Origin of the sequence: Amycolatopsis ruanii (genome assembly GCF_003385175.1) — a bacterium.
In the GTDB taxonomy this organism is placed as follows: Bacteria; Actinomycetota; Actinomycetes; order Mycobacteriales; family Pseudonocardiaceae; genus Amycolatopsis_E; species Amycolatopsis_E thermalba.
Map to the genome: position 1 here is coordinate 1 of NZ_PQHY01000005.1, position 113,097 is coordinate 113,097.

The window sequence follows — 113,097 nt, forward strand, 5'->3', positions numbered from 1 at the left end:
GGTACGGCGGGGTGGGCCGGTCAGGGGGCGGATACCTATCGCCGGTCGGGGGCGGAGCAGGCGGAGGCGCTGGCGGGTGCGGCGGCGTTGGCGGATGGGATCTCCACCGGTGTGATGATCATGGGCACGGTGGTGGGTTTCGTGCGCGAGATGGTGCGCGACATCGTGGCCGAGCTGGTGGGGAAGCTGATCACGTGGGCGTTGGAGGCGGCGTGCACGTTGGGGTTTGCGACGCCGTTGATCGCGGCGCAGGCGACGGCGGCGATTTCGTCGGCGGTGACTCGGATTGCGGATTTCATCCGGAAGCTGGTCAAGACGGTCGGGAACGTGTCGCCGCGGATCAGCCGGGTCATCGGCAAGCTGGATGAGATCATCCAGAAGCTGAGCAAGATCGGCCGCAAACTCGGCGGCGGTGATGGCACCACTCCTTCGGCCGCGTCCGGCGGCGGTGGGAAGGTCGACACGCCGGACCTGGACAGCCCGACCAGCCCGGACGCTCCCAACAGCCCCGACGGCGCGGACGGCACCCCAGGCACCACCCGGCCCGGCGACGGCTCGGGAACTCCGCTCCGCCAGGACGCCGCGGATCCCGACCTGCGTTCCCAGGAGCCGGTCGGTCGTTGCGGCCGGCGTGAGCCGATCGACATGGCGACGGGCGAGATGTACCTCGTCCAGAAGGACGTGCACCTCCCCGGCGTACTGCCGCTGGTCCTGGAACGCGTCCACGTCTCGTCCTATCGGTCCGGGCGTCTGTTCGGCCCGTCCTGGGCGTCCACACTGGACCAGCGTCTGGAGTTCGACGAGCACGGCGTGTGCTACGCGGGGCCGGACGGCGTGATCCTCGTGTACCCGGAACCGCCGGCCGACGGCGAGGTCTACGCGGCCGCCGGAGCGCGGTGGCCGTTGTCGCGCACCACCGACGGTGGATACACGATCAGGCAGTCGCAGACGGGCCGGGTTCTCCGGTTCGCCCCCGCCCGCGCCGGCACCGCCGAACTGAGCGCCATCGAGGACCGGTCCGACCGGATCGAGTTCGACCGCGATCCCTCGGGTGTGCTGCGCGCGGTCCGGCACTCCGGTGGTTACCAGGTCGACGTCCTGGTGTCCGAGGGGCGGGTGGCCGAACTCCGGCTGCACGATCCGCGGACGGACGGGATTCCGCTCGTGCGGTACGCCTACGACGACGGCCACCTCACCGAGGTCGTCAACTCGTCCGGCCGTCCGCTGCGGTTCGCCTACGACCACGCCGGGCGGATCACGCGGTGGGACGACCGCAACGGTGAGTGGTACGCCTACACCTACGACCACCGGGGGCGGTGCGTCCGGACCGAGGGCTCCGGCGACGCGCTCGCCGGCACCCTCGACTACGACACCGACAACCGGGTGACGACCGAGACGAACTCGCTGGGCGAGGTCAGCCGGTACCACTTCAACGAGTTCAACCAGCTCATCCGTGAGATCGACCCGCTGGGCAACGAGACCCGGTTCGAGTGGGACCGCTACCACCGGCTTCTCGCCCACACCGACCCGCTGGGCCGGACCACGCGTTACCGCTACGACGAACTCGGCAACCTCGCCGCGGTCACCCGTCCGGATGGCACCCAGGCGCTCATCGAGTACAACGAACAGGGCCTGCCCGCGACCGCCGTCGATCCGGACGGGTCCGTCTGGCGCTACGAGTACGACGAATCGGGCAACCGCACCGTCGTCGTCGACCCGACGGGCGCCATCACCAGGTACGGGTACGACGAATCGGGGCACCTGGCCACGATCACCGACCACTTCGGCAACGTGGTGCGCCGGGCGACCGACGCCGCGGGACTGCTCACGGCGGTCACCGAGCCGGATGGCGGTGTCACGCGATACCAGCGTGACCAGTTCGGGCGGGTGTCCGTCGTGCTGGACCCGGTGGGCGGCGAGACGCACCTCCGCTGGACGGTCGAGGGCAAGCTGTTGTCCCGTACGCATTCCGACGGCGCCACCGAGCGGTGGTCCTACGACGGCGAGGGCAACGAGGTCGATCGGATCGATGCGAACGGCAACGTGACGCGTGTCGAGACGACCCACTTCGACCGGTTCGCCGCCCAGACCGGGCCGGACGGTTCCCGGTTCGAATTCCGCTACGACAGCGAAATGCGGCTCCGCGCGGTCCGCAACCCGCTGGGCGCGGAGTGGACCTACGAGTACGACCAGGCGGGGCGGCTCGTCGCCGAGACCGACTACAACGGCCGCACGATCCGGTACGAGCGGGACGCGGCGGGCCAGCTCGTGGCGCGCACGAACGGCGCGGGCGAGACCACGCTGTTCGTGCGGGACGCGTTGGGCAACATCGTCGAGCGGCGGTCCCGCGACGGCGTCGCGACGTTCGAATACGACCCGGCGGGGCGGTTGATCCGGGCCCGCAACGAGCACGCGGACGTCCGTTTCGAACGGGATCCGGCCGGCCGGGTGCTCGTGGAGACGATCAACGGCCGCTCCACGGTGTTCGCCTACGACGCTGCCGGGCGTCGGACCTACCGCCGGACGCCCTCGGGTGTGGAGAGTTTCTGGGACTACGGGACGACCCATCGTCCGGTCTCGCTCCGCACGGGTGGGCGGACGTTTTCGTTCGGTTTCGACGCTGCCGGTCGTGAGGTGGAGCGGCTGCTGGACAGCGGGACCACGCTCGCGCAGACCTGGACTCCGGCACACCGCCTGAGCTCGCAGACCGTGGCGAGCGTGACGGACCGCTCCCAGGGGGCGATGCGGAACCTGTACCAGCGCCGGTACCACTACCGCCCGGACGGGTTCGTCCGCGCGGTCGAGGACGACATCGCGGGTGTGCGGCAGTTCGAACTCGACGCGAACGGCCGCGTGGAGCAGGTCACCGGCACTGCCGGCAGCGAGCGCTACGCCTACGACCCCGCGGGCAACATCCGGGCCGCCGGCTGGGCGGGCGCCGAGGACCAGGGCCCACGCGAGTACCAGGGTTCGCTCGTCCTCTCGGCCGGTCGCGTGCGGTACGGGTACGACCGGCAGGGGCGGGTGACGTTCCGGCAGAAGAAGCGCCTGTCCGCGAAACCCGACACGTGGCACTACACCTGGGATTCCGACGACCGGCTGGTCGCCGTGGTCACGCCGGACGGCACGCGGTGGCGCTACCTCTACGACGCGCTCGGCCGCCGGATCGCGAAACTGCGGCTGGCCGCGGACGGCACCACGGTCGTCGAACGAACCGACTTCTTCTGGGACGGCACCGTCCTCATCGAACAGATCGACAGCGATGCCACCGCGATCTCGTGGGAGCACGACCCGGGCGGGCGGCGGCCCCTCGCGCAGATCGAGCGGGAGTTCGGCGCGGACGGCGCGCGGCAGTGGGTCGACCGCGCCTTCTACTCGATCGTCACGGACCTGGTGGGAACACCGACCGAGCTCGTCGATCCGCACGGCGGCCTCGCGTGGCAAGGCCACCGGACGCTGTGGGGCGCGGCGTTGTCCCGGCTGCGGAACCGGGCCGCGACACCGCTGCGGTTCGCCGGTCAGTACCACGACGACGAAACCGGTCTGCACTACAACGTCCACCGCTACTACGACCCGGAATCCGGTCGGTACGCGAGCAACGATCCGCTGGGGCTCGAGGGCGGGTTCAACCCGCAGGCGTACGTGCCGAACCCGACCAGCTGGGTGGACCCGCTCGGGCTCACCGCGGCGGACGGCTGCGGCCCGGATGGACCGGATGGCGCCGACGAGGAGTACGTACCGCTCTACAAGGCGCCGCAACGAGGTCTGGGGCAGCAGCAGTACGACCACGGCTACAACGCGGACGACTACGGCGGGACCGGGCCGTGGGCGGCGGGCGCCTTCTTCGCCCGGGACCGGGAACTCGCCGACACCTATGCCGGTCACTACGGTGAAGGCGTCATCGAGATCCGGATTCCGGCGTCGGAGTACGCGGATCGGTTCGCCCGGTACGAACAGCCGTACCAGGGTGGGCCGCTGACCGAGGTCGAGATCCCCGCGTCTCGAGTGGAAGAACTCAACCAGTACCCGAGAAAGTGGCATCGATGATGAACGACGCGGAGTGGGCGGCTGCGAAGGAACGCTTCCCGATCGGCTCGGCGGTGGAGGCCGTGGTCGAACAACACCTGCCGTTCGGCATGGTCGTGTCCCTGCCCGGGAACGTGCCCGCGTTGATCGACGCCATCAGCTACCGGCCGGGCGGCAACGACGTGTTCGACCATTCGAAGTGGCCCGCGGTGGGCGAACCGATCCACGGCACGATCGCCGACCACCGGGACCGCAACCGGCAGATCCAGGTCCGGGTGGGGCCGCCGGTGTGGGAAAAGGCCGGGGGTGATCGGTCCTGACGGTCGAGTGGTCGTTGCGCGCCGAGGACCTCGACGAGATGCGCAGCCTGCGCCGGGCGCGCAACGTGGTCGCACCCGCCGTGGCGATCGCCCACCGCGTGCGGAGCGAGGAGGTGCGGAGCGAGGAGGTGCGGCGCGAGGAGGTGCGGCGCGAGCTGGACGCGTGGCGCGCGGTGCTGCCGCGCCTGCCCTGACCGGCCGTGTACCGCCCGAGTCGTAATCCAAGAGCCGCTTTTCGACGGACGCGCTGTGCTGTCGTCTGCCGTAGCTTCGGGGGCGTGCGTGATCCGCGCCGGTGGCCGGCCCTCGTGGACGTGGTGCTCACCCTCGTCCCGCTGGCGTTCGTCCTCGGGGCGACCACCGTGGCCGGCCGGTCCCAGGGGCATCCGCTCGACCTGCCCGGCTACCTGTGGCTCACCGGCGCCGCGCTGCCGCTGGTCGTGGTGCGGCGGTATCCGTTGCCGGTCTTCCTCGTCACCGCCGCGCTGACCTGGGCCTACTACAGCACGGGCCACCCGGGCGGGCCCGCCGTCGTGGTGCCGACCATCGCGCTCTTCGTGCTCACCCGCGTCCGGGGCCCGCTCGTCGCGGGGGTCGCCGGGGCGGTCGTCATGGCGGCCGTGCTGCCCGTCTACCTCGCCCGCGGCGGCGAACTCGTGCTCGACGCCCGCGCCGGGTTGTTCGTCGTGTGGCTCGTCGCCGTCGTCGGCATCGGGACCGCCGTGCGCAACCGGGTCGCGGCCAAGCGCGCGACCGAGCAGGAGGCCGCCGAGCGGCAGTCCCGGCTGGCCGAGCAGGAGCGGCTGCGCATCGCGCGCGAGGTGCACGACGTCGTCGCGCACAGCCTGGCCATGATCAACGTCCAGGCCGGCGTCGCGGTGCACGTCGCGGACCGGCGGCCGGACCAGGCCGTCGCCGCGCTGCAGGCGATCAAGGAGGCCAGCGCCGCCGCGCTCGCCGACCTGCGCGCCACGGTCACCGTCCTGCGGTCTGGCCAGGGCCTCGGCCCCGCGCCCAGCCTGCGGCAACTCGACGAGCTGCTCGACCACACCCGCGCGACCGGCCTCACCGTCCGCGTCCACGGCTCGCCCGGCGACCTGCCCGCCCCGGTCGACGGCGCGGCCTACCGGATCCTGCAGGAGTCGCTGACCAACGTGGTCCGGCACGCCAACCAGCCCCGCACCGTCGACATCCGCTTCGCCCGCCACGACGGCCGGTTCTCCCTCGTGGTGCGCGACGACGGCCGCGGCGCCGAGACTCCCGCGATCGGCAACGGCCTGCGGGGCATGCAGGAACGCGCCGCCACCCTCGGCGGCAGAGCCGAGGCCCGCGTGGTCGACGGCGGCTTCGAGGTCCGCGCGGAACTACCCCTGGAGGAGACGTGATCCGGGTCGTGCTCGCCGACGACCAGGCGCTGGTGCGCGCCGGGTTCCGCGTGCTGCTGGAGACCGAGGACGGGTTCGAGGTCTGCGGCGAGGCCGCGGACGGTGCGCAAGCGCTTGCGCTCGCCCGGGAACACCGGCCGGACGTGGTCGTCATGGACATCCGCATGCCCGGCGTCGACGGGCTCACCGCGACCCGCGAGATCACCGGCGATCCCGACCTCGCCGCGGTGAAGGTCCTGGTCCTGACCACCTTCGACGTCGACGAGTACGTCTTCCAGGCGCTGCGCGCCGGCGCGAGCGGGTTCCTGCTCAAGGACACCGACCCGGTCGAACTGCTCCGCGCGCTGCGGGTGGTCGCCTCCGGCGAGGCGCTGCTCGCCCCGACCGTCACCCGCCGCCTGATCAGTGAGTTCGTCGGCCGCCCGGAGAACCGGCGCATCGACACCGCCGCCGTCCGCCAGGTCACCGACCGCGAACGCGAGGTGCTGGCCCTGGTCGCCGGTGGCCTGTCCAACGACGAGATCGCCGCGCAGCTGGTGATTTCCCCGGCCACCGCGCGCACGCACGTCAGCCGCATCCTGACGAAACTCGGCGCGCGTGACCGCGCCCAGCTCGTGGTGCTCGCCTACGAGTCCGGCTTGGTCACCCCGCGCGGCTCACGGTGACGCAGCACCGCCACCAGCCGCACCAGGAACACCACGCCGAGCAGGCCGACGAGGCCGATCTGCACCCACATCCCGGGCCTCCTTCCCGCCCCCGATGCTCTGCTCAGCAGGCGCGCGAGAGTGGGAGGAGGTTGCGTGACACGCGGATCTCACCCGATGGGTTCACCTGCGAGGATGCGCGTCAGCGACCAGACGCGGTGCGGGTCGAGGTCCACCGGGCGGGGCGCCGGATCGGGCCGCAGCCGGCTCAGCAGGACCTGCTGGACCAGCGCGGTCGGCACGCCGCGGGTGGCCAGCCGCCGCCAGAAGACGTGGTCCTCCAGCCCGTCGGCCAGCGGATCCTCGGTCCAGCCGCCGAACGAGTCGAGCAGCTCGCGCCGCACCAGGTACCCGCTGCCGAGGTAGGGCAGCTCGGCCAGCCGGCGCTCCTCCGGCGGCAGCGCGCCCACCAGGCCCTCGATCGGGTCGGCGACCGGGCAGTGCACGACGTCCACCCCGTCGGACGCGGCGACCAGCCGTTCCAGCAGCCGGCGCGTGGCCCGCATCCCGCCGTCGAGCACCAGCAGCCACGGCGCGGACGAGCGTTCCAGCAGCTGGTTGCGCGTGTAGCCGCGGCCCAGCGGCAGCTCGTGGCGCAACAGGTCGGCCGGGCGCGGAGCGGGCCGCGGCGCGACACCGTCCTCGCCGACCAGGATCCGCCGCGGGAGCACGGTGCCGGCGAGCAGGTCGCGCACCAGCGGGTCCGGATCGGGTTCACCCGGACGACGGACCAGCAGCACGTCGACATCCGTCCGATCGGCGTCCGGGAACACCGTCGGCACCACCGAGGGCAGCCATTCCACCCCGGACGTGCGGCGCGCGTCCGCGGTCTGCTGCCCCATCCGGGTGGCCAGGGGCGGGTTCTCGGCGGGGGCGCCGAGCGACCGGGTGCCGGCGAACCGCACGTCCCACGACGGGGTGTCGATCGCCAACGGCCGCGGCTCGTCGATGCCGCCGGTCTCGGCGAGCGGCGCGCTCGCGGGCACGCCGGGCGAGGCGGTCAGCACCCGCTCGGCCAGCTCGACCAGCGTCTTCGCGGACGCCAGCGGGTCCAGCGCGGTGCGCACGAACTCGTACCCAGCCTGACGCAGGTCGCGTTCCCGCTGCGGGTCCGCGGCCAGCGCGGCGGCGGCCGCGCCCAGCGACTCCGCCCGCGTGACGACCAGGTGCGTGCCGGGCACCAGCGGCGCGAGGTCCGTGGACGGCTCGGTCAGCACCACGCAGCCGTTGCACAGCGCCTCCAGCACCCGCACCCATTCCAGCGCGCGGGACCGCTCGCGGTGCAGGTTGAGCAGGAACCGCGAGTTCGCCAGGTGCTGGAACTTCGCCTCGCCGGGCAGGAAGTCGACCCGGCGCGGGCCCATCGGCTCGTGCGGCGGGGTGAGCAGCCGGACCCGCAGGTCCGCCAGGTCCGAAGCGTAGGAGGCGAGCAGCATCGACCGGCGCCGCTCGGCGGTGCCGAGGTAGGTCACGTCGATCTCGCGGGCGCTGTCCGGGTCGCCGCCCCACGCGTCCCACAGCGGCGAGTAGCCCAGCTGGAAGTGCTCGACCGGGATGCCGCGACGGCGCAGCTCGGCGGTCGAGTCGTGGTTGATGTCCACCGCACCGGCCAGGGTCGGCACCAGTGACGCGCTGCGCTCGAACGTCGCCGTGCCCGGGTGCTCGACGCAGAACGCGATCGTGCGGCGCCGCTGCTCCTCGGTCGGCTGGTCGGCCTCCGGCGTCACCACGAAGTACTCGTGCGGCACCACGACGTAGACCGTGTCGGCGTCCGCGTCCGGGTAGCGGCCGGTCGCCGTGGTCGCGCGGAACCCGGCGCGGCGCACCGCGTCGGCGACGACCTCCAGCAGCTCGGCCATGAACCCGGAGCCGCCGGTCGCGGACACGAAGCAGAGCTGGACGGTCATGAAGTCCGCCGCCGCACGGCCCGCAGCGGCGCGGTGACCCGCCAGCTCACCGTCGCCCGCGTCGCGTCCAGTTCCCGCGCCAGTTCGGCGGCCCGCTGCTCGGCGGCCGGCTGGCCGCTCTCGGCGACCGGCGCCTCCGCCGGGGCCGCGCCGGAGAGCTGCAGCTCGGCGTCGAGCAGCCGCAGCCGCAGCCGGTCCCGCTCGGCGCGGGTCTCGGCCAGCTCGGCGCGCAGCGAATCGCGTTCGGCGCGGGCGACCAGGACGTCCCGCGCCAGCGCGTCGGCCTGCTCGGCGCGTTCGGTGACGCCGGAGAGCTTCTCGACCTGCTTCACCAGCTCGTCGCGGTGCCGGGCCAGCTCGCGGATCTGCAGCTCGGACTCGCGCAGCTCGGTGCGCAACCGTTCGCGCTCCTCGGTGAACGCGACCCGCTCGGCCCGCAGCCGGGTCAGCTCGGCTCGCACCGCACCCGGTAGCTCGTCGGTCATCCCCGCTCCTTCACCAGCTCGGTGAGCACGTCGGCGTACTCGGCGGCGTAGCCCGCCGGGTCCAGCCAGCCGTGCAGCTTCTCGTAGGCGGCCGCGGCGATCGCGCGCCGCCGGTCCGCCGGGGTGTCCAGGGCGCGCAGCAGCGCGACGGTGAGCGCGTCCGCGTCGTTGGGCTCGAACAGCCAGCCGCTGTGCCCGTCGGTGATCATCTCGCGCGCGCCGAACACGTCGCTGGCCACGACCGGCAGGCCGCAGCACACGGCCTCCAGGATCGAGCGCGGCAGCGACTCCACGTCGGAGCTGTTCACGAACATGTCCGCGGCCTCGAACCACGGCGTCGGGTCGCGCTGGATCGGCACCAGGTCGACCCAGTCGGTCAGGCCGGCCCGCTCGGTGAACTCGGCCAGCGCCAGCTCGTACGGCGACGGGTGGTGGCCGACGATGCTCAACCGGATCCCCGGGTGCGCGCGCCGGACCCGGTCCATCGCGCTGATCAGCAGGCCCTGGCCCTTGCGTGGTTCCAGCACGCCGACGTTGAGCAGCAGCGTGGTGTCCTCGGGGATGCCGAGTTTCCGCCGCGCGGCGCGACGGTCGCGTTCGGACACCTGACCGCCGTACGTGACCATCGGCGTGCCGTAGCGGATCGTGCGGCAGCGCGCCGGGCTGGAGAACGGCAGGAACATCTCGCGCGTGGCGTCGGCGACGAACAGCAACCGGTCCGCCTCGCGCAGCGTGCTCACCCACCGGTCGCGCACCGGCGGCAGCAGACCGGCCGGACCCCAGTTCTGGTACGAGAAGTCGTTGAGGTCGAAGCTTTCGTGCAGCACCCACGCGGTCGGCAGCCCGCACCGGATCGCCGCGTCCGCGCCGGGGAACGCGCCCAGCGTGTTGACCAGCGCGACCGAGGCGTCGGTGCCCCGCGCGAACTGGGCCAGCTCGGCGATGTGCCCTTCGTAGGAGGCGACGTCGTGCACCCGGTACGGCGAGGTCAGGTGCACGTCGATGCCGTGCGCCTCGCAGTCGGCGCGCAGCTCGCCGTCCAGTTGCGTGATCACCGTGATGCGCCAGCCGTGCCGGGTCGCGAGCCGGTCCAGCAGCTCCTGCAACCACAACTGCCCGCCGCCGACCGCGAGGCTGTGCGTGAAGACCAGCACGTGCCGCGGATCGGTGGTGCCGCGTGGGCGGGTCAGCGCCGCGCGCGTGCGTTCCGCGAGGTGGGCGGCCAGCTTGACGTCGGAATCCTCCGCGGCGGGGTTGGACAGCACGACCTCGCGCGCCTCGGAGGTCCACTCGCCGGACAGCTCGCCGCGGACGCGCACCCGCACCGACAGCGCGCGGTCCTCCCCGGCGGGCAGGTCGATCGGCACCCGCGCCTCGAACCCGCTGACCCCGGCGTCCGGGAAGTCCGGCAGGTGGTCGGCCACGTCCGGCCGCGGCAGGCGGGTGCGCGCGCGGATCGGCTCGCCGCCGTCGACGAGGACCTCGACCAGCGACGGCGCCCGCGAATCGAGCAGCACCCAGCCGCGCACGAACACCACGTCGCCCTGCGGGTTGTCGCCGTGCTTCGGGGTGTCGATCTCGTACAGCCGCAGCGGTTCCTCGTCACCGAAGCGGCCGACCTCGACGACGGCGCTGGTCAGCGCGTCCCCGTTCGCGGCGCGCACCACGACCTCGTGCCGCCCGGTCGGCACCGGATCCGGCGTGCGGATCAGCAGGCCGGTCGTGCCCGGCGGCTCGGTGCCGGTGTCCTGCCGCCGCACCCCGGCCTCGGACGCTCCGATGTGGACGGTCACGGTCTCGCCCGCGGTGACCCAGCCGCGCAGCTCGAACAGGTGCCCCACCGGCCGTCCCGGCCGCACCAACCCGGCCGCTGTGTTCATCGTCCCGCCTTCAACGTCTCTTCGGCGTCCTTGACCAGGATCAGCACGTCCTGGTGACCGTCCCAGCCCGCCTCGACATACCCGGCCAGGCGTAAGCGCGGGGTGAGGACGTGCCCGGCCACCCACTCCGGCGTGCTCAGCGAGATGCCGTACCCGGGCTGGCCGGGGTAGTCCGCGTAGCCGAACCCGTGGTCACGGTGGTCCGCCAGCACCCGGGCGTGGTCCCGCGCGGTCAGGCCGTACTCGCCGCCGTTGGCCATGCGCCACGCGACGCGGCGGCCGTGCGTGGTCACCACCGCGACCCCGCCCGGCGCGAGCGCGCGCTCGAAGTAGCCGAGCAGCGCGTCCCACGCCGCGATGTCCAGGTGGGTCAGCACCGAGCCGGACCAGATCAGGTCGATGTCGCTGACCTGCGGGATCTCTTCGATGCGCACCGACGCGGGGAGCCCGATCGCGCCGAAGAACCGCACGCAGTGCTCGACGCCGTCGGCTTCAATGTCCGAGGCGATCAGTTCGGCGTCCGGGAAGGCGGCGCGGAACGTGCGCAGCACCCGGCCGTAGCCGCAGCCGAAGTCGAGCACCCGCCGCGGCGCCGGCCGCCCGGCGGCCTCCAGGCCGTGCAGGCACGCCCGCAACGCCTGCCCCGCCACCGCGAAGTAGTGCTCGGTGTTGCCGCGGAACATCGAGTCGCCGGGCGCGATGATCCGGTCGACGCGCGCCATCGTGTGGGCGACCCGCGCGTCCAGCTCGGTCGGTCCGGCGGGGTGCCGTCCGGTTTCTTCGGCGAGACGGCGGCGCCAGGCCAGGCGCATCGCGTCCCGTTCGTGGTCCAGACCAGGTCCCGTGGTGATGCCGCAGCGGCGGATCGCCTGGAACTCCGCCCCGCGCTCGGCGGCGGCGTCGACGAACGCGGTCGGCCGGTCGAGCAGGACACCGAGCCACGCGGCCAGGTCCCGCACCGTCGTGCCGGGCGCGGCGCCGGTCCAGCCCGCCCGGGCCAGCTCGTCGGCGAGCAGCAGCAGGCCGCGGTCGATCACCTGCTCGGCGGTGGTCCCGGCGCGCACCCACTCCAGGTCGATCGCCCGCGGCGGGTCGGTCACCAGCACGTTGGCCGGGATCAGGTCCCACGACGGGTCCGCCCGCACCAGCTCCGCCCACGCGGTCAGCAGTTCCGCGGCGCGCCACGGCTGCTCGATCAGCACCTCGGGCAGGGCCGGGGCGTCCACCACGACGTCCGTCCACTCGCGCACGGCGACCGGGCCGGGTTCCTGCGGCAGCAGGGGAGTGCGGTGGATCTCGCCGCCGACCACGTCCGCCCGGGTGCACCAGCGGGCCGCGCGGTCGGTGTTGAAGTAGGTGGCGAGCACGTCTTCCGGCCACAGGTCCACGGCGGGTTCCCCGGCCGAGGCGAGGAACAGCAGACCGTCCACGGTGTCCAGTCCGAGCCCGCCCTCGACCAGTTCGGCCCAGCGCTCGTCCCGGCCGGCCAGCTCGACCGCCAGCCGCGGGTGGTGCTCCAGCAGCTCGGCGGTGATCACGGCACGCGTGATCCGGTGGTCGGGCAGGCAGCCGAGGACCTTGTGGACGGTCAGCCCGGCCTCGGTCAGCTGCCGCTCCCAGTGGCGGCGCGACTGCCCACCAGGCCGGCTGACGCCCAGCCGGTTCGGCACGGCCAGGCACAGCACGCCGCCGGGCTTGACCCGGTCCGCGTGCTCGACGCCGGCCGCGACGACCAGGTCGTACTGGTCGCCGGGAACCGCGTCGAGCACCCGCACCCCGGGCAGATCGGCGGTCCGGGCCCGCACGACGTCCGCGTGGTCCGGCTCGACCGCGTCGACGCGCGCCACCCGCTCACCGAGGTATCGCGTCACCGCGCCGTGCCCCGCGCCCACCTCCAGCACGTGCGCGTCCGGCGGCAGCCGGAGCGCCCGCAACACGTTCGCCCGGCCGTGGTCGAGCTGGTCCCGCTCGGCCGGAGCCAGCGCCGCGAAGTGCAGCTCGTCGGACAGCGCGGTGTGATCGGCGGCGTGGCGGATGATCTCGGCGACCAGGTCGCTCACGATCAACCCGCCGGATAGGGCAGCAGCATCGAGCGGACGGTCCGCTGGTAGGCGCCCGACAGGGCGGCCTCGTCGGCCAGGTCGCCCTGGGTCACGTTGACGCGGATCAGGTTGTTGCCCGACACCCAGGTGCCCCGGTACACGATCGGCGAGGCGACCAGCTTGTGGAACACCACCTGCGGCGGGATGTTCGGCAGCTGGTCGTTGATCAGCACCAGGCCGTTGCGGACGTAGTACTGGCGCAGCTGGCCGGCGAGCGCGGTCGCGGTGGCCGAGCTGTCCAGCGGGATGACCGTCACCGAGATCTTCTCGTTGCCGGGGCCGCTGGCGTCCGGCTGGCGCTGCGAACCGCGCCAGGCGACCTCCTCCACCGAGCGGCCGCTCAGCAGCGCCGCCTCACCGGAGTCCATGATGCCCAGGTCGACCAGCCTGGTGACCGGCAGCAGACCGCTCTGGCCGTCGGCGGTGCCCTCGGTCGGCGGGATCTTGTCCAGCAGCGCCTGGTTGGGCGAGTTGCTCGCGACGCTCGACGTGGGCGGCGCCTGCGTGGTCGTCGGGCCGGCCTGGTCGTCGTCACCGCCGGAGGTGGTCAGGAAGATCGTCAGACCCGCGGCGACCAGCACCACGACGACCGCGACCGAGATCCAGACGGCCTTGCCCTTGCCCTTGGACGGCTTGTCGTCGAACGCCTCCGGGCCCTGCGCGACCGGGCTGATCGGCGGGAAGTCGGAGCCGCCCCACGGCGGGCTCACGTCGGACTCGGGCGCGTTCCACGGCTGCTGCACCGGCTGCGGACCGGAGTGCGGGAAACCCCCCGGCGGGGAGGCGGGGAAGCCCGCGGGCGGCGACTGCGGCGCGGGCGGGTTGGCCACGTACTGGGTGCGCTCCGGGTCGGCCGGCGGCCGGGCCTGCCAGTTCGGCGAGACGGCCTGCGTCGGCTCGGCGGAGAAGTTCTGCTGCTGGGGCGGCTGTGGCGTGCCCTGCGGCGGGCTGATCGGCGCGATCACCTGCGTCGAGTCGGCGGAGTTGTCCTGCTGGGGCGTCGGCTGCGGGGGCGTCGGCTGCGGGGGCTGCGGCGGTTGCGGCGTGCTTTCGCTGTAGGACACCGCGGACGAGAGCACCTGGTCGCGGCGGACGCGGTAGTCGTCCGCGGAGAGACGTCCCGAGGCAAGCTCTTCGTCCAGCTTGCGCAACTCCTCCTGCCAGGACACCCGGTAGCCCCCTAATCTGCTCTGGACGAGGCGGAACGCGTCCGCCGGATAGCGCTACGGTGACGACGCACATTGTGCACGCCTACCCTGCTCATCGCCGGTGAGGGTCGTTTCGTGACCTTGTCCGGGGAGGCTGTGGATCGAGGAGGGGGCGAAATGGCGGCACGCTGGCCTGCCGTGGCCGCGGTCGCCGGGGGTACCGCGCTCATCGGGCTGCACGGGTGGTCGTACGGGAACTGGATCAACGACGACGCGGCGATCACGTTCGCGTACGCGCGTGACCTGGTCGACGGCGCGGGGCCGGTGCTCCAGCCCGGCGCGGAGCCGGTCGAGGGGTTTTCCAACCCGGCCTGGCTCGTCCTGTTGATGCTGGGCAAGGTGTTGCGCCTGTTCGACACGGGCGCGATCTTCGGGGTGCCCGACTACGTGCTGTTCCCGAAGGCGCTCGGATTGGCGTGTTGCGCGGGCGTGCTCGCGGCGTGCCACTTCGCGGTGAAACGCGTCACGCGATGGGCGTGGCTGGTGACGTTGTTCGCCGGCGGGTTGCTGGCCGCGATCCCGTCGTTCGTGATCTGGTCGCTGTCCGGGCTGGAGAACCCGCTGTACGCGCTGGCGGTGGCGTGGCTCGCGGCGCTGCTGTTCCGGGCGGTGGCGGAGGGGCGGGTGCCCGACGTGCGGATCGGGTTGTGCGCCGGGCTGGTGGTCGTGCTGGCGGCGCTGACCAGGCCGGACGGCGCGATCTTCGTAGTGGTGTACCCGGTGGTGGCGCTGGTCTTCGCGCAGCGGCTGGTGCCGGTTCTCATCTCGGTGCTGGCGTTCGCCGTCCCGTACGGCGGCTACTTGCTGTGGCGGCACGCGGAGTTCGGGCGGTGGGTGCCGAACACGGCGGTGGCGAAGAACCAGCAGCCGCCGTCGTGGTCGGACGCCGGGCGTGTGGTGGAGCCGGTGGAGTACCTCGGCTGGCCCGTGGTGCTGGCCGGGCTGGCGACCGTGGCGCTGGCGTTTTGGCTGGTCCCGGCGCTGCGGCGGCCGCTCGTGGCGTGGCTGGTGCCGCTGGTGCTGGCGCTGGCCGCGTACTGCGTGCTCAACCCGGAGCCGGGCGGCGAGTTCCGGTTCGCGACTCCCTTGTGGACGATGGCGGCGCTGGTCGCGGCGCTGTCGGCGGTCGAGGTGATGCGGGCGCTGTCGGTGCGGTGGCGGACGGTGCTGGCGGTCGTGCTGGTGGCGGCGGCGGTGCCGAGCGCGCCCGCGCTGGCCGATTCGGGTCGCGGGTTCGCGAACGGGCCGGTGGTGCCGCTGTGCCAGATCGCGGAGCGGTACGGGCGGCTGTTCAACGGGTACGCGGACACGATCGGCCTGCGGGCGGGGTCGGTGCTGCTGCCGGACATCGGCGGGACCGCGCTGACCAGCCGGTTGCGGGTGGTGGATTCGGTCGGGCTGGCCGACGCGCGCATCGCCGACCTGGTGTCGACGGGCGATTTCGCGGGGCTGCGGGATCACCTGTTCGACGAGGTCAAGCCGACGTTCATCCACACGCACGTGCCGTGGAGCGACGTGACGGGGCTGACGTCGGACGCGCGCCTGGCCGTCGACTACGCGGCGGTGGTGCTGGACCGGACGGGCAAGAACGGCGACTGGGTGCGGCTGGACGCCCTCGACGGGGACGACCTGGTGAACCTGCGCGCGTACGCGCGGGTGACCGTGCCGCGGGTGGAGCCCGCGGCCGCGGCGGCGGTGACCGGCCGCTGCGGTGACGTGCTGCGGCCGGGCCAGGTGCCCTAGTTCGGCGGGAGGGCCGTGGCCAGGGAGGTCTTGGTCTGGGCGAGGCGTTCGGCCAGGGCGGCCGGGTCGCCGTCGAGGCCCTGGGAGACCCAGATCGCGACGGCGTAGCTGCCCGAGGTGTACCACGTGCCGCTCATCTGCCCGGCCGAGTTGCTGCCGGTGACGGCCTTGGCGTCGGTCGAGCCGGAGGGGACGGTCTGCAGGCCGGCGCTGAGGGAGTGCTCGTAGAGGCCGCGGGTGATGGTGGCGGCTGCGGCGGGCGAGCCGGCGGGGACGACCAGGACGAGGTAGCCCTGCGGGCCCTGGGCGGAGCCGCGGAAGATGACCTGGCCGGCGCCGTTGTCCTTGAAGAGCTGGCCTTCCTCGCGGGAGTACAGCTTGAGGTCGATGCCCTGGTCGACGGTCAGGGTGCCGTTGTTGGAGCTCGGGGTGCCCGGCAGGGTCGGCAACCGAGCCTCGACGGCCTCCGGTGAGCTGGCGGCGGAGTTCGCCGACGCGGTGGTCGTGGCGGTGGTGTTCTGGTCGCGCAGGAACCACACGCCGGCCGCGACCATGGCGATGACCACGACGACGCCGAGGGTGATGAACAGCCAGGTCGGCTTGCGCTTGGGAGGCGCCTGGAGCCGCGGCGCCGGGTCGAAGGGCATGGGCTGCTGGCGGGGCGCGTGCAGCGGAGGCGGCGGAGCCATGCTGGGCAGGGCCCGCGCGGGCGGCGGCACGGGGTTCGTGATGACGGTGGGCGCGTCCTCGATGGAGGGGAAGCGCATGGAGTCGGTGGCCCGCTCGTCGGCCGGGCTGGGGGCGCTGGTGGGCTTGTCGGTGGCGAGCAGCTGAGCCGAGATGCTCTGGGTGGGCCCCTCTTCGGTGGCAAGAGCACCAAGCTGCGGCTGCTGACCCGGCTCCTCACCCGGCTGCGGCTGACCTGGCTGCGGCTGCTGGCCCTGCTGCGACTGACCGGGCTGCGGCTGCTGCCGCTGCTCCGGCTGGCCCGGCTGTGGCTGCTGGCCCTGGACCGCACCCGGCTGCTGCACCTGGCCAGCCGGTACCTGGCCCAGCCCGGCATCAGCCGGACTCTGCCCAGCCTGCGGCTGGCCACCCTGGGCCGGACCGGGTGGAACCTGGCCATGCCCGGTGTCAGCGGGGCTGTGTCCACCCTGCGGCTGCCCGTTCTGCGGCTGCCCGTCCACGCCTACGGGCTGCGTGATCTGCCCCTGCTGCCCCTGCGGCGGGTGCCCCTGCCCCCAGTGCGGCGGCACCACACCGTGCGGATCGTGCGGCGGCCACGGAGCCTGCCCCGGCTGCGGCGTGAACCCCGGAGCGGCCGGATTCGCACTCTGCCACTGGGGCGCCCCATCAACCCGCCCCCGCGGCGAGGCCACCGACGCCGGAGCCACGTTCCCGGACGCGGCGGCGAGCAGCTCGTCGCGCATCTTGCGATGCTGGTGCTGGGTGATGGTCCCGTTGGCGAGCTCAGCGTCCAAACGGCGCAGCTCATCCTGCCAACTCATCCCGGGGCTCCTCGGTCAACTTGCGCGCGGTGGACGTCACCGAGAAGATAGCGCGATCAAGCCCCCGGCGGTGGCGGATGTGTCCGATCCGCCCGCCTAGCCCTTCGGCAGCAGAGGCTCAACCCTCTCGGCGAAGGCCTGCGCGTTCGGACAGCCCTGAGCGTCTTCACTGGCCCGCGCCATGGTCGCCAATACCAGGGCGAGGGCGTGCTCCCCGACCCCGACCGCAATCGCACAACCGCCGGTGGGGATGTCGGCTTGCAAGGCGTCTCGGCCGTTGATCGAAATTTCCCGCGCGCCGGTGTTGTCCGCGGCGAATCCGCTGAGCCCTTGAGTGGAATCGAGCGCGAGGCTGTAGGTGATGAATTCCGGTTTCGAGGCTGTGCATTGGTTCCGGGGGCTCTTGTTCTCGCCGGGGTTGAAGCCTTGACCGGCGTTGAGCTGGTCGAGGAGCTGGCAGGCGTTGAGCCCGGCGAACACGCCCGAATTTCCCGAGCTCGAGCTGGGAGCCGGACCGGGCGCGGGCAACGCGCTGCCGGAGACAGTGCTGGTGCAGGCGGTTCCTGCCGCCAGTGTGCAAGCGACGGCCGCGATGGTCCGGGCAGATCGACGGTTCACCGAGATTCCTGGTTCCTGAGGGTGTTGAGCGCCTTGGTAGCCGACTCGTCCGAGGCGTCGTACTTGCTGATCGCGGTTTCGATGGCTTGACGAAGCGTTTCCAGGGTGTCCCGCGCCGCGTTGAACACCTGGACCAGTGACTGATCGTCAGAGTCCATCGCACTGAGGAAATGTGCGGCGGCTCGCTGTGCGTACTCGTCGTTGCCGAACTTGGGGGCACGTTGCAGCAGATGCACGCGTTGGCCGACCTCGCCCAACCGGGTCTGCATCTGCGTCACCGCGCGGCGCAGGTGGCTGCCCGTCTCCTCGTCCACCGCCCACCTGCCCGCCTGCGCGTCCGCCAGCATGCGCTTCGCGTCGGTGGCCATCGTGGTCAGTTGCTGCTCGCCGCCGAAGACGTTTGCTACCTGGGTTGCCACGTCGGTCGGGTTGTCGGTCATGAGCCCTCCCTCGCTCGAGCAGCACGATAGCGTCCGGCTCGCCCCGCTGTCACCGAGTCGGTGCGGAGTGCTACGCCGCCTCCTCCAGGTATGCCGCCGCCTGCAGGGTGAACAGTGCCGCGTAGTCCCCGCCCTGTGACATCAGCTCATCGTGCGTTCCTTCCTCCGCCAGGCGGCCCCGGTCGAGCAGCAGGATCTTCTCCGCCTGCCGCACCGTCGAGAAGCGGTGCGAGATGTACAGCGTCGTCCGGCCTTCGGACAGTGCTCGTAGCCTCGTGAACAGGTCGTGCTCCGCCGCGGCGTCCAGCGCGGACGTCGGCTCGTCCAGGATCAGCAGCGGCGCGTCCCGCATGAAGGCCCGCGCCAGCGCGATCTTCTGCCACTCGCCGCCGGACAACGAAACCCCCTGGTCGAACCACCGGCCCAGCGGGCTGTCGAAACCCCTCGGCAGCCGGGAAATCCGCCCGGCGACCCCCGCGCGCTCCGCCCCCTCCTCGATCCGCGGCCGGTCGGCCAAGCCGCTCAGCTGCCCCAGCCCGATGTTCTCCGCCGCCGTCCCCTGGTACGTCACGTAGTCCTGGAACACCGCCGAGATCCGCGCCCGCAACTCGTCCGGGTCGAACTCCCGCAGGTCCACCCCGTCCAGCAGGATCCGGCCCTCCGTCGGGTCGTAGAGCCGGCACAGCAGCTTGATCAACGTCGACTTCCCGGCCCCGTTCCGCCCCACCACGGCCACCGTCTCACCCGGCCGGATCTCGAACGACACCCCGTCCAGCGCCTTCTCCGCCGCCCCCGGGTAGCTGAACGACACGTTCTCGAACGACACGTGCCCCCGCACCGGCTCCGGCACCGGCCGCGCCAGCGTCGGCGCCGTGATCCGCGGCGCGGTCCCCAGGAACTGGTACAGCGTGTCCAGGTACAGGTTGTTCTCGTACATCCCGGAGAACCCGCTGAACAACCCCTGCACCGACGTCTGCACCGCCGCCGCGGCCGCCGTGTACAGCGCCAGGTCCCCGATCGACAACCGCCCGGCCACCGCCTCCAGCGCGATGTACAACGCGATCCCCGAACCGGCCAAAGTGGACAGCAGGCTCCACGCCGTCCCCACCAGGTTCCGCCGCGTGGTCAGCCGCCGCTCGCGCGCGTAGTAGTTCTGCCCCAGCCGCCGGAACCGGTCCACCAGGTACGGCCCGAGCCCGAACAGCTTGGTCTCCTTGGCGTAGGTGTCGGTCGTGACCAGCGAGTTCAGGTAGTCCATCCGCCGCCGGATCGGGGACATCCACAGCGCCAGCAGGAACGCCCGCGACCCGTACTTCGACTGCGAGATGAACGCCGGCACCGGCGCGGCCAGCGCGACGACCGCCAGCAGCGGGCTCACCGACACCAGCAGCACCACCATGCTCGCGAACGTGATCGACGTCCGCACCAGCCCCAGCGCCGAGGTCAGCATCGCCACCGGACGCTGCGGCGCCTCCTGCGACGCCTGCCGCAGCTGGTCGTAGGACTCCGAGTCCTCGAAGAACTGCAGGTCCAGCTTGCTCGCGTGGTCCATCACGCGGTGCCGGATGCTCAGTGTCATCCGCTCCTGCAGCAGCTGCTGCGCCGCGTTCGTCAGCGCGGTGCTGATCGCCGTCGCGGTGAACACACCGAACTCCAGCACCGCCAGCTCGACGATCCGGGTCGTCGAGCCGTGGCCCTGCACCGCCGCGGCGACGGCGTCCAGCAGCAGCTTCGCCACGTACGCGGTGGTCGTCGGCAGCAATCCGCTGATCAGTGTGGACAGTCCGATCAGGATGGTGATCACCGGGCTGGCCTGCCAGGCCAGCCGGACCACCCGCGGCAGCCCGCGCACGGTGCCGCTCGCCGACTGCCGGAACCGCGCCAGCCGGGACCGCAGGTCCGTCGGCTCGTCCCGCACCGGGTCCGGGATGTCGACCGGCCCGGTCAGGCCGCTCTCCGCGACCGTGCTGCTGGCCCGCCGCATCTGCCGCCGCAGGCCGATCGACGGCCCGCCCCCGTGCATCACGCGCTCACCGCCCCGTGCAGGAACACGTCGATCAGCTCCGCCGTGGTCAGCACGGCCTGTTGCTCGTCGCGGCGGCGCGAGAACAGCAGCGACAGGAAGACCGCCGCCAGCTTCTCAGCGGGCAGGCGCAACCGGTCCTCGGGCGTGAACAGTTCCGCGACGGCCTCGCGCATCGCGGTGAAGGACTCCATTCGCGAGCCCTTCCGGTGCCCACCGCGCTTGAGGTGGCCGGAGGAGTGCAACGCCGACATCAGCGCGCCCATCCGTTCCAGGTGGGCCGACAGCGCCTCGGCGGCTTCGGTGAGCCGGTCCGGCAGCGGCTGGTCGAGCGGGATCTCGGCGATCGCCTGGAGCACGCCGTCCGGGTTGAGCGCCTCGGCGACACACGCGTCGATCAGCTCGTCCTTGTCGGTGAAGGCGCGGAAGATCGTGCCCTCCCCGATCCCGGCGGCCCGCGCGATCTGCGCGGTCGTCACGGCGGCGCCGTGTTCGACGACCAGCGGCAGCACGGCCCGCACGATCATGCGGCGACGGTCTTCCGCGCTCATGCCGGGCGCGCGGCGTCTGGGAGCTTCGGTCATGACGACCAGTGTGCGGAGTGAGCGCTCACTCCGTCAAGCGGTCAAAGAGCGGGGCCGCGCCCGAACGACGCGGCCCCGACCCTCAGTACGTGATCGCCATGGCCGGATCGGCCAGCAGCGCGCCGACGTCGGCCAGGAACTTCGAGCCCTGCTGCCCGTCGACCAGCCGGTGGTCGAAGCTCAGCGCCAGCTGCAGCACCTTCCGCACCGCGAGCTGCCCGTCCACCACCCACGGCGCGTCCTTGATCGCGCCGAAGGCCAGGATCGCGGCCTCGCCCGGGTTGATGATCGGCGTGCCGGTGTCGACGCCGAACACGCCGACGTTGGTGATCGTGATCGTGCCGTTCACCATGTCCGCGGGCGGGGTCTTGCCCTCGCGCGCGGTCGTGGTCAGCTCGTCCAGCGCCCGCGCCAGCTCCGGCAGCGACATCGCGTCCGCGTCCCGGATCTTCGGCACCACGAGCCCGCGGGGCGTCGCCGCGGCGATGCCCAGGTGCACGTAGTCCTTGTAGACGATCTCGCCGGCCGCCTCGTCCCACGACGCGTTCACGTCCGGCGTCCGCTTCGCCGCCATGCACACGGCCTTGGCCGCGAAGGCCAGCGGCGTGAGCTTCACCCCGGCGAAGTCCGGGTGCTTCTTCAGCCGCTCACGCAGCTCCATCATCGGCGTCACGTCGATCGTCAGGAACTCCGTGACGTGCGGCGCGGTGAAGGCGCTCTCGACCATCGCCGCCGCGGTCGCCTTGCGGACGCCCCGGATCGGCACCCGCCGCTCGCGCTCACCGGCCGTTGGCGCGGGAGCGGCCGGGCGCGCCGCCCGCTCCACGTCCTCACGCGTGATGATCCCGCCCTCGGCGGACCCGGTGATCGTCGACAAGTCGACACCGAGGTCCTTGGCGAGCTTGCGCACCGGCGGCTTCGCCAGCGGCACGTACCCGCCGCGAGCCGCCGCGGGCGCGGCCGGAGCCTGAGCCGGAGCAGAAGCCGGTTGAGCCGGGGCCGAACGAGCCGGAACCGGAGCGGCGGCCTTGCGCGGCCGTCGCCGGGCCTCGGTCGCCTTCGAGCCGTAGCCGACCAGCGGCTTCATCTCCTCCTCCGCCGGGGCGGCCGGAGCGGGCGCGGACGACCCGTTCACCGCCTGGGCCGGAGCCGCCGACGATCCACCGGGATCCACGTCGACAGTCAGCAGCGGTGCCCCGACCTCGACGGTGTCCCCGGCCTCGGCCAGCACCTCGGTGACCACACCGGCCCACGGGATCGGCAGCTCGACGGCGGCCTTCGCGGTCTCCACCTCGACGACGATCTGGTTGACCTGGACCTCGTCACCCGGCTGGACGCGCCAGTTCAGGATCTCGGCTTCGGTCAGGCCTTCGGCGGTGTCGGCGAGCAGGAACTGCTTGTACTCGGGCACCCCGCCTCACCAGCCCATCGCGCGGTCGACGGTGTGCAGCACGCGGTCCAGGTCCGGCAGGAAGTGCTCCTCCAGCTTGGACGGCGGGTACGGCGTGTCGAACCCGGTGGCCCGCAGCACCGGCGCTTCCAGCGAGTAGAAGCACTCCTGCTGCACGCGCGCGGCGATCTCCGAGGTGATCGACGACTCCGAGGACGCCTCGGTGACCGCGACCAGCCGTCCGGTGCGGCGCACCGACTCGAACACCGGCGCGAGGTCGAGCGGCGAGATCGTGCGCAGGTCGATGACCTCCAGCGACCGCCCTTCCTCGGCCGCCGCGGCAGCGGCGTCCAGGCACACCTTGACCGACGGCCCGTAGGCGACCAGCGTGCAGTCGGTGCCCTCGCGCACGACCCGCGAGGCGAACAGCGGCCCGCCCGGCGTCGTCGTGTCCACTTCGGACTTCAGCTGCCCGTTGTGGTAGAGCCGCTTCGGCTCGAAGAACAGCACCGGGTCGTCGCACGCGATGGCCTGCTGGATCATCCAGTACGCGTCGGTCGGGTTGGAGCACGACACGACCTTCAGCCCGGGGATGTGCGCGAACAGCGACTCCGGCGATTCGGAGTGGTGCTCAACGGCACCGATCCCGCCGCCGAAGGGCACGCGCACGACCACCGGCACCTTGATCTTGCCCTGGGTCCGGTAGTGCAGCTTGGCCAGCTGCGAGGAGATCTGGTCGAACCCGGGGAAGATGAACCCCTCGAACTGGATCTCGCACACCGGCCGGAACCCGCGCACGGCCAGGCCGACCGCGGTGCCGATGATGCCGGACTCGGCCAGCGGCGTGTCCAGCACGCGCTGCTCGCCGAAGTCCTTCTGCAGCCCGTCGGTGATGCGGAAGACGCCGCCGAGCTTGCCGACGTCCTCACCGAGGATGATGACCTTGTCGTCGGCCTCCATCGCGGCGCGCAGGCCCAGGTTGAGGGCCTTGCCGATGGTCAGCTTCTGCACGGCGGGCACCGCACCGTCCACAGGGGACTTGACGGGGGCGGCCATCAGCGCTCACCCGCTTCCACGAAACCGGCCAGGTAGGACAGGTACTCGTCGCGCTGGGCGTCGAGCACCGGCGACGGTTCGGCGTAGACGTTCGCGAACACGCGTTCCGGCGGCGGTTCCGGCATGTTGAAGCAGAACTCGCGCAGGTCCGCGGCGAAGGCGTCGGCCTCGGACTGGATCTGGTCGAACCACTCCTGGTCGGCGAACCCGTTGCGCGCCAGGTGCACCCGCACGCGCTCGATCGGGTCCTTGTGCTTCCACACCTCCAGCTCCTCGGAGAGCCGGTAGCGGGTCGGATCGTCGGTGGTGGTGTGCGCGTCCATCCGGTAGGTGAACGCCTCGATCAGCACCGGGCCGTTGCCGTGGCGGCACTCCTCGAGCGCCCAGCGGGTCACCGCGAGGCAGGCCAGCACGTCGTTGCCGTCGACGCGGATGCCGGGGAAGCCGTAGCCGCGGGCGCGCTGGTACAGCGGGAGCCGGGACTGGCGCTCGGTCGGCTCGGAGATCGCCCACTGGTTGTTCTGGCAGAAGAACACCAGCGGCGCGTCGTACACCGCGGCCCACACGAAGCCCTCGTGCACGTCGCCCTGCGAGGTGGCGCCGTCACCGAAGTAGACGATGGTCGCTTCGCCGTCGTCGTCACCGACCTTGCCCTCGAACTTCTGGCCCATCGCGTAGCCGGCGGCGTTGAGGACCTGGTTGCCGATCACGATGGTGTACGGGTGGAAGCCGTGGGCCTGGAAGTCCCAGCCACCGTGGTCGGTGCACCGGAAGATGCCCAGCAGTTCCTTGAAGTCGACACCGCGGGTGTAGGCCACGCCGTGTTCCCGGTAGCTCGGGAAGGCCATGTCCTGCGGCTTGAGCGCGCGGCCGGAGCCGACCTGCGCGGCCTCCTGGCCCAGCAGCGGGACCCAGATGCCGAGCTGGCCCTGGCGCTGCATGGCGTTGGCTTCCCGGTCGGCCCGGCGGACCAGCACCATGTCGCGGTAGAGCCCGCGCAGCGCTTCCGGGTCGACGTCGGAGATGTAGCGGTCGAACTGCGGCGAAGCGATTCGCTCGCCTTCGGGGGTGAGCAGCTGAGTCACCTCAGCGCCACCCGCGTCCGTGTTTCGCAAACCGGCGATCACCTGCTCCCGCGATGGTTGGGCGGCCTGTGCGGCCGGTCCTTCGCCGGGCTCCGGGTGCGTCCACTGTTCGGGGGACGGCATGCGCGTTCTCCTCGGTGTCCTGCCACGAGGCCGCTTGTGGCGGCCGCTGATGGCTGGCCGCCGGCCACCGACGATTCGGGTCCGAAGCGCGGCAGCCGTCGGCCGTGACGGCTTACGGGGAACATCCTGACACGAACCAGCCCCGGGAGTGCAGGTCCGCGCCTGATTTGTTGCGGTGGAAGCGGGCTCTGAGCTGGGGAAACGCTCGGACGCCCGAAGGACGGCCCACCGACAGTCTGCCGTGCGGCAGCACGCTCACCTGCTCGGAAGTGACAGACGGGCCACCTCCGTCGCGCGGAACGCTCCGGAGGTGACCCGCATAGGCCGATCCAGTGACCTGCGTCACGCCACCCGGTTAGAGGTTGGCCTTCGTGAACTGGTACTGCTGTGCCGCCTGTGAACTGAAGTTGTACTTGAGGGTGGCCAGCCCGAACGGCTTCGCCGGGTCGACCTTGAACAGCGTGCTCGACCGCGGCGGGTTGCGGGTGTCGGCCGGGCCGTACTCGTAGTCGCCGGCGAGCCCGTCGAACGACACCGTGCCCAGCTCGCTGGACGCCTTCAGGATGCCGTCGCGGGACAGGTCGCCCAGCTCGACGGCCTTCTCCAGCACCGCCGTCATCGCGCGGGCCTGGTTGTAGCCGAACGCGAAGTAGTAGTCCGGCTCCTGCTGCGGCGCGAACTGGTTCTTCCGGTTGACCATCTCGGTCATGCCCGGCACGGAGTTGTCGCCCCACTCGGTGCCCTCGGCGACGATCGTGACGTACTGCTGCAGGTACGGCGCGATCGCGGACTTGGCGAACGCCGAGGTGTAACTCGGCGACTGCCCGTACCACCTGGGCGCGAACCGGGCCTGCGCCGCGGTGCCCCAGATCTTGGCCGCGTCCGTCGGGGTCGCGGTCAGGAACACCATCTGGCAGCCGGCTCCGGCGAGCGCGCCGATCTGCCCGGCGTAGTTCTCCGTGCCCGCCTTGAAGCGCTGCGTGTTCGCCACGGTGAAGCCGTAGTGCTTCGCGGCGAAGTCGATGCCGGCCTGGCCCGCCTCGCCGTAGACGTCGTCCTGGACCATCGTGCAGATCCGCGAGTCCTTGGTGCCGCCACCCTCGGTGAGGTAGTGGTCCATCGCGTTGATCGACTGCACCTGGTACGGGCCGCCGACCGGCAGCAGGTTCTCCTCACGCACCCACAGCGCGTCCAGCGACGCGGGCGCGGCGAGCATCTTGTCCGCGCGCAGCTGCGGCAGCACGGCCAGCGTCGACGGCGTGCCCAGCAGCTGGGTGAACGCGACGACGTCGCCCTTGACCTTGTTGTACTGCTGCACCGCGACTTCCGGCCGGTACTGGGTGTCCTCCTGGACCAGCTCGACCTTGTACTTGCCGGCGACGCCGCCGCGGGCGTTGAGCGCGTCGAACCAGACCTTGTTGCCCGAGGTCAGCGGCTGTCCGATGACCGCGACGGGCCCGGACAGCGGGGACAGCACGCCGAGCTTGATCGTGGTGCCGTCGAACCCGGTGGTGGCACCCGGGTTGCCGGCCTGCCCGCCACCACCGCCTTCGTCGTCGCCCGCGCCACCGCACGCGGCGAGCACGAGTGTCGCCGCGGCCAGCACCGCCGCGATCCGCGTTCTCTTCATGGACGCCTCCTCGACTGGGTTCTGTTTGATAAGCGGCGGAGCCGCTTGTTGTGGGCCGTGCGCTTGCACCGCCGCGGGTTCTGAGGTGGTTCCTGGCGAGGACAGCGCCGACGTGGTGACCTGGCGGTCATGAGGAGGCGATCCCACAGCCGGGGGCCGCCTCAGGTTCCGCCACCCGCACCGCCACGCAAGTCACTTCGACAACCTCCCTAGTAGGAAAACGGCCAGGCCTTGAAATAGGTCTTGATCCGCAGCCAGATGCCCGCGAGCCCGCGTGGTTCGAGCACCAGGAACAGCACGATCAGCAACCCGAAGATGGCCTGGTTGAGGGCGAACACACTGATGAACCCGGAATCGCCCACGCTCGTCTGGACGCCGGGGATGACGTCGCTGTAGCGGTCGATCAGCGCGGGCAGCGCGCCGACGAACAGCGCCCCGAGCACCGATCCGAAGACCGTGCCCAGGCCACCGACGATGATCACCGCGATGTACTGGATGGACAGCAGCAGGTTCCACTCGTCCGGGCTGACGAACTGCTGGTAGGACCCGAACAACGCGGCGGCCACCGACGCGATCGCGCTGGAGATCATGAACGCGCCGATCTTGTACCGGCCCGCCCGCACGCCGATCACCTCGGCGGCCTGGTCGCGGTCGCGCACCGCCTGCAGCGCGCGGCCGGGACGGGTGCGAACCAGGTTCTTCACCAGCAGCGCGACCAGCCCGACCAGCGCCCAGACCAGCCAGAACCAGCCCTGGTTGCGCGAGTAGCTCTCGCCGAAGATCGACAGGTCGGAGAAGTTCACCGGCCCGGTCGCGGCGTCGGCGGTGACCGAGGTGCCGGAGTTGCCGCCGGTGAAGTCGTCGAGGTTGCGCCACAGGTGCTCGCCGACGAACACCAGCCCGAGCGTGACGATCGCCAGGTAGTGCCCGCGCAGCCGCAGCGTGAACGGCCCGATCAGCCCACCCAGCAGGGCCCCGATCCCACCGGCCGCGAGCAGCCACAACGGGAACGGCAGGCCGAAGTCGCCGCCCACCTTGGCCGTCACGTAGGCGCCCGCGCCGATGAAGAACGCGTGCCCCAGCGAGATCTGGCCGCAGTAGCCGGTGAGCAGGTTCAGGCCGATCGCGCCGACCGCGGTGATGCCGGCGTAGATGAGGATGGACAGCCAGAAGTCGTCCTGCACCACCGTGGGCAGCACCAGGAAGGCCGCGATCATCAGCGCCAGCCCGAACTTCGACATCGGCGAGCCGAACAGGCGCAGGTCCTGGGCGTAGTCGCGGACGAGGTTGCGGTGCGGTTTGGGCATCAGATCCTCCGGACGTCCTTGGTTCCCAGCAGGCCGTACGGCCGGATCAGCAGGATCACGATCATCAGCAGGTAGGGCACGATGATCGACACGTTGTCGCCGGCCCAGGAGAACAACTGGTCCTGGTAGCCGCGGGTGAGCGCCTCGGCCAGCCCGATGACGATGCCGCCGAGCACCGCGCCGGCGGGCGAGTCGAGTCCGCCGAGGATCATCGCCGGGAACGCCGCGAGCGCGATGAACCCGATCGACGGGGACAGCCCGCCCGGCCCGGCCGCCATGGTGATGCCGGCGAGCGCGGCCAGCGCCGAGGCGATGGCCCAGGACACCGCGTACACCCGGCGGGCGCTGATCCCCTGCGCCAGCGCCGCTTCCGGGTCGAACGCGGTGGCCCGCATCGCCAGGCCGAGCGAGGTGAAGCGGAAGAACAGGAAGAACCCGACGACCACCGCCGCGGTCAGCCCGATCGTCCACAGGTCCCGCACGCCGAAGACGATCCCGCCGGCTTCGAGGGTTTGGATGTTCCACGGGTTTTCGACCTGGAGGTTGTCGAAGCCCCAGATCGCGGTGATCAGCGGTTCGAGCACGAACAGCAGGCCGATGGTGATCATGATGACCGCGAACGGCGGCTGCCCCACCATGCGCCGCAGCACGATCCGCTCGAACCCGGCGCCGACCAGCGCGGCCGAGGCGCACGCCAGCAGGATCGCCACGCCGAACGCGATCGCGAGGTTGTTGGCGAAGGTGAAGCCGAGGTAGGCGCCGAGCGCGAGCAGCCCGCCCTGCGCGAAGTTGATGACGCCGGTCGACTTGTAGATGACCACGAAGCCGAGCGCGACCAGGGCGTAGGTGGATCCGAGTGCGAGCCCGGCGAAGCAGTTCTGCAGGAATGTCGTCACCGGTACATCGCCTCGATCTCCTCGGCGAAGCGCTGCTCGATCGCGCGCCGCTTGACCTTCTGGGTGGCGGTCAGCTCACCGTCGGTGTGGTCGAGTTCCTTGCCGATCAACGCGAATCGCTTGATCTGCTCGACCTGCGAGAACTCCCGGTTGGTCTCGTCGACCACCTGCTGGATCAGCGCCCGCACCTCGGGTTTGGCCGACAGGTCCGCGTACGTGGTGTACGCGAGGTTGCGCCGGGTCGCCCAGTTGCCGACCGTCTCGGCCTCGACGCCGATCAACGCGGTCAGGTACTTGCGACGGTCGCCGATCACGATCGCCTCGCGCACGAACGGCGAGACCTTGAGCCGGTTCTCGATCTCCGACGGTGAGATGTTCTTGCCGCCCGCGGTGATGATGATGTCCTTCTTGCGGTCGGTGATCCGCAGGAAGCCGTCGTCGTCGATCTCGCCGACGTCGCCGGTGTGCAGCCAGCCGTCCGCGTCGACCGCCGCCGCGGTGGCCTCCGGATTGCGGTAATAGCCCTGGAAGACCCCGGCCGAGCGGTTGCCGATCTCGCCGTCCTCGGCGATCCGCACCTCCACGCCGTCCAGCGGTTTGCCGACCGCGCCGAGCCGCACGTCCCTTTCCGGCGTCAGCGTCGCGAGCGCGGTGTTCTCGGTCTGCCCGTAGCCCTCGCGCACCGGAACCCCGATCGCCCACAGGTATTCCAGCACTTGCGGCGCGATCGGCGCGGCGCCGGACAGCGCGGTGTGGACCCGGACCAGGCCGAGTTTCTCCCGCAGGGCGCGGAAAACGAGGATCTCGCCCAGCCACACGCGGATCCGGTCGGCCGCGGACAGCCGCCCGGCCATCCGGCGCGGCGCGATGCGGCGGCCCTGCTTCAGCCAGAACCGGTAGAGGCCGCGCTTGAGGCGCGAGGCGTCGGCCATCCGGATCTCGGTGCCGGCCAGCATCTTCTCCCACACGCGCGGCACGCCGAGGAACACGGTCGGCTGCACGTCGCGCAGGTCGTTGAGGAACGACGGCCCGCCCTCGCCGAAGTTGACCACCGACCCGGCCCACACCGAGTCGATCACCGAGGTCAGCCGTTCCGCGATGTGGCACAGCGGGAGGTAGGACAGCACCTCGTCGTCCGGGCCGCCGCCGAGCGCGGAGAGGAACGTGCGCCCGGCCGCGACCAGGTTGGCGTGCGAGATCATCGCGCCCTTGGGCGGTCCGGTGGTGCCCGAGGTGTAGACGAGGATCGCGGTCGCCGCCGGATCGAGCCGGGCCACCGCGTCCGCGTAGTCCCGGAGAGCGTTGTCCCGCGGGCGTTCCAGCTGCTCGAACGTCATCAGGTCGGGCAGCGCCTCGACCCGCACGCCCCGCGGGTCCATCACGACCAGGTGCCTCAGCTCGGGCAGCCTGCCGCGCACCGCCAGCGCCTTGTCCAGCTGCTCCTCGTCCTCGGCGATCAGCACCTTCGCGCCGGAGTGCGACAACAGGTACTCGACCTCGGCCTCCGGGGAGGTCGGGTAGACGCCCATGCTGATCGCGCCGATGCCCTGCCCGGCCAGGTCGGCGACCACCCACTCCGGCCGGTTCTCGGCGTGGATCGCGACCCGGTCGCCCGGTTCGACGCCCAGCTCCCGCAGGCCGGCGGCGACGTTGGCGACCCGCTCGGCGTACTCGGCCCAGGTCCACTCGCGCCAGCGGCCGCGGTGCTTCTCCCGCATCGCGGTCTTGTCGCCCATCGCGCGGGCGTGTTCCAGCAGGCGCGCGGGCAGGGTCCGCACGTCCGGGGGAGCGGTCAGTGTCGTGCTCATCGCGCACCGCCCAGGTAGGCCTCGATGACGGCGGGGTGGTTCTGGATCTCCGACGGTTTGCCGGTGGCGATCGCGACGCCGAAGTCCAGCGCGAGCACCCGGTCGGCGAGGTCCATGACCAGGCGCATGTCGTGCTCGACGAGGATCATCGCCAGGCCCAGCTCGCGGCGGACCTCGACCAGGTAGCGCGCGGTGTCCTCGGTCTCCTCCAGGTTCATGCCGGCGACCGGCTCGTCGAGCAGCAGCAGCGACGGCTCCATCGCCAGCGCCCGCCCCAGTTCGGCGCGTTTCGCCACGCCGTAGGGGAGCAGCCCGGCCGGCATCCGGCGGTACGGCTCGAGTTCGAGCAGCTCCACGATCTCCTCGACGGCCGCGCGGTGCCGGACCTCCTCGCGCTTGGCCCGGCCCCACCAGAGCATCCCGGTGCCGAAGCCGGTGCGCATGAGGTGGTGGCGGCCGAGCATCAGGTTCTCGATGAGCGTGAGGTGCTCGAACAGGCCGAGGTTCTGGAAGGTGCGGGCCACGCCCATCGCGGCGATCGCGGCGGGGTGGCGGCCCACCAGCTTCTCGCCGTCGAGCGTGATCGAGCCCTCCTGCGGGCGGTAGACCCCGTTGAGGCAGTTGAAGATCGACGTCTTGCCGGCGCCGTTCGGGCCGATCACGGCGAACAACTCGCCGCGGCCGACCTCGAAGCTGACGCCGTCCAGCGCCGTGACCCCGCCGAACCGCAGCGTCAGGTCGCGGACCTCGAGGATCGGGCGATCGGTATCGGCTTCGTCCTCCCGGGCGGGTGCGGGGTCGCTGGTGGTCACGCGCTCCATCGCTTCTTCCTCCGGTAGCTCTTGACTTCGGCGAAGCTGCGCCGCTCCTCGTGCTGGGCGGCGCCGAGGTAGAACTCGCGGATGTCCTCGTCGGCGAGGAGGTCGGCGGCGGGGCCGTCCTTCACGACCTTCCCGGTCTCCATCACGTAGCCGAACCCGGCGATCGACAGCGCCATCACGGCGTTCTGCTCGACCAGCAGGACGCTGGTGCCCTGGCCGTTGATCTCGACGATGATGTCCCGCACCTGCTCGACCAGCTTGGGCGCGAGACCGAGCGACGGCTCGTCGAGCAGCAGGAGCTTCGGCGAGGCCATCAACGCGCGGCCGATCGCGAGCATCTGCTGCTCGCCGCCGGAGAGGTAACCGGCGATCGAGCGGCGGCGGTCGGCGAGCACGGGGAACAGGTCCATCACCCGGGCGTAGGACTCGCGGACCTCGGTGCGGGAGCGGCGGGTGTAGGCGCCGGTGCGCAGGTTCTCGTCGACGGTGATCTCGGCGAAGATCCGCCTGCCCTCCATCACCTGCGCGATGCCCTTGCGCACCACGTCGGCCGGGTCGGCGCCGGTGATGTCCTCGTCGCGGAAGCGGACCGTGCCCTTGGTGATCTTGCCGCGGTGCGGCACGAGCAGGCCGGTGATCGCCCGCAGCAGGGTCGTCTTGCCCGCGCCGTTCGCGCCCAGCAACGTGACGATCGCGCCGTCGGGGACCTCCAGGCTGAGCCCCCGCAGGACGAGCACCACGTCGTCGTACACCACTTCGAGGTTGTTCACCGACAACACGGGTGGTGACAAGGCGTGCCCTCCGTTCCTCGTCGAACCGGGCAAAACGTACGCAATGTGGGTGATTGAGATCACATTGAATACGGAAGGTGGCTGGCGGTCACCAGTGGCGGCCAATGCGGAGCCGAACTGTGACCTGAAGGCGGCTGGCAGAATGGCCCGGGTGGAGCAAACGACCGTGCGTGAAACCGTCCGGCGCCTCTGGTCCGACGAGGTGCTGCCGAGCCTGAGCGGCCTGGTGGAGATCCCCGCCCTGTCGCAGGCGTTCGACCCCGACTGGGCCGCCAACGGGCACCTCGCCGCCGCGGTGCGGCACGTGCAGAACTGGATCACCGGGCGCGGGCTGCCCGGCGCGACGATCGACGTGGTGCAGGTGGACGGCCGCAGCCCGGTGCTGCTGGTCGACGTCCCGGCGACGCCCGGCGCGGAGGACCGCGGCACGGTTCTGCTCTACGGCCACCTCGACAAGCAGCCCCCGGTCGGCGGCTGGGCCGAGGGGCTGGGCCCGTGGACTCCGGTGGTGCGCGACGGCAGGCTGTACGGCCGCGGCTCGGCGGACGACGGGTACGCCGGCTACGCGGCGACGGCCGCGCTGGAGGCCGTACACGCGGCCGGCGGCGCGCACGCGCGTTCGGTGATCCTGCTGGAGACCGGCGAGGAGTCGGGCAGCCCCGACCTGCCGGTGTACCTGGAGCACCTGTCGGAGCGGCTGGGGCGCGTGACGTTCGTGGTGTGCCTGGACTCCGGCGGCAACGACTACGAGCGGCTGTGGCTGACCACGAGCCTGCGCGGGCTGGCGCAGGTGCACGTGACGGTGCGGGTGCTGGAGGCGGCGGCGCACTCCGGGCTGGCGAGCGGGGTGGTGCCCAGCTCGTTCCGGGTGCTGCGGCAGCTGCTGGACCGCATCGAGGACTCGGCGACGGGCGAGATCAAGCTGGCCGAGCTGAACGTGGCGATTCCGGAGAACCGCCGCGCGGAGGCGGCCGCGACGGTCGCGGTGGCGCCGGGCGCGATCAGCGGTTCGTTCCCGCTGCTGCCCGGGATGCGCCCGGTGTCCGACGACGAGCTGGAGCTGCTGCTGAACCAGTCGTGGCGGCCCACGCTGTCGGTGATCGGCGCCGCGGGCCTGCCCGAACCGGCGAACGCGGGCAACGTCCTGCGCGACCACACGACGCTGGCGCTGAGCTTCCGCCTCCCGCCGACGGCCGATTCCGCGGCGGCGCTGAACGCGATCGAGAAGGCGCTGACCACGGACGTGCCCTACGACGCGGTGGTGGAGCTGTCCGGAGTGGAGGCCGCGGACGGCTGGAACGCGCCGGACGCGTCGCCGTGGCTCGCTTCCGCTCTGGAGCAGGTGAGCGACGAGGTCTTCGGCGCCCCGTGGCGCAGCGTCGGGCTCGGCGGGTCGATCCCGTTCATGGGCCTGCTGGGCGAGAAGTACCCGGAGGCGCAGTTCCTGGTCACCGGAGCGCTGGGCCCCGACTCGAACGCCCACGTCCCGAACGAGTGGCTGCACCTGGCCCAGGCGCAGCGGCTCACGGAGGCGGTGGCGCACATGCTGGACGCCCACGCCCGCGGCTGACCACGACCACCAGCCACACCAGCCCGCCGAGGAAGACCGTGACCCCGGCGCCGATCACCAGCAGCGACGCCCGCTGGTCCGGCGCCGGGAGCCGCCCACCCGACAGCCCCGCGTCGACGAAGGCGCTGGTGGGCACGAGGGTCTCCCCGTTGACGGCCACCACCCTGGCCCGGACGTCGGACACCGGGATCGCGCCGCCGTTCGGTCCGGAGAGGTGCATGCGCGAGTCGGCGGAGTTGTTCCGCCAGTCCCCCAGGACGAACACGCTGCCGGCCGGCACCTGCGCGGTGAAGCGGTAGGTGGGTCCGTCGCGCAGCAGGTACTCCTCCTCGACGGGCACCCCGTTCACCAGCAGCCGCTCCGACTCGTCACAACAGACCACCACGTCCCCGCCGAGGCCGACCACCCGCTTCACGAACAGCCGCGGGACCTCCCACGACGCGCCGTTGAACACGATGAGGTCGCCGTGGCGGACATCGCCGTCGGCGTCCACGAGGGTGAGCTGGTCGCCCTGCCGCAGCGTCGGTTCCATCGACGAAGCGGGAAGCTCGACGCTGTCGTAGCGGAGCATCGACCACAGGCCGGCCACGGCTGCCGTCACGAGGCCGAGGCTCATCACGGTGCCCGGCAGCCACCAATGGTTCTTCACGACCGGAGATCGCCCCGGCTGCCGCGATCGTTTCCCGATCCACGCGTGCTTCCAGACACGCAGGGTCACCCGTGTGTTACCAATTGGTTACCGGGTAGACCCGAAATGCGGCCGTAACCACTCGATGCTGTGCGTGACGAGCTCCAAGTGGCAGGATGCGTGCACTCGATAAGTATGACCTACTAGGAGTAAACCGTGTCGCGTCGATCGTTACGCAATGCGCTTGTTCTGTCGGCCACGCTCGCCATCGCGGCGACCGCCACGGCCTGCGCGCAGGAGGTCAACACCGGCGGCGACACCCAGGCCGGCGGGGAGATCAGCCTCAAGGAGACCGGCTTCCTGACCACCTGCACGCACCTGCCCTACGCCCCGTTCCAGTTCACCGAGGGTGACAAGACCGTCGGGTTCGACGTCGACCTCGTGAATCTGGTCGCGGAGAACCTCGGCGTGCAGCAGAAGATCTTCGACACCCCGTTCGAGGGCATCGAGTCGGGCGAGTCGCTCAACACCGGCCAGTGCGACGTGGCCGCCGCCGCGATGACGATCACCCCGGAGCGGCAGGCCGTGATGGACTTCTCGGTCGGCTACTTCGACGCCAACCAGGCGCTGCTGGTCAAGAAGGGCTCCGGCATCGACAGCCTGGAGAAGCTGCGCGGCAAGAAGCTCGGCGTCCAGCTGGGCACCACCGGTGAGGACTACGCCGAGGCGAACAAGGCCCAGTACGGCTACGAGATCGTCCAGTTCGAGGACCTCGCCCTGGAGCAGACCGCCGTCAAGACCGGCCAGATCGACGCGGGCATCAACGACAACTCGGTGCACTACGAGTTCCTCAAGACCAACCCGGACGTCGAGGTGACCGCCGAGTTCAAGACCGGCGACCAGTACGGCGTCGCGGTGCGCAAGGGCAACGGCGCGCTGCTGGCGAAGGTCAACGAGGTCATCACCGCCGCCAAGGCGGACGGTCGCTACGACGCCATCTACCAGAAGTGGTTCAACAGGCTGCCGGAAAGCAAGTAACCGGACGCCACTTCTGCGAGGAGTTCCACCGTGGCGATGTCTCGCCGTAAACGCGCCCAGCTCTTCCGGGGCGCGCAGTACGCGCTGCTGGTGATCGTCATCCTCATCGCGGCCTTCGTGGCCGACTGGGGCGAGATCCAGCGCGCGTTCTTCAACGTCGACGCGGCCCGCGCGCAGTTCCCCGGCGTCATCACGACGGCGCTGGTCAACACCGTCGTCTACACGGCGCTGGGGTTCGCGTTCGGGCTGGCCGTCGGTCTCGTGCTGGCGCTGATGAAGCTGTCGCCGGTCGGGCCGTACCGCTGGATCGCGACCGTCTACATCGAGTTCTTCCGCGGTGTGCCGGCGCTGCTGGTGTTCATCACCCTCGGCTTCGGCGCACCGCTCGCGTTCGGGCTGAAGTTCGACATCTACTCCACCGTCATGCTGTCGCTGGGCCTGGTCGGCTCCGCCTACATCGCGGAGACGATCCGGGCGGGCATCCAGGCGGTGCCCGCCGGTCAGCGGGAGGCGGCGCGGTCGCTGGGCATGTCCCAGGCGCGGGCGATGATCTCGATCGTCATCCCGCAGGCGTTCCGCATCATCCTGCCGCCGCTGACCAACGAGCTGATCCTGCTCACCAAGGACTCGTCGCTGATCTACCTGCTCGGCCTGGCCCGCGACGAGTACGAGCTGACGAAGTTCGGCCGCGAGGGCCTGAACGCGACCGGGTCGCTGACGCCGATCCTGCTCGCCGGGCTGTGCTACCTGATCATCACCATCCCGCTGGGCTACCTGTCCCGGTACCTGGAGCGGCGCACCGGGCGCAAGAGCGAACGCGGACTGGAGGTCGAGGCGTGACCGGCGACGTGATCGTCCAGGTGAGCGGGCTGCACAAGGCGTTCGGCAGGCTGTCGGTGCTCAAGGGCATCGACCTGGAGGTGCGGCGCGGGCAGGTCGTCTGCATCATCGGGCCGTCCGGGTCGGGCAAGTCGACGCTGCTGCGCTGCGTGAACCTGCTGGAGGAGCCCAACGAGGGCACGGTCGTGGTGAACGGGTTCGAGATCACCGACCCGGACATCGACATCGACCGCGCGCGGCGGGGCATCGGCATGGTGTTCCAGTCGTTCAACCTGTTCAGCCACCTGCCGGTGCTGGACAACCTGACCATCGCGCAGCGCAAGGTCCTCAAGCGGGACAAGGCCGAGGCCGAGAAGATCGCGCTGGAGAACCTGCGCAAGGTCGGGCTGACCGGCAAGGAGCGCTCGCTGCCCGCGCAGCTGTCCGGTGGCCAGCAGCAGCGCGTGGCGATCGCGCGGGCGCTGTCGATGGACCCGGACGTGATGCTGTTCGACGAGCCCACGTCCGCCCTGGACCCGGAACTGGTCGGCGACGTGCTCGCCGTGATGCGCCAGCTGGCCCGCGACGGCATGACGATGCTCGTGGTCACCCACGAGATGCAGTTCGCGCGCGAGGTGGCGGACACGGTGCTGTTCATGGACGGCGGCGTGGTCGTCGAGCAGGGCCCACCGGCCCAGGTGATCGGCGACCCGCAGCACGAGCGGACGCAGACGTTCCTGTCGCGCGTGCTGAACCCCACCCACATCGACGAGTAGTAGCGCGGGACCCCCCCTCGTCCGCGACGATCGCCCAAGCCAGCGGCGATCGTCGCGGGAGGAGGCACGGATGCTCGCCCTTCCTGCCGGTCGTTTCCGCGCCAGGCCCCGCCGCACCGCCTTGGCAGACCCTGAGCCGCCCGGATCGAGCGGGCAAGCGGACCCAGCGGCGACCGCGGTCGGCGCCGGAGTTGCCGCTGCGTCCATCCAGGTGGCGATAGGCTTCTAGCGCACCGGCCCGGGAACCCGCGGCGTCGCCTGTTCGTCGGAGCTCTGTGGGCAGGCGGGTGAAGGAGGGGGAGTCACGGATGCCGGTAGGCCAGCCGGGGCAGGTGGAGCGGGAGCTGCCGCCCCTGGATCCCTTCCGCGGGGTGCCGGACCGGCGCTACCACCTCGCCGCGGACGAGCTGCTCAAACCGTTGCTGGAGCCCGGCAGCGGCGGGCTGCTGCGCTGGCGCAAGCAGACCAGCAACGCCCCGATCGTCGCCGTGGAAAACGCTTACATCACCGGCCGGCTGGATCTGCGCGGGGCGGACCTGGACTGCCTGTTCCGCTTCGAGAACTGCCGGTTCGAGTATCCGCCGGACGTGCGCGAGGCCAAGATCCTCGGGCTGGTCTTCCGGCGCTGCTGGCTGCCCGGCCTCAAGGCCCGAAACCTGCGCAGCCGCAACGACGTCCGCCTCATCCGCTGCGTCGTGCAGGTCCTGCCGGGCAGCGACGACGGCGAAACCGCCGTGCAGCGCGGTGACACCCGCGAGCGCGGCGTGCCGGACGCCGCCATCAACCTGACCGACGCCGTCGTCGAAGGGTCGGTCGTCCTGACCCGCACCGCGGTGGACTACCCGCAGGGCCGCGCGATCCAGGCCGACCGGCTGATCATCGCGGGCGCGCTGCTGGCCTACCGGATGCAGGCCGAGGGCGAGGTCCGCCTCCCCGGCATGCGCACCGGCGGCAACGTGAACTTCTCCGGCGCCAAGCTGCGCAACCCGGACGGCTTCGCGCTCGACGGGAACGGCGCGCACATCGGTGGCAGCCTGCTGTGCGAGGTGGACAATTACGGCGCCGCCAGCACGCGCCAGCCGTTCTCCGCGCACGGGGTGCTGCACCTGCCCAGCATGCGCGTCAACGGCGACATCGTGCTGCGCGCCGCGGAGCTGGTCAGTGAGCAGCAGGGCCGGATCGTGGTGGAGGCGTGGAAGTCCAGCGACCCCTACGTCGATCCGTGGCCGGCGCTGGTCGGCGACCGGTGGCAGGTGGACGGCAACGTCGAGCTGTCCGACGGGTTGTCCGCGGTCGGCACGCTGCGCATGATCAACGCGAAGATCGGCGGCACGCTGCGCCTGGCCCGCGCCCGCATCACCGTGCCGCGCGGTTCGGTCGAGCCGTACTACGACCGCGCGCTGCACCTGGACGGCTCGCAGATCAGCAGTGACCTCGAGGCGACCGGCCTGGAGATCCCGTCCGGCCAGCTGCGGATGGCCGACGTGACGGTCCGCGGCAACCTGCTCGCCGGGCGGGTGCACCTGCGGCACGCGGACCGCGACGTGCTGTCCGCCCGCCGCATGACGGTGGCCGGCAACTTCCACCTGCACGAGGCGACCATCGAGGGCACGCTGCGGCTGCAGGGCATCGAGGTCGGCGGCAGCGTCTACCTCTACGGCACCGACGTCACCGAACCGGCGGTGCGCAACCGGACCAGCTTCTCGGTGGACCTGCGCACGGTGCGGGTCGGCCGCGACATCACCCTCACCAACGCCGGGGAGCAGCCGTTCCACGCCGAGGGTGGCGTGAACATGGACGGCGCCACCGCGGGCCGCCGCATCGACTTCACCGGCGCGGTGCTGGGTTCGTACAACAAGCACGCGATCGCGCTGGACGCCAGTGACGTGGGCGCGGACGAGTTCCTGCTCAACTTCGCCGCGCCGGCGACCGGCAGCATCGTGCTGCGGCACGCGCACTGCCAGACGCTGGAGGACAACGAGAACTTCTGGCGGGCCGAGGGCGGCATCGAGCTCGAGGACTTCCGGTACGACGTGCTCAAGCGCCCGATCGACATGAAGGACGACGCCGCGGTGCGGGACCGCATCGAGCGGCTGCGCACCGCGATGGCCGGCTACCGGCCGGGACCGTACGACCAGCTCGCCGCGATGCTGCGCAACAGCGGCAACGAGGAGCACGCGTCGACGGTGCTGTTCAAGAAGCAGCAGTACCGGTACGAGGCGCTGGCCCAGGGCTATCGGGTGCTCGGGCCGGGGGTGCGGTTGTGGAGCTGGTTGCAGCGGTGGATGGTCGGTTACGGCTACCGGCCGGTGCGGGCGCTGGCGTGGCTGATCGCGTTGCTGGCGGCGGGCAGCATCTACTTCGGCACGGGCACGGACTCGTGTGTGAACGATCCGGTGCGGTACATGGTGAGCGGTCCGCGCTGCGCCGTCGACCAGCAGGAGACCGGCCTGGAGTGGAACCCGGTGCTCTACACGCTGGATCTGCTGGTGCCGATCGTCGATTTCGGCAACAAGGGCCGCTGGTACATGCACGACCTGGACAAGTGGGTCTCGAACGGTTTCACGGCGATGGGCTGGATCCTGGCGACCACGGTCGCCGCCGGAGCCGGCCGAATGATCCGCCGAGAAACCTGACAACCACACCATCAGGTGAATTTTGGGAACAAACGCAGCGCGCGGCAGGTGGCTGAGCAGGCAGGCGGCTCGCGCGGGGGGCCCAGGGGGGCGAAGCCCTCCCTGGCGGGGGTTTGGGGGTCCGACCCCCAATGCAATGGCGAGCAGCCCCGGCGAGCCGCGAAGCGCGAGCAGGGGTCTGCCAGCTGGCGGGGGTTTGGGGGTCCGACCCCCAATGCAATGGCGAGCAGCCCCGGCGAGCCGCGAAGCGCGAGCAGGGGTCTGCCAGCTGCGAGCGGACGACGGGATTCGAACCCGCGACCCTCACCTTGGCAAGGTGATGCGCTACCAGCTGCGCTACGTCCGCGTGCCCCGGTTCACCGGGACGTCGCACAGTCTATACGGGTGCGGTTCGCCGGGTTGACGGGGTGGCCATCTTGGGGTGATCTTGGGCCCGGGAGGTGTGTGTCGCCCTGTCGGAGGGAACCTGGTCACTCCGGGAGTACAAGGGGTGACGGCGAGCGTTTCGCTCCGTATGGTGTCTCCATTCAACCGAACGGGTTAGTCCCGCGGGGGAGGAGGTGGCTGGCCGCATGACGGACGACGCGGCGGTGCCGGAACAGCGCACGGCATCGGAGGACGAGCAGGCTCTGTTGAGCAGGCTCCGCTCCGGTGAGGATGCCGCGTTCCGCGAGCTGTTCGAGCTGCACGCTTCCGCCGTCCGCAGGCTGGCCCGGAGCCTGGCCGCCGATTCGTCCGAGGCGGAGGACATCACGGCCGAGACGTTCTTCCGCGTGTTGCAGGCGTTGCGCCGCGGGAACGGCCCGAGGGAGCACATCCGCGCGTACCTGCTGACGGTGGCGCGCCGGGTGTCGTGGGAGTGGCACGGCGCGCGCCGCGATGTGCCGGTCACCGATGACGAGCTGACCCACCGCGCGGGGGCGGGTGCCGACGCGCACGCGCGCACCGCGGAGCACAGCCTGATCACCACGGCGTTCACGAGTCTGCCGGAGCGGTGGCGGACGGTGTTGTGGCAGACCGAGGTGGAGGGTGAGCAGCCGGCGGTGGTGGCGCCGCACTTCGGGTTGAGCGCGAACGCGACGGCGGCGCTGGCGCGGCGGGCCCGGCAGGGTCTGCGTGCGGCCTACCTGCAGGCGCACCTGGCGATGAACCGGATTTCCGACGTCAGCTGCCGCGGGGTGATCGAGAAGCTCGGCGGCTACACCGCGGGCAGTGTGACGGGTGCGGAGGCGCGGCGGATCCGCGGTCACCTGCTGGGGTGCGCGTCGTGCCGGGCGATGCACGCCGAGTTGCGGGACGTGTGTTCGTCGCTGCGGGCGCACGCCGGTGCGGTGGCGATGCTGGTGCCGGCCACGGCGGCCGTCGCGGGCGCCGCGGCGGGTGGTGGCGCGACGTCCGGGGTGCTGACCACGGTGAAGACGATGCTGGTGTCGAAGCTGAAGATCGGCGTCGCGCTGGCTTCGACGACGGCCGCGGGTGTGGTGGGGTTCGCGGTCGGGCCGGCGATGGTCGACGAGTCGCAGCCGATCGGCCTGCCCGAGCAGGGCGGGGTCGAGTTGCGGATCGCCGAGCCGGAGTCGCGGCTGAGCCCGCCGCCGCAGGTGCTGATCGCGCCGGACGAGGTCACGCTGCCCTATCCGGGCGCACCGGTGACGCACACGGTCGTGGACCAGCCGCGGTCCGAGACGCCGGTCGAGCAGACGAGGGCCGTCGAGCCGCCGGCGCGGCAACAGCCGGGCACGGCGGACGGGACGGGCGCGGTCGGCGGCCGGTCGGATGCGGTCGAGCCGACCGGGTCGTCGTCGACCGGCAGCGCGCGGGACGACCTGCCGACCACGGACGGGACCCCGCTGTCGAGCGACGATTCGCCGACCCGGGACAAGCCGGGCAAGGGCTGGGGCCGGGACAAGGACAAGCCGACGCAGGCGGAGTCGCACGGGCCGCCGTCGTGGTCGTCCCCGTGGTGGCTGTGGGGGTCCGACCGGGATCGGGAGCCCTCCGGCCAGGGGTCATCCAAGTAGTCGATCTCCGTCCGCGTCTCGCGCGGCGGCCCGCGACCACGCTACGGTTGGGCGGGCGTACGACCGTAGCGGGAGGCAGCGAACATGAACCGCGTGGTGCGGGGAGGCGACGGCCGCGAGTGGGTCGTCCGGGCGCAGATGGAATGGCGCCGCCCGGCAACCGCCGAGGACTTCGAGCGCGACATCTCCGGCAGCTACACCTCGGGCATCGCGATGCTCGCCGTGTGCGTTCTGCTGGCCGTCATCCTCGTCGCCTGGCTGCCCGACTCCGTGGTGGTGCCGCCGTGGGTGATCTACGGCCTGCTGCTGATCGCGGTGTTCTTCCCGCTGCGGTGGGTGCTGAACCGGCCGTGGACGGTCGTCGCGGAGACCGACGGCGGCGTCACCGGCGACCCGCCGCCGGAGCGCTGGGTCGGGATCATCTCCGGCATGTTCCGCGTGCGCAGTGAGCTGACCAGGCTCGCGAAGACCATCCAGCGGGAGGCGGGCCCGGACTTCGAGGGCCCGCTGCGGCCGATGGAGTAGCGATGCCGGAGTTGCCCGAGGTCGAAGCGCTGGCCTACCACCTGCGGGAGCACGCGGTGGGGCGGCTGGTCAGCCGCGTCGACGTGGCGTCGCTGGCCGTGCTGAAGACGTTCGACCCGCCCTACACCGACCTGCACGGGCGCGAGGTGACCGGGGCCGGCCGCTTCGGCAAGCACCTCGACCTGGACTGCGACGGCCTGCACCTGGTGGTGCACCTGGCCCGCGCGGGCTGGCTGCGCTGGGCGGACAACCTCTCGCCGACGCCGCCGAAACCGGGCAAGGGCCCGATCGCGCTGCGGGTCCACTTCGGAGACCGCGGCTTCGACCTCACCGAAGCCGGCACGAAGAAGGGTCTGGCCGTGTGGGTGGTCCGGGACCTGCGGGAGGTGCCCAGCATCGCGCGGCTGGGCCCGGACGCGTTGTCGCTGCACCGGGACTCGCTGGCCGAGCTGCTGGCGGGCCGGACCGAGCGGCTCAAGTGGGTGCTGACGGACCAGTCGGTGATCGCCGGGATCGGCAACGCCTACTCGGACGAGATCCTGCACGCCGCGCGGCTGTCCCCGTTCGCGACCGCGGGCAAGCTGTCCGACGACGCGCTGGACCGGCTGGCCGCGGCGGTGCACGAGATCCTGACCAGCGCCGTGGAGCGCTCGGTGGGCCAGGACGCGGCCCGCCTCAAGGGCGAGAAGCGGTCCGGCCTGCGGGTGCACGCCCGGACCGGCCTGCCGTGCCCGGTGTGCGGGGACACGGTGCGTGAGGTGTCGTTCGCCGACAAGTCTTTCCAGTACTGCCCCACCTGCCAGACGGGTGGCAAGCCGCTGGCGGATCGTCGCCTGTCGCGCCTGCTCAAGTAGCGTGTCACCCCGCAGGGTGGCGAAGTCTGCACAGAAAGTGCGCTGAAGAGCTTGCACCGGGCGTCACGAGCGCAGAGCATTGACGCCGTGCCCGGTCTGCCGATCTCGCAAATCATCCCGTGGAGCGTGGCGGGTGTGCTGCTGATCGTCCTGATCGTGGTGCTGGCTCGGACGCGCAAGCCGAGCAGCTCGATCGAGGACGCGGTGCTCGAGGCCGTCTACCACATGTCCCGCGCGACCCCGGACCTGCGCGAGGGCTTCGACCAGGCCAGCGCCGACCGCATCACCTCGCAGCTGCTCGAACTGCTCAAGTGCGTCGCCGTCGGCATCACCGACAACGAGGGCACGCTGGTGTCCTGGGACGGCGAGGCCAACGACCACTACCTCGACCTGGCGAACGCGGTCATGTTGTCGATCCGCAAGGCCCGCCGCGAGGTCGTCTCGCACGACGACGTCCCGTGCGACCACCGCGGCACCTGCAAGATGAAGACCGCGGTGATCGTGCCGCTGCTGGTCGAGGACGAGGTCGAGGCCGCGCTCATCGTGGTCGGCCGCAGCTCCGGCAAGCGCCTGATCCAGATGGCCGACGCGGTCGCGCAGTTCGTCACCACCCAGTTCGAGCTGGCCCGCTTCGAGGAGTCCAAGCACCAGCTGCAACAGGCCGAGATCAAGGCGTTGCGCGCGCAGATCTCGCCGCACTTCATCTACAACGCGCTCAACACCATCTCCGCGCTGATCCGCACCGACCCGGAGGAGGCGCGCGAGCTGCTGCAGGAGTTCGCCGACTTCACGCGCTACTCGTTCCGCACCTCCGGCATGTTCACCACGCTGGCCGACGAGCTGCGCAACATCGACCGCTACCTGACCATCGAGCGCGCCCGGTTCGGCGGCCGCTTGGAGGTGCGCCTGAAGATCGCGCCCGAGGTGCTGTCGGTCGTGGTGCCGTTCCTGATCATCCAGCCGCTCGTGGAGAACGCCGTGCAGCACGGCCTGGCGAACAAGCCGACCGGTGGCATGGTCACCGTGACCGCGTCCGACTACGGCACCGAGGCGCTGATCAGCGTCGAGGACGACGGCATCGGCATGGACCCGGCGCGGCTGGCCGACCTGCGCAACTCGCACCGCACCGGCGCGCACGTCGGGCTGGGCAACATCAACGCCCGCATGCGTCAGCTCTTCGGCGACGAGTACGCGCTGATGGTCGAGACCGCGCCGGGTGCCGGGATGAAGGTGACGCTGCGGGTGCCGAAGTTCGCGCCCGGCGTGCGCACCGACCTGCCGGACTACGCGGACGCCCCGCCCGAGCCGGCGCGCAACGGCCGTCTGCACAAGTCCGAAGGAGTCCGTAACCTGGCGCCATGACCAGCGTGACGGACAGGCTGAGCAGCAAGATCTCGCGCATCGGCGACCGGGGCGACCGCAAGGACGTGGTGGCCGTCGTCAAGCTGCACGGGGTGATCACCCCGACGCCCTCGCCGCTGGCGCGCGGCACCATCAACCTCGCGGCCGTCGAGTCGGCGCTGACCCGCGCGTTCGACCACGACCGGCTCAAGGCGGTCGCGCTGCAGATCAACTCCCCGGGCGGCGCGCCGACCCAGTCCGGCCTGGTCGCCGAGCGGATCCGGCAGCTCGCGGCCAAGAAGCCGGGCGTGCCGGTGATCGCGTTCTGCGAGGACGTCGCGGCCTCCGGCGGCTACTGGCTGGCCTGCGCGGCGGACGAGATCTACGCGCACCGCACGTCGATGGTCGGCTCGATCGGCGTGATCAGCGGCGGGTTCGGGTTCACCGGCCTGCTGGAGCGCTTCGGCATCGAGCGGCGGGTGCACACCGCGGGCGAGAACAAGAAGCGGCTCGACCCGTTCGCCCCGGAGAAGCCCGAGGACGTCGAGTGGCTGAAGAAGATGCACTCCCAGCTGCACGAGATGTTCGTGGACTGGGTGAAGGAACGCCGCGGCGACCGGCTCGCCGACACCGAGGAGCTGTTCACCGGTGACGTCTGGCTCGGCGCGAAGGCCGTCGAGCTGGGCCTGGTCGACGGGATCGGCAACCTGCGGGAGGTCGTCGAGCAGCGCTGGCCGGACGCCGAGATCACGATCGCCGAGCCGAAGAAGCCGCTGCTGGCCCGGCTGGGGATCGGCGCACCTGCGGCCGCCCAGGCGCTCCTGGACGCGGTCGCACAGCGCGTAGCGTGGTCACGCTACGGGATTTGAGGCCTTGCAGTTGGCCACGCACGCAACTGGCACCGCCGCGGGTTCTCAGGCGGCTCCTCGCGAGGACAGCGCCGACGTGGTGAACTGGCGTTCATGAGGAGGCGATCCCACAGCGAGGGGCCGTCTGAGGTTCCGCTACCCGCACCGCCAAGCAGGCCGGGTCGAACATTCATTCGCGGTATGGACATCGCATCGTGCAGTAGGCAGGATGCGAGTCACTGTGAGTGCGCAACAAGACACCAGACTGCTCGTCCTGGCCGTGGACGACGAGCCGCACGGGTTGAACCTGCTGGTCGACACCCTGCGGAACAACCCCCACATCGGCCGCGTGTTCACCGCGGTCGACGCTTCCGAGGCGCTGCGCGTGCTGGCCTCGGACGATCCGGAGGTGCGTGAGCGCAAGGACCGCGGCCTGCCGCCGATCGACGCGGTGTTCGCCGATCTCCAGATGCCCGGCCTGTCCGGCATGGAGATGGCGCGCGTGTTCTCGGCGATGAGCCCCGCGCCGGTGCTGGTGTTCGTCACCGGGCACGCGCACGAGGCCGTCAACGCGTTCGACCTGGGCGCAGTGGACTACCTGCTCAAGCCGTGCAACCAGCACCGGCTGGACCGGGCGGTCGAGCGGGTGCTGGAGAAGCTGAAGACGGTGGCCCCGCCCGGTCCGGGTGCGGCCGCGCCCGCCGCGCCGGACGACGACGAGGTGATCCCGGTCGAGCTCGCCGGGACCACGAAGCTCGTGCCGCGCTCGTCGGTGCGCTGGGTCGAGGCGCAGGGCGACTACGCGCGCCTGTTCACCAAGGACGGCAACAGCCACCTGGTCCGCATCCCGCTGACCCAGCTGGAGGAGCGCTGGGAGAAGGCCGGGTTCGTGCGCATCCACCGGTCGTTCCTGGTCGCGCTGAACCTGATCACCGAACTGCGCATGGGGCAGGGCGGCTACCAGGTCGTGATCGGCAACGAGGAGAAGCTGCTCCCGGTCTCCCGGCGGCACACCCGTGAGCTCAAGGACCGACTCACGGGTGGTCGATGACCGAGGACTTCCACCGTCGCGTCGACGGGGTGCGGGAACCGGACCCGACGTTGGGCAAGAACTACCAGCCCGCGTCGGTGGAGCCGGTGTCAGCCGTGCCGCCGCCCGAGGCGCCACCGGAGCCGGCGAAACCACCGAAGCGGCAGCGGGTGGTGCTGGCCGATCCGCGGTCCCGGCGCACCACGCCGACGCTGCGCGCGCGCCTGGAGCTGGAGCAGCAGACCAGCTGGGGTGAGCTGCTGATCCGCGACCTGGTCAAGCACCAGCTGCGCACCGCGATCGGGTTGAGCACGCTGGTGCTGGTGCTGCTCGGCGCGCTGCCGCTGGCCTTCTACCTGTGGCCGGGGTTCGCGGCGCTGCGCGTGATCGGCGTGCCGCTGGCGTGGCTGCTGCTGGGGCTGCTGCCGTTCCCGTTGCTGCTGCTCGCGGGCCTGGCCTACAACCGGCTGGCCGAGCGGCACGAGCGGGACTTCGTGGACATGATCGAGTCGTGACCGGCCGTCGGGACCGGTCCCGCCGCAGGGGACAATCCGGATCGTGCACCTGAACCCGTGGGCGCTGAGCGGCATCGCGACCGTCGCCGCGCTGACCTTCTACCTGGGTCACCGCTCGTCCCGGTTCGCCAACACCACGCACGACTTCCTGGTCGCGCGCCGCACGGTCCGCTCGCGCCGCAACGCCGCCGCCATCTCCGGTGAGTACCTGTCGGCCGCGTCGTTCCTCGGGATCGCCGGGATCATCCTCAAGGACGGCGCCGACGGGTTGTGGTTCCCGATCGGTTTCACCGCCGGGTACCTCGCGCTGATGTTGTTCGTCGCCGCGCCGCTGCGCCGCTCGGGCGCGTACACGCTGCCGGACTTCCTGGAGGCGCGGCTCGGGTCGGTCGCGCTGCGCCGGTGCGGCACGTTCTTCGTGGTGTTCATCGGGATCCTCTACATGGTCCCGCAGCTGCAGGGCGCCGGGCTGGCGCTGACGACGGTGCTGGACGCGCCGGCCTGGGTCGGCGCGGTGACGGTGAGCGTGCTGGTCGGCGTCAACGTGATCGCGGGCGGGATGCGCGCGATCACCGTGGTGCAGGCGTTCCAGTACTGGCTCAAGCTGTTCGCGATCGCGGTGCCCGCGTTCGTGCTGTGTGCGGTGTTCCTGGCCGGTGGCAAGCCGGGGCCGGCCGGTTCGCTCGGTTCGCCGGCGCCGCCGGTGTTCGCCTCGGCGACCACTGTGGACATTCGCACCGATGTCGCCTTCGAGGTCGGCACGCTGACGCAGGTCCAGATCCGGCACCCCGGCGAACCGGCCCCGCACGACGAGATCTGGCTGCGGGGCTCGACGCAGGAGCTGCCGCGGGGCACGCAGGTGTGGTTCGCGGCAGGCACCCCGGTGCCGACGGTGAGCGACGCGAAGGTCACCAACTCCGAGTGGCTGCATCCGGGGTCGGAGGGGTTGCGGGACCTGCTGCAGACGTATTCGCTGATCTTCGCGACGTTCCTCGGCACCATGGGTCTGCCGCACGTGCTGGTCCGCTTCTACACCAACCCGGACGGGCGGGCGGCGCGCCGGACCACGGTGCACGTCCTGCTGCTGCTCGGGCTGTTCTACCTGTTCCCGACGATCCTCGGGGCGCTGTCCCGGATGTACGTGCCGGAGCTGCTGGTGACCGGCCAGACCGACGCCGCCGTGCTGCGGCTGCCGTCGGCGATGGTGCCGGGGGTGGTGGGGCAGGTGCTCGGCGCGGTCGTGCTGGCCGGGGCGTTCGCGGCGTTCCTGTCCACGTCGTCGGGGTTGCTGGTGAGCCTGGCGGGTGTGGTGTCGACGGACCTGTCGAAGGGGCGGGTGCTGGATTTCCGGATCGCCGCCGGGGTGGTCGGGCTGGTGCCGCTGGCGCTGGCGTTGTTCCTGCGGCCCAACGACCTGTCGCTGAGCGTGGGGATGTCGTTCGCGCTGGCCGCGTCGACGTTCTCGCCGCTGCTGTTGCTCGGCGTGTGGTGGCGCGGACTGACCTGGCCGGGCGCGATGGCGGGGATGATCATCGGCGGCGGGCTGGTGCTGGGCGCGCTGGGGGTGGACATGGCCAGCCGTTTCACCGGGGACTGGGCACCGTGGTTCACCGACCAGCCCGCGCTGATCACGGTGCCGGTCGCGTTCGCGGTGACGATCCTGGTCAGCCTGGCGACGCCGAACGGCAAACCGGCGGACGTCAACGCGGTGATGCTGCGACTGCACGCCCCCGACCGGCTCGGCTTCATGCGGGACCGCGCGGTGGCGCGGTTCGGCCAGGCGGAGGAACGCTCCCGCATGGGCCGCGGCCGGCACCGCAAGTAACGGCGGCCGGGGTTCGCACGGGAGGTGCGGGCTCGGTCGCGGTGAGTTCTGCCTCGGTGGGCCGTGGGCCGGGGGACGGCTGTGCGCATGCCTCGCCGGAACGGCGGGAAGGTGCGGACCTGGGCGCGGTGCGGTTCGCATCCGGCGGGCCGTGGGCCAGTGCGGCTGGTGGGCGTGGCCGGGGAGGACCGCGCCGGAACGGTGAAGGTGCGGCGTGGTTCGCGTCGCGATGTGGGCAGTGGAGCGCCGAGAGGGCGGTTGCCTGACGGGGCGCGCGGCCGGGACTGGCCGCGCCCGAACGGTGGGAAGGTGCGGACCTGGGCTGGCCGCGGTTCGCATCCGGCGGGCCGTGGCCATTCGGGCGCGGCCGGGACTGGCCGCGCCCGAATGGCGGGAAAGCGCGGGCGCGGCGTGTCGCGTCGGTGGTGCCGGGCAGCGGCGCCCCCGAACGCTGCGTGACCTCACCTCTGACCCGGAAGAGTTTCACTCGCTTAGCGGTTTCGTTTACCGTCCGTTGACTTCTCATCCCATCTTGGCCGTTTGGTGATTCGGCAAATGGACATTCCTACGTCAAACCGGCGTAAGATCGTCAACTCTCCGTAAGATCATTCACTCAAAAGGATTAACAACAACTCTCACGTTTCACGGCAAGATCTACCCGCGTCACACGACCGGAAGAGGTAGCGACCATGGAAAGGGAGGTTGTCCCGTGAGCACCAGCGACCAGGACCTCGTCGACGAGACGGGTCCGGGTGACAACTGGCAGAAGGTGCAGGCGAGCCCCGAGTTCGCCGAGCTCCGCAAGAGGTTGCGGGCCTTCGTCTTCCCGATGACCGTCCTCTTCCTCGTCTGGTACCTCGTCTACGTCCTGCTCGCCGACTACGCCCACGGCTTCATGTCCACGAAGCTGATCGGCAACTTCAACGTCGGCCTGCTCATCGGCCTGCTGCAGTTCGTGTCGACGTTCCTCATCACCGGGCTCTACGTGCGGTACGCCAACCGCAAGCTCGACCCGATCGCCGACAAGCTCCGTGGTGAGATCGAAGGAGGCGCGCAGTGACGAACCTCGCGCAGGGCGTCGAGGGCAGCAACCCGACGCTGAACATCATCATCTTCGCGATCTTCGTCGCGATCACCCTCGTCATCGTGTTCCGCGCCAGCCGCAACACGAAGACCGCCTCCGACTACTACGCCGCCGGCCGCTCGTTCACCGGCCCGCAGAACGGCATCGCGATCTCCGGTGACTACCTGTCCGCGGCGTCGTTCCTGGGCATCGCCGGCGCGATCGCGGTCAACGGCTACGACGGGTTCCTCTACTCCATCGGGTTCCTCGTCGCGTGGCTGGTCGCGCTGCTGCTGGTCGCCGAGCTGCTGCGCAACACCGGCAAGTTCACCCTCGGCGACGTGGTCGCGTTCCGGATGCGGCAGCGGCCGATCCGCGCGGCGGCCGCGGTGTCCACGCTCGCGGTGTCGTTCTTCTACCTGCTCGCGCAGATGGCCGGCGCCGGCGGCCTGGTCAACCTGCTGCTCGGCATCCGGAGCGACTGGGGCCAGAACGCGGTCATCGCGATCGTCGGCATCCTGATGATCGTCTACGTGCTGATCGGCGGCATGAAGGGCACCACCTGGGTGCAGATCATCAAGGCCGTGCTGCTGATCCTCGGCGCGCTGGCGATGACCCTGTGGGTGCTGGCCAAGTTCGGCTTCAACCTCTCGAACCTGCTGCAGGGCGCCGTCGAACGCGGCGGCGCGAACGGTGACGCGCTGCTCAACCCGGGCAAGCAGTACGGCAAGACCGACACCAGCAAGCTGGACTTCCTGTCGCTGGGCATCGCGCTGGTGCTGGGCACCGCGGGCCTGCCGCACGTGCTGATGCGCTTCTACACGGTGCCCACCGCGAAGGACGCGCGGAAGTCGGTCGTCTGGGCGATCGTCCTGATCGGCATCTTCTACCTGTTCACCCTGGTGCTGGGCTACGGCGCCGGTGCGCTGGTGGGGCCGCAGACGATCAACTCGGCGCCGGGCACGACCAACTCGGCCGCGCCGCTGCTCGCGCTCGAACTGGGCGGGCCGATCCTGCTCGGGTTCATCGCCGCGGTCGCATTCGCGACGATCCTCGCGGTGGTGGCCGGCCTGACGATCACCGCGTCGGCGTCGTTCGCGCACGACGTCTACGCCAACGTGATCAAGAAGGGTCAGGTGGACAGCAAGGCGGCCGAGGTGCGCGTCGCCCGCATCACCGCGGTCGTGATCGGCGCGCTGGCCATCGTCGGCGGCATCCTCGCCAAGAACCAGAACGTGGCCTTCCTGGTCGCGCTGGCCTTCGCGGTGGCGGCCTCGGCGAACCTGCCGACCCTGCTGTATTCGCTGTTCTGGAAGCGGTTCAACACCCAGGGCGCGCTGTGGAGCATGTACGGCGGCCTGCTCGTCACCGTCGTCCTGATCGTCTTCTCGCCGGCGGTGTCCGGCGGGCCGAAGCCGATGATCAAGGGCGTGGACTTCCACTGGTTCCCGCTGGAGAACCCGGGCCTGGTGTCCATCCCGGTGTCGTTCCTGCTCGGCTTCCTCGGCACGATCCTGTCGAAGGAGCACGACGAGAAGAAGTACGCCGAGATGGAGGTCCGGTCGCTGACCGGCGCAGGCTCGGAGAAGGCGACCGCGCACTGACCCGGGCGCAACCCGAGAAGGGGCCACCTCCGATGCCGGGAGGTGGCCCCTTTTGCTGGCTCACGTGCAGTTGATGGGTGCGCGTGTCAGTATGTGAACGTGCAACCAGGTGACATCCCGACCGCGTCCGTCTCCGAGCTCCCCACGGACGGGCTGGTGTTGCTGGACGTCCGCGAGCAGGACGAGTGGGACGCCGGACACGCCCCGGGCGCGGTCCACATCCCGCTCGGCGAGCTGCCGGCGCGCACCGACGAACTGGCCCAGCTGCCCGACGACCGGCCGCTCTACGTGGTGTGCCGCACCGGCGGCCGCTCCGCGCGGGCCGCGGCCTGGCTCAACGCGAGCGGCTGGGACGCGATCAACGTGGCCGGCGGCATGAAGTCCTGGGCGACCGAGGGCCGCCCGGTCGTCGGCGAGCACGACGGTCCACCCGAGGTCCTGTAGGTCCCATGCACCCGACCCCGAGGCCCTACCGAGCGCGACCGCGGGTCCGCTGGGTGGCGAACCCTCCGCCGGGTGCGATCCGTCCCCGCCCGGCCCGCGCCGCCGAGCGCTACGACGGTCCGCCGTCCTACCACGTGCCGCCGCGCTGGGGCTTCCCGCACCTGGCCTGGCGGGTGCCGACGGCGGTGCCCGGCACGCCGTCCGGGTACCCCAGCCCGGTCGAGCGCGTGCGGGTGCTGCACCGCAACGCGGTCACGATCCTGTGGTTCCTCGCCGGGCTCGCGGCCGTCGCGGCGGGCGCCGAGTTCTGGCGCTACGCGCTGCTGGTGGCCAGCCGCACGACGGCCCTGCACGCGACGACCGTGGCGTTCTCCGACGCGCTGGAGATCATCGCGTCGTTGCTCACCGTGGTGTTCGGGCTCATCGCCATCGCGGCGACGCTGTGGTGGCTGCTGATCGCCCGCGGCGCCGCCGCCGAGGCCGCCGGACAGGAACCGGCCCGCTCGACGCGGGAGGTCGTGGCCGGGGTCCTGGTGCCGGGCGTGAACCTGGTGATGGCCGGCTCCATCCTCGCCGAGCTGGAACACCTGGTGCTGGGCCGCGCCCCGGCGCGCCGCCCCCGCCCGTCGCGGCTGGTGCTGGCCTGGTGGGCGGCCTGGGTGGTCAACGAGGTGCTGATGGTGCTGGTCATCGTGTGGCGTCTCAAGGACGGCGTCCAGGCGATGGCGGACGGCGTGCTGCTGACCGGGCTGCTGAACACCTCGGCCGCCGTGCTGGCCGGGCTGACCGCGGTGCTGGTCTACCGCCTGACGACGCTGCTGGCCCCGGTCCGCGGCGACCTGCTGCGCCCGCTGCAGGTGCGCTCCGTGAGGGGCGCGCCGGCGCCGGAGCTGCGCACGGCCCGCCCCACCGGCGCGGCCCGCTAGAACGTCACCGGCAGGTTCTTCAGCCCGCGGATCACGAACTCCGGCCGCCGCTCCGGGTCGCCCGCCAGGCGCAGGCCGGGGAGGCGGCGGGTCAGGGCCGACAGCGCGGCGGCGATCTCGATCCGGGCCAGCGGCGCGCCGATGCAGTAGTGGATCCCGGCGCCGAAGCCCAGGTGCGTGCCCTCGGTGCGGCCGACGTCGAGCGTGTCCGGATCGGCGAACACCTCCGGGTCGCGCGCGGCCGCGCCGAGCAGCGCGGCGATCTTCTCGCCCTTCGCGACCCGGAATCCGGCGATCTCCACGTCCTCGGTCGCGGTGCGTTCGAACAGCTGCAGCGGCGAGTCGAAGCGGATCAGCTCCTCCACCGCGGTCGGCATCAGGTCCGGGTCGTCGACCAGGCGTTTCCACTGGTCCGGGTGCCGCAGCAGGGCCCACACGCCGTTGCCGATCACGTTGACCGTCGCCTCGTGGCCGGCCATCAGCAGCAGCACCGCCGTCGCGACCACCTCGTCCTCGGTGAGTCCCACCCGTCGCCCACCGCCACCCTCAACGGAGCCGCTTCGCGGCGCGGCCTCTTCCCCGTGCAGCAGGTCCGTGATCAGGTCCTCGCCCGGCTCCCGGCGGCGCCGTTCGGCCAGCTCCCGCAGGAACTCGACGAACTCGGTCGCCGCGCGCTCGGCCGCCACCCGGCCCTCCTCGGGCAGCCCGTACTCGTACATCTTCACGATCGCGTTCGACCACGGCACCAGCCGCGGCCGGTCGGCCTCGGGCACGTCGAGCAGCTCGGAGATCACCGCGACCGGCAGCGGCTGCGCGAGCGCCTCCAGCAGGTCACCCGAGCCGGCCGCGGCGAGCTTCGCCACCAGGTCGTCCGCCAGCTTCATCACCGTCGGCCGCAGCCGCTCCACGTGCCCGCGCCCGAACGCCGACGAGATCGACCGCCGCAGCCGCGTGTGCACCGGCGGTTCGTTCTCCAGCAGCGAGTTGCGGTGCAGCAGGTTGAACGACACGAACTGCTCGGCCGGGCTCGCGTCGGTCCAGATCCGGCCCAGCCCGCGGTGCCGCAGTACCGCCGACGCGGCCGCGTGGGACACCGCGATCGCCAGGCCCAGCCCGTCGTGCCGGTGCACCGGCGCCTGCGCGCGCAGGCGGGCGAACTCCGGGTAGGGGTCGGCGAGGAAGGCGGGGTCACGGGGATCGAACACGACCCGAGCCTAATCCCCCGATCCGGCGGGCCGTGCCCGGTTCGGTAGCGTCTGCGGCCTGTAGTCGAGGAGGCGAGATGGGCAAGGGCGCGCGCAAGCGGGGTCCGAAGAAGGACAAGGCACCGAAGATCCGCGACGTGTTCGTGGGGCAGCCGTTCGAGGGGCTGGCCGCCGAGCCGGAGCTGATCGCGCTGCGCGAGTTCGTGCCGTCGGCCACCGCGCCGCTGTCCCTTGTGGACGCCGGGGACCGGAAGATCACGCTGGCGACCGTGCTGCCGATGGCCGCCGCCGCGTTCGTGCGCACCGACGGCGAGGTGTTCGTCGGGCTCCAGGTGCAGACCCGGTCCAGCGACGTGAGCCGCGACCTGGGCCGCGCGATCCGGTGGGCGCTGACGGCCGAGCCGGGCGACGTGCTGCCGGTGCCCGACACCACCAGCCCGCCGCAGGAGGGCGAGCGCCTGCAGGACCTGCTGGTGGCCGACGCCGAGCTGGACGTCACCCTGCACCCGAACTTCGACTGGTGGCTGCCCGAGGACACCGATCCCAGCGGCGAGGTCAAGGTGTCGCTGGAGCGGGCCAACGAGGCGATCATGCCGACCGAGCGGCTGGGCACCGGCTCGTACTGGGTGCTCGCCGGGGAGAAGGCGCACCTGCGCTGGGTCCGCCGCGAGCCGGAGGGTCGCCTGATGCAAGCGCTTGCGCGGCTGTCCGCGGCAGGTGAGCTGTCGCTCGGCGAGGGTTCCCGCTACGCCGGGTCGTTCCGCGCGCACGGCCTGCTGGTTCCGGTCTGGGACCTGGACCCGGAGGCCCACGCCCGCGAGTGGGTCGAGCCGGCCGAGCAGCTGGGCGCCCGCCTGGACGAGGCGCTGAAGTCGGTGGACGCCGAGCCGCTGACCGCCGCCGAGCGCCGGGCCCGCGACGGCCTGGTCGGACGGCAGCTGACGCTCCGCTAGTGATCCTGCACCTCTGCGCGGCCGGCGAGTGGACGGGCGCGGACTACCGCGCGCCGTCCCTCGACACCGTCGGGTTCATCCACTGTTCCGACCCGGGCACGGTGGCGATCCCGGCGAACGCGCTCTACGCCGGGCGCACGGACCTGGTGCTGCTGGAAATCGACCCGGCGCGCCTGGACGTCCCGCTGCGCTGGGAGGCCGGCGCCCCTCCGCACCCGGACGGCATCCTCTTCCCGCACGTGTACGGCCCGATCCGCGCCGAGGCCGTGGTGGCCGTGCACCCCTTCCCGCCGAGCCCGGACGGCACCTTCGAGCTGCCCGCGAGCCTCGCGCAACGCGACCCCCGCTGAGACGTCCCCCGGAGAGCGCCGGACAACCGGAGGGGGCCGTCATGCGTGGAGTGGGCGAAGGGGCAAGACGCTCGATCGAGGGAGGCGATACGGTGACCTCGGCCGCGATGGCCATTGCCTGGGGAGGCGGCCGCGCGGCGGGGAGGGGGTCAGCGGTGAGCGACGAGCTGGCGGACTTCGGCGAGTTCGTGCAGGCCAGCTTGCCCGGGCTGCTCCGGTACGGCCACGTGCTCACCGGCAATCCACACGACGCCGCCGACCTGGTGCAGACCGTGCTGGAGAAGGTCGGCTCCCGCTGGGCCCACGTGCAACGCAAGACGGCCGATCCGCTCGCCTACGTCCGCCGCGCGATGGCGAACGCGCACATCAGCCGCTGGCGGCGCCTGAAGCGGGAGAGCCTGGTCGCCGACGTGCCCGAGCAGCGCGCCGCCGCACCGGTGGACCCGTTCGAGCACGAGCCGCTGTGGCAGGCCCTGCGCGAGCTGCCGCCGCGCCAGCGCGCGGTCATCGTGCTCCGCTACTACGAGGGCCTGTCCGAGGCCGAGATCGCCTCCTCGCTGGGTGTCAGCACGGGCACGGTGAAGAGCCAGGCCAGCAAGGCGATCGCGACGCTGCGGACCAAGATCGGCACGATCACCGGAGGGAGGGACGACTGGTGAACCCCGACGACGAGCTCGGCGACGAGCTGCGGCGGCTGTTCGACGACGACCGGCTGGCGATCACGCCCGCGCCGGGAGCCGAGAGCACCATCGTGCGCGGCGCCCGCCGTCGTCGTCGGCAGCGCACCGCCGTGGCCGCCTCCGGGGGCGTCCTCACCGCCGTCCTGCTGGTGACCCTGGGGCTCGTGGCCGAACGCCAGGACCCCGGCGTGCACCAGGCCCCCCGCCCCACCACCAGCGCCCCGTCGACCACCACGGACGGGCCCGGGCCGGTTGTGGTGCCGCCGTCGTTCCCCGAACTGCCCGTGCAGCCGGCTCCGCCGACGTCGACGACCACCGCCACTCCCGCGCCGCCGCCGAGCGGCACCTCCCGGCCCGCGCCGCCGAGCAGCAGCGGCGCCAGCGCCCGTCCCGAGCCGGCCACCGCCGCGGTCCTCGGCCCCACCGGGTACCGGCAACTGCGGCTCGGGATGAGCTTCGACGAGGCCAAGGCCACCGGAATGCTCGCCGACACGGACACCGCGCCCACCGAATGCATCGGCTACCGGCTCATCGAGGGCATGGCGAACATCGCCACGGTCACCATTTCGCCGGCCGACGGTGTGGTGGTCTTCGCCGCGACCGGTGCACGCACTCCGGAAAACGTCGGCATCGGTTCCACCGTCGCGGAACTGAGGAATGCCTATCCTGATCTGACGGCCGGTGCGGGCAATTACCGCGCCGCCACCGGATCGGGCGCGAACTACACGTTCTACGTCGATTCCACCGACACCGTGGTGAGCTGGGAACTGGGCGCCGCGCCGGCTTGCTGACACGACGGAGCCCGGGCCGAAGCCCGGGCTCCGTGCCGTCAACAGGCAGGCGCGCTCCGCGGTATGGCGGTCCTACAGGGCGCCACCGGCGACCGGCGGCATCTCCGGCGCGCCGTCGTCGCCGACGGACTCGCGGGCCAGCCAGGTCTCCACCTCGAACATGTTGCCGTTGGCGCGCTTGACCACGTTGACCAGCGTGGACATCTGCGACACCTCCTCGACCTGCTCCTTGAGGAACCACTGGAGGAACTGCTCGCCCTGGTAGTCGTCCTCGGCGCGGGCGGCCTTCATCAGGGTGCGGAAGTCGGCCGTGACCTCCTTCTCCTGCTCCAGCGCCAGCTCGACCAGCTCGAGGGGCTCGGCGAAGTCGTTGCGGACCGGGCCGGTGGGCGGGATGTCCACGTGGTGGTCGGTGTCGATCAGGTACTGCACGATCGCCAGCGCGTGGTTGCGCTCCTCCACCGCCTGGCGGTAGAAGTGCCTGGCCAGCTGGGGCAGGTCCGCGTTGTCGAACCAGACCGCCAGCGCCACGTACTGCTGGGAAGCGTGGAACTCGTTCTGCACCTGCTGCTGCAGGAGCTCGTAGAACTTGGAGCGCGGTTCTTTCTTCAGCATCGCCATGACTCAAGAATAGGCCATTTCGCTGATCGTTAACCATTCGGACCTGGTGATTCCCCTTTCGTTTGGGTAGGCTTACCGAGATTAGGAAGTGCTTATTTAGGGCGTGCTAATTCAGCTTAGCCTTTCCTAATTCACGATCGGGTCGCGGACGACGGGGCACGACATGCAGCGCGGCCCGCCCCGGCCGGAGCCCAGCTCGGAACCGGCGATGGCCAGCACCTCGATGCCGGCGTCCGCGAGTCGCGCGTTGGTCTCCACGTTGCGCTCGTAGCCCACCACCACGCCGGGCGCCAGCGCCAGCGTGTTGTTGCCGTCGTCCCACTGCTCGCGTTCCGCGGTCACCGGGTCGAGGCCGGTGTCGATCACGCGCAGCTTCTCGATGCCCATCGCCTCGGCCGCGGCGTGCAGGAACGGCTGCGGGCCGTCCACGCGCAGCGAGCCGTCGCCGTCCGGGCGCAGCGTGAACGCCACCAGCTCGTCGCGGGCCAGCGGGTACATCACCACGGCGTCCGGCGCGACCATCGTGCAGACGGTGTCCAGGTGCATCGTGGCGCGGGCCTGCGCGATCGGCACCGCGAGCACGGTGTGGGCGATGTCGTCGGCGAACAGCGAGCGCGCCAGCGACTCCGCGCCGGCGGCCGTGGTGCGCTCGCCGATGCCGACGGCCAGCACGCCCGGCGCGAGCAGCAGCACGCGGCCGCCCTCGACCGGCGCCGAATGGGCGCCGTAGGCACGCGAGGCGTGGGCGAACCGCGGGTGGTAGGCGTAGACGAGGTCGAGCAGCGCGGTCTCGCGGCGACGGGCCGGCATCGCCAGCGACGAGATCGCCACCCGGTCCGCGATCCACACCGACGAGTCGCGGGTGAACAGCAGGTTCGGCAGCGGGTCGACCGCGAAGTCGTGCGGGTGGTGGATCTTGCGGACCAGCGACGCGCCCTCGGCGGCGGGCAGCTCCTCGAACGTCAGGCCGGCCATCAGGACCTCGGCCAGCGTCGTCGCGTCCACATCGGACAGGTGCGAGCGCAGCGCGTCCCCCAGGTCCTCGCCCAGGCGCCGGTCGTCGACCGCGGCGTGCACCCCCGCGGCGTGCGCGCGCGGATCGGCCAGCGCCTCCCGCAGCACGTCGGCCAGCAGGAGCACCTCGACGCCGCGGCCGCGCAGGACCCCGGCGAACGCGTCGTGTTCCTCCTGGGCGCGGCCGACCCACGGGATCGAGTCGAACAGCAGTTTGTCGTTGTTGCGCGGGGTGAGCCTGGTGAGCTCGTTGCCCGGCCGGTGGAGCAGGACGGCGCGCAGCGGGCCGACCTCGCTGTCCACCCTGGGGGTTTCGGTGGTCACGGGCTGAGCGTAATGGTCAGGGCAGCCAGCTGACGTGTCCGCGCAGCAGCGAGTACCCGACGAACGACACCACGTCGAGCAGCGTGTGCGCGACGACCAGCGGCACCAGCCGGTTGGTCCGCTGCCACACGCGGCCGAACACCAGGCCCATGACGAAGTTGCCGACGAACCCGCCGAAGCCCTGGTAGAGGTGGTAGGACCCGCGCAGCACGGCGGCGGCGACCAGCGCGGTGTTCTCGCGCCAGGCCAGCTGCCGCAGCCGGGTCAGCAGGTAGCCGACGACCAGCACTTCCTCGGCGAAGGCGTTGCCGAACGCGGACAACGTCAGCGCGATCGGGCGCCACCAGGTGTCGTCCAGCCGGGACGGGACGACCGCGAGGTTGACCCCGAGCTTCCAGCCGACGAAGTACAGCACCAGACCCGGAACGCCGATCAACGCGGCCAGCCCGGCGCCCCACAGCAGGTCCCGGCCGGGGCGGTCGCGGTCCAGGCCCACCTCGGCCAGCTTCATCCCGCCGCGCCACAGCAGGTACGCGCCGAGCGCGCCCCACCCGACGAGCTGCACCGCGGACAGCAGCTGGGCGAGCAGGTCCAGCAGGTCGGCGGCGCGCTGCGGGACGTTCAGCGCGACCTGCTGGTCGGACAGCGGTTCCGGCTGCAGCAGCGAGTCGATCAGCGACAGCAGGCTGCGCGCGCCGGACAGGCCCAGCGTGATCGAGAAGACGACGACCAGCTCGATCTTCAGCCGACGTGCCGTCGCGGCGTCCACCGGTTCGGGCAGCGCGGGACGTTCGGGGCGGAGCCAGGAGCGGAGCACGTCCGCACGCTACCGTCTGGTGACATGGCCAAGATTGCTACCGCGGACCGCGTGGACCGTGCCGAGCTGCTGGAGTTCCTCCGGCCGCGGCACCGCGCGATCCTGATGACCACGCGCGCCGACGGCACCCCGCAGCTGTCCCCGGTCACCGCCGGGATCGACCCGGAGGGCCGCTTCGTCGTGGCGACCTACCCGCAGCGCGCCAAGACCCGCAACGCCCGCCGCACCCCGGCCGTGTCGGCGTGCGTGATCTCCGACGAGTGGAACGGGCCGTGGGTGCAGTTCGACGGCCGGGCCGAGGTGCTGGACGTGCCCGACGCGGTCGAGCCGCTGGTGGAGTACTTCCGGTCGATCTCGGGCGAGCACCCGGACTGGGACGAGTACCGCGAGGCGATGGTCAAGCAGAACAAGGCCCTCATCCGCGTCACCATCGAGCGCTGGGGCCCGATCGCGACCGGCGGTTTCCCGCCCGAACTCGCCTGACCCGCGAGTCCCACCCTCCCGCGCGCGAGTCCCACGCTCGTGCGCGCGAGTTCTGCGTTCGTGCAGGCGAGTTCTGCGTTCGTGTGCTGCGTCAGGGCTGGACGCGCATCTGGTTCTTCGCCAGGAACGGGCAGCCGACCAGCCGCCGCAGCTCGATGCTCAGCTGCGCCGGGCTGTGCACCGGCTGGGCGAAGGCCAGGCGCACGTCGTGGTCGCCGTCGCCGGACTCGACCCGCAGCCGCAGCCCGAACTGGTCCAGGCCCAGCGGGCGGATCCGGCCGCCGCGCAGTTCCTCCGGGATGTGCCGGGCGAGCTGGCCGACGACGTCGGGATGATCGCTTTCCAGGTGCCGCAGCCAGCCGGACTCGTAGCCGGCGAACGGATCCGCCGCGGCGGCGTTGAACATGTGCGGCCGCAGCGAGTGGGTGCCCTCGGCGTCGGCTAGGACGAGTGAGGCTGGCGTGAGCCGCAACAGGCTCAGGCCGTGGCCGAGGTCCAGCAGGCGCGGATCGGGCCGCGTCTCGGCGATCGACACCGCCCTGGCGCGGGCCGACTCCGGGCTGAGGTGCCGCAGCCAGCCGGTGATCCACAGCAGCCCGCGGACGGGTTCCCGCAGGTCGACCGGCGCGTGGTCGGCGAGTTCGAACACCACGGCCAGCTCGCCGCGGTCCGCCGCGCTGGTGCGGGCCAGCAGTGGGTGGTCGTCCGGCAGCAGGACGCTGACGCTGCCGCTGGGGTGGACGTGGTGGAGCTCGGGCACCACGCGATCGCTGCCGGTCGGGTCGCCCGCGGTGGGCAGCAGCGCGCCGGGGCCGTTCCGCACGGCGATGGTCTTCGCGCGCTCGGCGGGGCTGGGTGCGGGCGGACGTCGGATCTCGGTCACTGGCCACCTCCTACTTAGGTGAGCCTAACCTGAGTGATCGACGAAGGGAAGTGGAGCGGTAACACCGCTGGTCGCCTGATCGACTCGGAGGTGTGGAACCCACCCAGCAACGCGTGCTCGCCTACGAGCCGCGCCCCGGCGAACCGGCCGCTGCGGACTCGCTCGAAGTCGAGATCGTCGAGAAGCAGCGCAGTCGTCTGATCGGCTCGACGGTCGTCATCGTCGTGGCGGCCGGGCTGCTGCTGGCCCTGACCACCGACGCGCCGTCGGCCGGCCTCGCGGCGTTCGTCGCGGCGGTCGCCGGGTACCAGCTGTGGCTGCTGGTCTTCCGGGTGCTGCCGTGCGGGCGGCTGCTCGCGTACCCGGCGGTCGTGCTCACCCCCGGTCCGGGACAGTTGCTGGTGGCCGGGTCGAAGGTCAGCGTCGCGCTGCCCGGGCCCGAACCGCGCTGGCTGGTCGTGCGGCTGCCGGAGTCGAAGCGGATCCTGCTGGCCGGCCTGCGGCGCGTGTACTTCGTCGGCCCGGACCCGCGCGGCCGCGTGCTGGTCGGCCTGCCCGGCGGGTTCACCGGGCGGTTCGGCCGGATCACCACCGCGCCGGCGCCGGGCTCGGTGGAGCCGCCCGCGCAGCCCCGGCCGATGGTGGCGGCACTGCGGGACCCGGTGGTGACCACGTTCCTGCGTGAGACCCGGCGGCGGTCGTGGGGGATGGCCGGGTTCTTCCTGCTGCTCGCGGCGGGGCTCTTGGTGGTGAACCAGGCCTATCTCGACCTGCCGTACACGGGTGGTTTCGTGACCGTTCTGGCCGTGCTCTACGCCGTCGCCGGCCTGATGCTGCCGGTGCGCACGGTGACGCTGTCCACGGCGGTGAAGGAGCGGCCCTGGCAGGAACTCCACGCGACCCTGGACACCGTGATCACGCCGAACGCCGCGGGCGGCACGGGCAAGGCGGAGGGCCGGGTGATGCTCGCGGACGGCGAAGCGCGCGTGCTGTTCCAGCGGGCGCCGCTCGACCTGCTGGTCAACGTGCGCGACACCCAGCGGTTGTGGCTGCTGGGGACGCCGGAACGGGGCACGAAAGCCGTGGCCGGCCTGCCCGGGTATCCCGTTCTCGGGCTGGTGAACCTGCGGTGAACTGTCCGGGGGGCGTACGTGGTTGTCCGGTCCCCGTACGCTACTAGCGTGTCCCATGTGTCAAGCGCTGTGGAACTCACGCCCCCCGGCCCCCGCGGAATTCCGCCCCTCTTCGCACGGCTCGTAGACGACTCGGCGCTCTTCCCACCCGGCACGGCCACCATGCCGGACGCGCTGCGGAACTACCTGGCCGGCCGCGAGGGCGACCACGCGGGCCTGCTCGGCGTCTTCCTGTGCCAGGCGTCGCGCCTGCCGGAGCTGATCACCGAGCTGATCAAGATCAAGCCGAAGCAGCCGTTGCCGCTGTCGCTGATCATCGACACCGGTCTGGGCGGCGTGCCTAAGGCGATCTCGATCGTCGAGTCCCGCAGCGAGCTGCTGTCGCTGCGCATGGTCGAGATGCCGGCGCCCTCGGACGTCGACGAGGTGTGGCTGGAGCGCGTCTCGGAGTTCGTGCCCGAGGACGTGATCCGCGTGGTCGAGCCGCGCCGGGGCGTGGGCTGGCTCGACGGCGTGCGGCGCGTGATCGAGCACGGCAGCTGGCCCAAGATCCGCTGCGGCGGCCAGTCCAGCGAGAACTTCCCCAGCATCGACGAGGTCGCCGACTTCCTCGCGGTGCTGTCCGGCTCGCCCGGCGCCTCCTTCAAGGCGACCAACAGTCTGCACCGCGCGGTCCGGCACGACGATCCGGACAACAACATCACCCACCACGGCTTCCTCAACCTGCTCGTCGCGGTGGCGCGCAGCCTCTCCGGCGGTGACGTCCGCGACGCGCTCGCCTCCACCGACGGCGAGGCCCTCGCCGCGGAGGCGAAGTCGCTGTCCGAACCGGCCGCGAAGGCCGTGCGCGCGCTCTTCGCGTCCTACGCCTGCGACAGCTTCGAGGCACCGATCACCGACCTCGAGGCGCTCGGCCTGCTGTAGTGAGCGCCGAAGGCTCGCTGACCCTCGACCGCGGCCTGGCGTTGCTGCAGGCCGTGGCCGACGCCGACGGCGACGCGGCCACGATCTCCGAGCTGGCCGTCGCGATCGGCGCCAGCCGCGCCGCCGTCTACCGGTTGCTGGTGCCGCTGGCCGCGCGTGGGCTGGTGTGGCGCGACGGCAGCAAGGTCCGGCTGGGCATCGGCGTGCTGCGGCTGGCCGGGCAGGTGGTCCCGCAGCTGCGGGAAGCCGCGCGTCCGGCGCTGCGCGAGCTGGCGGAGAAGGCCGGCGCGACCGCGCACCTGTCGATCGCCGAGGGTGACCTGGTCGAATCGGTGGTGACGGTCGAGCCCTCGTGGACCGACTTCCACGTGTCCTACCGGGTCGGCGCCCGCCACCCGATCGGTGTCGGCGCCGCGGGCAAGGCGCTGACCCTGCGTCGCGGGAGCCGGGGCTGGGCGGCGGTCACCGGCGAACCCCAGCGCGGGACCTCGGGCGTCGCCGCGCCGGTGCGCGGCGTGCCGGGCCTGCGGGCGGTCGTCGGCGTGATCGCGCTGGGCCCGCTCAACGCCGAAACCGTGGGCCCCCAGGTGGTGGACGCCGCCGCCGCGGTCGCCGAGGCGCTGCGTGGCGGTTAACGCGCGCGGCGGTATTCGGCGGCCGCCGCCTCGTACTGCCGGTGCTCGGCCTCGTGGTCCGGATCGGGTCGCGGCGATGCGTTCGCCGCGCACCACCAGGTAGCCGCGGACGTGCCCGTTGCTGTTGCGCGAGCCCGGCGGACGTACTGGCCCGCGGTCCGCCGGGCGACGATCGCGCTGACGACCTAGGCGAAGGCCTGCACGACCGCCAGCAGGGCGAACACCGCGAACGCGAACCCGGCGATGCGCTGCAGCAGCTTCGGCTTGAGGCGGCCGCGCACCTTGTGCCCGATGAACACCGCGACCGAGGCGACCGTGATCAGGGCGAGCAGCGAGCCGGCGCCGACCATCAGCGGGTGGCCGTACCGGGCGGTCAGCCCGGCGGTCGCCAGCTGGGACGCGTCGCCCCACTCGGCGGCGAACAGCACGCCGAACGACGTGGCCGCGGAGCGCAGGAACGTCACCGGCTTCACCCCTTGGCGCGCCGCGTCCTCGCCGCTCTCGTCGGCCGCGGAGAAGCCCTCGCGCAACAGCAGGAAGGCCCCGAGCCCGAACAACGCCGCGACGACCGCCGCGACCAGGCCGTCCGGTAGCAGGGTGAGCGCCCGGCCGAACAGCACCGCGATCGTGGACTGCACGGCGAACGCGAGGGAAACCCCGAGCAGGACCGGCCACGCGCGGAAGCGGGTGGTCAGCACGAGGGTGGCGATCATCGTCTTGTCCGGCAGCTCCACGGCCAGGACGAGCACGTACGCGCTCAGCAGCGCCAGCAGTGCGGTACTCACGGTGATTTCCACTCCCCTTTCACTGCAACGATAAAGGGGAGTTCCGGCAATTGCCAGCAGATCGGTTTCGCGAATTGCCGGTTTTCGGTTCGCCAGAATTACTTCTGGCTCGGGCGCAGTTTTTTCTTCGCCGCACCGAAACCTGCCTTGAGCTGGGGAAGAACCGGTCGTCAATCCTGGTCGGATAGCCCGTCGCGCGGCGATGGCGGCGGGTGACCGGGGATTGTTGTCGAGGTATTCGTGAAGTGGTTCGCAAGGCCTGTGGTGCCGGTCACCGCGCTTGATTCGGAACGAGCGCCTCGCTTGTCAAAGCCGCGTTGGGCACCGGGACCTTGGTCCCGGCACGATCAGGACCGCGGGACCTGATGCCGGACCACGGAAGCGAGCAGTCTGAATGACGTGGACGTGCTCCAGCTGGCGCGGTGGCAGTTCGGGATCACCACCGTCTACCACTTCCTCATGGTCCCGCTCACCATCGGACTGTCGGTCCTCGTCGCGGGGATGCAGACCGCCTGGGTCCGCACCGGTGAGCAGCGCTACTACCAGATGACCAAGTTCTGGGGGAAGCTCCTGCTGGTCAACTTCGCCATGGGCGTGGTGACCGGCATCGTCCAGGAGTTCCAGTTCGGGATGAACTGGAACGCCTACTCCCGCTTCGTCGGTGACGTGTTCGGGGCGCCACTGGCGATGGAGGGCCTGGTCGCCTTCTTCGTCGAGTCGACGTTCCTCGGCCTGTGGATCTTCGGCTGGGACCGGCTGCCGAAGAAGGTGCACTTGGCCTGCGCCTGGGCGTTCTCGCTGGCCACGATCGCCTCCGCGTACTTCATCCTCGCCGCGAACTCGTGGATGCAGCACCCGGTCGGCGCCGAGATCGTCGACGGCAGGCCGACGCTGAACTCGATCTGGGCGGTGCTCACCAACAACACCGCGCTCGCCGCGATCCCGCACACCATCGCCGGCGCGTTCTCCGTCGCCGCGGCGTTCCTGGTCGGCATCGCCGCCTGGCACCTGTGGCGCAAGCGCAAGACCGACGACGAGCACCGCGCGGTGTGGCGGTCGTCGATCCGCCTCGGCGGCTGGACCGGCATCGTCGCGTTCGCGGTGCTGGCGATCACCGGCGACTTCCAGGGCAAGCTGATGTTCGAGCAGCAGCCGATGAAGATGGCCTCGGCCGAGGCGCTCTGCCACACCGAGCAGCCGGCCAGCTTCTCGATCATCGCGATCGGCGACGTCACCTCGGAGAACTGCGAGGACGTCAAGACGTTCAACGTGCCCGCGCTGCTGTCCTTCCTCGCGCACAACGACTTCAGCACCGAGGTCAAGGGCGTCGAGGACCTGGTGACCGAGTACCAGGCCCGCTACGGCACGAACTACCCGGACGACCCGCAGCTCGGCGAGCTGGCCGGCAAACCGATCGACTACGTGCCGAACCTCCCGGTGACCTACTGGGGCTTCCGGATCATGATCGGCTTCGGCGCGATCTCAGCGGGCACCGGATTGCTGGCACTGTGGCTGACCCGCAAGAACCGGATCCCGGACACGAAGTGGTTCCCGCGCCTGGCGCTGCTGAGCATCGCGACGCCGTTCATCGGCAACAGTGCGGGCTGGATCTTCACCGAGATGGGCCGCCAGCCGTTCGTCGTGGTGCCCAACCCGTCCGGTGTGGACGGTGTGTGGATGTTCACCGCGCAGGCCGTGTCGCGGATCTCCACCGGTGAGGTGTGGACCTCGCTGATCGCGCTGACCAGCCTCTACGCCGTGCTCGGCGTGGTGGAGGTGTTCTTGATCCGCAAGTACGTCCGCGGCGGCATCGACGGTGTGATCCCGCCCGAGAAGACCGACAACGAGGGCAAGGACGAACTTGCCTTCGCCTACTAGGGGACGGCCATGAGCCTGGAAACGATCTGGTTCTGCATCATCGTCGCCTTCTGGCTGGGGTACCTGTTCCTGGAGGGCTTCGACTTCGGCGTCGGCATGCTGCTGCCGGTCCTCGGCCGCGACAACACCGAACGGCGGGTCATGATCAACACGATCGGCCCGGTGTGGGACGGCAACGAGGTCTGGCTGATCGTCGCCGCCGGCGCGATGTTCGCGGCCTTCCCCAGCTGGTACGCGTCACTGTTCTCGGCCACCTACCTGCCGCTGCTGCTGGTGCTGCTCGCGCTCATCGGCCGCGGGGTGGCGTTCGAGTACCGCGGCAAGGTGGACTCGGCACGCTGGCGCCGCAACTGGGACCGCGTCATCGTGCTCGGCTCGTGGATCCCGCCGCTGGGCGTCGGCCTCATCCTGACCACCACGGTCCTCGGCCTGCCGCTGGACGAGCACGGCAACCGGATCGGCGGCGCGTTCGAGTCGGTCCGCTGGGACACGCTGCTCGGCGCGCTCGCGGTGGTCGGGTTCGCGCTGGTGCACGGCGCGGCGTTCCTGGCGCTCAAGACCGCGGGTGACCTGCGGGAGCGGGCGCGGCTGTTCGCCGTCCGCGCGCTGCCGGTCGCGTTGCTGCCGCTGTTCGCCCTGCTGGCGGTCGTGCAGTGGCGGTCGGGTGCACTGTGGACACTCGTGGCGCTTGCCGTCGCGGTGGTGGCCGCGGTGGTCGCCTGGCGCAAGCTGGTGGCCGACCGGGACGGGCAGGCCTTCGCCGCGCTGGGCGTCACCATCGCCGCGGCCGTGGTCACGCTGTTCGGGTCGCTCTACCCGGACGTGCTGCCCTCGACGCTCGACCCGGCCAACTCGCTGACCGTCGCGGAAACCGCGTCCAGCCCGTACACGCTCGAGGTGATCACCTGGGTCGGCGCGTTCGGCGCCCCCGCCGTGCTGGTCTACCAGGGCTGGACGTACTGGGTGTTCCGCAAGCGGATCAGCGCCGCCCACATCCCGCCGGTGCACACCCCATGAGCTTTCCCGGACGCTCCGTCCTTCCCGCATCGGTGTCCGCAGCGGACACCACGCGTCCGGGAAAGGGTCCGCTCGGCGCGCTGCCCTTGTTGTCCGCGGCGGCGCGCCGGGCGCTCGCCCTCTCCGGGCTGCTCGCGCTCGGCAACGCCGCGGCGCTGGTGGCGCAGGCCTTCCTGCTCGCCTCGGTGTGTGCCGCGGTGGTCGCCGGGCACGACATCACCGCCGGCCGGCTGGTCGCGCTGGGCGGGGTGGTCGTCGGACGCGCGCTGATCGCGTGGGCGCTGCGGGTGGTCGCCGCGCGGGCCGCGGCCGGGGCCAAGGAGGAGCTGCGGGCCAAGGTCGTCGACCACGCGCTGCGGCTCGGGCCGGAGTGGATCGCGCGCCGTGGGCCGGGCGAGCTGACCGCGGTGACCACCAAGGGCCTGGACGCGCTGGACGCCTACTTCACCGAGTACCTGCCCGCGCTGGTCACCGCCGCCGTGGTGCCGCTCGGCGCGGGTGCGGCCGTGCTGTTCGCGGACTGGCCGTCCGCGGTGATCATCGCGCTGACCGTGCCGTTGCTGCCGATGTTCGCGATCCTCGTCGGCAAGTACACCGCCGACCGGTCGGCGGCCGCGACCGACGCGCTGCAGCGGATGTCCGGCCACCTGCTGGAACTCGTGCGCGCGCTGCCGGTTTTGGCCGCGTTCCGCCGCGCGGAGGCGCAGGCCGAAGCGGTGCGGCGGGTGTCGGAGAAGCACCGGCGGGCGACCCTGAAGACGTTGAAGGTCGCGTTCTCCTCGGCGTTCGTGCTGGAGCTGGCGGCGACGCTGTCGGTCGCGCTGGTCGCCGTGGTCATCGGCGTGCGGCTGGTGGGCGGTGACCTGTCCCTCGCGATCGGGCTCGGCGTGCTGATCCTGGCGCCCGAGTGCTACCAGCCGTTGCGGGCGGTCGGTGCGGCCTTCCACGCCAGCGAGGACGGGGTGGAGGCGGTCCGCCGCGTCACCGACGTGCTCGCCGAACCGGTCGCGCCGGAGGGCACCGCGATTCCCGGCCGGGGTGAGGTGCGGGTCGCGGGTCTGCGGGTGGCGCGGCGCGGGGGTTTCGCGCCGGACGGCGAGACGTTCACGCTGCGCCCCGGCACGCTGACCCGGCTCGATTCACCGAGTGGCGCTGGCAAGTCGACGACGCTCGCCGTCCTGCTCGGCTTCGTGCGGCCCTCCGCCGGGACGGTGCTGATCGACGGTGTCCCGCTGAGCGAGGTCGACATGTCGGCTTTCCGGCGGGACATCGCGTGGGTGCCGCAGAACCCGGCGTTCACCGGCGGCACCGTGCGGGCCGAGCTGGACCTCGCGCTGGACCAGCCGCCTGACCCGGTCGAGGTCGATGCGCTGCTCATCGAACTCAACCTCGCCGGGCTGGCCGACGCGCCGGTCCACGAACTGTCCACCGGACAGCGCCAGCGGGTCGCGGTCGCGCGGGCGCTGCTGCGCGTCCGGCACGGCGCGTGGCTCCTGCTGCTCGACGAGCCCACCGCGCACCAGGACGCCGCCAACGCCGCGCTGGTCGAGGCCGCCATCGCGTCCACCCTGCCGCTGGGCACCGCCGTCCTCCTGGCCGCGCACCACCGGGAAACCCACCTGCCGGCCACACACGCGGCGACGACCGCGCCGCACGTCACGGTTGCCGACGCCGCGGAGCCGCAGCCGCTCCGGGGAGTGGTGAGTCGCCGGTTCGTCGGCGGCGCCGCGGTCGGGGCGCTCGCGTTGCTCGCCGGGGTGGCGCTGACCGCGACCTCGGGCTGGCTCATCGCCAAGGCGTCGTTCCAGCCGCCGATCCTGACGCTGACCGTCGCGGTCGTCGGGGTGCGGGCTTTCGGGCTCGGCCGCGCGGTGCTGCGCTACCTGGAGCGGCTGATCACGCACGACGCCGCGTTCCGCATCGCCGGGCAGCTGCGGGTCCGCCTGTGGCGGGGGCTCGTCCGGCTCGGCCCCGCCCGCACGCTCGGCCTGCGGTTCGGCGAGGGGCAGCGGCGGCTGGTTGCCGACGTCGACACCGTTCGCGACCTGCTGCCGCGCGTGGTGACCCCGCCGCTGGTCGCGGTGCTGGTGCTGGCCGGGGCGATCGCCGTGCAGACGATCCTGCTGCCGGTGGCCGGGCTCGTGCTCGCCGCCGCCGTGCTGGTCGGCGCCCTCGCCGCGCCCGCGCTCGCGCTGCGGCTGGAGCGCCGGGCGACCACCGCGCTCGCCGAGGGGCGCCGGACGGTCAGCGCCCAGGTGCTCGGCCTGTTCGGCGCCGCCGCCGAGCTGATCGCGTTCGGCGCGCACCGCCGCCGCCGGAAAGACCTCGCGCGCGCCGACGACCGGCTGGCTCACCAGGCCCGGCGGCAGGCGTTCGGGGCGGGCGCGGCCGACGCCTTGATCACGCTGGTCACCGGGGCGGCCGCGGTCGCCGGGGTCGGCCTGGCCACGGGCTCGGGCATCGACCCGGTGCTCGCGCCCGTCCTCGCCCTGGTGCCGCTGGCCCTGGCCGAGGTCCTCGCGATGCTGCCGCCGGTGGCCCAGCACTGGGACCCGCTGCGCACGTCGATGGACCGGATCGCCGACGTCGAGCGCTCGCAGCCGCAGCCGCCCGTGGCACACGGCCCGATCGCCTTCGAGCACGCCGACCTCGGCTGGACCACCCCCGTGCTGCGGGACGTGGACCTGCGGATCCCGGCGGGCACGCACGTCGCCGTCGTCGGCCCGTCGGGTGCCGGCAAGTCGACCCTGCTCGCCGCGCTGCTCGGGTTCCTGCCCGCCCAGCGCGGACGCCTGACCACCGCCGCCGAGGTGGCCTGGGCGCCCCAGGAACCGCAGCTCGTTTCGACGACGGTCGCGGAGAACCTGCGCCTGGCCGACCCGCACGCCGACGACGACCGGCTGCGCGAAGCCCTGCGCCTGGCCTGCCTGGACCTGCCGCTGGACACCGTCCTCGGCGACGCCGGCAGCGGCCTGTCCGGCGGTCAGGCGCAACGGCTCGCGGTCGCGCGGGCGCTGGTCGCGGCCCCGCGGGCGGACCTCGTCCTGCTCGACGAGCCGACCGCGCACCTCGACGAGCCGACGGCCCGCCGGCTGCGGGCCAACCTGCGTACCGCCCTGGCCGGCCGTACGGTCGTGCACGTCACCCACCACGCCGAGGAGGCGGCCGAGGCCGACCTCGTCCTCGACGTGCGTGACGGGCGTGTCAGCGTGCGGATGCCGGCCCTGGAAGGCGGCTACGCTTGACCCTGCTCATGGAACCCACCCTCGCCGCCCCCCCCCTGTCCGCGGCCACGGAGATCACCACCGCCGCCCTGTCCGGCGGCGACCCCGACGCGGTCCTGGACTCGGTCGTGCACCAGGCCGCCGAGCTGGCCGGGGCCGACCTGTGCCTGGTGATGGTCCGCGCGGACGACGGCAAGGTGTCCGTCGAAGCCGCCTACGGCACGCACAACGAGGACCCGCGCGGCGTGGTGCTGCCCGCCGAGTCCGCGGCCGGGCAGGTCGCCCGCGGCGGGGTCACGGTGGTTGCCGACGACATGACCACCGATCCGCGCACGGCCCCGTACGTGCCGGCCGAGCTGCGCCGGTTCGGCCCGTTCGCCGCCGCGCCGTTCGGCTCCGGCGGGCGGGTGCTGGGCGCGCTCGCGGTGTACCGGGAGCGGTCCGGGCGGCCGTTCGACGAAGCCACCGTCGAGGTGCTGACCGCGTTCGCCGCGCAGGTCGGCGTCGTGCTGGCGCTGGCCGCCGCCGCGAACGACCGGCACCGGATCACGCTCTACCAGGAGCGCGAGCGCATCGCCCGCGAGCTGCACGACGTGATCGTGCAGCGGTTGTACGCGGCGGGCATGCAGCTGGACCGGGTGCGCCGCCGGATGCGCAAGCGGTTCGCCTCGACCGACGCGACCCGGCTCGGCGAGGCCATCGACCAGCTCGACCAGACCATCGAGGAGATCCGGCACACCGTGCGCGAGCTGCGGTCCCCGGAGCCCGCGACGGCGGAGAAACCGCCGGCCACCGACCTGGCCGAGTCGGCGCGCGCCGAGGTGCGGATCGCGGGGGAGCTGCTCGGCTTCCCGCCCACGCTGGAGCTGTCCGGCGAGCTGGCCGACATCCCCGCCGAGCGGGCCGACCACATCCGCGCCGCGCTGCGCGAGGCACTGTCCAATGTGGTCCGGCACTCCGGGGCGAGCGAGACCAGGGTGACGCTGGTGCGCGACACCGACGGGGTGAAGCTGCGCGTCCGCGACAACGGCGCCGGCGTGCCGCAGGACGTGCAGACCCGTGGCCTGCGGCACCTGGAGGAACGCGCCCAGCGCGCGGGCGGGAAGTTCTACCTCAACTCCTCGCCGAGCCTGGGCACGCTGGTGGCGTTCGAGCTGCCGCTGGACAAGCGGGCCAGCTGATCGCGGGACGCCGCCGCCACGTCGGCCGCGACCCCCAGTTCGCCCAGCATCTCCGCGGCGGCGGCCATCTCGTCGGTGCGGCGCCTGGCGTGCTTGACGCTGCCGGTCACCAGACGCTCCACCGTGGACTCGTCGGCGCGCGTCAGCTCGTCGACGATCACCCCGCGCAGCCAGTCCTCGACCCCCGCCGCGCGGGCGGCCTCCAGCGCCTCGACCACGGCGGCCGACATGCCCTTGAAGAACACGCTCCGCAGCAGCTTCCGCTCCGCCGCCACCCCCGCCTCGCCGGGCAGCACCTCGACCGACGCGCCGAGCGCGCCCAGCAGCTTCGACACCGCGTCCGCCGCCGGACCGCTGGCGAGCATCGGCACGCGCAGTCCGCGGCCGGGGACGGGGGCCATGATCGCGACGTCGGCGAAGCCGATCCCGGCGTCGGCGGCGATCGCGGCGAGCTCACGCTTCTTGCCGGGGGAGGCGGTGTTCAGGTCGGCCCAGACGCCACTGACCTTCGGCAGGCCGGCCCGCAGCGCGCCGACCGCGGCGGCCGAGCTGTTGACGCTGAGCACCAGGTCCGCGTCCTCGGCGGCGTCGGCTTCGGCGGAGAACTCCGACGGCACCACCGGGTCGTACCCGCGCACCACGGCTCCGGCCGCCCGCAGGTCGCGGGCGAACTCACTGCCCGCCTCCCCGAGACCGAGAACGGCGACAACGGTCATAACGGGCTCCTCCTCGACAACCGACTACCATTCCGAGTAGACGATGTTCACGACAAAATTGTCAACAAACCGAGCGCGGGGAGCGGGCGTGGGAGAGCGGGCCGAAGTCGAGAAGCCGGTGGTGGACGCCATCCGCGAAGCGATCATCCGGGGTGAGTTCGTGCCCAACCAGCGGCTGGTGGAGGCCGACCTGTCCGCGCAGTTCGCCGCGAGCCGCGCCAACGTCCGCATCGCGCTGCTCGAACTCGCCAACGAAGGCCTGGTCGAACGGGTGCAGAACCGCGGCGCGCGGGTGCGGGCCGTGTCGCTGGAGGAGGCCATCGAGATCTCCGAGGTGCGCATGGTGGTGGAGAGCCTGTGTGCGGAGAAGGCCGCCGAGCGCGTCACCGGCGAGGAGATCCGCGAGCTGAAGGCCCTCGGCAAGGCGATGCGCAAGGCCGTCGCGTCCGGGGACGTGATGGGGTACTCGGGGCTGAACCAGGAGCTGCACCGCCGGGTGCGGGAGATCTCCGGTCAGCACACGGCGGGCCAGGTGCTGGAGCGGCTGCGGGCGCAGAGCGTGCGGCACCAGTTCCGGCTGGCCATGCGCCCCGGCCGGCCGTCGGTCTCGCTGCCCGAGCACCTGGCGATCATCGACGCCATCTGCGCCCACGACCCGGCCGCCGCCGCGGCGGCGATCCGGAAGCACCTGAGCAGCGTCATCGAGGCGCTGCGCGAAGCCGAACAGTCCTGAGCCGTACCCTTGACGCTTGCCGCCATAATTGTTAACAATCTTGGCGAGCAAAATGGCGCAAAGGAGCGGCATGGCAGACCACCCGGTACCCACCCAACGTGCCCGAGACCTCGTCCGCGGCGCCTATGACGTGCACATCCACGTCGCGCCGGACGTGATGCGACGGCGGATCGACGACCTGACGCTCGCCGAGCGCTTCGCCGAAGCCGGGCTCGCCGGCTTCGTCCTGAAATCCCACTACCTGCCCACGGCCGAACGCGCCGCGGTCGTCAACCGGGCCCGCCCCGGCATCGACGCCCGCGGCGCGATCACGCTCAACGCCTCGGTCGGCGGCATGAACCCGATCGCGGTCGAGATCGCCGGCCGCGGCGGCGCCACGTTCGTCTGGCTGCCCACCGTGGACAGCGCCAACCAGCGGCAGTGCCAGGCCCGCGAGCCCGAGGGCGCGAAACCGCCGATGTGGGCGCAGGTGCAGGCCGACCTCGCCGCCGCGGGAATGGCCGCGGACCCGGTGGACGTGCTGGACGCCGACGGCAAGGTGCTGGAGAAGACCCGCCAGGTGCTCAGCCTGGTCGCCAAGCACGACATGACGCTCGCGACCGGCCACCTGCACCAGGACGAGTCGGCCGCGGTGATCGACGCCGCGATCGAGGAGGGGGTGCGGCGGATCGTCGTGACCCACCCCGAGTTCACCTCGCAGCGCATCGGCATCGAGCGGCAGCGCGCGCTGGCCGAGAAGGGCGCGCTGCTGGAACGCTGCTTGACCACGCCCTACACCGGCAAGGTGAGCTGGGACGTCTGGCTCGGCAACATCCGCGCGACCGGCCCGGAGCACTCGGTGATCTCCAGCGACCTGGGGCAGCCGTTCAACCCGCCGGTCGAGCACGGCCTCGCCCTGGCCGCGGACCGGTTGCTGGAGTACGGCTTCACCGCGGACGAGGTGCACACGATGATCGTCGTGAACAGCCGCCGCCTGGTGGGGGCGGACGCATGAGCCTCACCGCGGACGCGATCACCAAGCAGTTCGTCAAGGACGACTCGGCTGTGGTCGCGCTCCGCGAGTTCAGCCTCGACATCGAGCCGGGCAGCTTCGTGACCCTGCTCGGCCGCAGCGGGTGCGGCAAGTCCACACTGCTCAACCTGCTCGCCGGGCTGACCGAACCGAGCACCGGCGAGATCCGGTACCACGACCGCAGGCTCACCGGGCCGGACACGAGCATCGGCTACCTGACCCAGCACGACACGCTGATGCCGTGGCGGGACGTGCTGCGCAACGTGGAAATGCCGCTGGAGATCAGGGGAGTGGACGCGCACACGCGCCGGGAGACCGCGCTCGACCTGGTGCGGCGCGTCGGCCTGAGCGGGTTCGAGAAGCACTACCCGCGTGAGCTGTCCGGCGGCATGCGGCGCCGCGCGAGCCTGGCGCGGATGCTGGCAGGCGCGCCGGAAACCCTGCTGATGGACGAGCCGTTCGGCGCGCTCGACGCGCAGCTGCGCACCGAACTGCAGGAGGAGCTGCTGCGGCTGTGGCAGGGCAGCGGCCAGACCGTCGTGTTCGTGACGCACGACATCGAGGAGGCGCTGCTGCTCGGCGACCGGGTCGTCGTGCTCGGCTCGCTCGGCACGATCCTGCTCGACCGCCCGATCACCCTCGCCCGCCCCCGCTCGGCCGACGACCTGCGGGTGGATCCGGAGTTCGTGGCGCTGCACCGGGAACTCGCCGGAGCCCTGAAGGAGGCCGTCGCATGACCCTCACCGCAACCGGGCCCGTGCGGGTCAGCGTGGACCGCACCTGGTGGCAGCGCAACGGCACCACGACCACGGTGTGGGCGCTGCGCGTCGCGTTGCTGGCCGCGTTCCTGGTGCTGTGGCAGATCGCCGCGGACCGCTGGATCGACAGCACGTTCACCAGCAAGCCCAGCGACATCGTCCGGCGGCTCGGCGAGTGGAGCGCCGACGGGACACTGTGGACGAACACCTGGATCACCGTGCAGGAGATCGTCTACGGGTTCCTGCTCGGCGCGGTGACGGGCGCGATCGCCGGGTTCGTGCTGGCGTCGCTGAACCTGCTCTACCGCGTGCTCGACCCGTTCATGATGGCGCTGTACTCGATCCCGAAGGTCGCGCTCGCGCCGCTGTTCATCGTGTGGTTCGGCATCGGGATGCACATGAAGGTGCTGCTCGCCGCGGCGACGGTGTTCTTCCTGGTGTTCCTCAACACCGCGGCCGGCGTGCGCGAGGTCGACCGCGGGCTGGTCGACGCGGTGCGCCTGATGGGTGGCAACCGGCGGGACATCGCACGCAAGGTCGTGCTGCCGGCGTCGATGACCGGGGTGCTCACCGGGCTCAAGGTGGCGATCCCGTACGCGTTGATCGGGGCGGTGATCGGGGAGCTGGTTGCGTCCAACCGCGGGCTGGGTTACCTGATCAACGACGCGGCGGCGCAGTTCGACACCGCCGGGGTGTTCGCCACGCTGGTCGTGCTGAGCGTCGTGGCGGGGCTGCTCAACGTCCTGGTCGGGCTGATCGGCCGTCGCGTCAACCGCTGGAAGCCGATCGATGGGTGACCGGCGGACGTTCCTGAAAGCGCTTGCCGCGAGCCCGCTGCTGCTGGCGGGGGCGTGCGCGACGCGTGAGTCGACCACACCCTCCGGCGTGCTCAACGTCGGCCAGATCAGCGATTCGGCGGCGTTCTTCCCGCTGTTCATCGCGGAGAAGCGCGGCTACTTCGCGGCCGAAGGCCTGACTCTGGGCGAGCGCCCCCGGCTGAGCACCGGCGCGAAGGTGGCGGCGGCGCTCAAGTCGGGCAGCATCGACCTCGGCGCCGGGGTCATCACGGACGCGTTCAACCTGGCCAAGATCGACGACGGCACGCGGATCGTGACGAGCCTGGTGACCGAGTACTACGTGGACATCGTGGTGCCGCCGTCGTTCCCGGAGGCGGGGTCGCTGGAGGAGAAGATCCGCGCGCTGGTGGGGAAGAACATCGGCATCACCGGGCCGGGCAGCGGCACCGAGGCGCTGGTGAAGTACCTGTTCGGCAGCATCGGCCGCAACGCCGAAACCGACGCGACGCTGGTGAACCTGGGCAGCGCCGCGACGTCCGCGATCGGTGCCCTCAAGTCGAACCGGGTGGACGCGCTGGCGTTCTTCCAGCCGATCGGGCAGCAGGCGGAGGCGGCCGGCGCCGGGCGCATCCACATCTCGCCGGCGGCCGGGGACGTGCCGAGCCTGACGGGAGCGTTGCACGGCTGCGTGTTCAGCACCCGGAAGCTGCTGGCCCGCAAGAAGGACGAGTTCGCCGCGTTCCAGCGGGCGATGGGACGGGCGCTGGCCGACGTGCACGGCGACCCGGCCGGCGCTCGCGAGCTGCTCGGGCAGTACCTGAAGTCGACGGATCCGGCGGCGCTGGACGCGTTGCTGCCCATCCTGCGGCACGAGATCCCGGTGTCCCCGGACGTCCAGCAGACCTCGTACGACACCGCGCGGAAGTTCCACCTGGACAGCGGACTGGTGAAGACGGCCCCGGACTACGGCGCCGTGTTGCTCTAACACCCACGCGCGAGTCCCACGCTCGGGCGCGCGAGTCCCACGTTCGGGGGCGCGAGTTCCACGCTCCCGCGCGCGAGTTCCACGCTCGGGCGCGCGAGTTCCACGCTCAGCGGCCGCGTCCGGTGCGCCGCTGAGCGGAGGGCGCGTCCTCAGCCGACGCCTTCGACGGTCTCCAGCATCACCTTCAGCAGCCCGGCCAGCTCCGCCTGCCGCTCCGGTGCCAGGTTCGCCAGCGCGACCTTCTCGCCTTCGAGGTGTTCGGGCAGCAGCCGGTCGATCAGCTCCACGCCGCGCTCGGTCAGCCGGACCTGCACCACGCGCCGGTCGCGTTCGCTCGCCGTCCGGGACACCAGGCCGAGCCGTTCCAGCCGGTCCAGCCGCTTGGTGATCGCGGCACCGGAGGACAGCATCTCGCGGCTGATCTGGCCGGGGTTGAGCACCTCGTTGCGCCGCAACGCGCACAGCACGTCGAACTCGGCGCGGTTCAGGTCGTTGGCCAGCAGGAGGTCGTCGGTCGCGCGGCGGATCAGCGAGGCCAGCCGCAGCACCCGGCCGACGACGGCCATCCCGGACGTGTCGAGGCCGGGGTGCACGTCCTGCCACTGCTGCCGCACTCTGTCGACGAGATCACTCACCGCTGAGCTCCTTCGCACGCAAATCGTTCGTTAGTATTTTACTCGTGAATTATTTCGGTCGCCACGACCTCTTCCGCGCGCTCTCGCCGCGCGGCTGGTGGCACCTGCGCCCGGCCGACCGGGCCCTGGTGTCCGCGTTACGGGCCATGACCGGGGCGAACATAGTCCTGGTCGCGGTTGTGACCGCAGGGCACACCGAGCTGGCCCCCGCCGCGGCGTTCGGCGGGATGACCGCGGTGCACGCCCGCTTCGAGCCGTATCCGGTGAGGGCCCGGCTGCTCGCCGTGATCGGCGCAGGTCTGACGGCCGCCGTCGGCCTCGGGGGGACGGCGTCGGCGGCCGGCTTGGGCCCGGTGCCGGTCGCGATCATGGTCGCCCTGGTCGCGGCGGCCGCGAAACTGTTCACGGACGGTATCCGGTCGGGGCCGCCCGGCGGGCTCATGTTCGTCTTCGCCGCGGGGACCACGTCGGCCGGGCCGGTGGGCTGGCCGGGCGTCGCCGCACAGGTCAGCCTCGCGGCCGCGGGCGCGCTGGTCGCGTGGGTCGTGGCGGTGTCCGGGTGGCTGTTCTTCGACCACGACGACCGGCCGACCTCGTGGCGCACGGGGCTGCGGGCCGCGCTGGACCGGTCCTCGCCCGAGTGGCCGCGTGCGGTGAAGGTGTTCGCCGGGGTGCTGGCGGCCGGTCTGCTCGCGCACGCGCTCGGCCTCGGGCACCCGTACTGGGCGACGGTCGCGGCGGCCGCCGTGCTGCAGGCCACGCACCTGCAACACACGATGCACCGCTTCGTGCAGCGCGTGTCGGGCACGGTCGTCGGTGTTCTGGTGGCCGCGTTGTTGCTGACGCTCGACCTGCCGCAACCGGTGAAGCTCGCGGTGATCGTGGTCGCGCTGCTCGGCGCGGAGCTGACGGTCATCCGCAACTACGCGCTCGCGATGGTGTTCGTGACGCCGCTGGTGCTGCTGCTCGGCTCGATGGCGGCGCCGGTCGACACGCTGGCCGTCACCGCCGACCGGCTGGTGGACACCGTGCTCGGCGCGGCCGTCGGCCTGGCCGCCGCGCTGGTCCGGCCGGGCCGCGGCTACCAGCTGGCCTGACCTACTTCGAGCGCCGCGCCACCCACGCCACCGCCTGCGTGCGGCGCTGCATGCCCAGTTTGGACAGCACCGACGTGACGTGGTTCTTCACGGTCTTCTCGGCGAGGAACAGGCGCTCGGCGATTTCCCGGTTGGACAGGCCCTCGCCGATCAGCTCCAGCACCGTGCGCTCCCGGTCGGTCAGGCGCGCCAGCTCGTCGTCGGCGGGGTGGCGCAGCTTGTCGAGCACGCGGGCGGTGGTGACCGGGTCGAGCAGCGACCGGCCGGCGGCGACCTCGCGCACGGCGTTGACCACGTCCTGGCCCCGGACCTGTTTCAGCAGGTAGCCGGAGGCGCCGGCCATGATCGCGCCGACCATGGCCTCCTCGTCGTCGAACGCGGTGAGGACCAGGCAATACGGCGGGTTCGACCGCGCCCGCAACTCCCGGCACAGCGCGACGCCGTCACCGTCGCCGAGCCGCACGTCGACGACGGCCACGTCCGGCTCGACGTGCATGGCCACCGCGATGGCCTCGTCGGCGCTACCCGCCTCGGCGACGACCTCGATGTCCGGTTCGTCGCTCAGCATTTCCCGCAGGCCGCGCCGCACGACCTCGTGATCGTCGACGAGCAGCACCTCGATGGCCATACCCCGAGCCTAGTCAGCCGGAGCGGTCTTCGACCGCCTTCGCGATGCGGCGCTGCCGGCTGTAGGAGAGCTTGTCGAAGGCGGCTCGTGCCCTGGCGGCTTCGAGCGCGTCGGCCAGGTCCGGTTGAGCCGGGTCCGGAGCTTCACGCCGCCGCCTCCCAGATCCGTCGCGAACTCGCTATCGGGTCGCTCGTCACCGAGACCGGCACGTCCCAGATGCGGGTGAGCCGGTGGTCCTTGTCGTATTCCGGCCAGCCCGGGTCGCCGGTCGTGGCGAAGGAGACCCACGCCTTGCGGATCTCCTTCGACAACGTGTCCGCTTCCGGCGGGGCCGGGTTGCCCAGCAGCATTTCGGCGAGCGGGCCGGTGAAGTTGCCGAACGTCAGCGGAACGTCGAGCGCGTGGCAGGACCGCAGCATCCCGCCGAACGCGGGCGACGGCCAGGTCAGCTCGTAGCACCAGCTGCGGCCGGGGTGGTTCTGCGCGGACCACAGCGACGGCAGGCGGAAGGTGCGGTCGGACAGGATCAGGACGTGCAGGTCGGCGTCCCACAGGCCGGGGTGGGCGGCCCGGTACTCGGCGATCGCGCCGGCGGGCAGGCCCACGGCGTCGGCGGTGGCGGCCGGGTCGGCGCCGGAGAGGTCCTGGCCGGCGACGAAGAGGGTGAACTCGTCGTGGTTGAAGCCGGCGACGAGGTCGACTTCGGCGCGCAGGTTGCGCCACGGCAGGTCGGTGACCAGCTCACCGTCGACGATGGGGCCGAACGGCGTGATCTCGCCGGGCACCATCTGCACGGCGTGGATGGCTTCGGAGGGCACCTGCGCGAAGCCGTCGAGCGTGGCCGGGACACCGAGGGCCGCCGCGATGCGCTCGGTGGTGCGCCGCACGCGGTTCTCGGAGAGGAACCCCTGCGCGATGCTCTGCCCGATGGCCCGCCGGAAGAGGCCGCGCCCGGCGTCGGAGGCGGTCAGCGCCGCGACGGACGTGCCACCGGCGGACTCGCCGAAGATCGTCACGTTGTCCGGGTCGCCGCCGAAGTTCGCGATGTTGTCCTGGACCCAGCGCAGCGCCGCGAGCTGGTCCAGGAAGGCCCGGTTGGCGGGCGCCCCGGGCAGCCAGCCGAACCCCTCGAGGCCGACGCGGTAGTTGAACGTCACGACGACCACCCCGGCGCGGGCGAGGTTGGCGCCGTCGTACTCGGGCTGCCGCGCGGTGCCGATGAGGTAGGCGCCGCCGTAGATCCAGACCATGACGGGCAGACCGCTGCCACCGGCGTCCGGGGTCCACACGTTGACGCTGAGGAAGTCGTCCCCTTCACCCGGCTGCCAGGCCGACGGCATGCCGGGAAACAGCGACCCCTGCGGCGGCGAGGCCGAAAACCGGTCCGCGGGTCGCGTCCCGTCCCACGGCTCGGGCCCGGTGGGCGCCTGGAACCGCGCGGCACCGGTCAACGGTCCGGCGAACGGAATGCCCTTGAAGGAACTGACCACCCCGTCGGTCACGCCGCGGACGGCCCCGGACCTGGTCTGCACGATGGGATCCACCGGTCGTGGATATCACAGGTTCTGCGACCAAGTCACCCACCGGCGACGCCGTCCTGGTCAGCGGAAGGCGGGCACCGGGGTGCTCGGTGCCCGCCAGGTCGCCACCGTCAGACGCAGGATTCCGGCGTGGTGCGCAGTACCGGATCGTCCTGCGGGGCCGAGGTGATGGTGTAGGTGGTCACCTCGCGGGCGGTCCCGTCGTGGATCTCGTAGAGCACCCGCTGTCCGCTGTAGGTCATGGCGGAGGTGTTGTCGTCCATCAGCGCGGCCAGCGTGATGAGGTCCCGGCCGCCGGAGGAGTTGTCGGCGCATTCGTAGCCGAGCCGGGTCGTGACGCCGCCGCCCTCGTACAGGTACAGCTTCTCACCGTCCGTTGTGGACAGAGTGCGCGGGCCGGTGCCGTCGTGGTCCCAGACGCCGTACCAGAGCGTGTTGGCGCCGGCGGTTTCGAGCACGATCACCTCCTGCCTGCCGTCGCCGTCGATGTCGGTGACGCGCATCGGCGCGGGATCCCCGGGCAGGTCGACGGCTGTCGTCACGCCGCGCACGGTGAACTCCAGCCGCTGCGTGTAGTCGCCGGTCGTGGTGAGTGTCGCCAGGTCCGGCGTGCCGTCGCCGTCGAGGTCGACGGCGGCCCGTTGTGGTTGCGGGGCGGCGGACGCCGCTCCGGAAGCGAGCACCGCCGATGCCAGAGCCGCCGCCAGAACGGCAGCACACCGCAGAGTTCTCATGATCGAAAACCTCCCGTCCGTCGGCCGGGACAGCCATCCCGGCGCCCGAACCGCCCGCCGTCGTGAACGAATGACGAAGTGCGGTCTCTCGAGGTTCACGCTTTCCGGGAGTGGGACGTGCACCGCGAGTGCCATGTGCCATAGCGGGGCAACCTTCCGCCCCACTACGGCGTAACTACTCCGGTGCCGGGAACCGCGACTCGTTGCGGTTCACCTTCGCCTCGGCGGCTTCCAGGAGGTCCACGCCGAGCACGTCGGCCAGCCGGGCGAGGTAGATCGTCACGTCGGCCAGCTCGTCGAGCACCGCGGCGCGCGTGGCCGGGTCCTCGAGCACCGAAGCCGACTCCGCCGGCGTCAGCCACTGGAACAGCGCCGTCAGCTCGCCCACCTCGCCGGACAGGGCCATCACCAGGTTCTTCGGCGTGTGGAATCGTTGCCAGTCCCGGGCGGCGGCGAACTCGGCCAGCCGCCGTTGCAGATCGTCGAGCGTCACAGGGCGCAGTATCCGGTGCCGCACGACCCGATCGGGTTGCGGTATCACTGTGGGTATGTCGCCGATCCCCGAGCTCCAGCAACGCCAGATCGATCGTTGGTGTGAGCGGCGGGTTCCGGCAGGTCAGCGCGACGAGTACACGGTCATGTCCCGCTGGCGCGGGCGCATCGTGACCCTCGTCGAGCGGCGGGCCGGATGGGTGGGCGACGGGCCGGCCGAACGGCCCTTCGCCCAGCTCCGTTACGGCCTCGACGAGATGTGGTCGCTCTACTACCTCGCCGACGCGGGCCGCTGGCGCCCGTACCCGCGCAGCGTTCCGGAGATCTCGCCCGTCCCCCTTCTGGACGACCTCGATCGTGGCGCCGAGACCGGCTACTTCTTCCAGTGGCTCAGCCCCTGCTGATGCTCACGCAGCGTCAGGGAAGACGACGCTGTTGGGTGACGTTCTCCTTCCATCGGGTGCGGCAGGATTGTCCGCATGACCTCGGCCCCGGATCTGCGTGCCTATCTGCGCACTCTCGATGCGGAGACGCTGGCCGAACTCCTCCTCGAACAGGCCGATCGTGACCCGCGGTTACGACACGAGCTGGAGCTGCGGGCGGTCGCGCACGGCAAGGTGGGCCCCGTCCTGGACACGCTGCAACGACTCCTCGACGCGGGCACCCAGGCCGACCTGACCCCGCTGGCCCGCCGGATGGCCGACAGCGACGCCACCGGCGCCGAGCTGCGCCGCGCGATCGGCCTGTACGCCCGCGCCTGCGCGGTCCACCGCCCCGACCCGCGCGAGCTGGCCGACTGGATCCTGGACACCCAGCTCGACCGGCCCGGCTGGCCCGAGATCAACCTCGCCGACTTCGCGCCCGCCCTCGGCGACGAAGGACTCGCGCACCTGAAGGCCGCGCTCACGAAGACCCCGCAGACCGACGCCACCCGCCGCCTGACCGAGCAGCTCGCCGAGGTCACCGGCGACGTCGACGCGCTACTGGCGATCCTGTCCGCCCAGCCGCCCACCCCGGCCACCGCGTTGCGCATCGTCCGCCTGCTGCGCTCCGCCGGCCGCCACGGTGAGGCCATCGCGCACGCCGCCCGCACCGTCGTGCACCCGCGCGAGGGCGTGCTCGCCCTGCGCCGGGCCGAGTTCCGCCGCCACCCGTCCCCGGACACCTACCGCGCCCTGCGCGCCGCCGCCGAGGAACTCGGCCGCTGGCCCGAAGAGCGCACCCAGGCGCTGGCCCGGCTCGCCGACCGCGATCCGGCCGCGGCGATCCCGGTCTACCGCCTGCACGTCGAGGAACTCATCGAGCTCAAGGACCCGGGCGGCTACCGCGAGGCGGCCCATCTGCTGCGCGAGCTGCGCGCCCTGCACAAGCGCGCGGACCGGGTGCCGGAGTTCGGCGAGTACCTGGCCGGCCTGGTCGAGACCCACAAGCGCAAGACCCGCCTCCTCGTCGAGGTCCGCAACGCCCGCATCGCCGTGCCGAAGGTGGTGTCCGGCCGGAAAGCTGCCACCATGGGCGCATGAGCCCGGTCAGCCGGAAGCGCAAGCCCGCCAAGAAGAAGCCCGGCGTCTCCGACGAGCGCCGCCAGCTGCTCAAGACCGTGCTCGCCGACGCCGAGGACGCGCTGGCCGAGCGCGACCCGATCGAGGTCGAGCTGATGGCGTCGACGATCCTCGGCGACCTGTGGCACCCCTCAGACGAAGGTCGCGACGTCGTGCTCCCGCTGATCGACGACGCCGCGCGCCGGCCGAGCCCGGCCGCCCGCGCGCTGCTGCGGATGCTGCAGCACCTGGCGCTGACCGACGAGCAGCGCACCCGCGCCGGGGCGGCGGCCGAGACGTTCTCCGCCATGCCCGAACCGCCGTGGGACCTGGGCGACCTCACCGTCACCGAGTGCTGGCAGCAGGCCGACGTGTTCGGCGACGGCGCCACCCTGGTCCTGCGCGGGGACCGGTCCGGGCACGTCCACGGGCTGGTCGCCGAGGTCGAGCTCAGCGGCGGCGGACTGGGCGACGTCTACCTCACCGACCAGGTGGACGACCTGGTGGACAGCATGCGCGCGAGCGAGGAGGCCAGCGAGGTCCTGGTGACCGAGCGGATCCCGCTGCCGCGGGCGCGCCGCATCCTCGAAGACGCGGTCGCGGTCAACGACAGCGCCGCGGCCCTGCTGCCGGACGTGATCGCCGAGGACCCGCTCACCCCGCTGCGCGCACTGCTGGCCGCCCGGCTGCGGGCCATGCCGCCCGCCGATCCGCCGGTGGAGCCGCCCACGTTCACCGAGGCCGAGCGGGACGAGCTGGTGCGCGCCTTCCTCGCCGAGGCCGACGGCGTCCGCGACGACCGCTGGTTCACCGATTGCGTCCGGTTCCTCGTGGACTACGGCTGCGACGACGACTTCGGCCGCCCGCTGCGGGTCGGGCCGGGCAAGTTCGACCTCCTGCTGGAGGACGTGCTGGACGCCGAAGGCTTCCCGGCGGAGTTCCTGGAGACCCTGCCGGAGGTCCTGCCGCCGTGGGGCCGCTGGGCCGGCGAGCGGTCCGGGCTGCGCCCCGCCGCGATCGAGCGGCTGCTGGAGGAGCTGGACGAGATCACCGAGGAGTTCCGCGACCTGCTCGCCGAGGAGGACGCGGATTTCGATCATGAAACGGGCGGTGCCGCGCCGATCGCGCTGCGACGCGAGTAGGCCAGGATGTGCGGGGTGACGGATCTCCGCGCCTACCTGTCCTCCCTCGACACCGAGACGCTGGCCGGGCTGCTCCACGACCAGGCCGAACGCGATCCGGAGCTGCGGCGGTCCCTCGAACTGCGAGCCGGGACGCCGGAGCCCGCGGCGGAGAACACGAAGATCGGCCCGGTGCTGGACACCGTGCAGCGGCTGCTCGACTCCGGCACGCGCGCCGACGTCGCCCCGCTGGCCCGGCGCACCGTCGAGCGCATCAGCCGCGACGAGGGCGACGGCGCCGAGCTGCGCCGCGCACTGGGCCTCTACGCGCGGGCCTGCGCGGCCCGGCCGCCGGACCCGGTCGAGCTGGCCGACTGGCTGGCCGGGGTCGCCTTCGACGGGCGGGCCGAGATCGACCTGGCCGAGTTCGCCGGCCCGCTCGGCGAGACCGGGCTGGCCCAGCTGCGGTCCCACGTGGACCGGGCCCGCCCCGACCGGGCCAAGCGGCCGGTCGCCGAGCGCCTGCACGAGCAGCTCGTGGAGATCTCCGGCGACGTCGACGGGCTGGTCGCGATCCTGTCGACGCAGCTGCCGCGGATGGAGGCGAGCCTGCGCATCGTCCGTGTCCTGCGCGCCGCCGGCCGCACGAGCGAGGCGATCACCTACGCGGCGCGGGCGCTCAAGCAGGACCCGGCGGACGCCGAGCTGGCCGACGACGTGCTGAGCCTGCGCCGCGCGGAGTTCGACCGCGAGCCGACGCCGGAGCACGCGGAGGCGTTGATCGAGGCACTGGTGGCGGCCGGGCGTCAGGAGGAGGCGGCCGGGCTGCTGGCGGTCCACCGCGAGCACGTCGAGTCGCTGATCGGCGGCCGGACCGTCGAGCACTACCGCGAGGCCGCCCGTGCCCTGCGCCGCCTGCGCGCGCTCTACCGCACCGTCGGCCGCCCGGCGGACTTCGCGCCCTACCTCGCCGAGCTGGTCGGACGGCACAAGCGCAAGGTCCGGTTGATCACCGAAATCCGGAACGCCCGGATCGCGCTGCCCACGGACTGAGACGCCGGTCCCGCGCGTGAGCCGGGGTGCCGCTGGTGCGACTATGTGCGCCATGACCGAGGTGCCGCAGCCGGAGACCGCCTTCGACGAGGTTCTGAACGCCTTCGCCGAACTGGGGAACGACGCCGATCCGACCCGCGTCGAGCTGGTCACCTCGGAGATCCTCGGCGAGTGGTGGGAGGCCGACGACGACCTCGCGGCCGGCCTGATCGACCTCGCCGCCGACGCCGCCGAGCCGGAGCGCCTGGTGGCGCCGCTGGCCGCGCTGCGCGCCCTGGCCACCGACGAGGACCAGCGGGAGGCCGCGGGCCTGGCGCTGGAGAAGTTCGGGCTGCCCGAGCCGGCCTGGGCGGCACGGCTGAACCAGGTCACGCCCGGCCAGTGCTGGCGCGCCACCGACGTCTACGGCGACGAGAGCTCGGTGCTGGTGTCGTTCGGCGACCACGGCCTGGTCGTCTCGATCAACTACGGCAGCTTCGGCGGCTGGGTCACCGACGCCGCGATCGTCGAGTCGCCGCAGGACGCGCTGGCCGAGCTGCGCACGGTGGGCGAGTCCGCGGAAATCGGCCCCGAGCAGGCCCACGAGGTGATCGCGGACGCGTTCGCCGGCACCGAGTGGCAGGCCGAGCCCGAGGTGGGCGAGGACTTCGTCCGGTTCCGCGCGCTCGCGCTGGCCCGCCTGCGGACGCTGCCGGAGCCGGCCGAGGCCGGGGAGCCGGAGCCGCTGACGGTGGAGGAGCAGGCCGAGGTCATCGACTCGTTCTTCGCCGCGGCCGGGGACGAGGTCGGCGACACCGAGGACGCCCGGGTGGTCGCGGTGCGCCTGATCGAGTTCGGCTTGGAGCACGACTCGCGGCGCCCGCTGCGCGTCGGCCCGGCCAAGCTGGAGTCCTTTGTGGACTTCGTGGACGACGGGCAGATCGAGCTGACCGACGAGCAGGACGCGGCGATGGCCGCGCTGCTGCCGGTGTGGGCGCGGGTGTTCGGCGAGCGCCAGGGCCTGCCCGAGGACGCGCTGACCGCCCTGGTCGAGGCGGTCGAGGACCGGCTGGACGACCGCGACCCGGAGGAGGAGTCCGCATTGGACGCCTACCTGACCGGTTCCGAGGACCTGACCCCGGAGGACGTGCAGGACCTGCTGGAACGCCGTCAGTTCGCGCTGCCGTCGCTGACCGTGGAGACCGAGGACGACGAGGTCGAGCTGGACCCGTCCGACCCCGAGCAGCGCCGGATGCTGGTGCTGAGCGAGTTCGCCGCCGAGTTCGACGACGAGGAGTCGGAGCTGCGGGCGGTCGCGCTGACCACGGTCGTCGACCAGCTGTGGGACGGCGAGCCCGCCGAGACGTGGATCGCCGCCCAGCGCCTGACCGAGTCCGGCCTGGAACGCGACGAAGTGCTGGCCGAGCTGACCGCGGTCCTGGAGGAGCACCTCACCGCGGACGAGGACGGCGAACTGGAGTTCGACCTGGACGACTACGTCGCGGCGCTCGACGAGCTGGACGCCGGCTCGGCGGACTAGGGGATGGCGGCTGGGCTGTCTGCCGTCACCGACGCGCGCTCGCGCTGGGCCTCGCCGCCGAGGACCTCCGGCTCGACCTGAACGACCGCACCCCCGGCAAGCGCCAGCAGGTCGCCGCCGGTGCCGTCCCGCCGGTCACGGTGATCGCCGACCTGCCCGAACTCGCCCTGGTGGCCCGGCCGGCGGGGACGATCGCGGAAACCACCTGGGAACTTTCGTGCTCCCCGAGAACCTGATCCCGCTCCTGCGCGCTTCGACGGCCGCGGATCACGCCCCCGCGTCGCGACACCGCACCACCGCGAAGCGCAGTTCGTGGCCGTCCCGGCTGGTGCGCCGCTCACGTCCGTTGCGCTCGTCGGATCCACACCGACCTGCCGACCGAGATCGGCCTGTCCGAGATGGGCTTCAGCTCCGGGGCCGCCGATGCTGGACAGCGATACTGCACTGGCGCCCACCGGCGCAGTGTCCGCCGCTCCTTGTGCGGTGCGGTGCAGATCGTCCCCGGGCAGTACAACTAGGGCACCGCGGTCGGGCCCTCCGCTGCCACCGGGTCCAGGCGGCGCTTGCGGCGGCGGTCGGCGAGAGCGTCTTCGAAATCGAGGACGAACGCACCGAAGGCCATCACCAGCAGCACCGCGATACCGAGCACGGCACCGATCCACGTGAAGATGATCGCGAACATCGGCGTGCCTCCTCCCTGGTCAGGGCGCATTTCCTGCCCTCCAGGGTGAGCTTTGCCGGGTGCCCGCGGTATCGGCCAACCGGTTACCGCTCGGCGAGCGGGGTCAGCCATTCGGCCGAGGGCGTGCCTACAGCTTGCGCAGGCGGACCCGGTTGATGCTGTGGTCCGGGTCCTTCCGCAGCACCAGCGTCGCGCGGGGGCGGGTCGGCAGGATGTTCTCCACCAGGTTCGGCTCGTTGATCGTGCGCCACAGGTGCCGCGCCTCGGCGCGGGCCTCCACGTCGTCCAGCGTCGCGAAGTGGTGGAAGTGCGAGGCCGGGTCCGCGAACGCCGTGCTGCGCAGCTTGAGGAACCGCTCGACGTACCAGCGCTCGATGTCCTCGATGTGCGCGTCGACGTAGATGGAGAAGTCGAACAGGTCCGACACCGTCAGCCGCGAGCCGGGCTGCAGCACGTTGAGGCCCTCGATGATGAGGATGTCCGGCCGGTTCACCACCTGCTCCTCGCCGGGCAGGATGTCGTAGGCCAGGTGCGAGTACACCGGCGCGCTGACCGACTCGGCGCCGGACTTGACGTCGGAGACGAACCGCAGCAGCGCGCGGCGGTCGTAGCTCTCCGGGAAGCCCTTGCGGTGCATGATGCCGCGGCGCACCAGCTCGGCCTTCGGGTACAGGAAGCCGTCCGTGGTCACCAGGTCCACGCGCGGGTGGTCCGGCCAGCGGGCGAGCAGGGTGCGCAGGATGCGCGCGGTGGTCGACTTGCCGACCGCGACGCTGCCGGCGATGCCGATCACGAACGGCACCTTGGTGCCCCGGCAGTCCTCGCCGAGGAAGGTCGTGGTGGCCTCGTACAGGCGTTGACGCGCCGCGACCTGCAGGTTGATCAGGCGGGACAGCGGCAGGTAGACCTCGGCGACCTCGGTGAGATCGATTTGTTCGCCGAGCCCCCGCAGGCCGTGCAGCTCCTCGGCAGTCAGCGGCAACGGTGTGCTGCGACGCAGCTCCCGCCACTGCTCCCGGTGGAGCTCGACGTACGGGCTGAGCTCACGTACCCGTGGCATTCCCACACTCCTTGCCCGTCGGTGGGCTGGGCTGGCGTCGACATCTCCGTAACGCAGCTTCAACGGTAGGTCTTACGGCGAGTAAATGCGCTGTGACCTTCTACACGCGCGCCCGGAACCGCCCGTGACCAGGGCCGGAGTGCTAGTTCCGCCGGAAGACCTCGTCCCAGGCCGCCGCCACCTGGCGGGCGCACGTCTCCGGGCTCACGCCCCCGACGCCGGTGCCCAGACCGGGCATCGCGATGGTCTCGACGACCGCGCGCACCGCCACGCCCTGTTCGAGCACCCCGTCGCGCCACTGCAGGAACACCGCCCGCGCCGCGAGGTACGGGTGGACCGTGTCGGCGGGCAGCCGCTCGCCGGGTTCCCGCATCGTCGGCGCGCTGATCAGCCACGCCGGCGCGGGTTCGCCGGTCGGCACCACGACCGCGCTGCCCACCGGCAGTTCACCGCCGTGGTAGGCGAGGATCGTGCTGCGGACGTTCTGCTCGACGTTCGGGAACGCGCGCGCGTAGACCGCGTCGATCCCGCCGCGCATCCAGCCGAACGAGTTCGCCGGGCTGACCACGGCGTCGGCGACCACGTCCAGCACCGAACCCCGGTGCACGCGCACCGAGCCGGTCATGGTGTCCACAACGGATCGCCACGCGCTGGCGAGTGGTTCGTCGACGGCACACAGCACCAGGGCGGGAGTTGCGGGTGCGACCTGGTCCTCCGTTCGCTTGCCGGTGGGTTGGGTGCCCGATTCGGCAGTCACCCCTACACCATGCCAAAAAACGCGACCCCACGTAACCAGGCGGCGCACTCGAACGCCTGAACAGACCAGCAGCGGGCGCGGTGCGTAGCCTGTCGGCGTGTCACGGATCGCATATTTCGGGCCGGTCGGGACGTTCACCGAGCAGGCCGCCCGCACGTTCACCACGGCGGAGGACGAACTCGTCCCCGCCGACACGATCCCGCACGCGCTCGACGCGGTGCGCCGGGGCGAGGCGGACGCGGCGTGCGTGCCGGTGGAAAACTCCGTCGAGGGCGCGGTTCCCGCGACGCTGGACAGCCTCGCCGTCGGCGAGCCGCTGATCGGTGTCGCGGAAGCCTTGCTACCAGTGCACTTCAGCGTCCTCACGCGCGACGACGTCGGCGAAATCCGTACCGTGGCGAGCCATCCGCACGCGCTCGCGCAGGTTCGCCAGTGGCTGGCCGACAACCTGCCCGGCGCCCGCGCGGTGGCGGCCGGATCGACCGCGGCGGCCGCGGTCGCCGTGCAGGCCGGGGAGTTCGACGCCGCCGTGACCGCGCCGGTCGCCGTCGAGCACTACCCGCTCAAGGTGCTGGCGACCGAGGTGGCCGACGTCCGGGACGCCCGCACGCGGTTCCTGCTGATGCGCCGGCCCCCGGTGGTGCTGCCGGAGCCGACGGGCGCCGACCGCACGTCGCTGGTCGCCGCGGCCGCCAACCGCACCGGCGCGCTCGCCGAGCTGCTCACCGAACTCGCGACCCGCGGCATCAACCTGACCCGCCTGGACGCCCGGCCGAACAAGCAGAACTTCGGCGAGTACCGGTTCTTCATCGACTTCGAGGGCCACGTGGCCGAGCCGCGCATCGCCGACGCGCTCGCCGCGCTGCGCCGCCGCTGCCGCGACGTCCGGTTCCTCGGCTCGTTCGCCCGCGCCGACGGCGTGCGGGCCACCGTCGAACCGGCCGCCCGCAACGAGGATTTCACCGACGCCGCCGGCTGGGTCGCCGCGGTGCAGAGAGGGGAGCAGGCATGAAGCTGTACCTGGTGCGGCACGGGCAGACCGCGGCCAACGTCGCCAAGAAGCTGGACACCGCCCTGCCCGGCCCGCCGCTCACCGAGCTGGGCCACGAGCAGGCGCGGCAGCTGGCCGAGAAGCTCGCGACCGAGCCGGTGGAGGGCGTCTACGCCTCGCACGCCACCCGTGCGCAGCAGACGGCCGTCCCGCTCGCGCAGGCGCTGGGCATGGCGGTGGAGCGGGTCGAGGGCGTGCACGAGATCGTGGTCGGCGACCTGGAGGGCCGCAGCGACCGGGCGGCCATCGAGCAGTACCTGACCGTGGTGAGCCACTGGACCCGCGGCGAGCTGCACGTCCCGATGCCCGGTGGGGAGACCGGGGAGCAGGCCCGGGACCGGTTCGCCGGTGCGATCGCCGGTCTCGCGCAGCGTCACGACTTCACCCGATCGGACGGTGTCGTGGTGCTGGTCTCGCACGGCGGGCTGATCCGGCTCGGCGCCGAGTGGCTGGCCCCGAATGTGCGGCCCGAGCTGGCCGATCAGGGCCTGATCCCGAACACCGGCATCATCGAGCTGGAGGCCGCCGCCGACGGTGGCTGGCAGTGCCTGAACTGGGTCGGTTTGCCCATGTAGGGGACGTTTCGACCGGTCGTCGAGGGCGCCTTGTTGTAGTTTCACCGCATGTTGCGGCGGATGGTCGGAAAATCGCGTGACGCGGCGCAACCAGGCGTGTGGACCACACGTCTCCCGGGTAGTGCTCCGATCGGCACAGGGAGGGGAAAGATCGTGGTTCGAATCAGTTCACCGCGCATCGGACTGGGTGTGGCGACGGCGGCGCTGGCGGCCGCGCTGGCCGGCTGCGGGACCGCGGGAACGGAGAACGCGCAGCCCGAGCCGGCCGCGCCGACGACGTCCGAGACCACCACCTCGAGCAGCCCGTCCACGTCCGCCACGACGGCCGAACCGGACGCGGCGACCAGCACCAAGACCGGCGAGACGCTGTGCAAGTCCAGCGACCTCAAGCTGACCCTCGGGCACGGCGACGCCGGCGCCGGCACCGTCTACCGGCCGCTGATCTTCACCAATGTGAGTGACCACCCGTGCGTGATCCAGGGCTTCCCGGGCGTCTCGTACGTCGCCGGGGAGGACGGGCACCAGGTGGGCCCCGCGGCGGTCCGGCAGGGCGAGAAGGGCGGCGCGTTCACGCTGAACAAGGGCGACACCGCCTACGCCGAGATCGGGTTCGTCAACGTGCAGAACTACGACACGGTGACCTGCCAGCCGCAGCCGGTGCGCGGCCTGCGGATCTACCCGCCGCAGGAGACGGCGTCGATGTTCGTCGAGCTGCCCACCACGGGCTGCGCGAGCGACAAGATCCCCGGCGACCAGCTCACCGTCCGGACCATCCAGAAGGGCAGTGGCGGCGAGTAGCTAGATCGTGTCGCAGATTTCGCGGGCCTGCGCCAGGTGCCGCCGGCCGTTCGGGTCGGCGAAGTTGAGGCTCAGCGCCATCCGCCGGACGCCGTCGATGTGGTCGGCGAGGTCGTCGTAGGTCGAGCTGACCTCCGCGGCCGCGGACGCGAGCGCGTCGGCCGCCATGATGTGCTGCAGCACGCCCGGTTCGAGCGTGCCCCGGCCCACGCGGCCCTCCGGCAGCGGCTGGGCCCTGGACAGCGCGGCGCACGCGGCCTTCGCGTCCGCGGTCGGGCCGCTCACCGCCGTGGTGGACGCCCACAGCAAGCCGATCATGCCCGCACCGACCACGAACCCGGCGACACCCGCCAGCACCAGGCGGCGCCGGGCCGCCAGCGGCTCTTCGGCATCGCTGATCCGCATAGGACATTCCAGCACCGAACGGGCACCGGGCACCAGATGCGGAGCGATCCCCATCCGGGGGTGGCACGCGCCGGGCGCGGCGACGACCATCGGGACCATGACACCGACGTCCCCTTACGACCGCCCGGACGCCTGCGTGGCGCGGCTGCTGTGTGACGACCACCCGGCCGGCGACGTGGCCTGCACGGTCATCGAACCCGACCTGACCAGCCGCGACGTCACGTTCGGCGAGCTGCGGGACGCCTCCGCGCGCTTCGCCGCGGCGCTGGCCGGGCTGGGTGTCGGCCGCGGCGACCGGGTGGCGACGCTGATGGCGAAGTCGGCCGAGTTCGTCGTCGCCGTGCTCGGGATCTGGCGGCTCGGCGCGGTGCAGGTGCCGCTGTTCACCGCGTTCGCGCCGCCCGCGATCGAAACCCGCGTCGGCGGCGTGAAGGCGGTCGTCGCCGACCCGTCGCAGCGCGCCAAGCTCGACCAGGTCCCCGGTGAGCGGCGGGTGATCGTCACCGGTGAGGCGAGCGGCGACGACCTGGCCTTCGCCGACCTGCTGCGCGCTGAACCGCAGCCGGAGCCGGTGGCCGTGGGCGGCGACGGGACGATCGTCGAGCTGTACACGTCCGGCACGACCGGTGCGCCGAAGGGCGTGCCGATCCCGGCCACGGCGATCGCCGCGTTCCGCATGTACCAGGAGTACGGCCTGGACCACCGGCCCGAGGACGTGTTCTGGAACGCCGCCGACCCGGGCTGGGCCTACGGGCTCTACTACGCCGTCATCGGCCCGCTCGCGCTCGGGCAGCGCAGCCTGTTGCTGCACGCCGGGTTCTCCCCGGAGCTGACCTATTCGGTGCTGGAGCGGTTCGGCGTCACGAACTTCACCGCGGGCCCGACGGTCTACCGGGCGCTGCGCAACGCGGACGTGCCGGTGCCGGACCGGTTGCGGCTGCGGCACTGCTCGTCGGCGGGCGAGCCGCTCAACCCGGACGTCAACGAATGGGCCGAAAAGGTGTTCGGGGTGCCGATCCTGGACCACTACGGCCAGACCGAGCTGGGCATGGTGATCGCGAACGGATGGCACCCGGACATCCGGGGCGAGCTGCGGCCCGGGTCGATGGGCCGCGCGCTGCCCGGCTGGCGGGCCGAGGTGCTGCGCCCCGACGCCGACGAGGTCGCGCCGCCCGGCGAGCAGGCGCGGGCGGCCGTCGACCTGGCGGGCAGCCCGCTGATGTGGTTCACCGGCTACCGCGACGCGCCGGACCGCACGGCGGAGCGGTTCTCCGCCGACGGCCGCTGGTACCTGACCGGCGACGTCGCCACGAAGTCCCCGGACGGCTACTTCACCTTCGCCTCGCGGGACGACGACGTCATCCTCATGGCCGGGTACCGGATCGGGCCGTTCGAGGTGGAGAGCGTGCTGCTGCAGCACGACGCCGTCGCCGAAGCGGCGGTGGTCGGCCTGCCGGACGAGCTGCGCGGCGAGGTGCTGGCGGCGTTCGTCGTGCTCCGGCCGGGTGCCGAGCCGGGCGAGGCGCTGGTGGCGGAGCTGCAGCAGCTGGTGAAGACGAAGTTCGCCGCGCACGCCTACCCGCGTCAGGTGCACTTCGTGGACGAGCTGCCGAAGACCCCGAGCGGCAAGGTGCAGCGGTTCCTGCTCAGGAAGAGCTGACCGGCTCGTGGTCCATCGAAAACCGCCACAGCATCAGCGCGGCGAGGGCGGCCAGCACGATCTGGGCGCCGCCGGACACCGCGAAGGTGGCGCTCGCGCTGCCCAGCAGGTGCGTCAGCGCGCCGCCGGCCAACGCGCCTAGCGGGATCGCGCCCCACACGACCGTCCGCCACACGCCGAGGACCCGGCCGAGCAGCTCGCTGGGCACCAGGGTGTGGCGGGCGGTCGCCAGCACCACGTTCACCGCCACGACGGCCGCCGCGAACAGGCCGAACAGGGCCGCGGAGGCGACCGGCTGGGAGACCAGGCCCATCGCGCCGAACCCGACGCCGGCGGTGAAGATGCCGGCCACCAGCACCGGCCGCCGCCCGGCGCGCCGCACCAGCCGTGGCGCGACCGCGGCACCGATCAGCCCGCCGATGCCGCCGACGAACGTGAACAGCCCGAACGCGGCCTCGCTCAGCCCGAGATCCTCCAGCGCGTACAGGACGAGCTGGGCCTGGGCCAGCTCGCTGGTGAAGCTGATCAGGCCGGCGATGATCACCAGCCGGCACAGCAGCGGGTGGTGGATCAGCCACTTGAACCCGTCGACCAGGTCGGTGCGCAGCCGGGTCGGTTCCGCCGGCGCCTTCGGCCGGTAACTGCCGGCCAGGCCGATGAGCAGCGCCGCGGCGATCGCGAACCCGGCGGAGTTCAGCAGGAACGGGAACGCGGCGAACACCGCGAAGGTGAGGCTGCCGACGGGGCCGCCCAGGAAGGTCTGGCCGAGGATCTCGGCGGCCTGGAACTTGCTGTTCGCGCTCTCCAGCTGGTCCGGCCGGGCCAGCGCCGGGATCATCGCGTTGCCGGCGCTCTCCGCCACGGTCTCGGCCGCGCCCAGCAGCAACGCGGCGACGTAGACGAGCCAGATCGACAGCGACCCGGTGTGCACGAGCAGAGCGGTCAGCCCGACGACCACCGCACGCGCGACGTTGGCGAGCAGCACGGCGCGCTTGCGGTCCACGCGGTCGGCGAGGGTGCCCGCGAACACGCCGAAGAGCAGCCACGGCAGGAACTGGGTCGCGGACAACGCGCCGATCTGCACGGGGTCGCGCGTGAGGGTCGCGGCCAGCAGCGGAAAGGCGACCTTGCCGATCCCGTCGGCGAGGTTGCCCACCGCGTTGGCCGCCAGGAGCCAGCTCAGCCGTCGGTCCGGCATCTGTCCTTCATGATCACCCTCGGTGGCGCTTCGATTGCCCTGTGCTTCCGAATGCTGCCACGGAGGGTGGCGATCAGTCGAGCTGATCTGGGGGGTGCTTACCGGAGGGTGAAAGAAAAAGAGCCTCGCCGGCGGGCAAGCTCTGGGGAGGAGGGGCCGGGTCGCCGGGGGTGTCGGCTTGGTTTTGCCTGTTGCGCTGGGTGCGGGTGGGCCTGGGCTCGCGTTCTCCCCGTGGCCCGGCCGCAGGGAAGCACCGAAAACAGGCCCTGTCCAGGGTGAAGTGAACGCTGCGCGCCCTGGACAGGGCCTGTTTTCGGCGCTCGGTGGCAGCCATGCGACGGGGAGAACGCGAGCGAGGCCCACCCTGTTGGGTCACCTCTGCCGAGGGGGCGTTAGCCCCAGCCGAGTTCGTGCAGGCGGCTGTCGTCGATGCCGAAGTGGTGTGCGATTTCGTGCACCACCGTGATCAGCACCTCCTCCACCACCTGTTCCTCCGAGTCGCACATGGCCAGGATCGGCGTCCGGTAGATCGAGATCCGGTCGGGCAGCACGCCGCCGTAGTCGCTGGTCCGCTCGGTCAGCGCCACGCCGTGGTAGAGGCCGAGGATGTCCGGCGCCTCGTCGTTGTGGTCCTCCACCAGCACGACCACGTTGTCCATCGCGCCGGCCAGTTCCTCCGGCACCTCGTCCAGCCCGTCGGCGACCAGTTCCTCGAACCGGGCCTTCGACATCTCCACCGGCACGCGGCTACCTGCCCGGGCTCGACGGGGGCGCGGCGGGCGGGGCCGCCTTGCGGATGCTGCCCGTGACCGGCGCGAGGCCGCTGTTGTCCGCCAGCTTGGCGCCGACCTTGCAGTTCACCAGGGTCGACCCGGCGTCCCAGCTCTCCTGCTCCCGGATGTCCCAGGTGAGGATCAGCTTCTGCGCGGCGAGGTCGACCTGGCCCGCGTAGTCCTGGACCGCCTTGTTGCACTCGGTGTCCAGCCAGATCTTCTGGTCGTTCTGCGACGGGTAGCCGTTCGGGAACTTCGTCTTCAGGTCCAGCGTGGCGACGATCTCGTAGGAGTGCGGCTGCGCGCAGTCGATCGGGTTGCCGACCGTCTTGTCCACCAGCGCGAGGCACGTGCCCGGTTCCCACACCGCCGACTGCGACTGGCCGGCCGCGTTGCCGACGATCGGCTCCAGCTTGCCGCCGGGCGCGGCCCACTGCAGCACGCAGCGCATCTCGCGGTCACCGTCCGCCCATTCGTCGTTGCCCGGCCGCAGCGCGCTGACCGTGAACCGGCCGAACGGGTCCAGCTCCTCGTTCAGGTAGGTCTCCACACCCGCGGTGCAGCGCTCCAGCGCGATGTCCCGCCACTGGTCGACCGTCGGCGCCGGCGCGTTCGGCGGGTACTTGTCGCCGATGTTCACCACGCCGGTCACCTCGTACAGGTGCGGCTGGGTGCACGGCACGATGTGGATGTCCGACACGTCCGGCATCGTCCAGGTGACGCAGCTGCCGGGCGGCGCGGCGAACGCGGCCTTCGCCTCGGGGGACTCCTCGACCTCGCCGCCGCCGCTGACGGCGCCTCCCCACGAGAACGCGACGCTCAGCGACAACGCCAGGATGGCGCCCAGAAACACACCCGCCATCACCAAGCGGGTGCGCAGCGTGGTCTTTTCCACTCCATCTCCGAGCATCGCGTCCCATAATGCCTGCGTCCGCAGGACGAGACACCCCTCGGGTGGTTAGGGTGAGCGCGATGACAGAAGACGGTGCGGGCGGCCAGCGGCCCCCGGAAGAACAGCCACCGCGTGGCTCGATGCGGTTCCAGGACCCGTCGTCGGCCAAACGGCGCGAGCCGACGCTGGCCGAGCAACGCGCCCGGCGGCAGGCGCTGGAGGAACAGGCCCGCCAGGAGGCCGCCGCCGAACAGGCGCGCGCCCAGGCGGAGCAGAAGGCCGCCACCCGCCGCAAGGTGCTGATCGGCAGCGGCGTCACCGTCGGCCTGGTCGCCGTCGTCGCGACCTGGTACATCGCGGGCACCAGTGACGAGGTGAGCGCGGTCTGCACCGACGGCAACGGCACGGTCCAGCCCGACGAGTACTGCGACGACAACTACGCCACCAGCCACGGCGGGTACTACAACTCGGCCACCGGGTTCTGGTTCATCCCGCTGCCCGGCGGTGGGTACAGCCAGTACCGCTACAACTACGGCGGCTCCGGCACGGTCGGCCAGCCCGTGCGCGGCGGCACCTACACGGCGCCGTCCGGCAACACCACGGTCAAGACCCAGTCGGGCAAGACCGTGCAGCGCGGCGGCTTCGGCATCAGCAGCAAGAGCAGCGGCGGCGACGGCAAGAGCGGGGGATCCTAGGGTGCGGAGGGGGACCGCCGAGCCGCGGCGGGACTGGCAGCGCATCGTCGAAGAACAGGGGCTGGTGTTCGGCACCCCGGCCCGCTACGGCTCCGGGCAGGACCGGCCGTACTGGGACGAGTCGGTGCACTACGTCCTGGAGATGGACGAGGTGCTCAGCCTGGAAGCCGACGTCGAGCTGCTGCACTCGATGTGCCTGGAAGCCGTCGACAACGTCGTGCTGACCGAGCGCTACCGCGAGTTCGGCATCCCGGAGTGGGTGTGGCCGCACATCGCGGAGTCGTGGAAGCGCCGCGACCCGCACGTCTACGGCCGCTTCGACCTGCGCTACGACGGCCGCGGCCCGGCGAAGCTGCTGGAGTACAACGCCGACACGCCGACGTCCCTGCTGGAGGCGTCGGTGCTGCAGTGGCACTGGAAGACCGAGGTCTTCCCGGACGACGACCAGTGGAACTCGGTGCACGAGCGGCTCGTCGAGCGCTGGCAGGAGATCCGCGGCCAGCTGCCCAGCAACGAGCTGTACTTCACCTGGTCCAGCGCCGACCCCACCGGCGAGGACCACATCACCACCTCCTACCTGCAGGAGACCGCGGCCGAGGCCGGCCTGGACACCGTCGGGCTGGCGATCGAGGAGATCGGCTGGGACCCGGTGCTCAAGCGGTTCGTCGACCTCGAAGAGGCGCCGATGAACACCGTGGTCAAGCTGTACCCGTGGGAGTGGGTGGTGGACGAGGAGTTCGGCCGCTTCGCCGCCGAGTCGCTGCCGCGGACCCTGTGGATCGAACCGCTGTGGAAGATGCTGCTCTCCAACAAGACGCTGCTGGCGATCCTGTGGGAGAACTACCCGGGCCACCCGAACCTGCTGCCCGCGTTCGTCGACCAGCCCGGCATCCTCACCGAGTACGTGCGCAAGCCCAAGCTGGGCCGCGAGGGCGCGAACGTGCAGATCGTGGCGCCCGGCTACGAGACCGAGACCGGCGGCGTCTACGGCGCCGAGGGCTACGTCTACCAGGCGTTCGACCCGCTGCCCGAGTTCGACGGGTTCCGCCCGGCGCTGGGCGCGTGGGTGGTCGGCGACACCTCGGCCGGCCTGGGCATCCGGGAGACGGCCGGCCTGGTCACCGACGACGGTGCCGCGTTCGTCCCACACCGCATCCCGCAATCGTGATAAACCACCCGAGCATCCACACCATCTGACTGCCACACCATCTGACTGGGAGACCCCGTGACCCACACCCTCGCGCTGGCCGAGACGTTCGGTTCCGATCTCGTGCGCGGGATCGGTGCGATCCTGCTGTACGGCGTCATCGGGCTGCTGCTGATGCTGGTCGGGTTCTACGCGATCGACTGGACGACCCCCGGCAAGCTGTCCGACCTGGTGCGCCGCGGCCTGCCGAACGCGGTGATCGTCACGGCGTCCGGGATGCTGTCGATGGCGTTCATCGTGGTGATCGCGATCTTCAACTCGGCCAGCGACCTCACCGAGGGCCTGATCACCTCGCTGGTCTACGGCCTGCTCGGGATCGTGGTGCAGGTCCTGGCGGTGCGGCTGCTGGAGTGGTCGACCCGGATCGACGTGAAGGGGACCATCCAGAGCGAGGTGTTCGCGCCGGCCAGCATCGTGGTCGCGGCCGCGCACCTGGCGCTGGGTCTCGTCGTCGCGGTCTCGATCAGCTGACGCGAAGCCCCTAGGGTGGGTGGTGTGTGCCTGCTGAGGACTCCCGAAGACCGGTTCACCGACCTCCCCGACTTCGACTACCCACCGCTGTACTGCGACCTGGAGAACGAGCAGGACGGCATCGTCCGGATCTCCTACGTGGAGGCCGGCCCGTTCGACGGTCCCGTCGTGCTGCTCCTGCACGGCGAGCCGAGCTGGTCGTTCCTCTACCGCAAGGTGCTGCCGATCCTGGCCGAGGCCGGGATCAGGGCGATCGCGCCCGACCTGATCGGCTTCGGCCGCTCCGACAAACCGGTCGACGTCGCCGACCACACCTACGCGCGGCACGTCGAGTGGATCCGCTCGTTCGCGTTCGACGCCCTCGACCTGCGGAACGTCACGCTGGTCGGCCAGGACTGGGGCGGCCTGATCGGGCTGCGGGTCGTCGCCGAGAACCCGGACCGGTTCGCACGCGTGGTCGCGGCCAACACGCTCCTGCCGACCGGCGACCAGGCGATGCCGGACGAGTGGCTCGCCTTCCGCAACGCCGTGCAGAAGGCGCCGGTGCTCGACATCGGCCGGTTCGTGCAGTCCGGCTGCCGCACCAAGCTGAGCGACGCGGAACGCGCCGCCTACGACGCGCCCTTCCCCAACGAGATGTACAAGGCCGGCCCGCGCGCGATGCCCGGACTGGTCCCGACCACACCGGACGACCCGGCGAGCGAGGCGAACCGCCGCGCCTGGTCCGTGCTGTCCGAACTGGACACCCCGGTCCTGTGCGCGTTCGGGGACAGCGACCCCATCACCGGCCCGGCGGCCGCGGTCCTGCAACGCGAGCTGAAGGGCGCGGCCGGTCAGGACCACCGGACGCTGGAGAACGCGGGCCACTTCCTGCAGGAGGACCAGGGCGAGGAGCTGGGCCGCATCATCGCCCGGTTCGTGCGGGGCTGACCGGCACGGGGTTCAGCGCCGCGAGGTCAACCCCGGTGAACAGCTCCGGCTCGCGCGCGTTCCCGTAGCGGAAGCCCCGGTGCCGCGCACGGGATGCGCGGCACCGGGGAACCCAGCCCGGGTCAGCGGTTCTTGCGCCGCTTGGTGTCGTCCTCCATCTCGATGCGCTCCTTGCGCACCTGGCCGGACACGGTCTCCTCGTCACGCACGGTTTCCTTGGCCAGCCGCACCTTCTCCACCGGCACGGTCTCCTTCTCGACCTTCGGCCGCTCCTCGTGCAGGGTGATCTCCTGCTCCTCGTCGGCGATGCGCGCGCCGGTGCGGTCGCCGCCGGTGATCGGCTCGCGTTCCAGCCGGACCTCCTCGTGCGTCACCGGCACCTTGACCTGCTGCTCCTCGGTGACGGTGTACTTGCGCAGCCGGACCCGGCCGGTCTCGACGCGCTCGGTGCCGACGTTGAGCCGCTCCTCCGAGCGGGTCATCGACTCACCCGCCGTGCCGCGCTTGCCCGGCTGCGGCCGGGTGCGGCCGCCGCGGTTCTCCTGGCTGCCGCGCGGCGCCGGCATGTCGTAGAAGCGGTACAGCTCGGCGGATTCCTGTTCGGACAGGTGCCGGTCACCGTCGGTCTGCGGCGCCTCGGACACCTTTTCCTTGGTGACGCGCACGTGCAGGCCGTCCCGGTCCATCGTGGCGCCCTGGAGCGGCACGAAGCTCTCCTTGTGCCCGAACATCCCGGTGCGGACCGTGACCCACTCCGGTTCCTGCGTGTCGTCGGCGACGTAGACCGTGCCGACCTTCCCGATCTTGCGGCCGTGCGAGTCCACCACCGCGTTTTCCATGAGCTCTTCCGGTCGCATGGTGCCAGTCATGGCTTGCTCCTTCCCCGTTGTCGAGCCGTCATGGATGTAGACGGCTCGGTGGGGGTGCGAAACTGACACCATCGGGGATCACTCACGTGAGGGTCCCCCGCGCGTCGGTGGCCGCCACTTCGACGACCCGCAGTAGAGCGTCCAGTGTGGACAGGTCATCCGGATCGAGGCGACCGAGGATCCTGGACAGGATTTCGTTCCCGGCGGCGGTTCCGGCCGCGAGGGCCCGATGCCCCGCCGGGGTGACCGATCGCGCGGCCAGGCCGAGTTCTCCCGCGAGCACGGCCTGCCGGACCGGGCCGAGCCGGCCGAGCACCTGAGATATCCGACGGGAGAAACCAGGGACGAGCGGCCCATCGCGGTCATCACCGGAGCGACGCACGGCTTGGGCCGGCTGGTCGCCCTCGACCTGCCCCGCCGCCTCCGCGACGAGACGGCGAGGCTCCTCTAGGCCGTGCTGCCGTCCGGGTTGATGACCGCGAACCCGGTGTAGGGCACCAGCGCCTCGGGGATCCGGATCGAGCCGTCGGCCTGCTGGTTGTTCTCCAGCACCGCCACCAGCGTCCGCCCGATCGGCAGCCCGGACGCGTTCAGCGTCGCGATCTGCGCCCGCTTGCCGTCCTTGCCCTTGCCGCGGATGTTCGCCCGCCGGGCCTGGAACGTGCCGGTGTCCGACGCGCTCGAAATCTCCCGGTAGGTGCCCTGGCTGGGCAGCCACACCTCGACGTCGAAGGTGATCTGCGCGGAGAACCCGGTGTCCCCGGCCGCGAGCTTGATCACCCGGTACGGCAGGCCGAGCTTCCGCAGCGGCGCCTCGGCGTGCGACAGGATCTCGTCCAGCGCCTCGCGCGAACGCTCCTCCTCGACGAACTGCACCAGCTCGACCTTCGAGAACTCGTGCTGCCGGATCAGCCCGCGGGTGTCCTTGCCGTACGAGCCGGCCTCCGAGCGGAAGCACGGGGTGTGCGCGGTGTAGCGCAGCGGCAGGTCCTCCAGCTGCAGGATCTCGCCCGCGTGCAGGTTGACCAGCGGCACCTCGGCGGTCGGGATGAGGAACAGCTCCCGGTCGGCCACGCCGGTGCGGAACAGGTCCTCCTCGAACTTCGGCAGCTGACCGGTGCCGGTCATCGTCTGCCGGGTGACCAGCGCGGGCAGGCTGAACTCGGTGTAGCCGTGCTCGCCGGTGTGCACGTCGAGGAAGAACTGCGCCAGCGCGCGCTGCAGACGCGATCCGGCGCCCTTGAACACCGCGAACCGCGGGCCGGACAGCTTGGTCGCGCGGCCCAGGTCGAGGATGCCGGCGCGCTCGCCGAGGTCCACGTGGTCCAGCGGCGCGAAGTCGAACTCCGGTGGCGTGCCGACGCGGCGCACCTCTTCGGCGAACTCCTCGGTCGCGCCGTCCGGGATCTCGTCGAGCGGGATGTTCGGGATGCCGAGCAGGAACTCGTGCAGCTCCGCCTCGACCTCCCGCTGCTCCTCCTCGAGCCGGGCGATCCGGTTCTTCAGCTCGCGGGCGCGCTCGCGCAGCTCGGTGACGTCCTCACCGCGCTTGGCGGCGGCGCCGACCTCGGCCGCGGCCTTCTTCGACTCGGCCCGCGCCTGGTCGCCCTCGCTGATGACGGAGGACCGCCTGCTCACCAGCTTGCCCAGGTGGTCGGTGTCGAGCACATACCCGCGGCGGCGCAGCTTGGCGGCCGCGTCCACCTCGGGGTCGAGCAGCTGGCGGGGGTCGTGCATCAGTACTCCAGGTACGAGCCGGTACGGATGCGCTCCAGCGTAACGAGCCCGACCAGCGGGTTTCGCCCTACCCGGTCGGCAGCCGGGCCGGCGCGCCCAGGTCCCACCCGACGGGCACGCCGGCGGCACGCAGAGCCGACCACATGGTCACCTGGTTCGCGGTCAGCACGGGGATGCCCAGGCGCTGCCGCAGCGGCTCGATCACGTCGTAGGTGGGCACGTTCGTGCAGCTCACGAACAACGCGTCGGCGCCGGTGGTGTCCAGTTCGGCGACCCCGGCGAGCACGTGGGCGTAGGTCGTCTTCCAGATCTCGCCGAGCATGCCGAGCCCGACGCTCGCGGTGGTGGTGATCCCGTACTCGGCGAGGAACGACACCAGCCGGTCCGTCACCGCGTCCACGTAGGGCGTGACGACGGCGACCCGGCGCGCGCCCAGCGTCTCCAGCGCGGCGACCATCGCGCCGGAGGTGGTGATTGCGCGCGGCGCGCCGGCGTCGAGCATCGCCGCGACCAGCGCGGCCTCACCCGCGGCGCCGCCGACGAAGCTGCCGGACGTGCACGAGTAGGCGACGACCTCGGGTTCCGGGACGAGCAGGTCGGTGGTGGCGCGGCGGACGCCGTGCGGGTTGGCCAGCGCCTCGGCGAGCTGCACGGTCACCGGCTCGGGCAGGTAGGGCAGGCGCGTGGTGTGCAGGCACGCGTGGTCGGGCACCCAGCGCCACAGCTCGCGGTCGAGGGCGAAGTCGAACGGCGCGACCACACCGATCCCGGTCTGGACCGGCAGGGTGATCTCGAACGGATCGGCTGTCATCGCGGCGTTCCCCTCTCCCGGCAGCGGTGGCCAGGCTAGGTTCGGCGTGGGAAAACCGATGACGCCGCGAGTTACCGAGCGGTTAAACCTGCGCAGGGGAGGCTTTCAGTGAGGTGGCGGATCGCCGCGGTGGTGGCCGCGGCCGGCCTGGCCGGTGCGTGCACGACCACGGTCAGCGGGACACCGCAGCCGGCTCCCGGGCGGATCACGGTGGCGCCGGCCAGCTCGACCGACCCGTGCACGCTGCTGACCACCGACGAGGCCGCCGAGCTGGGGCTCGGTCCGGGCACCCCGATCCCCGCGCAGCCCAGGCAACGGGTGCCGCCGGGCTGCGACTGGCGGTCGCTGGACCCGGACGCGGGCCTCGACGACTCGCTGCAGGCCTACTACGGCACCGACCAGACGATGGAGGAGTACTTCGCCGCGCAGCCGGTCGGGGAGAAGCAGCTGGGCGGCATCACCTGGCAGCACTACTCCTCGATCATGGGCGACTGGCTGTGCAACCTGGCCGTGAAGCTCGGCGAGACGGAGTTCGTCGTGCTCACGGGCCAGAACCTGGGCGACGAGACCAAGTCCTGCGTGGTGGCCGAGCGCGCGGCGCCGGTGGTCGCCAAGCACCTGCCGCAGCGCTAGGGCGCGCAGGAGCCCGTCGCCAGGACCTCGGCGTCCGGGAACTGCTGCCGAACCGCCGGGGCCACCTGCTCGGCGGTGGTGTCCGCGCGCGTCATCAGGATCAGGGACGCGGGCAGCGCCTCCGGCCGGGCCTTGTCCAGCAGGTCCGGCCGGTCGGCGAAGGTCCGCTGGAACTCCGCCCACGTCTCCTGCTGGGTCCGGGTGCGGACGCTCGCGAACCGGGCGTCGCCGCGCAGCCGGTCCGCGGCCGCCGTCATCGCCGGGTCCGGGTTCCGCCCGGTGAAGTTCACGGTGATCTCGTGGACGCAGCGGTCGTGCGCCTCCTTGGCCATCCGGTCCGCGGGCGAGTCGCCCGCCCACAGGAGCGCGCCGATCCCGACGCCGGCGCCGGCGGCGAGCACGAGCGAGAGGACGAACACCCACCACGGGATGCCTCTGGTGCGCCGCGTGGCGCCAGGTCTGTCGGTCATCCGATCATCCTGGCAGGGGCTGCTCAACCGACCTGGTCGGCCACGTACTTCGCGATCTCCAGTGCGCTCGTCGCCGCCGGGGACGGGGCGTTCAGCACGTGCACCTGGTGCGGCGCGGTCTCGATGAGGAAGTCGTCCACCAGTGAGCCGTCCGGGCGCAGCGCCTGGGCCCGCACGCCGGAGCCGGCCCCGACGATGTCGTCCGGGCCGACCGCCGGGACCAGCCGCGCGAGGCTGGCCGCGAACCGGCGCTTCGACAGCGACCGCCGCACCTCCTCCAGCCCGGTCGGGTACGCCCACTTCCGCGCCAGCCGCCACGAGCCGGGGAAACGGGCCACGTCGGCGAGGTCCGACGGCGACACGTCGCGCCACCGGTAGCCCTCCCGCCGCAGCGCCAGCACCGCGTTCGGCCCGGCGTGGACGCTGCCGTCGAGCATCCGCGTCAGGTGCACGCCCAGGAACGGCAGCGCGGGGTCGGGCACCGGGTAGATCAGCCCGCGCACCAGGTGCCGCCGCTGCGGCGTCAGCTCGTAGTACTCGCCGCGGAACGGGACGATCCGCGCGCTCGGGCGCAGCCCGGCCAGCTCCGCGACCCGGTCGGACTGCAGGCCCGCGCAGTTGACCAGCGCGTCCGCGCGCAGCACCTCGTCCCCGGTGGCGACCTCCACGTTCGCCGCCGAACCCGGCCGGATGCCACGGGCCGCCGTGCCCAGCCGCAGGTCGGCGCCGTGCTCGGTGAGCAGCCGGACCAGCGCGGTGCACACCCGCGGGAAGTCGATGATCGCCGTCGACTCCACCCGCAGCGCCCGCACGCAGGAGACCTCGGGCTCGTACTCGCGCGCCTCCGCCGCGCTGATCAGCTTCGCCGGCACGCCGTTGGCCTCGGCCCGCTGCGCGAGCACGCCCAGCGCGGGCAGTTCGGCGTCGCTGGTCGCCACCACGAGCTTGCCGCACACTTCGACCGGCACCCCGTGCTCCCGGGCGAATTCCACAATGGACCGGTTGCCCGCCACGGACATCCGCGCCTTCGCCGAGCCCGGCCGGTAGTACAGCCCGGCGTGCACGACGTTGGAGTTGTGCCCGGTCTGGTGGGCGGCCCACCGGTCTTCCTTCTCCAGCACGGTCACCGCGGACCCGCGGCGGGTCAGCTCCCACGCGGTCGCGAGGCCGATGATTCCGCCGCCGACGACGACAACCCGGTTCACCACGCGCCCAGCGTATACGCCGTCAACCAGGGCGTTCGCCCGATCGAGTGACGGGCCTCGTGCTTAGACTGCGCGCTCGACGAGAAGGAGCCCGATGCCCGAACCCGTTCCGCTCGGCCGTCCCACGGTCGGCGAGGAGGAGCTCGCCGCGGTGGCCGAGGTGTTCGCGTCGGGCTGGCTCGCCGGCGCCGGCCCCGCCTGCCGCCGGTTCGAGGAGCGCCTCGCCGCCGCCACCGGCACCGCCCACGCCCTGGCGACCAGCAGCTGCGGCGCCGCCCTGTTCCTCGGGCTGCGCGTGCTCGGCGTCCGGCCCGGCGACGAGGTGATCGTCGGCGACTACACCTTCCCGGCCACCGGCCACGCCGTCGTGCAGGCGGGCGCGACCCCGGTGTTCGCCGACGTCCGGCCCGACTCGTTCGCGGCCGACCCCGCCGCCGTCGAAGCCCTCGTCACGCCCCGCACGGTCGGCATCATCCCGGTGGACGTGGCCGGCCAGCCCGGCGAGTACGACGAGTACCGGGCGATCGCCGACCGGCACGGGCTGTGGCTGTTCGCCGACGCCGCCTGCGCGGCAGGCGCCACCCACCGCGGCCGCCCGGCGGGCAGCCTGGCCGACCTGACCGCGTTCTCCTTCCACGGCCGCAAGGGCATCACCGCCGGTGAGGGCGGCGCGCTGGTCTCCGACCGCGCGGACCTGATCGAGCACGCCCGCAAGCTGCACACCTACGGCATCGCGCCCGCACTCTCCCGCGAAGGGGCGCTCGCGGTGCCGGAGTTCGACGAGCTCGGCTGGAACTTCCGGCTCTCCGACGTCCAGGCCGCGATCCTGCGCGTGCAGCTGGACCGGTTGCCGCGACTGCTGGCGGCGCGGCGCGCGGTCGCCAAGCGGTACTCGGACGCCTTCGCCGGCCTGCCCGGCGTCTCCACGCCGGCGGAACTGCCCGGCCGCGAGCACCCGTGGCAGGCGTACCTGCTGCGGCTCGACCGCGGCCGCGACGAAGCCATCGCGAAGCTGCGGGCCCGCGGCATCCAGTGCACGTTCGGCACCTACGCCTCGCACCTGCAGCCGGTGTACGGGCCGCAGGAGCCGTGCCCGGTGTCGGCGGAGTTGTTCCGCCGCCACCTGGCCCTCCCCATGCACGCCGATCTGACCGACGAGCAGGTCGCGCGGGTCATCGAATCCGTCCGAGAAGTCGTAGGAGAGCTGTAGTGCGAGTCCTGCTCACCGGGGGTGCCGGGTTCATCGCCGCGCACACCGTCCCGCTGCTGCGCGAGCGCGGCTACGAGGTGCGGATCTTCGACAACATGACCCGCGGCGACCGCGACCGCGTGTCCGGGTTCGTGGCGGGTGGCGGCGTCGAACTGGTCGAGGCCGACGTCCGCTACGGCGGCGCGGTGCGCGAGGCGATGCGCGGGTGCACGCACGTCATCCACTTCGCCACGGTGTCGATCAACAAGTCCATCGCCGACCCGCACGAGTCGATCGACATCAACATGACCGGCAACCACAACGTGTTCGCCGCCGCCGCGGACGAGGGCGTGGACCGGGTCGTGTTCGCGTCGTCGGCCTCGGTCTACGGCGAGCCGGAGAAGCTGCCGATGCACGAGGACGACCGGCTCGACCCGCTCACGCCGTACTGCATCAGCAAGCGCGCGGGGGAGGACCTGCTGCGGTTCTACCAGCGGCAGAAGGGCTTGTCCTGGATCGCGTTGCGGTTCTTCAACGTCTACGGGCCGGGGCAGCGGATCGAGGCGTACTACACGTCGGTGATCAACCACTTCATCCAGCGGCTGCGGGCGGGCAAGCCGCCGGTGATCGACGGCCGGGGCGCGCAGTCGATGGACTTCGTGCACGTCAGCGACCTCGCGCGGGCCGTGGTGCTGGCGCTGGAGTCGGCGACGGCGAACCTGCCGGTCAACATCGGCACCGGCATCGACACCTCGATCGCGGCGCTGGCGAAGATCCTCATCGACGCCGTCGGGGTGGACGTCGAGCCCGAGTTCAACCCCCGCGACGTGCTGGTCTCGCGCCGGGCCGCGGACATCGCTCGCGCCCGCGAGGTGCTCGGCTGGACGCCGGAGATCTCCGTCGAGCAGGGCATGCGCGACCTCGTCGAGAGCTACCGGTGAGCGCGCCCGGCGCCGCGGCGGGCGCGCACCGGCCGCTGCGGATCGCCGTGGTCAACAACTTCTTCCCGCCCCGGGTCGGCGGCAGCGCGCACATGGCGGCGTCGCTGGCCCAGCGGTACGCGGCCGAGGGGCACGAGGTGCTGGCGATCACCGCGGCCTACGCCGACGCGCCGGAGACCGAGGAGCGTGACGGCTACCGCGTCGTGCGGCTGCCCGCGGTGCGGATGCCGCGGCTCGGGTGGTCGATCGACTTCGACCTCAGCTTCGTCACACCGCACCTGCGGACCCGGCGGCGGTTGCGGCGCCTGCTGGACGAGTTCCGTCCGGACGCGCTGCACCTGCACGGCCAGTTCTTCGACCTCACCTGGCTGGCCGGGCGGTACGCGCGGCGGCGGGGGCTGCCGTCGCTGCTGACCATCCACACGCTCCTGGTCAGCGAACGGCGCCGGTACGACCGGCTGTTCCGGCTGCTGGACGCCGCACTCGTGCGGCCGAACCTGAACCGGATCGCGCCGCGGTTCGTCATCCTGGACAAGCTGGGCCTGGACTACTGCGCGCGGCGGTACGGCGTGACCGATCCGGAGTTCTTCCCGATCCCCGTGGACACCGACCACCTGGATTCCGCGCCACGCAAGGACATCCGCGCCGAGCACGGCGTCGACGGGCCGCTGATCGTGTCGCTCGGGCACGTCATCCCGCTGCGGAACCGGCTGCCGCTGGTCGAGGCGATGCCGGCGATCCTGGCGCGGCACCCGGACGTCAGGGTGCTGGTGGTCGGCCGGGTCTACCACGACGCGTTCCTCAAGCGCGCCAGGGAACTCGGCGTCGCGGACGCGTTCGTGGTCACCGGCGCGGTGCCGAAGGACGACGTGCCGTCCTACCTGGCGGCGGCGGACCTCGTGGCGCACGACCTCAACGGCGGCTGCGGCACGGCGTCGCTGGAGGCGATGGCGGCCGGCACGGCGACCACCGCGGCGGTCGGCGAGGACAACTACCCGGGCGTCGAACTGCGCAACGGGTGGAACGTCCTGCTCGTCGAACCCGACGACGCCGAGGCGGTCGCGGCGAACGTGATCGAGCTGCTGGACAAGCCGGGCAAGCGCCGGGCACTGGCCGCCCGGCAGCAGGCGCTGGTGCGCAACAACTTCGCGCTCGACGTGGGCGCGGCCGAGCACCTGCGGGTGCTGGCGAAGATGGCGGGCCGGTGATGTTCTTCGACGACGAGCGCAGCAACCGGTTGCGGCCGCGGATCCTGACCGAGGTGGTCGGGCAGTACCTGAACGACTCCGAACGCGCCCGCCTGTTCGGCCTGCCGGACACCACGCGCATCCGGGAGCGCGCGAAGATCATCGACCCGGAGCGGCTGGAGATCGGCGAGCACTGCTGGATCGGCGAGGGCGCGGCGCTGGACGCCAGCGGTGGCCTGACGATCGGCGAGCACACCAGCATCGGGGTGGGCACGCTGGTGTTCACGCACTCCAGCTGGCTGGCGAACATGATGCTGGACAACCGGCCGGGCAGCGACCTGATCGAACGCAAGCCGGTGCGGATCGGCAAGGGCTGCTTCATCGGCAGCATGGTGGTGGTCATGCCGGGCGTCACGATCGGCGATTTCGTCACGGTGCAACCGATGTCGCTGGTCGCCAAGGACGTCCCGGACCGCTGCCTGGTGGCCGGCAACCCGGCGCGGATCTTCCAGCGCTACGACGAGGAGTTCATCGAGGCGGAAGCCGCCCGGGTGCGGGCCGCGCGGGAGGAGTATCGCCCGGTCGAGTGAGCCGCGGCTAGGGTGAGCGCATGGGGTCGGTCAAACAGTTCCAGGTCACCTTCGACTGCGCGGAGCCCGAGCGCGTCGCTCGCTTCTGGTGTGAGGTGCTGGGTTACGTCATCCCGCCGCCGCCGAAGGGGTTCGCCTCCTGGGAGGAGTTCGATCGCTCCATGCCGCCGGACCGCCAGGGTGCGGCGTTCGCCTGCGTCGATCCCACCGGGGTGGGGCCGCGGCTGTTCTTCCAGCGCGTTCCCGAAGGCAAGGTCGTCAAGAACCGGGTGCACCTCGACGTGCGGGTCGGCACCGGGCTGGTGGGCGAGGAGCGCCTCGCCGCGCTCCAGGCCGAGCGCGAGCGGCTGAACCCGCTCGGCGCGACCTGCGTGCAGGTGCTGCTCGCCGACGAGTTCAACGAGTCGTGCATCCCGATGCTGGACGTCGAGGGCAACGAGTTCTGCATCGACTGAGGCGTCAGCGGCGGTGCGCCCCCGGCGTGTGGCCGTAGGCGCGGCGGAACACGTCGATGAACGCGCTCGCCGACGACCAGCCGCAACGGTGCGCGACCGTCGTCACCGGGACGTCCTCGGCCAGCAGGCGTAGTGCGTGGTAGAGCCGCAGCTGGGTGCGCCACCTGGTGAACGACATGCCCAGCTCGCCGGCGAACAGGCGGCTGAGGGTGCGTTCGCTCGTGCCGGTGGCGGCGCCGAGCTGCGCCAGCGTGCGCTGGTCCGCGCAGTCGGCGTGCAGCAGCTCGCACACCGCCACCAGCCGCGGGTCCGACGGCGTCGGCAGCTGGGCCGGCTCCCGCGGTGCCGCCCGCCGCTGGTCCAGCAGCACCGCCCGCAGCCGCCGGCCCTCCGCGGAATCGTCGCCGGGGGAGCGGGTGGCGGCCAGGATCAGCTCGCGCAGCAGCGGGTTCACGGTGAGGACCGCCGGCTCGTCCAGGCCGAGCGGGTTGGTGTCCGCGGGCAGGCCGAGCAGGTGCAGATCGGTGCGGCCGGTGGCGAGGTGGGCGTGGACGCGGCCGGCCGGCACCCAGATCGCCCGCGTGCCGGGCGCGAACCAGGTGCCCGCGTCCGTGGTGACCGCGAGGACGCCGGAGCGCGCGTAGACGATCTGGTGGTCGTCGTGGCGGTGCGCGTCGATGCGCTCGCCCGCCGCCAGGACCTGGGTCCGGGTGGGCGCGTGCGGTAGGTGGCGGGTTTGCGGCATCATCTGGCAGATTAACGGAAGTGCGCCAGCCCTCGCCGCCGCGACCATGGGCCGGTGCGAACGATCCCCCTGCTCGCGGTCGGGCACGCGTGCGTCGACGTCTACCAGGGCGCGGTGGCCGCGCTCGTGCCGTTCTTCGTCGCCGAGCGCGCCTACACCTACGCCGCCGTCTCCGGCATCGTGCTGGCCGCGTCCCTGCTGTCCTCGGTCGTGCAACCGCTGTTCGGCGCGCTCGCCGACCGCTGGTCCATGCCGTGGCTGCTTCCGGTCAGCGCCCTCACCAGCGGGCTCGGCCTCGCGTTCGCCGGGGTCGGCGGTTCCTACGCGCTCACCGTGGCGGCCGTGGCCGTCTCCGGGATCGGGGTCGCCGCCTACCACCCGGAAGCCGCCCGCGTGGCCCGGATCGCGAGCCGGGGCAGCCACACCGCGATGGGCTGGTTCTCCCTCGGCGGCAACGTCGGCTTCGCGACCGCGCCCCTGCTCGTCGCGGCCGTCGTGGCGACGGGTGGGCTGGCGTGGTCGCCGCTGCTGGCCCTGCCCGCGGCCGCGGGAGCCGTGTTGTGCGCGGCCGCCCTCCGCCGGATCTCCGGTACCACGGCGCAGGCGCGCGAGGGGACCGGCCGGAACGACTGGGCGTCCTTCGCGAAGCTGTCCGGCGCCATCGTGTGCCGCTCGATCGTCTTCATCGGACTGAGCACGTTCGTCTCGCTGTACGCGCAGCAACGCACCGGCGGCGGCAGCCTGGCCGGCATGGTCGCGTTGTTCGTGCTCTACGTCGGCGGCGCGATCGGCACGGTGGCCGGCGGGCGACTGGCCGCGCGCTTCGGCCGGATCCCCGTCGTGCGGTGGTCCTACGCGCTCACCACGTTGTCGGTGGCCGGGGTGGTGCTCGTGCCGGGGCCGCTGCTGTACCTGTTCGTCGCGGGCACGTCCGCCGGGCTGTACGTGCCGTTCTCGCTGCACGTCACGCTGGGCCAGGACTACCTGCCGAGCCGGATGGGCACCGCGAGCGGCATCACGCTCGGCCTCACGGTCAGCGTCGGCGGGCTCGCCAGCCCGGTCCTGGGCAGCCTGGCGGACGCCACGTCGCTGCGGACCGCGCTCCTGCCGCTGATCGCGCTGCCGGTGCTCGGCCTGCTACTGCTGTCCACTGTGGAGGAGCCGGCTGTCCGGGGCTGAAGCCTGCTCCAGCACCGTCGCGACCACGCGGTGCGCGGGCCGGATCGAGGCGCGTTCGGCGTCCACGTCCACCCGGCCGTCGAGCAGGGCCAGGAAGTGGTCCAGCTGCGCGGCCAGCGGTTCCGCGGCCGAGACCAGCTCGGGGATCTCGATCACGGCCTGCTGCCGGTAGCCGAGCCCGTCCGGGGTGACCGCGTCGTGCGACACGTGCCGGTACAGGGTGACGTCCCGGCGCAGCAGGTCGAGTTCGATGAGCCGGTCGAGTTCGGAAATCACCAGCGACCGCACCTTCCGTTGCCCGACGCGGGACGCGGACACCGTCGCCAACCCGGCCGGGAAGGACAACACCGCTTCCACCGCGTCCTCCGCGCCGTCGGCGGACTCGGGGTGGAAGTACCCGGTGCCGGACGTGATCCGCTCCGGTTCCGCGCCGAAGAACTGGATGGCGATGTCGACGTCGTGCACGAGCAGGTCCCACGCCACCCCGGTGCGGACGCGCGGCGCGTACGGCCCGTGCCTGCGGGCCATCAGGTGCACCGGCCGGGTCGCCAGCGCCCGCGCGGTCAGCACGGCGGGGTTGAACCGCTCGACGAACCCGCACATCAGCGGCACGCCCCTGGCGACCGACAGCGCGATGACCTCCTCGGTCGCGGCGAGGCTGTTCGCGACCGGCTTCTCCACCAGCAGCGGCTTGCCCTGGCCCAGGATCTCCAGCGCCAGCTCGTGGTGCGTCTCGGTGGCCGACGCCAGCACCACGGCGTCCACATCGGACAGCGAACCCAGCTCGGGGGTCCAGGCGGTGCCGTACCGCTCGGCGCACGCGCGCCCGGCCGCGGCGCGCGGCTCGACCACCCGGACCAGGTCGACGCGGTCGTGGCGGGACAGCACACGCGCGTGCAGCGACCCCATGTTGCCGGTGCCGACCAGCGCGACGCGGTATCTCACGCGCCGAGCGCCTCTCGCACCTCGCGCACGATGGTGTCCACGTCGGCCTCGGACAGCCCGGGGTGCACGGGCAGCGACAGGACTTCCTCGGTGACCTTCAGCGCCACCGGGAAGTCCTGCCGGGACACCGCCGGGATCTGCGGGTGCTCCCGGAAGCAGTCGTGGTCGAAGACCAGCTTCGGGTAGTACACGCCGGTCCCGATGCCGCGCGCGGCCAACTCGGCGACCAGCTCGTCGCGGGCGAGCATCGCGTGCGGGCCGATCAGCACGCTGTACTGGTGCCACACGTGCTCACGGCCGGGCAGCTCGGCGGGCACCGCCAGCCCGGGCGTCCCGGCGAGGCCGACGGACAGCTGCCGCGCGTTGCGCCGCCGGGCCGCGATCAGTTCGTCCAGTTTGTCCAGTTGCGGGATGCCGACGGCGG

110 protein-coding genes and 1 tRNA gene (1 of these 111 only partly in view) are annotated in these 113,097 nt (G+C 71.9%); 62 read left to right on the plus strand and 49 right to left on the minus strand.

Annotation, left to right across the window (positions count from 1 at the left end; genetic code table 11):
- Positions 1 to 35 precede the first annotated feature (35 nt).
- Complete coding sequence (locus tag D0D28_RS36515) at positions 36 to 353, minus strand: hypothetical protein (protein WP_240323084.1); 318 nt, start codon at positions 351 to 353, stop codon at positions 36 to 38.
- Between D0D28_RS36515 and D0D28_RS03820 the strand changes: the two genes are divergently transcribed.
- The 5 genes from D0D28_RS03820 (at position 328) to D0D28_RS03840 (ending at position 6,396) form a co-directional block, all read left to right on the plus strand.
- Positions 328 to 4,047, plus strand: a complete 3,720-nt coding sequence (locus D0D28_RS03820) for an RHS repeat-associated core domain-containing protein (protein ID WP_240323085.1) — start codon at positions 328 to 330, stop codon at positions 4,045 to 4,047. The genes D0D28_RS36515 and D0D28_RS03820 overlap by 26 nt on opposite strands.
- Positions 4,044 to 4,346, plus strand: coding sequence for an RNA-binding protein (locus tag D0D28_RS03825; protein ID WP_116109747.1), 303 nt, complete (start codon positions 4,044 to 4,046; stop codon positions 4,344 to 4,346). The genes D0D28_RS03820 and D0D28_RS03825 overlap by 4 nt, the downstream gene beginning before the upstream one ends.
- Before the next feature lie 14 nt (positions 4,347 to 4,360).
- Positions 4,361 to 4,540, plus strand: coding sequence for a hypothetical protein (locus tag D0D28_RS03830; RefSeq protein ID WP_116109748.1), 180 nt, complete (start codon positions 4,361 to 4,363; stop codon positions 4,538 to 4,540).
- 114 nt (positions 4,541 to 4,654) lie between these two features.
- Positions 4,655 to 5,731, plus strand: a complete 1,077-nt coding sequence (locus D0D28_RS03835) for a sensor histidine kinase (protein ID WP_116109749.1) — start codon at positions 4,655 to 4,657, stop codon at positions 5,729 to 5,731.
- Complete coding sequence (locus D0D28_RS03840; RefSeq protein WP_116109750.1) at positions 5,728 to 6,396, plus strand: response regulator; 669 nt, start codon at positions 5,728 to 5,730, stop codon at positions 6,394 to 6,396. Before D0D28_RS03835 ends, D0D28_RS03840 begins: the two co-directional genes overlap by 4 nt.
- 149 nt (positions 6,397 to 6,545) lie before the next feature.
- On the opposite strand, the gene D0D28_RS03845 is transcribed toward D0D28_RS03840, so the two are convergent.
- From D0D28_RS03845 to D0D28_RS03865, 5 genes are read right to left on the minus strand one after another with little or no spacing between them, the layout of a single operon-like run.
- Positions 6,546 to 8,342, minus strand: a complete 1,797-nt coding sequence (locus D0D28_RS03845; RefSeq protein ID WP_116109751.1) for a glycosyltransferase family protein — start codon at positions 8,340 to 8,342, stop codon at positions 6,546 to 6,548.
- Complete coding sequence (locus D0D28_RS03850; RefSeq protein ID WP_116109752.1) at positions 8,339 to 8,827, minus strand: hypothetical protein; 489 nt, start codon at positions 8,825 to 8,827, stop codon at positions 8,339 to 8,341. The genes D0D28_RS03845 and D0D28_RS03850 overlap by 4 nt, the downstream gene beginning before the upstream one ends.
- Positions 8,824 to 10,707, minus strand: a complete 1,884-nt coding sequence (locus D0D28_RS03855; RefSeq protein WP_116109753.1) for a glycosyltransferase family 4 protein — start codon at positions 10,705 to 10,707, stop codon at positions 8,824 to 8,826. The genes D0D28_RS03850 and D0D28_RS03855 overlap by 4 nt, the downstream gene beginning before the upstream one ends.
- Positions 10,704 to 12,767, minus strand: coding sequence for a class I SAM-dependent methyltransferase (locus D0D28_RS03860; RefSeq protein WP_116109754.1), 2,064 nt, complete (start codon positions 12,765 to 12,767; stop codon positions 10,704 to 10,706). Before D0D28_RS03860 ends, D0D28_RS03855 begins: the two co-directional genes overlap by 4 nt.
- A gap of 2 nt (positions 12,768 to 12,769) precedes the next feature.
- On the minus strand, positions 12,770 to 13,960 hold the full coding sequence (locus D0D28_RS03865) for a hypothetical protein (protein WP_116109840.1): 1,191 nt from the start codon (positions 13,958 to 13,960) through the stop codon (positions 12,770 to 12,772).
- Between the two features lie 174 nt (positions 13,961 to 14,134).
- Between D0D28_RS03865 and D0D28_RS03870 the strand changes: the two genes are divergently transcribed.
- A complete protein-coding gene (locus D0D28_RS03870) occupies positions 14,135 to 15,760 on the plus strand; it encodes a hypothetical protein (RefSeq protein WP_116109755.1) in 1,626 nt (541 codons plus the stop codon).
- Here the strand turns inward: D0D28_RS03870 and D0D28_RS36010 are convergent.
- From D0D28_RS36010 to D0D28_RS03945, 14 genes are all read right to left on the minus strand, one after another.
- Positions 15,757 to 17,268, minus strand: a complete 1,512-nt coding sequence (locus D0D28_RS36010) for a hypothetical protein (protein WP_205413184.1) — start codon at positions 17,266 to 17,268, stop codon at positions 15,757 to 15,759. The genes D0D28_RS03870 and D0D28_RS36010 overlap by 4 nt on opposite strands.
- A 96-nt stretch (positions 17,269 to 17,364) precedes the next feature.
- Entirely contained in the window at positions 17,365 to 17,886 is a 522-nt protein-coding gene (locus D0D28_RS03885) for a DUF3558 family protein (RefSeq protein WP_429727724.1), read from the minus strand.
- On the minus strand, positions 17,883 to 18,326 hold the full coding sequence (locus tag D0D28_RS03890; RefSeq protein WP_116109759.1) for a hypothetical protein: 444 nt from the start codon (positions 18,324 to 18,326) through the stop codon (positions 17,883 to 17,885). The genes D0D28_RS03885 and D0D28_RS03890 overlap by 4 nt, the downstream gene beginning before the upstream one ends.
- A gap of 70 nt (positions 18,327 to 18,396) precedes the next feature.
- The gene (locus D0D28_RS03895; RefSeq protein WP_116109760.1) at positions 18,397 to 20,349 is read right to left on the minus strand and encodes an ABC transporter ATP-binding protein; all 1,953 of its coding nucleotides are present in this window, start codon (positions 20,347 to 20,349) and stop codon (positions 18,397 to 18,399) included.
- The gene (locus D0D28_RS03900) at positions 20,349 to 20,900 is read right to left on the minus strand and encodes a TetR/AcrR family transcriptional regulator (protein ID WP_094003458.1); all 552 of its coding nucleotides are present in this window, start codon (positions 20,898 to 20,900) and stop codon (positions 20,349 to 20,351) included. The genes D0D28_RS03895 and D0D28_RS03900 overlap by 1 nt, the downstream gene beginning before the upstream one ends.
- 115 nt (positions 20,901 to 21,015) lie before the next feature.
- Entirely contained in the window at positions 21,016 to 22,344 is a 1,329-nt protein-coding gene (locus tag D0D28_RS03905; protein WP_116109761.1) for a dihydrolipoamide acetyltransferase family protein, read from the minus strand.
- Positions 22,345 to 22,350: 6 nt separating this feature from the next.
- Entirely contained in the window at positions 22,351 to 23,379 is a 1,029-nt protein-coding gene (locus D0D28_RS03910) for an alpha-ketoacid dehydrogenase subunit beta (protein WP_094003460.1), read from the minus strand.
- Positions 23,379 to 24,587, minus strand: a complete 1,209-nt coding sequence (gene pdhA, locus D0D28_RS03915; RefSeq protein WP_116109762.1) for a pyruvate dehydrogenase (acetyl-transferring) E1 component subunit alpha — start codon at positions 24,585 to 24,587, stop codon at positions 23,379 to 23,381. Before pdhA ends, D0D28_RS03910 begins: the two co-directional genes overlap by 1 nt.
- Positions 24,588 to 24,942: 355 nt before the next feature.
- Positions 24,943 to 26,217, minus strand: a complete 1,275-nt coding sequence (locus D0D28_RS03920; RefSeq protein ID WP_116109763.1) for an ABC transporter substrate-binding protein — start codon at positions 26,215 to 26,217, stop codon at positions 24,943 to 24,945.
- Between the two features lie 209 nt (positions 26,218 to 26,426).
- Positions 26,427 to 27,524: a branched-chain amino acid ABC transporter permease gene (locus D0D28_RS03925; protein WP_116109764.1), complete on the minus strand. Its 1,098-nt coding sequence runs from the start codon at positions 27,522 to 27,524 to the stop codon at positions 26,427 to 26,429.
- Entirely contained in the window at positions 27,524 to 28,420 is an 897-nt protein-coding gene (locus tag D0D28_RS03930; RefSeq protein ID WP_116109765.1) for a branched-chain amino acid ABC transporter permease, read from the minus strand. Before D0D28_RS03930 ends, D0D28_RS03925 begins: the two co-directional genes overlap by 1 nt.
- The gene (locus D0D28_RS03935) at positions 28,417 to 30,228 is read right to left on the minus strand and encodes an AMP-dependent synthetase/ligase (protein ID WP_116109766.1); all 1,812 of its coding nucleotides are present in this window, start codon (positions 30,226 to 30,228) and stop codon (positions 28,417 to 28,419) included. Before D0D28_RS03935 ends, D0D28_RS03930 begins: the two co-directional genes overlap by 4 nt.
- Positions 30,225 to 31,049 (minus strand): ABC transporter ATP-binding protein, encoded by an 825-nt coding sequence (locus tag D0D28_RS03940; protein WP_116109767.1) that lies wholly within the window; start codon positions 31,047 to 31,049, stop codon positions 30,225 to 30,227. The genes D0D28_RS03935 and D0D28_RS03940 overlap by 4 nt, the downstream gene beginning before the upstream one ends.
- The gene (locus D0D28_RS03945; RefSeq protein WP_094003467.1) at positions 31,037 to 31,828 is read right to left on the minus strand and encodes an ABC transporter ATP-binding protein; all 792 of its coding nucleotides are present in this window, start codon (positions 31,826 to 31,828) and stop codon (positions 31,037 to 31,039) included. The genes D0D28_RS03940 and D0D28_RS03945 overlap by 13 nt, the downstream gene beginning before the upstream one ends.
- Positions 31,829 to 31,982: 154 nt before the next feature.
- Here D0D28_RS03945 and D0D28_RS03950 point away from each other — a divergent pair, with 154 nt between their 5' ends.
- On the plus strand, positions 31,983 to 33,410 hold the full coding sequence (locus D0D28_RS03950) for a M20/M25/M40 family metallo-hydrolase (RefSeq protein ID WP_116109768.1): 1,428 nt from the start codon (positions 31,983 to 31,985) through the stop codon (positions 33,408 to 33,410).
- On the opposite strand, the gene lepB is transcribed toward D0D28_RS03950, so the two are convergent.
- A complete protein-coding gene (gene lepB / locus D0D28_RS03955) occupies positions 33,364 to 34,059 on the minus strand; it encodes a signal peptidase I (protein ID WP_116109769.1) in 696 nt (231 codons plus the stop codon). The two genes, D0D28_RS03950 and lepB, sit on opposite strands and share 47 nt — an antisense overlap.
- 195 nt (positions 34,060 to 34,254) lie before the next feature.
- Here lepB and D0D28_RS03960 point away from each other — a divergent pair, with 195 nt between their 5' ends.
- The 4 genes from D0D28_RS03960 (at position 34,255) to D0D28_RS03975 (ending at position 39,307) form a co-directional block, all read left to right on the plus strand.
- Positions 34,255 to 35,076 carry a basic amino acid ABC transporter substrate-binding protein gene (locus D0D28_RS03960; RefSeq protein ID WP_094003470.1) on the plus strand — a complete coding sequence of 274 codons (822 nt, stop codon included), beginning with the start codon at positions 34,255 to 34,257 and terminating at the stop codon, positions 35,074 to 35,076.
- A 30-nt stretch (positions 35,077 to 35,106) separates the two neighbouring features.
- A complete protein-coding gene (locus D0D28_RS03965) occupies positions 35,107 to 35,916 on the plus strand; it encodes an amino acid ABC transporter permease (protein WP_116109770.1) in 810 nt (269 codons plus the stop codon).
- Positions 35,913 to 36,671, plus strand: coding sequence for an amino acid ABC transporter ATP-binding protein (locus tag D0D28_RS03970; protein ID WP_094003472.1), 759 nt, complete (start codon positions 35,913 to 35,915; stop codon positions 36,669 to 36,671). The genes D0D28_RS03965 and D0D28_RS03970 overlap by 4 nt, the downstream gene beginning before the upstream one ends.
- A gap of 308 nt (positions 36,672 to 36,979) precedes the next feature.
- The gene (locus D0D28_RS03975) at positions 36,980 to 39,307 is read left to right on the plus strand and encodes an oxidoreductase (protein WP_240323087.1); all 2,328 of its coding nucleotides are present in this window, start codon (positions 36,980 to 36,982) and stop codon (positions 39,305 to 39,307) included.
- A gap of 273 nt (positions 39,308 to 39,580) precedes the next feature.
- Here the strand turns inward: D0D28_RS03975 and D0D28_RS03980 are convergent.
- Positions 39,581 to 39,653, minus strand: a tRNA-Gly gene (locus D0D28_RS03980).
- A 226-nt stretch (positions 39,654 to 39,879) separates the two neighbouring features.
- Between D0D28_RS03980 and D0D28_RS03985 the strand changes: the two genes are divergently transcribed.
- The 12 genes from D0D28_RS03985 (at position 39,880) to D0D28_RS04040 (ending at position 52,303) form a co-directional block, all read left to right on the plus strand.
- Positions 39,880 to 41,328 carry a sigma-70 family RNA polymerase sigma factor gene (locus tag D0D28_RS03985; protein WP_094003473.1) on the plus strand — a complete coding sequence of 483 codons (1,449 nt, stop codon included), beginning with the start codon at positions 39,880 to 39,882 and terminating at the stop codon, positions 41,326 to 41,328.
- A gap of 84 nt (positions 41,329 to 41,412) precedes the next feature.
- Positions 41,413 to 41,853: a DUF983 domain-containing protein gene (locus tag D0D28_RS03990; RefSeq protein ID WP_094003474.1), complete on the plus strand. Its 441-nt coding sequence runs from the start codon at positions 41,413 to 41,415 to the stop codon at positions 41,851 to 41,853.
- A 2-nt stretch (positions 41,854 to 41,855) separates the two neighbouring features.
- Entirely contained in the window at positions 41,856 to 42,707 is an 852-nt protein-coding gene (locus tag D0D28_RS03995; protein ID WP_094003475.1) for an Fpg/Nei family DNA glycosylase, read from the plus strand.
- 78 nt (positions 42,708 to 42,785) lie between these two features.
- Positions 42,786 to 44,069, plus strand: a complete 1,284-nt coding sequence (locus D0D28_RS04000) for a sensor histidine kinase (protein WP_094003564.1) — start codon at positions 42,786 to 42,788, stop codon at positions 44,067 to 44,069.
- The gene (locus D0D28_RS04005; protein ID WP_094003476.1) at positions 44,066 to 44,917 is read left to right on the plus strand and encodes a S49 family peptidase; all 852 of its coding nucleotides are present in this window, start codon (positions 44,066 to 44,068) and stop codon (positions 44,915 to 44,917) included. The genes D0D28_RS04000 and D0D28_RS04005 overlap by 4 nt, the downstream gene beginning before the upstream one ends.
- A gap of 208 nt (positions 44,918 to 45,125) precedes the next feature.
- Positions 45,126 to 45,947 (plus strand): LytR/AlgR family response regulator transcription factor, encoded by an 822-nt coding sequence (locus D0D28_RS04010; protein ID WP_094003477.1) that lies wholly within the window; start codon positions 45,126 to 45,128, stop codon positions 45,945 to 45,947.
- Positions 45,944 to 46,441: a hypothetical protein gene (locus D0D28_RS04015; protein ID WP_094003478.1), complete on the plus strand. Its 498-nt coding sequence runs from the start codon at positions 45,944 to 45,946 to the stop codon at positions 46,439 to 46,441. Before D0D28_RS04010 ends, D0D28_RS04015 begins: the two co-directional genes overlap by 4 nt.
- Positions 46,442 to 46,484: 43 nt before the next feature.
- Positions 46,485 to 48,266, plus strand: coding sequence for a cation acetate symporter (locus tag D0D28_RS04020; protein ID WP_094003479.1), 1,782 nt, complete (start codon positions 46,485 to 46,487; stop codon positions 48,264 to 48,266).
- A 709-nt stretch (positions 48,267 to 48,975) separates the two neighbouring features.
- Positions 48,976 to 49,326 carry a DUF485 domain-containing protein gene (locus tag D0D28_RS04025; RefSeq protein WP_094003480.1) on the plus strand — a complete coding sequence of 117 codons (351 nt, stop codon included), beginning with the start codon at positions 48,976 to 48,978 and terminating at the stop codon, positions 49,324 to 49,326.
- The gene (locus tag D0D28_RS04030) at positions 49,323 to 50,933 is read left to right on the plus strand and encodes a solute symporter family protein (protein ID WP_116109771.1); all 1,611 of its coding nucleotides are present in this window, start codon (positions 49,323 to 49,325) and stop codon (positions 50,931 to 50,933) included. The genes D0D28_RS04025 and D0D28_RS04030 overlap by 4 nt, the downstream gene beginning before the upstream one ends.
- Before the next feature lie 93 nt (positions 50,934 to 51,026).
- Positions 51,027 to 51,377: a rhodanese-like domain-containing protein gene (locus D0D28_RS04035; protein WP_094003482.1), complete on the plus strand. Its 351-nt coding sequence runs from the start codon at positions 51,027 to 51,029 to the stop codon at positions 51,375 to 51,377.
- A gap of 53 nt (positions 51,378 to 51,430) precedes the next feature.
- Positions 51,431 to 52,303 (plus strand): DUF4328 domain-containing protein, encoded by an 873-nt coding sequence (locus tag D0D28_RS04040; protein WP_116109772.1) that lies wholly within the window; start codon positions 51,431 to 51,433, stop codon positions 52,301 to 52,303.
- Here the strand turns inward: D0D28_RS04040 and D0D28_RS04045 are convergent.
- Positions 52,300 to 53,508 (minus strand): cytochrome P450, encoded by a 1,209-nt coding sequence (locus tag D0D28_RS04045; RefSeq protein ID WP_094003484.1) that lies wholly within the window; start codon positions 53,506 to 53,508, stop codon positions 52,300 to 52,302. The genes D0D28_RS04040 and D0D28_RS04045 overlap by 4 nt on opposite strands.
- Before the next feature lie 77 nt (positions 53,509 to 53,585).
- Between D0D28_RS04045 and D0D28_RS04050 the strand changes: the two genes are divergently transcribed.
- From D0D28_RS04050 to D0D28_RS04065, 4 genes are all read left to right on the plus strand, one after another.
- Positions 53,586 to 54,461, plus strand: a complete 876-nt coding sequence (locus D0D28_RS04050; protein ID WP_094003485.1) for a DUF5926 family protein — start codon at positions 53,586 to 53,588, stop codon at positions 54,459 to 54,461.
- Positions 54,461 to 54,811, plus strand: coding sequence for a DUF952 domain-containing protein (locus D0D28_RS04055; protein ID WP_116109773.1), 351 nt, complete (start codon positions 54,461 to 54,463; stop codon positions 54,809 to 54,811). Before D0D28_RS04050 ends, D0D28_RS04055 begins: the two co-directional genes overlap by 1 nt.
- Positions 54,812 to 54,966: 155 nt before the next feature.
- Positions 54,967 to 55,470: a SigE family RNA polymerase sigma factor gene (locus D0D28_RS04060; protein ID WP_116109774.1), complete on the plus strand. Its 504-nt coding sequence runs from the start codon at positions 54,967 to 54,969 to the stop codon at positions 55,468 to 55,470.
- On the plus strand, positions 55,467 to 56,282 hold the full coding sequence (locus tag D0D28_RS04065) for a hypothetical protein (RefSeq protein ID WP_116109775.1): 816 nt from the start codon (positions 55,467 to 55,469) through the stop codon (positions 56,280 to 56,282). The genes D0D28_RS04060 and D0D28_RS04065 overlap by 4 nt, the downstream gene beginning before the upstream one ends.
- A gap of 72 nt (positions 56,283 to 56,354) precedes the next feature.
- On the opposite strand, the gene D0D28_RS04070 is transcribed toward D0D28_RS04065, so the two are convergent.
- From D0D28_RS04070 to D0D28_RS04080, 3 genes are all read right to left on the minus strand, one after another.
- Positions 56,355 to 56,903, minus strand: coding sequence for a ferritin (locus D0D28_RS04070; protein ID WP_094003489.1), 549 nt, complete (start codon positions 56,901 to 56,903; stop codon positions 56,355 to 56,357).
- Positions 56,904 to 57,029: 126 nt separating this feature from the next.
- Positions 57,030 to 58,220 (minus strand): arginine deiminase, encoded by a 1,191-nt coding sequence (locus tag D0D28_RS04075; protein ID WP_162830976.1) that lies wholly within the window; start codon positions 58,218 to 58,220, stop codon positions 57,030 to 57,032.
- Between the two features lie 37 nt (positions 58,221 to 58,257).
- The gene (locus tag D0D28_RS04080) at positions 58,258 to 59,022 is read right to left on the minus strand and encodes a CPBP family intramembrane glutamic endopeptidase (RefSeq protein WP_116109842.1); all 765 of its coding nucleotides are present in this window, start codon (positions 59,020 to 59,022) and stop codon (positions 58,258 to 58,260) included.
- 60 nt (positions 59,023 to 59,082) lie between these two features.
- On the opposite strand from D0D28_RS04080, the gene D0D28_RS04085 reads away from it, so the two are divergent.
- Positions 59,083 to 59,541: a PPOX class F420-dependent oxidoreductase gene (locus D0D28_RS04085; protein WP_116109777.1), complete on the plus strand. Its 459-nt coding sequence runs from the start codon at positions 59,083 to 59,085 to the stop codon at positions 59,539 to 59,541.
- 91 nt (positions 59,542 to 59,632) lie between these two features.
- Here the strand turns inward: D0D28_RS04085 and D0D28_RS04090 are convergent, their stop codons facing one another.
- Complete coding sequence (locus tag D0D28_RS04090; protein WP_094003492.1) at positions 59,633 to 60,424, minus strand: DUF2470 domain-containing protein; 792 nt, start codon at positions 60,422 to 60,424, stop codon at positions 59,633 to 59,635.
- A 92-nt stretch (positions 60,425 to 60,516) separates the two neighbouring features.
- Between D0D28_RS04090 and D0D28_RS04095 the strand changes: the two genes are divergently transcribed.
- From D0D28_RS04095 to D0D28_RS04105, 3 genes are all read left to right on the plus strand, one after another.
- Positions 60,517 to 61,557: a hypothetical protein gene (locus tag D0D28_RS04095; RefSeq protein WP_116109778.1), complete on the plus strand. Its 1,041-nt coding sequence runs from the start codon at positions 60,517 to 60,519 to the stop codon at positions 61,555 to 61,557.
- 69 nt (positions 61,558 to 61,626) lie between these two features.
- The gene (locus D0D28_RS04100) at positions 61,627 to 62,481 is read left to right on the plus strand and encodes a hypothetical protein (protein ID WP_275895887.1); all 855 of its coding nucleotides are present in this window, start codon (positions 61,627 to 61,629) and stop codon (positions 62,479 to 62,481) included.
- Positions 62,481 to 63,116: a helix-turn-helix domain-containing protein gene (locus D0D28_RS04105; protein WP_116109780.1), complete on the plus strand. Its 636-nt coding sequence runs from the start codon at positions 62,481 to 62,483 to the stop codon at positions 63,114 to 63,116. Before D0D28_RS04100 ends, D0D28_RS04105 begins: the two co-directional genes overlap by 1 nt.
- Positions 63,117 to 63,301: 185 nt before the next feature.
- Here D0D28_RS04105 and D0D28_RS04110 read toward each other — a convergent pair whose 3' ends face one another.
- A complete protein-coding gene (locus tag D0D28_RS04110; protein ID WP_094003566.1) occupies positions 63,302 to 63,889 on the minus strand; it encodes a TMEM165/GDT1 family protein in 588 nt (195 codons plus the stop codon).
- A gap of 411 nt (positions 63,890 to 64,300) precedes the next feature.
- Between D0D28_RS04110 and D0D28_RS04115 the strand changes: the two genes are divergently transcribed.
- Genes D0D28_RS04115 through D0D28_RS04130 form a run of 4 tightly spaced genes read left to right on the plus strand, consistent with a single transcriptional unit; the run spans position 64,301 to position 71,201 of the window.
- Entirely contained in the window at positions 64,301 to 65,779 is a 1,479-nt protein-coding gene (locus tag D0D28_RS04115) for a cytochrome ubiquinol oxidase subunit I (protein ID WP_094003496.1), read from the plus strand.
- Between the two features lie 9 nt (positions 65,780 to 65,788).
- Positions 65,789 to 66,796, plus strand: a complete 1,008-nt coding sequence (gene cydB / locus D0D28_RS04120) for a cytochrome d ubiquinol oxidase subunit II (RefSeq protein WP_094003497.1) — start codon at positions 65,789 to 65,791, stop codon at positions 66,794 to 66,796.
- Positions 66,793 to 70,041: a thiol reductant ABC exporter subunit CydD gene (gene cydD / locus D0D28_RS04125; protein ID WP_162830971.1), complete on the plus strand. Its 3,249-nt coding sequence runs from the start codon at positions 66,793 to 66,795 to the stop codon at positions 70,039 to 70,041. Before cydB ends, cydD begins: the two co-directional genes overlap by 4 nt.
- An 8-nt stretch (positions 70,042 to 70,049) precedes the next feature.
- Positions 70,050 to 71,201, plus strand: coding sequence for a GAF domain-containing sensor histidine kinase (locus D0D28_RS04130; protein WP_116109782.1), 1,152 nt, complete (start codon positions 70,050 to 70,052; stop codon positions 71,199 to 71,201).
- On the opposite strand, the gene D0D28_RS04135 is transcribed toward D0D28_RS04130, so the two are convergent.
- Positions 71,129 to 71,917 (minus strand): DUF1932 domain-containing protein, encoded by a 789-nt coding sequence (locus D0D28_RS04135; protein ID WP_094003500.1) that lies wholly within the window; start codon positions 71,915 to 71,917, stop codon positions 71,129 to 71,131. The genes D0D28_RS04130 and D0D28_RS04135 overlap by 73 nt on opposite strands.
- An 88-nt stretch (positions 71,918 to 72,005) precedes the next feature.
- Here D0D28_RS04135 and D0D28_RS04140 point away from each other — a divergent pair, with 88 nt between their 5' ends.
- The 5 genes from D0D28_RS04140 (at position 72,006) to D0D28_RS04160 (ending at position 76,202) form a co-directional block, all read left to right on the plus strand.
- Entirely contained in the window at positions 72,006 to 72,650 is a 645-nt protein-coding gene (locus D0D28_RS04140; protein ID WP_094003501.1) for a GntR family transcriptional regulator, read from the plus strand.
- A gap of 70 nt (positions 72,651 to 72,720) precedes the next feature.
- Entirely contained in the window at positions 72,721 to 73,644 is a 924-nt protein-coding gene (locus D0D28_RS04145; RefSeq protein ID WP_116109783.1) for a DUF6282 family protein, read from the plus strand.
- The gene (locus tag D0D28_RS04150; protein WP_116109784.1) at positions 73,641 to 74,399 is read left to right on the plus strand and encodes an ABC transporter ATP-binding protein; all 759 of its coding nucleotides are present in this window, start codon (positions 73,641 to 73,643) and stop codon (positions 74,397 to 74,399) included. The genes D0D28_RS04145 and D0D28_RS04150 overlap by 4 nt, the downstream gene beginning before the upstream one ends.
- A complete protein-coding gene (locus D0D28_RS04155) occupies positions 74,396 to 75,217 on the plus strand; it encodes an ABC transporter permease (RefSeq protein ID WP_094003504.1) in 822 nt (273 codons plus the stop codon). The genes D0D28_RS04150 and D0D28_RS04155 overlap by 4 nt, the downstream gene beginning before the upstream one ends.
- Positions 75,210 to 76,202 (plus strand): ABC transporter substrate-binding protein, encoded by a 993-nt coding sequence (locus D0D28_RS04160; RefSeq protein WP_116109785.1) that lies wholly within the window; start codon positions 75,210 to 75,212, stop codon positions 76,200 to 76,202. Before D0D28_RS04155 ends, D0D28_RS04160 begins: the two co-directional genes overlap by 8 nt.
- Positions 76,203 to 76,351: 149 nt before the next feature.
- Here the strand turns inward: D0D28_RS04160 and D0D28_RS04165 are convergent, their stop codons facing one another.
- A complete protein-coding gene (locus D0D28_RS04165; RefSeq protein WP_240323088.1) occupies positions 76,352 to 76,837 on the minus strand; it encodes a MarR family winged helix-turn-helix transcriptional regulator in 486 nt (161 codons plus the stop codon).
- Positions 76,838 to 76,881: 44 nt separating this feature from the next.
- On the opposite strand from D0D28_RS04165, the gene D0D28_RS04170 reads away from it, so the two are divergent.
- Positions 76,882 to 77,934 carry an FUSC family protein gene (locus D0D28_RS04170; protein WP_116109787.1) on the plus strand — a complete coding sequence of 351 codons (1,053 nt, stop codon included), beginning with the start codon at positions 76,882 to 76,884 and terminating at the stop codon, positions 77,932 to 77,934.
- A gap of 1 nt (position 77,935) precedes the next feature.
- Here D0D28_RS04170 and D0D28_RS04175 read toward each other — a convergent pair whose 3' ends face one another.
- The 4 genes from D0D28_RS04175 to D0D28_RS04195 all read right to left on the minus strand — a co-directional run bounded on the left by D0D28_RS04175 (position 77,936) and on the right by D0D28_RS04195 (position 81,330).
- Complete coding sequence (locus tag D0D28_RS04175; protein WP_116109788.1) at positions 77,936 to 78,562, minus strand: response regulator; 627 nt, start codon at positions 78,560 to 78,562, stop codon at positions 77,936 to 77,938.
- Between the two features lie 143 nt (positions 78,563 to 78,705).
- The gene (locus tag D0D28_RS04185) at positions 78,706 to 80,106 is read right to left on the minus strand and encodes a carboxylesterase/lipase family protein (protein ID WP_205413185.1); all 1,401 of its coding nucleotides are present in this window, start codon (positions 80,104 to 80,106) and stop codon (positions 78,706 to 78,708) included.
- Positions 80,107 to 80,213: 107 nt separating this feature from the next.
- Positions 80,214 to 80,837, minus strand: a complete 624-nt coding sequence (locus tag D0D28_RS04190) for an FG-GAP repeat domain-containing protein (RefSeq protein ID WP_162830972.1) — start codon at positions 80,835 to 80,837, stop codon at positions 80,214 to 80,216.
- A gap of 175 nt (positions 80,838 to 81,012) precedes the next feature.
- Positions 81,013 to 81,330, minus strand: coding sequence for a nucleotide pyrophosphohydrolase (locus tag D0D28_RS04195; protein ID WP_116109791.1), 318 nt, complete (start codon positions 81,328 to 81,330; stop codon positions 81,013 to 81,015).
- 55 nt (positions 81,331 to 81,385) lie between these two features.
- On the opposite strand from D0D28_RS04195, the gene D0D28_RS04200 reads away from it, so the two are divergent.
- The 5 genes from D0D28_RS04200 to D0D28_RS04220 all read left to right on the plus strand — a co-directional run bounded on the left by D0D28_RS04200 (position 81,386) and on the right by D0D28_RS04220 (position 86,563).
- Entirely contained in the window at positions 81,386 to 81,733 is a 348-nt protein-coding gene (locus tag D0D28_RS04200) for a hypothetical protein (protein WP_094003512.1), read from the plus strand.
- A 75-nt stretch (positions 81,734 to 81,808) separates the two neighbouring features.
- Positions 81,809 to 82,852 carry a hypothetical protein gene (locus D0D28_RS04205; protein WP_116109792.1) on the plus strand — a complete coding sequence of 348 codons (1,044 nt, stop codon included), beginning with the start codon at positions 81,809 to 81,811 and terminating at the stop codon, positions 82,850 to 82,852.
- Complete coding sequence (locus D0D28_RS04210) at positions 82,849 to 84,012, plus strand: hypothetical protein (RefSeq protein ID WP_116109793.1); 1,164 nt, start codon at positions 82,849 to 82,851, stop codon at positions 84,010 to 84,012. The genes D0D28_RS04205 and D0D28_RS04210 overlap by 4 nt, the downstream gene beginning before the upstream one ends.
- Before the next feature lie 6 nt (positions 84,013 to 84,018).
- The gene (locus D0D28_RS04215) at positions 84,019 to 85,044 is read left to right on the plus strand and encodes a tetratricopeptide repeat protein (protein WP_116109794.1); all 1,026 of its coding nucleotides are present in this window, start codon (positions 84,019 to 84,021) and stop codon (positions 85,042 to 85,044) included.
- 52 nt (positions 85,045 to 85,096) lie between these two features.
- The gene (locus tag D0D28_RS04220) at positions 85,097 to 86,563 is read left to right on the plus strand and encodes a hypothetical protein (protein ID WP_116109795.1); all 1,467 of its coding nucleotides are present in this window, start codon (positions 85,097 to 85,099) and stop codon (positions 86,561 to 86,563) included.
- 514 nt (positions 86,564 to 87,077) lie between these two features.
- On the opposite strand, the gene D0D28_RS36015 is transcribed toward D0D28_RS04220, so the two are convergent.
- From D0D28_RS36015 to D0D28_RS04230, 3 genes are all read right to left on the minus strand, one after another.
- Entirely contained in the window at positions 87,078 to 87,245 is a 168-nt protein-coding gene (locus tag D0D28_RS36015) for a hypothetical protein (RefSeq protein WP_167481435.1), read from the minus strand.
- A gap of 127 nt (positions 87,246 to 87,372) precedes the next feature.
- Positions 87,373 to 88,305 (minus strand): type I pantothenate kinase, encoded by a 933-nt coding sequence (gene coaA / locus D0D28_RS04225; RefSeq protein ID WP_094003517.1) that lies wholly within the window; start codon positions 88,303 to 88,305, stop codon positions 87,373 to 87,375.
- A 142-nt stretch (positions 88,306 to 88,447) separates the two neighbouring features.
- Entirely contained in the window at positions 88,448 to 89,062 is a 615-nt protein-coding gene (locus D0D28_RS04230; RefSeq protein ID WP_094003518.1) for a macro domain-containing protein, read from the minus strand.
- 97 nt (positions 89,063 to 89,159) lie between these two features.
- Here D0D28_RS04230 and pheA point away from each other — a divergent pair, with 97 nt between their 5' ends.
- The 3 genes from pheA to D0D28_RS04245 all read left to right on the plus strand — a co-directional run bounded on the left by pheA (position 89,160) and on the right by D0D28_RS04245 (position 91,486).
- Positions 89,160 to 90,074 carry a prephenate dehydratase gene (gene pheA, locus D0D28_RS04235; RefSeq protein ID WP_094003519.1) on the plus strand — a complete coding sequence of 305 codons (915 nt, stop codon included), beginning with the start codon at positions 89,160 to 89,162 and terminating at the stop codon, positions 90,072 to 90,074.
- On the plus strand, positions 90,071 to 90,688 hold the full coding sequence (locus D0D28_RS04240) for a histidine phosphatase family protein (protein WP_116109796.1): 618 nt from the start codon (positions 90,071 to 90,073) through the stop codon (positions 90,686 to 90,688). The genes pheA and D0D28_RS04240 overlap by 4 nt, the downstream gene beginning before the upstream one ends.
- Before the next feature lie 153 nt (positions 90,689 to 90,841).
- Complete coding sequence (locus tag D0D28_RS04245) at positions 90,842 to 91,486, plus strand: DUF4232 domain-containing protein (protein WP_233157046.1); 645 nt, start codon at positions 90,842 to 90,844, stop codon at positions 91,484 to 91,486.
- On the opposite strand, the gene D0D28_RS04250 is transcribed toward D0D28_RS04245, so the two are convergent.
- Positions 91,487 to 91,891, minus strand: a complete 405-nt coding sequence (locus tag D0D28_RS04250; RefSeq protein WP_116109797.1) for a hypothetical protein — start codon at positions 91,889 to 91,891, stop codon at positions 91,487 to 91,489. It lies immediately after the preceding gene.
- A gap of 97 nt (positions 91,892 to 91,988) precedes the next feature.
- Between D0D28_RS04250 and D0D28_RS04255 the strand changes: the two genes are divergently transcribed.
- Positions 91,989 to 93,551, plus strand: coding sequence for an AMP-binding protein (locus D0D28_RS04255; RefSeq protein WP_116109798.1), 1,563 nt, complete (start codon positions 91,989 to 91,991; stop codon positions 93,549 to 93,551).
- Here the strand turns inward: D0D28_RS04255 and D0D28_RS04260 are convergent.
- The 3 genes from D0D28_RS04260 to D0D28_RS04270 all read right to left on the minus strand — a co-directional run bounded on the left by D0D28_RS04260 (position 93,538) and on the right by D0D28_RS04270 (position 96,432).
- Entirely contained in the window at positions 93,538 to 94,749 is a 1,212-nt protein-coding gene (locus D0D28_RS04260) for an MFS transporter (protein WP_094003524.1), read from the minus strand. The two genes, D0D28_RS04255 and D0D28_RS04260, sit on opposite strands and share 14 nt — an antisense overlap.
- 392 nt (positions 94,750 to 95,141) lie before the next feature.
- Positions 95,142 to 95,492: a metallopeptidase family protein gene (locus D0D28_RS04265; RefSeq protein ID WP_116109799.1), complete on the minus strand. Its 351-nt coding sequence runs from the start codon at positions 95,490 to 95,492 to the stop codon at positions 95,142 to 95,144.
- Positions 95,493 to 95,496: 4 nt separating this feature from the next.
- Complete coding sequence (locus D0D28_RS04270) at positions 95,497 to 96,432, minus strand: septum formation family protein (protein ID WP_233157050.1); 936 nt, start codon at positions 96,430 to 96,432, stop codon at positions 95,497 to 95,499.
- 62 nt (positions 96,433 to 96,494) lie between these two features.
- Between D0D28_RS04270 and D0D28_RS04275 the strand changes: the two genes are divergently transcribed.
- Genes D0D28_RS04275 through D0D28_RS04290 form a run of 4 tightly spaced genes read left to right on the plus strand, consistent with a single transcriptional unit; the run spans position 96,495 to position 99,717 of the window.
- Positions 96,495 to 97,109: a hypothetical protein gene (locus D0D28_RS04275; protein ID WP_240323089.1), complete on the plus strand. Its 615-nt coding sequence runs from the start codon at positions 96,495 to 96,497 to the stop codon at positions 97,107 to 97,109.
- A 1-nt stretch (position 97,110) separates the two neighbouring features.
- Positions 97,111 to 98,277 (plus strand): glutathionylspermidine synthase family protein, encoded by a 1,167-nt coding sequence (locus tag D0D28_RS04280; RefSeq protein ID WP_116109801.1) that lies wholly within the window; start codon positions 97,111 to 97,113, stop codon positions 98,275 to 98,277.
- Between the two features lie 57 nt (positions 98,278 to 98,334).
- Positions 98,335 to 98,787 carry a DUF350 domain-containing protein gene (locus D0D28_RS04285; protein WP_094003528.1) on the plus strand — a complete coding sequence of 151 codons (453 nt, stop codon included), beginning with the start codon at positions 98,335 to 98,337 and terminating at the stop codon, positions 98,785 to 98,787.
- A 24-nt stretch (positions 98,788 to 98,811) separates the two neighbouring features.
- A complete protein-coding gene (locus D0D28_RS04290; RefSeq protein WP_116109802.1) occupies positions 98,812 to 99,717 on the plus strand; it encodes a haloalkane dehalogenase in 906 nt (301 codons plus the stop codon).
- 122 nt (positions 99,718 to 99,839) lie between these two features.
- Here the strand turns inward: D0D28_RS04290 and D0D28_RS04295 are convergent, their stop codons facing one another.
- Entirely contained in the window at positions 99,840 to 100,586 is a 747-nt protein-coding gene (locus tag D0D28_RS04295) for a DUF2382 domain-containing protein (RefSeq protein ID WP_116109803.1), read from the minus strand.
- A 229-nt stretch (positions 100,587 to 100,815) separates the two neighbouring features.
- Here D0D28_RS04295 and D0D28_RS04300 point away from each other — a divergent pair, with 229 nt between their 5' ends.
- Positions 100,816 to 101,037, plus strand: a complete 222-nt coding sequence (locus tag D0D28_RS04300) for a hypothetical protein (protein WP_116109804.1) — start codon at positions 100,816 to 100,818, stop codon at positions 101,035 to 101,037.
- Here D0D28_RS04300 and serS read toward each other — a convergent pair.
- Positions 101,034 to 102,323 carry a serine--tRNA ligase gene (serS, locus tag D0D28_RS04305; RefSeq protein ID WP_116109805.1) on the minus strand — a complete coding sequence of 430 codons (1,290 nt, stop codon included), beginning with the start codon at positions 102,321 to 102,323 and terminating at the stop codon, positions 101,034 to 101,036. The genes D0D28_RS04300 and serS overlap by 4 nt on opposite strands.
- 67 nt (positions 102,324 to 102,390) lie before the next feature.
- Positions 102,391 to 103,134 (minus strand): maleate cis-trans isomerase family protein, encoded by a 744-nt coding sequence (locus D0D28_RS04310; protein ID WP_116109806.1) that lies wholly within the window; start codon positions 103,132 to 103,134, stop codon positions 102,391 to 102,393.
- Between the two features lie 108 nt (positions 103,135 to 103,242).
- On the opposite strand from D0D28_RS04310, the gene D0D28_RS04315 reads away from it, so the two are divergent.
- A complete protein-coding gene (locus tag D0D28_RS04315; protein ID WP_116109807.1) occupies positions 103,243 to 103,767 on the plus strand; it encodes a DUF3558 family protein in 525 nt (174 codons plus the stop codon).
- Here the strand turns inward: D0D28_RS04315 and D0D28_RS04320 are convergent.
- Both D0D28_RS04320 and lhgO read right to left on the minus strand, forming a co-directional pair.
- Positions 103,764 to 104,237, minus strand: a complete 474-nt coding sequence (locus D0D28_RS04320) for a permease-like cell division protein FtsX (protein ID WP_094003534.1) — start codon at positions 104,235 to 104,237, stop codon at positions 103,764 to 103,766. The two genes, D0D28_RS04315 and D0D28_RS04320, sit on opposite strands and share 4 nt — an antisense overlap.
- 23 nt (positions 104,238 to 104,260) lie before the next feature.
- Positions 104,261 to 105,472, minus strand: coding sequence for an L-2-hydroxyglutarate oxidase (lhgO, locus tag D0D28_RS04325; protein ID WP_346009474.1), 1,212 nt, complete (start codon positions 105,470 to 105,472; stop codon positions 104,261 to 104,263).
- Positions 105,473 to 105,536: 64 nt separating this feature from the next.
- On the opposite strand from lhgO, the gene D0D28_RS04330 reads away from it, so the two are divergent.
- Genes D0D28_RS04330 through D0D28_RS04350 form a run of 5 tightly spaced genes read left to right on the plus strand, consistent with a single transcriptional unit; the run spans position 105,537 to position 109,804 of the window.
- Complete coding sequence (locus D0D28_RS04330; protein WP_116109808.1) at positions 105,537 to 106,652, plus strand: DegT/DnrJ/EryC1/StrS family aminotransferase; 1,116 nt, start codon at positions 105,537 to 105,539, stop codon at positions 106,650 to 106,652.
- Positions 106,652 to 107,572: an NAD-dependent epimerase/dehydratase family protein gene (locus D0D28_RS04335; RefSeq protein ID WP_116109809.1), complete on the plus strand. Its 921-nt coding sequence runs from the start codon at positions 106,652 to 106,654 to the stop codon at positions 107,570 to 107,572. Before D0D28_RS04330 ends, D0D28_RS04335 begins: the two co-directional genes overlap by 1 nt.
- Positions 107,569 to 108,780: a glycosyltransferase family 4 protein gene (locus D0D28_RS04340; protein WP_430732342.1), complete on the plus strand. Its 1,212-nt coding sequence runs from the start codon at positions 107,569 to 107,571 to the stop codon at positions 108,778 to 108,780. Before D0D28_RS04335 ends, D0D28_RS04340 begins: the two co-directional genes overlap by 4 nt.
- Complete coding sequence (locus D0D28_RS04345; protein WP_116109845.1) at positions 108,780 to 109,349, plus strand: acyltransferase; 570 nt, start codon at positions 108,780 to 108,782, stop codon at positions 109,347 to 109,349. Before D0D28_RS04340 ends, D0D28_RS04345 begins: the two co-directional genes overlap by 1 nt.
- Positions 109,350 to 109,369: 20 nt before the next feature.
- Positions 109,370 to 109,804 carry a VOC family protein gene (locus tag D0D28_RS04350; RefSeq protein WP_116109810.1) on the plus strand — a complete coding sequence of 145 codons (435 nt, stop codon included), beginning with the start codon at positions 109,370 to 109,372 and terminating at the stop codon, positions 109,802 to 109,804.
- Positions 109,805 to 109,808: 4 nt separating this feature from the next.
- Here the strand turns inward: D0D28_RS04350 and D0D28_RS04355 are convergent, their stop codons facing one another.
- Positions 109,809 to 110,549, minus strand: coding sequence for an AraC family transcriptional regulator (locus D0D28_RS04355; RefSeq protein WP_116109846.1), 741 nt, complete (start codon positions 110,547 to 110,549; stop codon positions 109,809 to 109,811).
- A gap of 54 nt (positions 110,550 to 110,603) precedes the next feature.
- Between D0D28_RS04355 and D0D28_RS04360 the strand changes: the two genes are divergently transcribed.
- Complete coding sequence (locus D0D28_RS04360; protein ID WP_116109811.1) at positions 110,604 to 111,728, plus strand: MFS transporter; 1,125 nt, start codon at positions 110,604 to 110,606, stop codon at positions 111,726 to 111,728.
- Here the strand turns inward: D0D28_RS04360 and D0D28_RS04365 are convergent.
- Entirely contained in the window at positions 111,687 to 112,673 is a 987-nt protein-coding gene (locus D0D28_RS04365; protein ID WP_094003538.1) for a Gfo/Idh/MocA family protein, read from the minus strand. The two genes, D0D28_RS04360 and D0D28_RS04365, sit on opposite strands and share 42 nt — an antisense overlap.
- Positions 112,670 to 113,097, minus strand: the 3' portion of a protein-coding gene (locus tag D0D28_RS04370) for a DegT/DnrJ/EryC1/StrS family aminotransferase (RefSeq protein ID WP_116109812.1). 679 nt of this gene lie beyond the right edge of the window; only the last 428 of its 1,107 coding nucleotides appear in the window; its start codon lies off the right edge, out of view; the stop codon is at positions 112,670 to 112,672. Before D0D28_RS04370 ends, D0D28_RS04365 begins: the two co-directional genes overlap by 4 nt.

Coding starts and splice junctions, on each gene's coding strand:
- D0D28_RS04015 (WP_094003478.1), top strand. CDS start 45,944: ATGACCGAGGACTTCCACCGTCGCGTCGACGGGGTGCGGGAACCGGAC.
- D0D28_RS03995 (WP_094003475.1), top strand. CDS start 41,856: ATGCCGGAGTTGCCCGAGGTCGAAGCGCTGGCCTACCACCTGCGGGAG.
- D0D28_RS04350 (WP_116109810.1), top strand. CDS start 109,370: ATGGGGTCGGTCAAACAGTTCCAGGTCACCTTCGACTGCGCGGAGCCC.
- D0D28_RS04270 (WP_233157050.1), bottom strand. CDS start 96,432: ATGCTCGGAGATGGAGTGGAAAAGACCACGCTGCGCACCCGCTTGGTG.
- D0D28_RS04210 (WP_116109793.1), top strand. CDS start 82,849: ATGAGCCCGGTCAGCCGGAAGCGCAAGCCCGCCAAGAAGAAGCCCGGC.
- D0D28_RS03870 (WP_116109755.1), top strand. CDS start 14,135: ATGGCGGCACGCTGGCCTGCCGTGGCCGCGGTCGCCGGGGGTACCGCG.
- D0D28_RS04175 (WP_116109788.1), bottom strand. CDS start 78,562: ATGGCCATCGAGGTGCTGCTCGTCGACGATCACGAGGTCGTGCGGCGC.
- D0D28_RS04345 (WP_116109845.1), top strand. CDS start 108,780: ATGTTCTTCGACGACGAGCGCAGCAACCGGTTGCGGCCGCGGATCCTG.
- D0D28_RS04130 (WP_116109782.1), top strand. CDS start 70,050: ATGGAACCCACCCTCGCCGCCCCCCCCCTGTCCGCGGCCACGGAGATC.
- D0D28_RS04260 (WP_094003524.1), bottom strand. CDS start 94,749: ATGCCGGACCGACGGCTGAGCTGGCTCCTGGCGGCCAACGCGGTGGGC.
- D0D28_RS03950 (WP_116109768.1), top strand. CDS start 31,983: ATGGCCCGGGTGGAGCAAACGACCGTGCGTGAAACCGTCCGGCGCCTC.
- D0D28_RS03935 (WP_116109766.1), bottom strand. CDS start 30,228: ATGAGCACGACACTGACCGCTCCCCCGGACGTGCGGACCCTGCCCGCG.
- D0D28_RS36515 (WP_240323084.1), bottom strand. CDS start 353: ATGACCCGGCTGATCCGCGGCGACACGTTCCCGACCGTCTTGACCAGC.
- D0D28_RS03825 (WP_116109747.1), top strand. CDS start 4,044: ATGATGAACGACGCGGAGTGGGCGGCTGCGAAGGAACGCTTCCCGATC.
- D0D28_RS04050 (WP_094003485.1), top strand. CDS start 53,586: ATGGGCAAGGGCGCGCGCAAGCGGGGTCCGAAGAAGGACAAGGCACCG.
- D0D28_RS03900 (WP_094003458.1), bottom strand. CDS start 20,900: ATGAGCGCGGAAGACCGTCGCCGCATGATCGTGCGGGCCGTGCTGCCG.
- D0D28_RS03940 (WP_116109767.1), bottom strand. CDS start 31,049: ATGGAGCGCGTGACCACCAGCGACCCCGCACCCGCCCGGGAGGACGAA.
- D0D28_RS04255 (WP_116109798.1), top strand. CDS start 91,989: ATGACACCGACGTCCCCTTACGACCGCCCGGACGCCTGCGTGGCGCGG.
- D0D28_RS04200 (WP_094003512.1), top strand. CDS start 81,386: ATGTCGCCGATCCCCGAGCTCCAGCAACGCCAGATCGATCGTTGGTGT.
- D0D28_RS04085 (WP_116109777.1), top strand. CDS start 59,083: ATGGCCAAGATTGCTACCGCGGACCGCGTGGACCGTGCCGAGCTGCTG.
- D0D28_RS04250 (WP_116109797.1), bottom strand. CDS start 91,891: ATGCGGATCAGCGATGCCGAAGAGCCGCTGGCGGCCCGGCGCCGCCTG.
- D0D28_RS04160 (WP_116109785.1), top strand. CDS start 75,210: ATGGGTGACCGGCGGACGTTCCTGAAAGCGCTTGCCGCGAGCCCGCTG.
- D0D28_RS04190 (WP_162830972.1), bottom strand. CDS start 80,837: ATGAGAACTCTGCGGTGTGCTGCCGTTCTGGCGGCGGCTCTGGCATCG.
- D0D28_RS04330 (WP_116109808.1), top strand. CDS start 105,537: ATGCCCGAACCCGTTCCGCTCGGCCGTCCCACGGTCGGCGAGGAGGAG.
- D0D28_RS04240 (WP_116109796.1), top strand. CDS start 90,071: ATGAAGCTGTACCTGGTGCGGCACGGGCAGACCGCGGCCAACGTCGCC.
- D0D28_RS04070 (WP_094003489.1), bottom strand. CDS start 56,903: ATGGCGATGCTGAAGAAAGAACCGCGCTCCAAGTTCTACGAGCTCCTG.
- D0D28_RS04145 (WP_116109783.1), top strand. CDS start 72,721: ATGGCAGACCACCCGGTACCCACCCAACGTGCCCGAGACCTCGTCCGC.
- D0D28_RS03990 (WP_094003474.1), top strand. CDS start 41,413: ATGAACCGCGTGGTGCGGGGAGGCGACGGCCGCGAGTGGGTCGTCCGG.
- D0D28_RS03855 (WP_116109753.1), bottom strand. CDS start 10,707: ATGAACACAGCGGCCGGGTTGGTGCGGCCGGGACGGCCGGTGGGGCAC.
- D0D28_RS03890 (WP_116109759.1), bottom strand. CDS start 18,326: ATGACCGACAACCCGACCGACGTGGCAACCCAGGTAGCAAACGTCTTC.
- D0D28_RS04205 (WP_116109792.1), top strand. CDS start 81,809: ATGACCTCGGCCCCGGATCTGCGTGCCTATCTGCGCACTCTCGATGCG.
- D0D28_RS04310 (WP_116109806.1), bottom strand. CDS start 103,134: ATGACAGCCGATCCGTTCGAGATCACCCTGCCGGTCCAGACCGGGATC.
- D0D28_RS04355 (WP_116109846.1), bottom strand. CDS start 110,549: ATGCCGCAAACCCGCCACCTACCGCACGCGCCCACCCGGACCCAGGTC.
- D0D28_RS03920 (WP_116109763.1), bottom strand. CDS start 26,217: ATGAAGAGAACGCGGATCGCGGCGGTGCTGGCCGCGGCGACACTCGTG.
- D0D28_RS04135 (WP_094003500.1), bottom strand. CDS start 71,917: ATGACCGTTGTCGCCGTTCTCGGTCTCGGGGAGGCGGGCAGTGAGTTC.
- D0D28_RS04220 (WP_116109795.1), top strand. CDS start 85,097: ATGACCGAGGTGCCGCAGCCGGAGACCGCCTTCGACGAGGTTCTGAAC.
- D0D28_RS03975 (WP_240323087.1), top strand. CDS start 36,980: ATGCCGGTAGGCCAGCCGGGGCAGGTGGAGCGGGAGCTGCCGCCCCTG.
- D0D28_RS03845 (WP_116109751.1), bottom strand. CDS start 8,342: ATGACCGTCCAGCTCTGCTTCGTGTCCGCGACCGGCGGCTCCGGGTTC.
- D0D28_RS04010 (WP_094003477.1), top strand. CDS start 45,126: ATGCGAGTCACTGTGAGTGCGCAACAAGACACCAGACTGCTCGTCCTG.
- D0D28_RS36010 (WP_205413184.1), bottom strand. CDS start 17,268: ATGAGTTGGCAGGATGAGCTGCGCCGTTTGGACGCTGAGCTCGCCAAC.
- D0D28_RS36015 (WP_167481435.1), bottom strand. CDS start 87,245: ATGTTCGCGATCATCTTCACGTGGATCGGTGCCGTGCTCGGTATCGCG.
- D0D28_RS04150 (WP_116109784.1), top strand. CDS start 73,641: ATGAGCCTCACCGCGGACGCGATCACCAAGCAGTTCGTCAAGGACGAC.
- coaA (WP_094003517.1), bottom strand. CDS start 88,305: ATGCCACGGGTACGTGAGCTCAGCCCGTACGTCGAGCTCCACCGGGAG.
- D0D28_RS04295 (WP_116109803.1), bottom strand. CDS start 100,586: ATGACTGGCACCATGCGACCGGAAGAGCTCATGGAAAACGCGGTGGTG.
- D0D28_RS03910 (WP_094003460.1), bottom strand. CDS start 23,379: ATGGCCGCCCCCGTCAAGTCCCCTGTGGACGGTGCGGTGCCCGCCGTG.
- D0D28_RS03895 (WP_116109760.1), bottom strand. CDS start 20,349: ATGCACGGGGGCGGGCCGTCGATCGGCCTGCGGCGGCAGATGCGGCGG.
- D0D28_RS04320 (WP_094003534.1), bottom strand. CDS start 104,237: ATGACCGACAGACCTGGCGCCACGCGGCGCACCAGAGGCATCCCGTGG.
- cydB (WP_094003497.1), top strand. CDS start 65,789: ATGAGCCTGGAAACGATCTGGTTCTGCATCATCGTCGCCTTCTGGCTG.
- D0D28_RS03985 (WP_094003473.1), top strand. CDS start 39,880: ATGACGGACGACGCGGCGGTGCCGGAACAGCGCACGGCATCGGAGGAC.
- pdhA (WP_116109762.1), bottom strand. CDS start 24,587: ATGCCGTCCCCCGAACAGTGGACGCACCCGGAGCCCGGCGAAGGACCG.
- D0D28_RS04005 (WP_094003476.1), top strand. CDS start 44,066: ATGACCAGCGTGACGGACAGGCTGAGCAGCAAGATCTCGCGCATCGGC.
- D0D28_RS04215 (WP_116109794.1), top strand. CDS start 84,019: ATGTGCGGGGTGACGGATCTCCGCGCCTACCTGTCCTCCCTCGACACC.
- D0D28_RS04300 (WP_116109804.1), top strand. CDS start 100,816: ATGCCCCGCCGGGGTGACCGATCGCGCGGCCAGGCCGAGTTCTCCCGC.
- cydD (WP_162830971.1), top strand. CDS start 66,793: ATGAGCTTTCCCGGACGCTCCGTCCTTCCCGCATCGGTGTCCGCAGCG.
- D0D28_RS03850 (WP_116109752.1), bottom strand. CDS start 8,827: ATGACCGACGAGCTACCGGGTGCGGTGCGAGCCGAGCTGACCCGGCTG.
- D0D28_RS04155 (WP_094003504.1), top strand. CDS start 74,396: ATGACCCTCACCGCAACCGGGCCCGTGCGGGTCAGCGTGGACCGCACC.
- D0D28_RS04275 (WP_240323089.1), top strand. CDS start 96,495: ATGACAGAAGACGGTGCGGGCGGCCAGCGGCCCCCGGAAGAACAGCCA.
- D0D28_RS03925 (WP_116109764.1), bottom strand. CDS start 27,524: ATGCCCAAACCGCACCGCAACCTCGTCCGCGACTACGCCCAGGACCTG.
- serS (WP_116109805.1), bottom strand. CDS start 102,323: ATGCACGACCCCCGCCAGCTGCTCGACCCCGAGGTGGACGCGGCCGCC.